This is a genomic window from Actinomadura violacea, from assembly GCF_017573465.1.
Classification (GTDB): Bacteria; Actinomycetota; Actinomycetes; order Streptosporangiales; family Streptosporangiaceae; genus Spirillospora; species Spirillospora violacea.
The window spans coordinates 56092-171434 of sequence record NZ_JAGEPF010000008.1 but is presented as its reverse complement, the minus strand read 5'-3'; the positions used below and the strand labels follow the sequence as shown (position 1 = coordinate 171434).

Annotated in this window: 101 protein-coding genes (2 of these 101 only partly in view); 45 read left to right on the top strand and 56 right to left on the bottom strand. The window is 73.7% G+C overall.

Annotated elements, in window-relative coordinates; genetic code table 11:
• From J4709_RS13945 to J4709_RS55580, 3 genes are all read left to right on the top strand, one after another.
• Positions 1–745, top strand: partial view of a carboxylesterase family protein gene (locus J4709_RS13945; protein ID WP_208240897.1) — the 3' portion only. Its footprint begins 605 nt before the window's first position; the window shows 745 of its 1350 coding nt (coding positions 606–1350); the start codon falls outside the window, past its left edge; the stop codon is at positions 743–745.
• A gap of 262 nt (positions 746–1007) precedes the next feature.
• Positions 1008–2177, top strand: a complete 1170-nt coding sequence (locus tag J4709_RS13940) for an acyl-CoA dehydrogenase family protein (protein ID WP_307801222.1) — start codon at positions 1008–1010, stop codon at positions 2175–2177.
• Entirely contained in the window at positions 2174–3187 is a 1014-nt protein-coding gene (locus J4709_RS55580) for an acyl-CoA dehydrogenase family protein (protein WP_208240896.1), read from the top strand. The genes J4709_RS13940 and J4709_RS55580 overlap by 4 nt, the downstream gene beginning before the upstream one ends.
• 25 nt (positions 3188–3212) lie before the next feature.
• Here the strand turns inward: J4709_RS55580 and J4709_RS13930 are convergent, their stop codons facing one another.
• The gene (locus J4709_RS13930; protein WP_208240895.1) at positions 3213–3941 is read right to left on the bottom strand and encodes a TetR family transcriptional regulator; all 729 of its coding nucleotides are present in this window, start codon (positions 3939–3941) and stop codon (positions 3213–3215) included.
• Positions 3942–4017: 76 nt separating this feature from the next.
• On the opposite strand from J4709_RS13930, the gene J4709_RS55575 reads away from it, so the two are divergent.
• A complete protein-coding gene (locus J4709_RS55575; RefSeq protein ID WP_208240894.1) occupies positions 4018–5856 on the top strand; it encodes an ABC transporter ATP-binding protein in 1839 nt (612 codons plus the stop codon).
• Positions 5853–7631 (top strand): ABC transporter ATP-binding protein, encoded by a 1779-nt coding sequence (locus J4709_RS13920; RefSeq protein WP_208240893.1) that lies wholly within the window; start codon positions 5853–5855, stop codon positions 7629–7631. The genes J4709_RS55575 and J4709_RS13920 overlap by 4 nt, the downstream gene beginning before the upstream one ends.
• 9 nt (positions 7632–7640) lie before the next feature.
• Here J4709_RS13920 and J4709_RS13915 read toward each other — a convergent pair whose 3' ends face one another.
• Complete coding sequence (locus J4709_RS13915) at positions 7641–8249, bottom strand: TetR/AcrR family transcriptional regulator (RefSeq protein ID WP_208240892.1); 609 nt, start codon at positions 8247–8249, stop codon at positions 7641–7643.
• A 76-nt stretch (positions 8250–8325) separates the two neighbouring features.
• Here J4709_RS13915 and J4709_RS13910 point away from each other — a divergent pair, with 76 nt between their 5' ends.
• Positions 8326–8715: a nuclear transport factor 2 family protein gene (locus J4709_RS13910; protein ID WP_208240891.1), complete on the top strand. Its 390-nt coding sequence runs from the start codon at positions 8326–8328 to the stop codon at positions 8713–8715.
• Between the two features lie 33 nt (positions 8716–8748).
• On the opposite strand, the gene J4709_RS13905 is transcribed toward J4709_RS13910, so the two are convergent.
• The gene (locus tag J4709_RS13905; protein WP_208240890.1) at positions 8749–9747 is read right to left on the bottom strand and encodes a DUF5954 family protein; all 999 of its coding nucleotides are present in this window, start codon (positions 9745–9747) and stop codon (positions 8749–8751) included.
• A 219-nt stretch (positions 9748–9966) separates the two neighbouring features.
• On the opposite strand from J4709_RS13905, the gene J4709_RS13900 reads away from it, so the two are divergent.
• Together J4709_RS13900 and J4709_RS13895 are read left to right on the top strand one after the other, a co-directional pair.
• Positions 9967–12171: a SpoIIE family protein phosphatase gene (locus J4709_RS13900; protein ID WP_208240889.1), complete on the top strand. Its 2205-nt coding sequence runs from the start codon at positions 9967–9969 to the stop codon at positions 12169–12171.
• Between the two features lie 43 nt (positions 12172–12214).
• Positions 12215–12715 carry an inorganic diphosphatase gene (locus tag J4709_RS13895; RefSeq protein WP_208240888.1) on the top strand — a complete coding sequence of 167 codons (501 nt, stop codon included), beginning with the start codon at positions 12215–12217 and terminating at the stop codon, positions 12713–12715.
• Here the strand turns inward: J4709_RS13895 and J4709_RS13890 are convergent.
• Genes J4709_RS13890 through J4709_RS13870 form a run of 5 tightly spaced genes read right to left on the bottom strand, consistent with a single transcriptional unit; the run spans position 12712 to position 16841 of the window.
• Entirely contained in the window at positions 12712–13182 is a 471-nt protein-coding gene (locus tag J4709_RS13890) for a hypothetical protein (protein WP_208240887.1), read from the bottom strand. The two genes, J4709_RS13895 and J4709_RS13890, sit on opposite strands and share 4 nt — an antisense overlap.
• Positions 13179–14453 (bottom strand): DUF58 domain-containing protein, encoded by a 1275-nt coding sequence (locus J4709_RS55570; RefSeq protein WP_208240886.1) that lies wholly within the window; start codon positions 14451–14453, stop codon positions 13179–13181. The genes J4709_RS13890 and J4709_RS55570 overlap by 4 nt, the downstream gene beginning before the upstream one ends.
• A complete protein-coding gene (locus tag J4709_RS13880) occupies positions 14450–15484 on the bottom strand; it encodes an AAA family ATPase (protein WP_307801220.1) in 1035 nt (344 codons plus the stop codon). Before J4709_RS13880 ends, J4709_RS55570 begins: the two co-directional genes overlap by 4 nt.
• Positions 15469–15957: a hypothetical protein gene (locus J4709_RS13875; protein ID WP_208240885.1), complete on the bottom strand. Its 489-nt coding sequence runs from the start codon at positions 15955–15957 to the stop codon at positions 15469–15471. The genes J4709_RS13880 and J4709_RS13875 overlap by 16 nt, the downstream gene beginning before the upstream one ends.
• Positions 15954–16841, bottom strand: coding sequence for a DUF4129 domain-containing protein (locus tag J4709_RS13870; protein WP_208240884.1), 888 nt, complete (start codon positions 16839–16841; stop codon positions 15954–15956). Before J4709_RS13870 ends, J4709_RS13875 begins: the two co-directional genes overlap by 4 nt.
• Positions 16842–17024: 183 nt before the next feature.
• Between J4709_RS13870 and J4709_RS13865 the strand changes: the two genes are divergently transcribed.
• Positions 17025–17915 (top strand): RNA polymerase sigma-70 factor, encoded by an 891-nt coding sequence (locus J4709_RS13865; protein ID WP_208240883.1) that lies wholly within the window; start codon positions 17025–17027, stop codon positions 17913–17915.
• 21 nt (positions 17916–17936) lie between these two features.
• Here the strand turns inward: J4709_RS13865 and J4709_RS13860 are convergent, their stop codons facing one another.
• Positions 17937–18443 (bottom strand): hypothetical protein, encoded by a 507-nt coding sequence (locus tag J4709_RS13860; RefSeq protein ID WP_208240882.1) that lies wholly within the window; start codon positions 18441–18443, stop codon positions 17937–17939.
• A gap of 39 nt (positions 18444–18482) precedes the next feature.
• On the opposite strand from J4709_RS13860, the gene J4709_RS13855 reads away from it, so the two are divergent.
• Entirely contained in the window at positions 18483–19424 is a 942-nt protein-coding gene (locus J4709_RS13855; RefSeq protein ID WP_208240881.1) for an HpcH/HpaI aldolase/citrate lyase family protein, read from the top strand.
• 57 nt (positions 19425–19481) lie between these two features.
• A complete protein-coding gene (locus tag J4709_RS13850) occupies positions 19482–20849 on the top strand; it encodes a CPBP family intramembrane glutamic endopeptidase (protein ID WP_232383487.1) in 1368 nt (455 codons plus the stop codon).
• Here the strand turns inward: J4709_RS13850 and J4709_RS13845 are convergent.
• Positions 20835–21230: an NUDIX hydrolase gene (locus J4709_RS13845; RefSeq protein ID WP_208240879.1), complete on the bottom strand. Its 396-nt coding sequence runs from the start codon at positions 21228–21230 to the stop codon at positions 20835–20837. The genes J4709_RS13850 and J4709_RS13845 overlap by 15 nt on opposite strands.
• An 83-nt stretch (positions 21231–21313) precedes the next feature.
• On the opposite strand from J4709_RS13845, the gene J4709_RS13840 reads away from it, so the two are divergent.
• Genes J4709_RS13840 through J4709_RS13825 form a run of 4 tightly spaced genes read left to right on the top strand, consistent with a single transcriptional unit; the run spans position 21314 to position 24538 of the window.
• Positions 21314–21961, top strand: a complete 648-nt coding sequence (locus J4709_RS13840) for a DUF6758 family protein (RefSeq protein ID WP_208240878.1) — start codon at positions 21314–21316, stop codon at positions 21959–21961.
• 35 nt (positions 21962–21996) lie between these two features.
• The gene (locus tag J4709_RS13835; RefSeq protein WP_208240877.1) at positions 21997–22884 is read left to right on the top strand and encodes a PHP domain-containing protein; all 888 of its coding nucleotides are present in this window, start codon (positions 21997–21999) and stop codon (positions 22882–22884) included.
• Between the two features lie 9 nt (positions 22885–22893).
• Positions 22894–23604: an MBL fold metallo-hydrolase gene (locus J4709_RS13830; protein WP_208240876.1), complete on the top strand. Its 711-nt coding sequence runs from the start codon at positions 22894–22896 to the stop codon at positions 23602–23604.
• 37 nt (positions 23605–23641) lie between these two features.
• A complete protein-coding gene (locus J4709_RS13825; RefSeq protein WP_208241075.1) occupies positions 23642–24538 on the top strand; it encodes a RecB family exonuclease in 897 nt (298 codons plus the stop codon).
• A gap of 157 nt (positions 24539–24695) precedes the next feature.
• On the opposite strand, the gene J4709_RS13820 is transcribed toward J4709_RS13825, so the two are convergent.
• Both J4709_RS13820 and J4709_RS13815 read right to left on the bottom strand, forming a co-directional pair.
• Positions 24696–25604, bottom strand: a complete 909-nt coding sequence (locus J4709_RS13820; protein ID WP_208240875.1) for an oxygenase MpaB family protein — start codon at positions 25602–25604, stop codon at positions 24696–24698.
• Between the two features lie 120 nt (positions 25605–25724).
• Entirely contained in the window at positions 25725–26933 is a 1209-nt protein-coding gene (locus J4709_RS13815; protein WP_232383485.1) for an extracellular solute-binding protein, read from the bottom strand.
• A 273-nt stretch (positions 26934–27206) separates the two neighbouring features.
• Here J4709_RS13815 and J4709_RS13810 point away from each other — a divergent pair, with 273 nt between their 5' ends.
• From J4709_RS13810 to galT, 4 genes are read left to right on the top strand one after another with little or no spacing between them, the layout of a single operon-like run.
• Complete coding sequence (locus tag J4709_RS13810; RefSeq protein ID WP_208240873.1) at positions 27207–29858, top strand: sensor histidine kinase; 2652 nt, start codon at positions 27207–27209, stop codon at positions 29856–29858.
• Between the two features lie 6 nt (positions 29859–29864).
• Entirely contained in the window at positions 29865–30245 is a 381-nt protein-coding gene (locus J4709_RS13805) for a DUF742 domain-containing protein (protein WP_208240872.1), read from the top strand.
• Positions 30226–30837, top strand: a complete 612-nt coding sequence (locus J4709_RS13800; protein WP_208240871.1) for a GTP-binding protein — start codon at positions 30226–30228, stop codon at positions 30835–30837. Before J4709_RS13805 ends, J4709_RS13800 begins: the two co-directional genes overlap by 20 nt.
• A 10-nt stretch (positions 30838–30847) precedes the next feature.
• The gene (galT, locus tag J4709_RS13795) at positions 30848–31909 is read left to right on the top strand and encodes a galactose-1-phosphate uridylyltransferase (RefSeq protein ID WP_208240870.1); all 1062 of its coding nucleotides are present in this window, start codon (positions 30848–30850) and stop codon (positions 31907–31909) included.
• Here the strand turns inward: galT and J4709_RS53265 are convergent.
• Positions 31896–33347: a hypothetical protein gene (locus J4709_RS53265; RefSeq protein WP_232383448.1), complete on the bottom strand. Its 1452-nt coding sequence runs from the start codon at positions 33345–33347 to the stop codon at positions 31896–31898. The two genes, galT and J4709_RS53265, sit on opposite strands and share 14 nt — an antisense overlap.
• Positions 33348–33479: 132 nt before the next feature.
• On the opposite strand from J4709_RS53265, the gene J4709_RS13785 reads away from it, so the two are divergent.
• Positions 33480–34379 carry a hypothetical protein gene (locus tag J4709_RS13785; RefSeq protein WP_208240869.1) on the top strand — a complete coding sequence of 300 codons (900 nt, stop codon included), beginning with the start codon at positions 33480–33482 and terminating at the stop codon, positions 34377–34379.
• Here the strand turns inward: J4709_RS13785 and J4709_RS13780 are convergent, their stop codons facing one another.
• The 10 genes from J4709_RS13780 to J4709_RS13735 form a co-directional block, all read right to left on the bottom strand.
• Entirely contained in the window at positions 34380–35360 is a 981-nt protein-coding gene (locus J4709_RS13780; protein ID WP_208240868.1) for an asparaginase, read from the bottom strand.
• Positions 35361–35514: 154 nt separating this feature from the next.
• Positions 35515–36456, bottom strand: coding sequence for a LamG-like jellyroll fold domain-containing protein (locus J4709_RS13775; RefSeq protein ID WP_208240867.1), 942 nt, complete (start codon positions 36454–36456; stop codon positions 35515–35517).
• A gap of 58 nt (positions 36457–36514) precedes the next feature.
• Positions 36515–38605, bottom strand: a complete 2091-nt coding sequence (locus J4709_RS13770; RefSeq protein WP_208240866.1) for a PQQ-dependent sugar dehydrogenase — start codon at positions 38603–38605, stop codon at positions 36515–36517.
• Between the two features lie 100 nt (positions 38606–38705).
• Positions 38706–39962 carry a purine-cytosine permease family protein gene (locus J4709_RS13765; RefSeq protein ID WP_208240865.1) on the bottom strand — a complete coding sequence of 419 codons (1257 nt, stop codon included), beginning with the start codon at positions 39960–39962 and terminating at the stop codon, positions 38706–38708.
• A 37-nt stretch (positions 39963–39999) separates the two neighbouring features.
• Positions 40000–40803, bottom strand: coding sequence for a sugar phosphate isomerase/epimerase family protein (locus J4709_RS13760; protein ID WP_307801217.1), 804 nt, complete (start codon positions 40801–40803; stop codon positions 40000–40002).
• Positions 40800–41930 carry a dihydrodipicolinate synthase family protein gene (locus J4709_RS13755; RefSeq protein WP_208240864.1) on the bottom strand — a complete coding sequence of 377 codons (1131 nt, stop codon included), beginning with the start codon at positions 41928–41930 and terminating at the stop codon, positions 40800–40802. The genes J4709_RS13760 and J4709_RS13755 overlap by 4 nt, the downstream gene beginning before the upstream one ends.
• Positions 41927–43075 (bottom strand): Gfo/Idh/MocA family protein, encoded by a 1149-nt coding sequence (locus tag J4709_RS13750; RefSeq protein WP_208240863.1) that lies wholly within the window; start codon positions 43073–43075, stop codon positions 41927–41929. The genes J4709_RS13755 and J4709_RS13750 overlap by 4 nt, the downstream gene beginning before the upstream one ends.
• A gap of 37 nt (positions 43076–43112) precedes the next feature.
• Complete coding sequence (locus J4709_RS13745; RefSeq protein WP_208240862.1) at positions 43113–43937, bottom strand: ABC transporter ATP-binding protein; 825 nt, start codon at positions 43935–43937, stop codon at positions 43113–43115.
• Positions 43938–43948: 11 nt separating this feature from the next.
• Positions 43949–44971, bottom strand: coding sequence for an ABC transporter substrate-binding protein (locus J4709_RS13740; RefSeq protein ID WP_208240861.1), 1023 nt, complete (start codon positions 44969–44971; stop codon positions 43949–43951).
• 83 nt (positions 44972–45054) lie between these two features.
• Entirely contained in the window at positions 45055–45969 is a 915-nt protein-coding gene (locus tag J4709_RS13735; protein WP_232383447.1) for an ABC transporter permease, read from the bottom strand.
• 190 nt (positions 45970–46159) lie between these two features.
• On the opposite strand from J4709_RS13735, the gene J4709_RS13730 reads away from it, so the two are divergent.
• Entirely contained in the window at positions 46160–47218 is a 1059-nt protein-coding gene (locus tag J4709_RS13730) for a LacI family DNA-binding transcriptional regulator (protein ID WP_208240860.1), read from the top strand.
• Positions 47219–47299: 81 nt separating this feature from the next.
• Here the strand turns inward: J4709_RS13730 and J4709_RS54695 are convergent, their stop codons facing one another.
• Positions 47300–47431: a hypothetical protein gene (locus tag J4709_RS54695; RefSeq protein ID WP_269757182.1), complete on the bottom strand. Its 132-nt coding sequence runs from the start codon at positions 47429–47431 to the stop codon at positions 47300–47302.
• Between the two features lie 211 nt (positions 47432–47642).
• Between J4709_RS54695 and ybiA the strand changes: the two genes are divergently transcribed.
• On the top strand, positions 47643–48170 hold the full coding sequence (gene ybiA / locus J4709_RS13725; RefSeq protein ID WP_208240859.1) for a riboflavin biosynthesis intermediates N-glycosidase: 528 nt from the start codon (positions 47643–47645) through the stop codon (positions 48168–48170).
• Between the two features lie 13 nt (positions 48171–48183).
• Here the strand turns inward: ybiA and J4709_RS13720 are convergent, their stop codons facing one another.
• Entirely contained in the window at positions 48184–50223 is a 2040-nt protein-coding gene (locus J4709_RS13720) for a DUF1990 family protein (RefSeq protein ID WP_208240858.1), read from the bottom strand.
• A gap of 302 nt (positions 50224–50525) precedes the next feature.
• Here J4709_RS13720 and J4709_RS13715 point away from each other — a divergent pair, with 302 nt between their 5' ends.
• Complete coding sequence (locus tag J4709_RS13715; protein ID WP_208240857.1) at positions 50526–51101, top strand: hypothetical protein; 576 nt, start codon at positions 50526–50528, stop codon at positions 51099–51101.
• Here the strand turns inward: J4709_RS13715 and J4709_RS13710 are convergent.
• The gene (locus J4709_RS13710; RefSeq protein WP_208240856.1) at positions 51057–53198 is read right to left on the bottom strand and encodes a terpene synthase family protein; all 2142 of its coding nucleotides are present in this window, start codon (positions 53196–53198) and stop codon (positions 51057–51059) included. The genes J4709_RS13715 and J4709_RS13710 overlap by 45 nt on opposite strands.
• Positions 53199–53316: 118 nt before the next feature.
• On the opposite strand from J4709_RS13710, the gene J4709_RS13705 reads away from it, so the two are divergent.
• Entirely contained in the window at positions 53317–53691 is a 375-nt protein-coding gene (locus J4709_RS13705; RefSeq protein WP_173096041.1) for a phage holin family protein, read from the top strand.
• A gap of 18 nt (positions 53692–53709) precedes the next feature.
• Here J4709_RS13705 and J4709_RS13700 read toward each other — a convergent pair whose 3' ends face one another.
• Positions 53710–54426 carry an LmeA family phospholipid-binding protein gene (locus tag J4709_RS13700; RefSeq protein ID WP_208240854.1) on the bottom strand — a complete coding sequence of 239 codons (717 nt, stop codon included), beginning with the start codon at positions 54424–54426 and terminating at the stop codon, positions 53710–53712.
• Between the two features lie 112 nt (positions 54427–54538).
• Here J4709_RS13700 and J4709_RS13695 point away from each other — a divergent pair, with 112 nt between their 5' ends.
• The 6 genes from J4709_RS13695 (at position 54539) to J4709_RS13670 (ending at position 63205) form a co-directional block, all read left to right on the top strand.
• On the top strand, positions 54539–57229 hold the full coding sequence (locus J4709_RS13695; protein WP_208240852.1) for an FHA domain-containing protein: 2691 nt from the start codon (positions 54539–54541) through the stop codon (positions 57227–57229).
• 76 nt (positions 57230–57305) lie between these two features.
• Positions 57306–57818 carry a VOC family protein gene (locus J4709_RS13690; RefSeq protein ID WP_208240850.1) on the top strand — a complete coding sequence of 171 codons (513 nt, stop codon included), beginning with the start codon at positions 57306–57308 and terminating at the stop codon, positions 57816–57818.
• A gap of 52 nt (positions 57819–57870) precedes the next feature.
• Positions 57871–58422, top strand: coding sequence for a 2Fe-2S iron-sulfur cluster-binding protein (locus J4709_RS13685; RefSeq protein WP_208240849.1), 552 nt, complete (start codon positions 57871–57873; stop codon positions 58420–58422).
• On the top strand, positions 58419–59393 hold the full coding sequence (locus tag J4709_RS13680; protein WP_208240847.1) for an FAD binding domain-containing protein: 975 nt from the start codon (positions 58419–58421) through the stop codon (positions 59391–59393). Before J4709_RS13685 ends, J4709_RS13680 begins: the two co-directional genes overlap by 4 nt.
• A complete protein-coding gene (locus J4709_RS13675) occupies positions 59390–61447 on the top strand; it encodes a xanthine dehydrogenase family protein molybdopterin-binding subunit (protein ID WP_208240845.1) in 2058 nt (685 codons plus the stop codon). The genes J4709_RS13680 and J4709_RS13675 overlap by 4 nt, the downstream gene beginning before the upstream one ends.
• Positions 61448–61558: 111 nt before the next feature.
• Positions 61559–63205 (top strand): L-lactate permease, encoded by a 1647-nt coding sequence (locus tag J4709_RS13670; protein WP_208240843.1) that lies wholly within the window; start codon positions 61559–61561, stop codon positions 63203–63205.
• Positions 63206–63210: 5 nt separating this feature from the next.
• Here J4709_RS13670 and J4709_RS13665 read toward each other — a convergent pair whose 3' ends face one another.
• Positions 63211–63456 carry a DUF2630 family protein gene (locus tag J4709_RS13665; RefSeq protein WP_208240841.1) on the bottom strand — a complete coding sequence of 82 codons (246 nt, stop codon included), beginning with the start codon at positions 63454–63456 and terminating at the stop codon, positions 63211–63213.
• Positions 63457–63535: 79 nt separating this feature from the next.
• On the opposite strand from J4709_RS13665, the gene J4709_RS55565 reads away from it, so the two are divergent.
• Complete coding sequence (locus J4709_RS55565) at positions 63536–64000, top strand: STAS domain-containing protein (protein WP_208240840.1); 465 nt, start codon at positions 63536–63538, stop codon at positions 63998–64000.
• A gap of 20 nt (positions 64001–64020) precedes the next feature.
• Here the strand turns inward: J4709_RS55565 and J4709_RS13655 are convergent, their stop codons facing one another.
• The 7 genes from J4709_RS13655 to J4709_RS13625 form a co-directional block, all read right to left on the bottom strand.
• Positions 64021–64551, bottom strand: coding sequence for a nuclear transport factor 2 family protein (locus tag J4709_RS13655; protein ID WP_208240838.1), 531 nt, complete (start codon positions 64549–64551; stop codon positions 64021–64023).
• A gap of 63 nt (positions 64552–64614) precedes the next feature.
• The gene (locus J4709_RS13650; RefSeq protein ID WP_208240836.1) at positions 64615–65376 is read right to left on the bottom strand and encodes a nucleotidyl cyclase domain-containing protein; all 762 of its coding nucleotides are present in this window, start codon (positions 65374–65376) and stop codon (positions 64615–64617) included.
• A gap of 77 nt (positions 65377–65453) precedes the next feature.
• Complete coding sequence (locus tag J4709_RS13645; protein WP_208240834.1) at positions 65454–66200, bottom strand: arginase family protein; 747 nt, start codon at positions 66198–66200, stop codon at positions 65454–65456.
• Positions 66201–66261: 61 nt separating this feature from the next.
• Positions 66262–67014, bottom strand: a complete 753-nt coding sequence (locus tag J4709_RS13640) for a succinate dehydrogenase/fumarate reductase iron-sulfur subunit (protein ID WP_208240832.1) — start codon at positions 67012–67014, stop codon at positions 66262–66264.
• Positions 67015–67016: 2 nt separating this feature from the next.
• On the bottom strand, positions 67017–68954 hold the full coding sequence (locus J4709_RS13635; RefSeq protein ID WP_208240830.1) for a fumarate reductase/succinate dehydrogenase flavoprotein subunit: 1938 nt from the start codon (positions 68952–68954) through the stop codon (positions 67017–67019).
• 1 nt (position 68955) lies between these two features.
• Complete coding sequence (locus J4709_RS13630) at positions 68956–69645, bottom strand: succinate dehydrogenase cytochrome b subunit (RefSeq protein ID WP_443608356.1); 690 nt, start codon at positions 69643–69645, stop codon at positions 68956–68958.
• Between the two features lie 224 nt (positions 69646–69869).
• Positions 69870–71090, bottom strand: coding sequence for a PP2C family protein-serine/threonine phosphatase (locus J4709_RS13625; RefSeq protein WP_208240826.1), 1221 nt, complete (start codon positions 71088–71090; stop codon positions 69870–69872).
• Between the two features lie 338 nt (positions 71091–71428).
• Between J4709_RS13625 and J4709_RS13620 the strand changes: the two genes are divergently transcribed.
• Both J4709_RS13620 and J4709_RS13615 read left to right on the top strand, forming a co-directional pair.
• Positions 71429–73120: an ABC transporter transmembrane domain-containing protein gene (locus J4709_RS13620; RefSeq protein WP_307801216.1), complete on the top strand. Its 1692-nt coding sequence runs from the start codon at positions 71429–71431 to the stop codon at positions 73118–73120.
• Between the two features lie 42 nt (positions 73121–73162).
• Positions 73163–74911, top strand: a complete 1749-nt coding sequence (locus tag J4709_RS13615) for an ABC transporter ATP-binding protein (protein WP_208240822.1) — start codon at positions 73163–73165, stop codon at positions 74909–74911.
• A gap of 62 nt (positions 74912–74973) precedes the next feature.
• Here J4709_RS13615 and J4709_RS13610 read toward each other — a convergent pair whose 3' ends face one another.
• On the bottom strand, positions 74974–77055 hold the full coding sequence (locus J4709_RS13610) for a S9 family peptidase (protein WP_208240820.1): 2082 nt from the start codon (positions 77053–77055) through the stop codon (positions 74974–74976).
• A gap of 176 nt (positions 77056–77231) precedes the next feature.
• Here J4709_RS13610 and J4709_RS13605 point away from each other — a divergent pair, with 176 nt between their 5' ends.
• The 4 genes from J4709_RS13605 (at position 77232) to J4709_RS13590 (ending at position 80756) form a co-directional block, all read left to right on the top strand.
• Positions 77232–78701: a serine/threonine protein kinase gene (locus tag J4709_RS13605; protein ID WP_208240818.1), complete on the top strand. Its 1470-nt coding sequence runs from the start codon at positions 77232–77234 to the stop codon at positions 78699–78701.
• A gap of 69 nt (positions 78702–78770) precedes the next feature.
• Positions 78771–79670, top strand: a complete 900-nt coding sequence (gene mshB / locus J4709_RS13600) for an N-acetyl-1-D-myo-inositol-2-amino-2-deoxy-alpha-D-glucopyranoside deacetylase (protein ID WP_208240816.1) — start codon at positions 78771–78773, stop codon at positions 79668–79670.
• Between the two features lie 21 nt (positions 79671–79691).
• Entirely contained in the window at positions 79692–80222 is a 531-nt protein-coding gene (locus tag J4709_RS13595; RefSeq protein WP_208240814.1) for a DUF6113 family protein, read from the top strand.
• A 24-nt stretch (positions 80223–80246) separates the two neighbouring features.
• On the top strand, positions 80247–80756 hold the full coding sequence (locus tag J4709_RS13590; protein ID WP_208240812.1) for a flavin reductase family protein: 510 nt from the start codon (positions 80247–80249) through the stop codon (positions 80754–80756).
• A 276-nt stretch (positions 80757–81032) separates the two neighbouring features.
• On the opposite strand, the gene J4709_RS13585 is transcribed toward J4709_RS13590, so the two are convergent.
• The 4 genes from J4709_RS13585 to rocD form a co-directional block, all read right to left on the bottom strand.
• Positions 81033–82649, bottom strand: a complete 1617-nt coding sequence (locus J4709_RS13585) for a DHA2 family efflux MFS transporter permease subunit (protein ID WP_208240810.1) — start codon at positions 82647–82649, stop codon at positions 81033–81035.
• Positions 82646–83296, bottom strand: coding sequence for a PadR family transcriptional regulator (locus tag J4709_RS13580; RefSeq protein WP_208240808.1), 651 nt, complete (start codon positions 83294–83296; stop codon positions 82646–82648). Before J4709_RS13580 ends, J4709_RS13585 begins: the two co-directional genes overlap by 4 nt.
• Positions 83297–83406: 110 nt before the next feature.
• On the bottom strand, positions 83407–84417 hold the full coding sequence (locus J4709_RS13575; protein ID WP_208240806.1) for an LCP family protein: 1011 nt from the start codon (positions 84415–84417) through the stop codon (positions 83407–83409).
• Between the two features lie 77 nt (positions 84418–84494).
• Positions 84495–85661: an ornithine--oxo-acid transaminase gene (gene rocD / locus J4709_RS13570; RefSeq protein WP_232383477.1), complete on the bottom strand. Its 1167-nt coding sequence runs from the start codon at positions 85659–85661 to the stop codon at positions 84495–84497.
• 209 nt (positions 85662–85870) lie between these two features.
• Between rocD and J4709_RS13565 the strand changes: the two genes are divergently transcribed.
• Positions 85871–86326, top strand: a complete 456-nt coding sequence (locus tag J4709_RS13565; protein WP_173096016.1) for an Lrp/AsnC family transcriptional regulator — start codon at positions 85871–85873, stop codon at positions 86324–86326.
• Positions 86327–86330: 4 nt separating this feature from the next.
• Here J4709_RS13565 and J4709_RS13560 read toward each other — a convergent pair whose 3' ends face one another.
• Positions 86331–87575 (bottom strand): Swt1 family HEPN domain-containing protein, encoded by a 1245-nt coding sequence (locus J4709_RS13560; protein ID WP_208240802.1) that lies wholly within the window; start codon positions 87573–87575, stop codon positions 86331–86333.
• Positions 87576–87894: 319 nt separating this feature from the next.
• On the opposite strand from J4709_RS13560, the gene rraA reads away from it, so the two are divergent.
• The 3 genes from rraA to J4709_RS13545 all read left to right on the top strand — a co-directional run bounded on the left by rraA (position 87895) and on the right by J4709_RS13545 (position 92000).
• Positions 87895–88374, top strand: a complete 480-nt coding sequence (gene rraA, locus J4709_RS13555) for a ribonuclease E activity regulator RraA (protein WP_208240800.1) — start codon at positions 87895–87897, stop codon at positions 88372–88374.
• A 139-nt stretch (positions 88375–88513) separates the two neighbouring features.
• A complete protein-coding gene (locus J4709_RS13550; protein ID WP_232383446.1) occupies positions 88514–90577 on the top strand; it encodes a M6 family metalloprotease domain-containing protein in 2064 nt (687 codons plus the stop codon).
• Positions 90578–90755: 178 nt separating this feature from the next.
• A complete protein-coding gene (locus J4709_RS13545) occupies positions 90756–92000 on the top strand; it encodes a hypothetical protein (RefSeq protein WP_208240798.1) in 1245 nt (414 codons plus the stop codon).
• A 55-nt stretch (positions 92001–92055) separates the two neighbouring features.
• Here J4709_RS13545 and J4709_RS13540 read toward each other — a convergent pair whose 3' ends face one another.
• The 6 genes from J4709_RS13540 to J4709_RS13515 form a co-directional block, all read right to left on the bottom strand.
• The gene (locus tag J4709_RS13540) at positions 92056–93246 is read right to left on the bottom strand and encodes a Cmx/CmrA family chloramphenicol efflux MFS transporter (protein ID WP_208240796.1); all 1191 of its coding nucleotides are present in this window, start codon (positions 93244–93246) and stop codon (positions 92056–92058) included.
• 72 nt (positions 93247–93318) lie between these two features.
• A complete protein-coding gene (locus J4709_RS13535) occupies positions 93319–93894 on the bottom strand; it encodes a TetR/AcrR family transcriptional regulator (RefSeq protein WP_232383445.1) in 576 nt (191 codons plus the stop codon).
• A 43-nt stretch (positions 93895–93937) separates the two neighbouring features.
• Positions 93938–98341 (bottom strand): SAV_2336 N-terminal domain-related protein, encoded by a 4404-nt coding sequence (locus tag J4709_RS54690; RefSeq protein ID WP_208240794.1) that lies wholly within the window; start codon positions 98339–98341, stop codon positions 93938–93940.
• Complete coding sequence (locus J4709_RS13525) at positions 98331–99305, bottom strand: AAA family ATPase (protein ID WP_208240787.1); 975 nt, start codon at positions 99303–99305, stop codon at positions 98331–98333. The genes J4709_RS54690 and J4709_RS13525 overlap by 11 nt, the downstream gene beginning before the upstream one ends.
• Positions 99306–100979: a VMAP-C domain-containing protein gene (locus tag J4709_RS13520; protein WP_208240785.1), complete on the bottom strand. Its 1674-nt coding sequence runs from the start codon at positions 100977–100979 to the stop codon at positions 99306–99308.
• Positions 100980–101315, bottom strand: a complete 336-nt coding sequence (locus tag J4709_RS13515) for a CU044_2847 family protein (protein ID WP_307801214.1) — start codon at positions 101313–101315, stop codon at positions 100980–100982.
• A gap of 119 nt (positions 101316–101434) precedes the next feature.
• Between J4709_RS13515 and J4709_RS13510 the strand changes: the two genes are divergently transcribed.
• A complete protein-coding gene (locus tag J4709_RS13510) occupies positions 101435–101776 on the top strand; it encodes an MmcQ/YjbR family DNA-binding protein (protein ID WP_208240783.1) in 342 nt (113 codons plus the stop codon).
• On the opposite strand, the gene J4709_RS13505 is transcribed toward J4709_RS13510, so the two are convergent.
• A complete protein-coding gene (locus J4709_RS13505) occupies positions 101771–102772 on the bottom strand; it encodes an alpha/beta hydrolase (protein ID WP_208240781.1) in 1002 nt (333 codons plus the stop codon). The two genes, J4709_RS13510 and J4709_RS13505, sit on opposite strands and share 6 nt — an antisense overlap.
• A gap of 100 nt (positions 102773–102872) precedes the next feature.
• Here J4709_RS13505 and J4709_RS13500 point away from each other — a divergent pair, with 100 nt between their 5' ends.
• The gene (locus J4709_RS13500) at positions 102873–103418 is read left to right on the top strand and encodes a PadR family transcriptional regulator (RefSeq protein WP_208240779.1); all 546 of its coding nucleotides are present in this window, start codon (positions 102873–102875) and stop codon (positions 103416–103418) included.
• Here the strand turns inward: J4709_RS13500 and J4709_RS13495 are convergent.
• The 6 genes from J4709_RS13495 to J4709_RS13470 all read right to left on the bottom strand — a co-directional run bounded on the left by J4709_RS13495 (position 103415) and on the right by J4709_RS13470 (position 110982).
• Positions 103415–104173 carry a translation initiation factor IF-2 gene (locus J4709_RS13495; protein ID WP_208240777.1) on the bottom strand — a complete coding sequence of 253 codons (759 nt, stop codon included), beginning with the start codon at positions 104171–104173 and terminating at the stop codon, positions 103415–103417. The genes J4709_RS13500 and J4709_RS13495 overlap by 4 nt on opposite strands.
• A gap of 48 nt (positions 104174–104221) precedes the next feature.
• On the bottom strand, positions 104222–106084 hold the full coding sequence (locus J4709_RS13490; protein ID WP_208240775.1) for an endonuclease/exonuclease/phosphatase family protein: 1863 nt from the start codon (positions 106082–106084) through the stop codon (positions 104222–104224).
• 86 nt (positions 106085–106170) lie between these two features.
• A complete protein-coding gene (locus tag J4709_RS13485) occupies positions 106171–107640 on the bottom strand; it encodes a hypothetical protein (RefSeq protein ID WP_208240773.1) in 1470 nt (489 codons plus the stop codon).
• A gap of 170 nt (positions 107641–107810) precedes the next feature.
• On the bottom strand, positions 107811–109580 hold the full coding sequence (locus tag J4709_RS13480; RefSeq protein ID WP_208240771.1) for a serine/threonine-protein kinase: 1770 nt from the start codon (positions 109578–109580) through the stop codon (positions 107811–107813).
• On the bottom strand, positions 109577–110368 hold the full coding sequence (locus tag J4709_RS13475; protein ID WP_208240769.1) for a hypothetical protein: 792 nt from the start codon (positions 110366–110368) through the stop codon (positions 109577–109579). The genes J4709_RS13480 and J4709_RS13475 overlap by 4 nt, the downstream gene beginning before the upstream one ends.
• A gap of 23 nt (positions 110369–110391) precedes the next feature.
• On the bottom strand, positions 110392–110982 hold the full coding sequence (locus J4709_RS13470; RefSeq protein ID WP_208240767.1) for a hypothetical protein: 591 nt from the start codon (positions 110980–110982) through the stop codon (positions 110392–110394).
• Positions 110983–111136: 154 nt separating this feature from the next.
• Here J4709_RS13470 and J4709_RS13465 point away from each other — a divergent pair, with 154 nt between their 5' ends.
• The gene (locus J4709_RS13465) at positions 111137–112093 is read left to right on the top strand and encodes a zinc-binding dehydrogenase (protein ID WP_208240765.1); all 957 of its coding nucleotides are present in this window, start codon (positions 111137–111139) and stop codon (positions 112091–112093) included.
• Here the strand turns inward: J4709_RS13465 and J4709_RS55560 are convergent.
• Positions 112077–113255, bottom strand: coding sequence for an alpha/beta hydrolase family protein (locus J4709_RS55560; protein WP_208240763.1), 1179 nt, complete (start codon positions 113253–113255; stop codon positions 112077–112079). The two genes, J4709_RS13465 and J4709_RS55560, sit on opposite strands and share 17 nt — an antisense overlap.
• 155 nt (positions 113256–113410) lie before the next feature.
• On the opposite strand from J4709_RS55560, the gene J4709_RS13455 reads away from it, so the two are divergent.
• Positions 113411–115315, top strand: a complete 1905-nt coding sequence (locus J4709_RS13455) for a TNT domain-containing protein (protein ID WP_307801213.1) — start codon at positions 113411–113413, stop codon at positions 115313–115315.
• A gap of 10 nt (positions 115316–115325) precedes the next feature.
• On the opposite strand, the gene J4709_RS13450 is transcribed toward J4709_RS13455, so the two are convergent.
• Positions 115326–115343: the 3' end of a hypothetical protein gene (locus J4709_RS13450; protein ID WP_208240761.1), read on the bottom strand. Its footprint extends 678 nt past the window's final position; only the last 18 of its 696 coding nucleotides appear in the window; its start codon lies beyond the right edge, outside the window; the stop codon is at positions 115326–115328.

The window sequence follows — 115343 nt, the reverse complement described above, 5'->3', positions numbered from 1 at the left end:
CTGCCTGCGCGCCGTCCCCGCCGAGAAGCTGCTCCAGCAGGCCGGCGGCGGCATCGGCCCGGACGCGGGGACGCAGGCGCCCGTCGTCGACGGCCGCGTCCTGCCGATGTCGCCCGGCGAGGCGTTCGCGGCCGGCAAGGTCAACGACGTCACGCTGATGCACGGCGTCGACCGCGACGAGGTGCAGTTCCCGTCCGCCGAGACGCCGCAGCAGTACCACCAGCTGGTGAAACAGCAGTACGGGCCGCTCGCCGCGCAGGTCGAGAAGCTGTACCCGATCAACCGGTTCCCCGACCCGTCCGAGTTCATCGCCTACCGGACGATCGTCGCCGACTCCAACTCCGTCTGCCCCGCGCTGCTCAACGACGAGCGCCTCGCCCGCCGCATCAAGGTGTTCGCCTACCAGACCGACAACGCCGACGCCCCGCCGATCTTCTTCCTCGACGAGACCAAGCCGAACGGCGCGTACCACGTCAGCGAGAGCCCGTTCCTGACGCCGTTCGAGGGCGCCCCCGAGCTGTCCCCCGACCAGAAGGCGTTCGGCGCGCAGCTCACGCAGGAGTGGACCGGGTTCGCCCGCACCGGCGACCCGACCGTGGACGGCACCCCGTCCTGGCCGCGCTTCACCGGGCGCGACCCCGGCGTCATGTCGCTGGTGCCCGCCGGGGACAGCCAGGTCACCCACGAGATCGCGCGGCAGCACCACTGCGACTTCTGGTGGCGGCAGACCCCGTTCCAGCACTGACCGGGAGGAGCGGGGCGGGAGCCGGGGCGCCGCGGGCCCCGGCGGCCCGCCCGGTTCTTGCCGCGCTGCGCGAAGATCCCCACCAGCGGCCGGTCCGCCCGGTTGCGCAGATGCCGAGCGCCCGTCTCCACCTTCCCCACCGGCACGCGGTGGAAGTGGTAGACGACCTCCAGGTGGGAGAAGTCGACCGGCCCGGCGAGGGCGTCCGGCGCGACCGACGCCCGCCGAATCCCGTTCGGCGGGCATCCGGTAAGAAGGGGGCGTGCCCGCACTGAGACTGGACGCGGCGGCCCTGCCGCCCGAGCTGGACGAGCTGCGCCGGGACGTCCGCGCGTTCCTCGCCGCGGAGACCGCCGCCGGACGGATCGTCCCGCACGCCGACAACTGGCTGGCGGGCTGGGACCCCGCGTTCAGCCGGCGGCTCGGCGAGCGCGGCTGGATCGGGATGACGTTCCCGCCCGAGTACGGCGGGAGCGGGGCCGGGTCGCTCGCCCGGTTCGTCGTCACCGAGGAGCTGCTCGCCGCCGGCGCGCCCGTCGCCGCGCACTGGATCGCCGACCGGCAGTCCGGCCCGTCGCTGCTGAAGTACGGCACCGAGGAGCAGCGCCGCGCCTACCTGCCCGGCATCGCGCGCGGCGAGACGTCGTTCGCGATCGGCATGTCCGAGCCCGACTCCGGCTCCGACCTCGCGTCCGTCCGGACGAGGGCCGAGCGCGCGGGCGGCGGCTGGACGGTCAACGGCACCAAGGTGTGGACGAGCGGCGCGCACGTCGCGGACGCCATGATCGCGCTGGTCCGGACGGGGCCGCCCGGGCCGAGCCGGCACGAGGGCCTCACCCAGCTGATCGTCGACCTCGGCGCGCCCGGCCTGGAGATCCGCCCGATCCGGCTGCTGACAGGCGAGCACCACTTCAACGAGGTCGTCCTCACCGGCGTGTTCGTGCCCGACGACCGGGTCCTCGGCACGGTCGGGGACGGCTGGCGGCAGGTGACGAGCGAGCTGTCGTTCGAGCGCAGCGGCCCCGAGCGGATCCTCAGCACGTTCCCGCTGCTCGCGGCCGTCGCCGGACGGCTCGCCGAGCGCGGCGGCGCGGGCGGCGGCGACCGGGGCCGGATCGGGGCGGTCGTCGCCCGGCTGTGGGCGCTGCGGCGGATGTCCCTGGCGGTCGCGGCGCGGCTCGCCGCCGGGGAGGCGCCCGCGACGGAGGCCGCCGCCGTCAAGGACCTCGGCACCCGGTTCGAGGGCGCGCTGGTCGAGACCGTCCGGCTGCTGGCCCGGGTCGAGCCCGACCTCGCGTCGTCCGATCCGCTGGCGAACCTGCTGGCGCAGTCCGTCCTGCACGGCCCCGGTTTCACGCTGCGGGGCGGGACCAACGAGATCCTGCGCGGCGTGGTCGCGAAGTCGATGCTGCCGAGCGGGGAGGCCCGGTGAACGACGTCCTCGACGCCCTCGTCGCAACGGTGGACGGGGTGTGCGCCCGCCACGCCGGCCCCGGCGAGGACTGGAACCCGCGCCTGTGGGACGAGCTGGAGCGGGTCGGCGTGACGCTGCTGCCCGTCCCGGAGGAGCGCGGCGGCGCCGGCGCCGACTTCGTCGCCACCGCCGAGGTGCTGCGGGCGCTGGGCCGGAACGCGGCGGCCGTCCCGCTGGCGGAGACCGCGCTGCTGGCCGGGTGGCTGCTCGCCGAGGCGGGCGCCGACGTCCCGTCCGGGCCGCTGACCGCCGCCCTCGCGGGGCCCCACGTCGCGCTCCGCCAGGACGGCGGCGCGTGGACGCTGGCGGGCACGCTGCCGCGCGTCCCGTGGGCCCGGCACGCGGACGGCATCGCCGTCCTGGTCGCGGGGCACGTCGCGTTCGTCCCGCGCGGCGGCTACGACGTCGACGAAGGCGCGAACCTCGCGGGCGAACCGCGCGACACCGTCCATCTGCGCGACGCCGCGCCCGCGCGGGTGCTCGCCTCGGCGGCGACCGCGCAGGCGTTCCGGGAGCGCGGCGCGCTCGGCCGGACGGCGCTGATGGCGGGCGCGATGGAGGCGGCGACCGACCTGTCGCTCCGCTACGCAGGCGAGCGTGTCCAGTTCGGCCGGCCGCTGGCGCGGTTCCAGGCCGTCCAGCAGCACCTCGCCGAGATGGCGGGCGAGACGCTGATGGCCACGGTCGCCGCGCAGGCGGCCGCCGCCGAGGGCACCGGCTTCGCGATCGCGGCGGCGAAGGCGGCGGCGAGCGAGGCCGCCGGCACCGTGTGCCGCCTCGCCCACCAGGTGCACGGCGCGATCGGGTTCACCGACGAGCACGGCCTCCGGCACGCCACGACCCGGCTGTGGGCGTGGCGCGACGAGTGCGGCAACGAGGCCGAATGGGCCGACGCCCTCGGCGCCCGCGCCGTCGAAGCGGGCACCGAAGGGCTCTGGCCCCTCATCACCGCCGGCGGGGACCTGTAGGGGACCCGCGCCGCCCGGCTGCGGGTCAGTCCGTCCGGGACGGCGCGTCGGCGGCGGCCCCGCGCAGCGCCGCCGCCGCCCGGTCGAGCGCGCGTTCCCGGACGTCGCCCGCCTCGGCGGCCTCGGGGGCCGGGTCCGGCCGCATGCCGCGCAGCAGCAGCTTGATGGTCAGGACGGTGAGCGGCAGCCCGGAGCGCTCCGTCGCGCCCGCCGCCCGTTCCATCGCCGCCTCCCGCCGGCCCGCGGCGATCGTCGCGTGGACGAGGACGGCCGCGAGCGACTCGGGCGGCTCCCCGGCGGCGACGTCGCCGCGCCGCTGCCCGGCCTCCAGCACCTCCGCCAGCGCGAGGACCGGGTTCGGGACGTCCTCGCCGAGGTGGTCGGACAGGCGCTCGGGCTGGTTGGCGATCCCTCGCATGATCGCGTCGCGGAGCGGTCCGGGCGCGGGCGCGGCGCGGCGCAGCGCCGTGAAGGCGTTGCCGACGATGACGCCCGTTCCGGAGCCGGCGGCGAGGCCCTTGCGGCAGGCGTCCGCGAACGCGGCGCAGGCGACGATCGCGGCCTCCAGCACCACGTCGTCCTTGCTGGGGAAGTAGGTGAAGAACGTCCCCCAGCTGACGCCGGCCGCGGCCACGATGTCCTCGATCCGGGCGGCCTCGACGCCGGACCGCTCGAACTCGGCGACCGCCGCCTCGTAGACGCGGCGGCGCGTCGCGATGGCGCGGGCCTGGCGGGGACGGCGGGCGGTCGGCATGAGAAGACCTCTGGTGCGGCGGGCCGGACGGTTCTATTCTGCCAAAGTTGATGCGGATCAACTTTTGGAGGCCGATGTGGTCATCGCAGGGCTGCCGGGACGGCTCGCCGGGTCCGGCCGGGTGCGCGCGCTGCGGATGCTCTGGGGCGCGGGCAAGGGCTGGTCGGCGGCGGTCGCCCTGCTCGTCGTGGCGAACGCGGTGCTGCCGAACGCGAGCCTCGTCGCGCTCGGCTACGCGGTCGGGCGCATCCCCGCGGCGGCCGCCGCGCACCTGCACGGCGCCGCCGGGCGCGCGCTCGCCGTCGCGCTGCTCACCGCCGGCCTGCTGTACGCGGCGACCCTGCTCACCGGCCCGTACCAGGAATGGCTGAGCACCTGCGTGAAGGCGCGCCTGGTGGACGACCTGCAGAGCCGGCTCATGGCCGCCGTCAGCGGCCCGGTGGGCGTCGCGCACCTGGAGGACCCGGAGACCCAGGACCAGCTGGAACTGGCCAGGGGCAGGCTCACGGGCCATGTCCCGGCGGACGCGCCCGTGGCGCTCGCCTCCGCCGCCGGGTCCAGGCTCGCCGGGATCGTGGCGTGCGCCGTCCTCGCCACGTTCCGGTGGTGGCTCGGGCTCGCGCTGCTCGCCGTGTGGCTGCTGATCCGGCGCCCGCTCCGGAAGATCATCCTCGCGCAGATCGTCGGGTTCCGCACGAAGGCCGAGGTGCTGCGGCGCGCCTGGTACTTCCTCTACCTGGCGATCCGCCCGGCCGCCGCGAAGGAGCTGCGCGTCTTCGGCCTCGGCGACTGGACGATCGACCGGTACCGCGAGCACTGGGCGACGGGCATGGCCACGAACCGGGAGACCTACGCCCGGCTCAGCCGCCGCGCCTACCTGCTCGCCGGGCTCGTCCTCGCCGCCTACCTCGTCGCCTGCGGGACGCTCGCGTACGCGGCGCTGCACCATCGGATCGGCCTGCGGGAACTGTCGGTCATGCTGCCGCTGCTGCCCGCCACCATGTACGCGGGCACCGTCACCACCAGCGACATCTCCGCCGAGTGGATGGTGTCGGCCCTGCCCGACCACGCCGCGCTGGAAGCGCGCCTGCACGCCGCCCGCGAGGAACTGGACGGCGGCCGGGACCCGGCCGGGCTCCCCGCGCACGGCATCCGGCTCGACGGCGTCCGCTTCGCCTACCCCGGCGGCGAGCCCGTGCTCGACGGCCTCGACCTGGAGATCCCGGCCGGACGCTCCACCGCGATCGTCGGCGTGAACGGCGCCGGCAAGACCACGCTGGTGAAGCTGCTCGCCCGCATGCACGACCCGACCGGCGGGACCGTCACCGTGGACGGCGTCCCGCTCCGCGACCTCGACGCGGCGCGCTGGCAGCGCCGGTTCGCCGCCGTCTTCCAGGACTTCAACCGCTACCCGCTCCCGCTCGCCGAGAACGTCGCGCTCGGCGCCGCCGGACACCTCGGCGACGCCGCCGGCCGCGACCGCGCCGCCGCGCGGGCCGGCGCGCTCGACCTCGCCGCGCAGGTCGGCTGGGACACCGTCCTGTCCCGCCAGTACGCGGACGGAACCGACCTGTCCGGCGGCCAGTGGCAGCGCGTCGCCCTCGCCCGAGCGCTGTTCGCCGTCGAGCACGGCGCGGCGGTGCTCGTCCTCGACGAGCCGACCGCATGGCTGGACGTCCGGGCCGAGGCCGCCTTCTACGACCGGTTCCTGGACCTCACGCGCGGCCTCACGTCCATCGTCATCTCGCACCGCTTCTCGACCGTGCGCCGCGCCGACCGGATCTGCGTCCTGGACGGCGGCCGCCTCGCCGAGCAGGGCACGCACGACGAGCTGATGGCGCTCGGCGGGACGTACGCGGAGATGTTCCGCCTCCAGGCCGCCCGCTTCCGCGAGGACGAGGAGAGCGACGCATGACGAAGGCCCGCCGCACGTTCCGCGTCCTGGTCGCCGACGGGTTCCGGGCCGCGCCGCGCCCGATGGCCGCCGCCGCGCTGACCACCCTCGCGACCGCGCTGACGCAGATCACCTACCCGGTCGGCATCCGCACGATGGTCGACGCCCTCGCCCGGCGCGACGTGTCCGCCGAGATCGCCGGAACCGCCACCGTCGCCGTCCTGTTCACCCTGTCCTGGACGCTGATGATCGTGTCGGCGGGACGGCTGACCGCGCTGACCGACGAGGTGTCGGTGTGGCTGTCCGCCCGCATCGCCGCGCTCGTCAACGCCGTCCCCGGCCTGGAGCACTTCGAGCGGCCCGATTACCTCACCGAGCTGGAACGGCTCGAAAAGCGCCGCCCGATGCTCGCCTCCGGGCCCCGGCAGGCGCTCACGCTCGCATCCGTCGTCGTCCGGACGGCCGGGATCGCCGTCCTGCTCGCCACCGTGTACTGGCCGCTCGCGCTGCTGCCCCTCGCCGGGCTGCCCCCGTACCTCGCCGACAAGCGCTCCGTCGCGCTGCGCGAGCGCGCCGACGCCGCCGTCGCGGAGAAGCGGCGGCTCGCCGGGGAGCTGTTCGAGCTCGCCGCGACCGCCGGACCCGCCAAGGAACTGCGGACCTACGGGCTCGGACCCGAGCTGCGCGCCCGGCACGACCGGCTCAGCGCCGCCGCGCGCCGCGCCACCGTCCGGGCCGCGTCCGCCGGCGCGCTGTGGAGCGCGCTCGGCTGGTTCCTGTACGCCGCCGCGTTCTCCGGCGCGATCGCGCTCATCGCCGTCCGGGCCGCGCGCGGCGACGCGTCGGCCGGCCAGGTCGTCCTCGCGGTCAGCCTGCTGCGCCGCGCCCAGCTCACCGTCTCGCAGGCGTCCAACGCCATCGGCCAGGTCGTCACCACGGCGTCCGCCGCGCAGAGCCTGCTGTGGCTGGAGGACCACGCGGCCGCGCAGCGCTCCGGCGGCGCGCCCGCCCCCGACCGCCTCGAGAACGGCATCACGCTGGAGGACGTCGCGTTCGCCTACCCGGGCACCGGCGCGCCCGTCCTGCGCGGGGTGAACCTCACCCTGCCCGCCGGCGGCACCGTCGCGCTGATCGGCGAGAACGGCGCGGGCAAGAGCACCCTGGTCAAGCTGCTGACCGGCATGTACCCGCCGACGAGCGGCCGGATCCTGCTCGACGGCGCCGACCTCGCGGACGTCGACCCGGCGCGGTGGCGCGCCCGCACGTCCGCCGCCTTCCAGGACTTCGTGCCGTGGCACCTGCGCGCGGGCCGCGCCGTCGGCATCGGCGACCTGCCCCGCCTCGACGACGAGGACGCCCTGCGCACCGCCCTCGACCGCGCCGCCGCGGCGAGCGTCGTCGACGAGCTGCCGGCCGGCCTCGACACCCCGCTCGGGAAGTCGTTCCACGGCGGTGCGGACCTGTCCGGCGGGCAGTGGCAGAAGCTCGCGCTCGGCCGCGCGATGATGCGCGACCGGCCGCTGCTGCTCGTCCTGGACGAGCCGACCGCGAGCCTCGACGCGCCCACCGAGGACGCGTTGTTCCGCCGCTACCTGGACGCCGCGCGCCGCACGGCCGCCGGCAGCGGCGCGATCACGATCCTGGTGTCGCACCGCTTCTCGACCGTCCGGATGGCCGACCTCATCGTCGTCGTGGACGGCGGGCGGGTCGTCCAGGCGGGCGACCACGCCACGCTCCTCGCCGAAGGCGGGCTCTACGCCGAGCTGTTCGAACTCCAGGCCCGCGCGTACCTCTAGGCGCCGCCGCTAGGGGAGGCGGAGGCCGGCGAGCTTGGTGAGGAGCCGGTCGACCTGCTCCTCCAGCGGCTCCCACGGGAGCCCGGGCTGGTTGACGCGCATCGACACCGCGCCGTGCACGGCCGCGCGCAGGTCGAGCGCGACCGCCGCCGCGTCGCCTGCGGGGGCGAGGTCCGCGTCCATGCAGCGCTGGACGGCCTCCACGGTGCGCTTGCCCAGCTCCATCTTGAACGACATGTCGCACCGCTGGTTGACGGTGCTCTCGTGCAGCACCTTGTAGAGGCCGGGGTGCTCGTGCGACCAGGTGCCCATGACCTGCACGCGCGCGCGCAGCCCGCCCACCGGGCCGCCGGCCGCCGCCTCGGCGTCGTCGCACGCGCGCACGAGGTCGGCGTGGCTGCGCTCCATCGCGGCGAGGACGAGCGCGTCCCGGTCGGCGAAGTGCAGGTAGACCGACGTCGCCGCGATGCCGATCTCCCGCGCCACCGCGCGCAGCGACAGCGCCTCGTCGTCGCCCAGCTCCTCCAGCAGCCGCAGCGCCGTCGCGACGATCTCCTCGCGCAGCCGGTCGCCTTGGCCGCGCCGGTTCCGCCCCCGGGAGGGCGATGCCGTTCCCATGCGGCCATTCTAATGCGACAGCCATTGCGCTACAGTCGTAGCGCTACAGCTGTTCAGATAACTGAAGGGGACCGCGATGACCACCGCCGCCGACCAGGAAGCGAACAAGGCGACCGTCCTGGCCTTCTACGAGGCCGGGCTCAACCGCAAGGACTTCGACGCCGCGGCCCGGCTGATCGGAGACCGCTACGTCCAGCACAACCCGCGGATCGCCGACGGCGTCGAGGGCTTCCGCGGCTTCATCGACACGATCCGGACTGAGTTCCCCGACCTGCGCGCCGAGGTCAAGGGCCTGTACGCCGACGGCGACCGGGTCATCGCGCACGTCCACGGGATCCGGGTGCCCGGGCAGGCCGGCACCGCGATCGTCGACATCTTCCGGTTCGAGAACGGCCGGATCGTCGAGCACTGGGACGTGATGCAGCCGATCCCGGACACCGCCGCCAACGCCAACGGCATGTTCTGACCCCGGTGCCCCCGGTCCGGCGCCGCCCGCTCGTCACGAGGTCTCCTCCTCTTCCTCCTCCTCGTCCTCGTAGGCGGTGCCGGACAGGCCGTAGCGCTCCTGGTCGGAGGGGCGCGGGGCCTCCGGCCCGTCCCGGCCGAGCCGCAGCATCCGGGAGATGCGGACGGTGCGGAACTCGCGGCCCGCCGCCGTGAACGCGTGCCCCGTCGCCGCCTCGATCTGCTCGGCGGCCCGCTCCCACTCCGCGAGCTCCGCCGCGCCGGGCGGGTCGCCCTGGAACTCGCGCAGCCGCGGCAGCAGGTCGGCGAAGTAGCGGGCCAGCCGCAGCCGCGTCTCGTCCGGGTCGTCGCCGCCGGTCAGCGGCGCCCAGCCGTTCGACAGCACCTCGACCGCGATGAACGTCGGCGGCAGCAGCACCACGCCCGGATGCGTCCGCACCGCGTGCCGCGCCTCGGTCAGCACCATCCGCGGGACCGATCCCGGCACCGGCATGAAGCCGACCAGGTTCAGCCGCAGCTGCGCCTCCCACTGCCCGGCCGGCGCCGCCGGCTCCAGCAGGTGGCCGCGGAGCAGCCCGTCGCCGCAGGCGCCGGGCGTGTCGGTCGGCCGGGGCGGCTCCATCACCCGGTCGCCGAGCAGCGTGTACTTCTCGACCCGGATGACCCGGTAGCGCCGGTCGCCGATCTCCCACTCGTCCTTGGCGAGCTGGTCGCCCTCCTCCGGATCGAGCCGGCCCGCCGCCGCGAGCATCGCCCCCGCGACGCCGGGCGCGTGGCCGCCCCCGGCCGCCTCGCGGCGCAGGTCCGCGGCCAGGCCGTAGCGGGCGGCGGACGGGTCGGTCGAGCCGAGGCAGCCGATCCGCCACTCGGCGCCGTCCTGGACGGCGTACCCGAAGTCGGGGGATCCGGCCGGGAGGAGCCGGGGGTAGGCGAGGATCGCGTCGCCGATCTCGCGGTCCCGCACGGCCGCGACGGGATCGAGGGAGGCGACCAGGTTGATGTGGTCGTACCCCGGCATCAACGGGAAGGTCATGGCCTCATATTCGGTTTCCGTGCGGCGGCCCGCAGCGGAATCCGCGGAACTGCACCGCCGCTGACGTGCGACTTCTCCCAATCGACGGCTTATGTCCGACAGATGATGCGGCGGGCGCCGCGCCCCGCCGCCGCGGCCGGACCCGGCTGCCGCGTCCGCCGCGTCCCGGCGGGGGCCACGTCTAGACTGGTGGCCGGATCGATACCGGGGGATGAGGCGATGGTCCCGGATGCCCGCGACACCGCTCGGCTCGGCACGTCCCGCGCCGGCAGGGCCCAGGCCGATACGGCCCAGGCCGACACGGCGCTGTTCGGCGCGCTGGTCACCGCGGTGCCGTTCGGCGTCGCCTTCCTCGACGGCCGGCTGCGGCTGCGCCGGGCCAACGAGGCCCTGCGCGCGCTGCTGCGCGCCGGGGGCGCCGGGCAGGACGCCGAGAACCCGGTCGGGCGGCGGCTCGGCGAGGTGCTGGACGGCGAGTTCGCCGAGGTCCTCGAACCGGCGCTGCGCGGCGTCCTGGACGGCGGGCCGCCGGTCACGGGCCTGGAGGTCCGCGGCCCCGCGCCGGCGCCCGGCGAGCAGCCCGCCGGCGCGCCCGGCCCGCTCGACGGCCCGCTCGACGGGGCGGACGCGTGCGGCGAGCGGGTCTGGGTGTGCGCGTGCCTGCCGGTCCGCGGGCCCGGCGGCGCGATGCTCGGCGCGGCGCTGATCGTCCAGGACGAGACCGTCCGGCACGGCGTCGAGGACGCCATCACCCGCCGCACCGAGCGGTACCGGTCGCTGGTCGAGGCGACGACCCCGGTCGTGTGGACGACCGCCGCGGACGGCACCGCCGCCGAGGACGCGCCGCACTGGCGCGCCGTCACCGGCCAGACCCCCGAGGACTACGCGGAAGGCGGCTGGACCGCCGCGGTGCACCCCGAGGACTACGACCGCGTCGCCGCCGAGTGGCGCGACTGCATGCGCGACGGCCGCCTCCTGGAGGTGGACTGCCGCGTCCTCACCGCGTCCGGCGGGCGGCGGCACTTCGAGGTGCGGGCCGTCCCGATCCGCCGGGACGGCGCGGTGATCGAATGGGTCTGCGCCGGGACGGACGTCACCGGCCGCCGCGACGCCGAGGAGATGCGCGGCCGGCTCACCGGCCAGCTGTCGGCGGCGGCGCTGCGCACCGCGCGCCTCCAGCAGGCCACCTCGATGCTCGCGGAGGCGCTGACCGTCGGCGAGGTCGTGCGGGTCATCGTGGAGGTCGGGCAGTCCGCGGTCGGCGTCGACCGCTGCACGGTCGCGCTGCTGGACGAGGGCCGGACCCGGCTCACCCCGATCGCCCCCGCCGACCCGTCCGGCACCGGCGCCGACGCGGGCACCGAGACGGGCTCGGACGCGGGGCCGGACGCCGTCGCCGTCGCGGACCCGACCGTGCTGTCGGCGGCGGCGCGCGAGGGCCGCCCGTTCGTCGCCGAGAACCCGGGCGAGCTGCGGCGGCAGCTGGGCGAGGCCGCCGCGGCGGACGAGATGCTGCGCGGCCCCGGCGAGCAGGCGTGGGTGGCGCTGCCGCTGCTCGCGGCGGGCGCGCCGATCGGGGTGCTGCGGTTCGCCTTCACCCGGACCCGGTTCCTCACCGAGGACGAGCAGGTGTTCCTGGAGGCGCTGGCCGGGCAGTGCGCGCTGGCGGTGGAGCGGGCGCTGCTGTTCGAGCGCGAGCACCGCACCGCCGAGCAGCTGCAGCGCAGCCTGCTGCCGGGCGACCTGCCGAGCTCCCCGGAGCTGCGGATGGCGGCCCGCTACGACCCGGTGACCCGGCACGTGCAGGTCGGCGGCGACTGGTACGACGTGTTCAAGCTGCCCGGCGGCCGGCTCGCGGTCGTCCTCGGCGACGTGATGGGCAAGGGCGTGCTGGCCGCCGCGATCATGGGCCGGGTGCGCAACGCGCTGCGCGCGCTCGCGCTGACCGATCCGCGGCCCGCCGCCGTCCTGTCCGGCCTGGACCGGCTGTTCAGCGCCACCGAGGACGCCGAGCAGTTCACCACGGTCGCCTACCTGGTGATCGATCCGGCGACGGGGCAGGGCCTGTACACCAGCGCCGGGCACCCGCCGCCGCTGCTGCTGCCGGCGGGGCGCCCGCCGGGGCTCAGCGACGTCGAGGCGGGCACGCCGCTCGGCTGGCCCAGCCACCGGCAGCAGGCGAGCTTCTCGCTGTCGCCCGGCGACACCGTCGTGCTGTACTCCGACGGGCTGGTGGAGAACCGCAGGCGGGGCGTCGACACCGGGCTCGGCGACCTGGTCGCGGCGGCGGCGGAGGCGCCGCCGGGCGCCGCCGCCGATCCCGGCCGGCTGGTCGACCACCTGGTCGCCCGGCTGCTCGCCGGGTACGAGCAGTCCGACGACGTGACGCTGCTCGCACTGCACGTTCCGGCCACGGGGGAGTAGGGGAGCCCGGCACGCCGGGTAGGTCCCTGCTGGGGAGGACAAGATGGAAATCGAGATGATCGTGGAGATCCCGCGCGGATCCCGCAACAAGTACGAGATGGACCACCGGCTTGGGCGGATCCGCCTGGACCGGATGCTGTTCACCTCGACGCAGTACCCGGTGGACTACGGCTACGTCCCCGACACGCTCGCCGAGGACGGCGACCCGCTGGACGCGATGGTGCTGCTGGAGGAGCCGACGTTCCCCGGCTGCCAGGTGTCGGTCCGCAGCGTCGGGGTGTTCTGGATGCACGACGGCGGCGAGCCCGACGCGAAGATCCTCACGGTGCCGGCGCGGGACGTCCGCTACGAGGGCATCCGGGACCTGAAGGACGTGCCGGCGTACTTCCTGGACGAGATCGCGCACTTCTTCGACATCTACAAGAACCTGGAGCCGGGCAAGGAGACCGACGTGCGCGGCTGGCAGGACCGCCTCGTCGCCGACCGGGAGATCGGCGACTCGATCGAGCGCGCCGCCGACGCCCACCTCGCCGGCTCGCACTAGCCCTGGCCCCGGCCGCCTCGGCCGAAGCCCAGGGCCAGCCGGAAGGCGCCGAGCACGGCGGCGAGCCCGGCGACCACGGTCACCACGTCGGACGCGGCGGGCAGCGCGAGCGCGGCCGCGACGACGGCGGTGCACGCGGCGCCGGCGACGAGGGAGGCGAAGGCCGCGGCGATGCCCGCCGCCGCGCCGTCCCCGCCGTCCTCGCCGTCCATGGCGTCCGTGAGCAGGAAGAACGCCAGGAGCAGCAGGCCGGTGGCGGCGGCGGTCGCGATCCCCGGACGCGCCGCCGCGCACAGCACGACGGTCGCGGCCCCGGCGGACGCCGCGGCCCGTCCCCGCACCCGCGCGACGGCCGTCAGGGCGACCGCGGCCACCGCGACCGGCGCGCACGCCCACACCCACACCGCCCCCGGCAGGACGGCGGCCACGACGGCGGCGCATCCGGTGAGGACGAGCGCGGTCCTCATGCGCGCCCGCCCGGGACGGGACGGGCGAACGTCCCGATCGGCACGTCCAGCGGGTCGCCGGGCGCCCAGTGCGCGACGGGCACGCCGAGGTCGGCGAGCCCGGCGATCAGCGCGCGCCGGTCGAGCCGCCACAGCCGCATCGCCAGGTCGCCGGTGGCGGGCCCGCCGCTCCCGGGCCCGCGGCGGGGCCGCCGCGGGACGGGCGGCTCGCGGTCCAGCAGGTCGATCACGACGACGGGGCCGCCGCGGCGGCGCAGGTCCTCGACGGTCTGGACGGCCCGCTCGTCCAGCAGCGGCGAGAACACGATCACCAGCGCGCCGGGCGGCAGCGCGGACCGCGGTATCCGGGCGAGGTCGGGAGCGGTCCCGCCGTCCGGGCGCCCGGCGTCCATCACCGCCTCCGCGAGCCGGTACAGGTGCTGGCCGCCCTGCCCGGGCGCGAGCCAGCGCAGCGCGCCGCCGAACGCGACGATCCCGACGCGGTCGCCGAGCCGCAGGTAGCCGGCGGCGAGCGCGGCGGCGCCGCGCATGGCGCGGTCGAGGGCGCCGCGCGGGCCGAGCGCGTCGACGGCGAGGACGATCTCGGCCTGCCGCTGGTCGGCGCGCGTGGTGACGTGCAGCCGCCCGCGCAGCCCGCTGGCCTTCCAGTTGACGTCCCGCGCCCGGTCGCCGGGCGCGTAGGGGCGGATGCCGGCGAACTCGACGCCCGACCCGGCGGTGCGCGCGACGTGGTCGCCGAGCCGGCGCAGCAGGTCGAGGGGGACGAGCCGGGGCCGCACCGGCGCCGCCGCCGGGAAGACCCGGACCTCGCCGAGCGCGATCGGCACGACGGCCTGGGCGACGCGGTGCCGGCTCCGGAGGTCGACGGTCAGCCGCGGCAGGTCGTGGCGGCCCCAGCGCCGGGGCCGCAGCACGAGCGTGGCGGTGACGGTGCCGCCGGCGCGCTCCAGCGTGCGGTCGTCGAGGGCGAACGCCGGGCCGCCGGCGATGCCGACGTCGATGCCGCCGACCGGCCCCGCGGCGGTGATCGCGACGGTGATCTCGATGGGCTCGCCCTCGAAGCAGCGCCGGGCCCGCACCGCGACCTCGATGGCGGCGGTGGCGGGACGCCCGGCCGCGAAGCCGGCGGCGAGGACGCCGAGGGGCGGCGCGGCGAGCAGCAGCAGGACGGGCTCGCCGGTCAGCAGCGCCGCCAGCGCGGCCAGGACGGCGGCCGTGGCGAGCCGGTGCGCGTGCGGCGCGGGCCGCCAGCGCAGCGCGTGCCCGCTCACGCCGGAAGCCCGCCCTGCCCGCCGCCCGCGCCCTGCCCTCTCGAACCGCCGTGCCCGGCTTCGATGCCGCGCGGCACGGGGACCTCGGCGAGGACCTCGGCGACGATGTCCTCGCCGGTGATCTGCCGGACCCACATCTCCGGCCGCAGCACCAGCCGGTGCGCCAGCGCCGGCGCGGCGACCGCCTTGAGGTCCTCGGGCAGCACGTAGTCGCGGCCGGCCAGCAGTGCGTGCGCCCGCGCGACCTGCATGAACGTGAGCGTGGCGCGGGAGCTGGCGCCGACGGTGACCTTGGGGTGCGCCCGTGTCGCGGCGGAGATCGCGACCGCGTACCCGATGACGGCCTCACCGGCGTGGATCTTCTCCACGCTCTCCCGCATCGCCAGCACGTCGTCCGGGCCCGCGAGGCGGCGCAGCGCGGGCGCGGCCGAGCCGCGCGCGAGCCGCCGCCCGACCATCTCGCCCTCCTCGTCGGCGGTCAGGTGGCCGAGCCGGATCCGCAGCGCGAACCGGTCGAGCTGGGCCTCCGGCAGCGGGTAGGTGCCCTCGTACTCGATCGGGTTGTCGGTGGCCAGCACGACGAACGGGCGCGGCAGCGGGCGGCTCTGCCCGTCGATGCTGACCTGGTGCTCCTCCATCGCCTCCAGCAGCGCGGCCTGCGTCTTCGGCGGGGTGCGGTTGATCTCGTCGGCGAGCAGCAGCCGGGTGAACACCGGGCCGGGCCGGAACACCACCTCGGAGGTGCGCGGATCGTAGACGGCGGCGCCGGTCAGGTCGGCGGGCAGCATGTCCGGGGTGAACTGGACGCGGGTGAAGTCCAGCCCGAGCACGGCGGCGAACGAGCGGGCCAGCAGCGTCTTGCCGAGCCCCGGCAGGTCCTCGATCAGCACGTGCCCGGACGCCAGGACGCCGGTCAGCACCAGTTCCGCCGCGGCGCGTTTCCCGACGACGGCGCGTCCGACCTCGTCCAGGACGTCGGCGCAGCGGGCGGCGGCGCCCGCGGGGGTGTCGAGGGTCAGCGGCGTCGCCACAGTTCCTCCAGGCGGTCGGCGATCTCGTGCAGGACGGCGGGGTCGGGGCCCGGGGCGAAGGAGTCGCGCGAGCCGGGGCGGCCCGTGTCGACCAGCGGCCAGAGCCGCTCGCCCATGAACGCGCGGGCCAGCGCGGGGTCGTGGCCGGGGCCGTAGCGTTCGGCCAGCCCGGCGGCGAGCAGCCGGGCGAGGAGCGGGCGCGTCACCGAGTCGTAGTGCCGCGCCGACACGCCCGCCCACGACAGGGCGTTGGCGATCTTCCGGTAGGAGGCGAAGTCGCCCGGGTCGTCGAGGTCCTCGGGCTTCGCGGGACGCGGGCGCGGCGGCACGGCGGCCGGCAGGCCGGACCGCAGCGCCGCCAGCCCGAGTACGGCCAGCGCCGCCGCGATCAGCAGCACGCCGGGGACCCCGGCGACCAGGTAGCCGGCCGCGAGCGCGCACCCGGCCGCGACCACGACGGCGAACGCCTTCACGAGCGGTCTCCGGTCCGCAGTTCGTCCAGCGCCGCCAGCGCGCGCGCCCGGTGCTCCTCGGTCACCGGGTGGACGCTGTAGCGGGCCTCGTAGAACAGGCCGGTGAGCCGTTCCGCGGCGCCCAGCCCGGCGAGCCCGGCGCCGGACGCGCGGGCCAGCACCTCGCTCGGCGTGTCGCTGCCGCGCGGCCCCGCGCCCGCCTTCGCGAGGACGTCCTCCATCGCGGTGTAGCAGGCCACGACCGCGGCGCGCGGATCGTCCACCGACAGCAGCGCGCGGCCCGCCGCGGCGGCCGCGGCGTCGAAGCGATCGGGCTCCGGCGCGGCCACGGCCGGGGCCGGACCGGCGGGACGGCGTCGCCCGGCGACCAGGGCCGCCAGCACGAGCAGCAGGATGACGGCGCCGAACGCGACCAGGCCCGGCGTCCAGCCGCCCGGCCCGGACGATCCGTGGTGCTGCCCGGGCACGGCCGGGAGCACCGGCATCGACGGGTGCGTCGGCGGCACGGTCACCGGACGCTCGCCGTGCCCGGAGTGCAGGACGGCGGCGACCGCCAGCAGCACGACCGGCAGGCCCGCGATGACCAGCGCCATCAGGGTGAGGAGCAGCCGCGTCCGCCGGTCGCCCGGCAGCGGCTTCGGCACCGGGCCGTCCTTGCGGCGCGGCGCGCGCAGCGCGTGCTTGAGCGCGACCAGGAGCAGGACGGCCGACACCGCCTCCAGGACGGCGAAGGCCGCGAGGAAGGGCTTCACCGGCAGGTGCGGCGACGGCGCCGACCACAGCCCCGCGAACGCCCGCAGCCCCACCGCGCCCGCGCCGAGCAGGAGCGCGACGGCGCCCGCCCCGCGCCACTCCGGCGCGTTCGGCAGGCGGCCCGATGGCATGCGGCTCCTCCGTCCGGCGGGTTCACTGGCGGCTTGACATCCCGCCACATCCTCCATCGGGGAAGATCGTTGAAGCGGCGCGGCGGCCGGAAGTGGCCGCGGTGATGTCACGATCCGGGTGGCAGGCCCGTCCGAGAGGATGAGGGCGGGTGCGCGTGCCCGGCCGGGAAAGGCTGAACGATCATGTCTGATGTCTTCGAGGAGCACCGCGACCTGCTGTTCGCGGTCGCCTACCGGATGCTCGGCACCGCCGCCGACGCCGAGGACGCCGTCCAGGACGCGTGGCTGCGCTGGTCCGCGGCCGACCGCTCGGACGTCCGCGAGCCCCGCGCCTACCTCGTCCGGATCACCACGAACGTCGCGCTGGACCGGCTCCGGTCCGCCCGCGCGCAGCGCGAGACCTATGTCGGCCCGTGGCTGCCCGAGCCGATGCTGACCTCGCCGGACGTCGCGGCGGAGGGCGCCGAGCTGGCCGAGTCGGTGTCGATGGCGATGATGGTCGTGCTGGAGACCCTCAGCCCCCTGGAGCGCGCCGTGTTCGTGCTGAAGGAGGTGTTCGGCTACCCGTACGCGGAGATCGCGCGGGCGCTGGACCGCGCGGAGACGTCGGTGCGGCAGCTCGGCACCCGGGCGCGCAAGCACGTCGAGGCGCGCCGCCCCCGGTTCGAGGCGGACGGCGCGGAGCGGCGCGCCGCGACCGAGCGGTTCCTGGACGCCGTCGTCGGCGGCGACATCAACCGGCTCATGGAGACCCTCGCCCCGGACGTGACGCTATGGACCGACGGCGGCGGCAAGGTCCGCGCGCCAAGGAGGATCGTGCACGGCGCGGCGCGCATCGCCCGGTTCTTCACGGGCATCGCCGAACGCCCCTACGAGGGCGTCGACCCGAGCGAATGGCGGCTGCGCCGCGTCGAGATCAACGGCGGCCCGGCCGTGGTCGTGGACGGACCGGACGGGCCGATCAGCGCGATCAGCGGCACCGCCGGCGACGACGGGCGGATCCGGGACATCCACCTGGTCGCGAACCCCGACAAGCTCCGCGCGATCGCGGAGGGCCGCACGCTCGCGCTGTGAGGGGCGTGCGGGGCTCGGCGGCTACCGGTCGGCTCCGCGGCGCCTGCCGCCGAACATCCTCGGCGGCGGCCCCGCGGTCGTCGCCGGGGTCGGCACCGGGCGCACCGTCGCGTACGCGGCCGGGTCCGGATCGTCCACCGGCTCCACCGGGGTCAGCCGGACGATCCACGACTCGTCCGCCCAGGTCGCCACCTGGCCCTCGTGGGACCGGGCGTTCAGCCGGTCCTTGGCGAGCAGCGGCGCGACCTCGTCCCAGTGTTCGGTGCCGGGTTCGACCTGCGCGCAGTCCGCGGTGAACGTGACGAGCCGGCCGCCCTTGTCCTTGCTGCGCAGGATCACCGTGACCCGGTCGGCGTCCGGCAGGCCGGGCAGCGGCTGCTCGCCCTCGCCGCCGGTCAGCACGTACGCCGACCCGTCGTGCCACACATGCCAGGCGGCGCGCGGCTGCGGCAGGCCGGGCAGGTCCAGCCAGAGCAGCCCCGACTTCTTCGCCGCCTCTTCGACCAGTGCGCGGTTCAGCTCACCCACGCGGAAAGCGTCTCATACAAGCTGGATAGCATCCGGCCCATGAGGTCTCGGCGCACCACCCTCGCGGTCCCCGGCAGCAATCCCCGCTTCATCGAGAAGGCGCAGGGGCTCCCCGCCGACGAGATCTTCCTCGACCTGGAAGACGCCGTCGCGCCGTCCGCCAAGGAGGGCGCGCGCAAGACCGTCGTCGCCGCGCTCAACGACGGCGACTGGGCGGGCAAGACCCGGGTGGTGCGGATCAACGACCTGGAGACGCACTGGGCGTACCGGGACGTGATCGAGGTCGTCGAGGGCGCGGGCGCGAACCTCGACGCGGTCATGCTGCCGAAGGCGTCGGACGCCGCCCACGTCCAGTGGCTCGACCGGCTCCTCACCCAGATCGAGAAGGCCATGGGCCTCGACGTGGGCCGCATCGGCATCGAGGCGCAGATCGAGGACGCCAAGGGCATGGTGAACATCGACGGCATCGCCGCGTCGTCGCCGCGGCTGGAGGCGCTGGTCTTCGGCCCCGGCGACCTGATGGCCTCGATCAACATGCGGACGCTGGTGGTGGGGGAGCAGCCGCCCGGCTACACCGAGGGCGACGCCTACCACTACATCCTGATGCGGATCCTGATGGCCGCGCGCGCCAACGACCTGCAGGCCATCGACGGGCCGTACTTCAACGTCCGGGACGTGGACGCGTTCACCCGGGTCGCGAAGCGCTCCGCCGCGCTCGGCTTCGACGGCAAGTGGGTGCTGCACCCGGCGCAGATCGACGCCGGGAACGCGGTGTTCTCCCCGACGCAGGAGGACTACGACCGCGCCGAGCTGATCCTGGACGCCTACGAGCACTACGTCACCGTCGAGGGGCGCGGCGCCGCCACCCTCGGCGACGAGATGATCGACGAGGCGTCCCGCAAGATGGCGCTCGTCGTCGCGGCCAAGGGACGCGCCGCCGGGATGGCCCGGACCGAGCGCTTCGACGCCCCCGCGTCCTGACGGGACGTACCATTCGTCCCACATGGGAGAACCGTCGCGGGGAGGGGACAGGTGCCGATGGCAGGGGACGAGGACGGCTGGGCCCCGCTCGATCCCGGCATGTCGGACAAGCCCGAGGCTCCGCCGCCGGCGGAGGCCCCCGCGCCCGCACCGGTGCCGCCCGCACCGGTGCCGCTGACGCCCGGAGCGTTCGCCCCGCCCGTCCCGCAGGCGCCCGCCGCCGGCTGGAACTGGCCCGCCCACCAGAGCGCACCCCCCTACCAGGGGGCGCAGTCGTACCCGCCGATGGCCCAGCCCTACCCCGGCCAGTACGGCGCGCCGCAGCCGCAGCAGCCCTACGGCGCCTACGCCCCGCAGGGGTTCACCGGGTACGGGCCGCCGCGCCCGAAGGGGCCGTGGACGGCCGCCCCGCCGCCCGGCACCCCGTTCCACCGGATGGCGCGGACGCCGCTGCACCGCTGGTGGCGGCCGCTCGCCGGCAGCGCGGCGATCGTCGCCGCGGGCATGGCGCTGGCGATCGCGATGATGATCGTGGGCGTCATCATCCGGGTCGTGGTGACCGGCGACGCGCCCGACACCACCGGATCGGACTCGGGCACCGTCTTCGGGAACCCGACCGCCGACCTGGCGTTCAACCTCGCCTCCATCGCGGTGTTCCTGCCGATGGCGCTGCTGGCCGCGCTGCTGCTGCAGCGGCGAAGGCCCGGCACGCTGGCGTCGGTCGCCGGCCGGGTGCGCTGGCGGTGGCTGCTCACCTGCTGCGGCCTCGCCCTCGGGTTCTGCGTCGTGTCGTACGCGACGTCGATCGTCGCGAGCTCGTTCCTCCCGGACGGCTCGTCCGGGGACGAGCACTGGGTCGGCTGGGGGCGGTTCCTCCCCGCCGCCATCGTGATCATCCTGCTGGTGCCGCTCCAGTCGTCGGCGGAGGAGGTCGTCTTCCGCGGCTGGCTGCTGCAGGCGGTCGGCGCCTGCACGCTGGAGACCCGCACCGGACGGGTCGCGCGCGCGTTCGGCACCGTCCTGCGCACCCCGTGGCCCGGCATCGTCATCGGCTCCGCCGCGTTCACCTCCCTGCACGGCTACACCGGCTGGGGGATCCTCGACATCTTCGTCTTCGGCGCGATCGCCGCCTGGCTCGCGACGCGGACGGGCGGCCTGGAGTCCGGCATCGCGCTGCACGTGTTCAACAACCTGCTGGCGTTCCTCGGCCCCGCCGCCGTCGGGCAGCTCGACACCGACGAGGGCGCCGTGCCGTGGCAGGCCGTCGCCGCCGACATCGCCCCGATGCTGCTGTACGCGGCGGTCGTCGTCTGGATCGCGCGGCGCAAGAAGATCCAGACCGTCACGCCCGGCGGGCAGGACGACCCGGGCCCCGACGCGCTCCCGCACGGCGCCGAGCCCGAGTTCGTCTCACGGCCCCAGTAGCCCCCACGACTCCAGCGCCTCGACCAGGCCCTCGGTCAGCGGGAGTTCGCGCAGCTCCGCCTCGGTGACCCAGCGGGCCTCGGCGGCGTCGTCCCCGGCGCGCAGGACGCCGCCCACCACCCGCGCCTCGTAGTCGTGGATCTCGTAGACGGCGCCGCCGGGGCCGGGGCGGTCCACCGACCCGGCGAGCGCGCCCGGCGCCACGTCCAGGCCCGTCTCCTCGCGCAGCTCCCGGACGACCGCCGCGGCGTCGTCCTCGCCCGGCTCGACCCGCCCGCCCGGCACCGACCACAGGCCCTGGCCGGGCGGCCGGCCGCGCCTCACCAGCAACAGCCGTCCACCGCCGTCCCGGACGATCCCCCCGACGCAGCGCACCCTCATGCCACCATTTTGTCGCGCCTTGCCCGGCCCGCTACCTCGGGCACCTTGACGGCGCGGGGAAACGGCGCGCAGGGTGGGTAATCATGAGGGCCGAGCCCACATGCCCGCGATGCGCGGGGCCGCTGAGCGAACCGGGCCTCTGGTCGAAGGACTGGAGCTGCGGCGTGCACGGTGCGGTCCTGCCCCGTCGGCCGTCCAAGCGCCCGGGCCCGGACGGGCTCGCGGCCGTGCTGCGGGACGCGAGGGTCCCGGTGTGGACGCCCTGGCCCCTTCCGCCGGCCTGGCTCGTCACCGGGTTCTGCGCCGTCGGCGACGAGCGCTCGGGCGCCCGCGCGACGGCCGTCGCGCTGTCCGGGCCGGGCCTGATCAGCGGCCCGGCCGATCTGATCCTGATCGCGGAGGAGCCCGGCATCGGGCTCGGCGGCCACTACGCGGGGCTGGCGGGCGGCGACCCCGGCCCGGTGTTCGACGGCAGCCCGCCCGACGCCAAGATCGACGTGAGCGGCCCCGCCGCGACCTGCGACCACTCGGTGCCGATGTGGTCGGTCGGCACCAAGCCGGACAGGGCCGTCTACGTCGGCGAGGCGATGGGCGACTGGCTGTGGGCGGTGCTGTGGCCCGCCGAGGCGGGCGTGCTGATGCTGGAGCGCCAGACGCTCCTCGACCTGCGCGAACCCGGCATGGACCTGGACCTGCCCTACGGCGCCTACAGCCCCCGGCTCGACGAGTGAGGCGAAGGCCCGGCGCGGGCTGTTAGAAAGGGCTCATGCGCATCGACCTGCACAGCCACAGCGACGTCTCCGACGGGACGCGCCCGCCGGCCGAGGTCGTCCGGCGGGCCCGCGCGAACGGCGTGGACGTGCTCGCGCTCACCGACCACGACACCGTCGCCGGCTGGGACGAGGCCGCCGCCGCGCTGCCGGACGGGCTGACGCTCGTCCCCGGCGTCGAGCTGTCGTGCAAGCAGGACGGGCGCAGCCTGCACATGCTCGGGTACCTGTTCGACCCGTCGGAGCCCGTCCTCGCCGCCGAGCTGGCCAGGATCCGCGACGACCGCGTCATCCGGGCGCGGACGATGGTGGAGCGGCTGCGGGAGCTGGGCGCGGACGTGACGTGGGAGCGGGTGCGCGAGCTGGCGCGGGGCGAGGCGGTCGGACGTCCGCACATCGCGCGGGCCATGGTCGAAGCGGGGGTCATCGCGTCCCCCGACGAGGCGTTCACCCGCGACTGGATCGCCGAGGGCGGCCGCGCGCACGCCGACCGGTACGCGCTCGACCCGGTCCGGGCCGTCCGGCTCGTCCGGGCGGCGGGCGGGGTGTGCGTGCTCGCGCACCCGCGGACGCGGCGCGGCGGCTACGTGTTCTCCGACGAGGTGATCGCGGGGCTCGCCGCCGCGGGCCTCGCCGGCGTCGAGGTCGACCATCCCGACCAGGACGCGGCGGAGCGCGCGGCGCTGCGCGGCCTCGCCCGCGACCTCGGCCTGGCCGCCACCGGCTCCAGCGACGACCACGGCGCCCTCACCGGCGACCGGCTCGGCGCGGAGACCACCGCGCCGGACGCCTACCACGCCCTCGCCGCCGCCGCGACCGGCGCCGCGGCGGCGTCTCCGGGCCCGCTCGCGGGGCGGCCCGGAACCGTCCCGGAAGCACGGTAGGGTGCCAGCGTGGACGCGCGCATCGAACAGGTGACGACGTCGGGGAAGCTCACCCTCGACGACACCGAGTACGACGTCGAGAACAACGCCTACATCGTCGGTGACGACGACGAGGTGATCGTGATCGATCCGGCCTTCGACGCCGAGGCCATCCTCAAGGAGGTCGGCGAACGCGAGGTCATGGCCGTCCTGCTCACCGACGGCTACGACCACCGCCTCGAGGTGGTGCTCGAGGTGGCCGCCGCCGGCGAGGAGGACGAGGAGAACTGGGCCCCGATCGCGCTGCACCGCGCCGACCGGGTGCTGTGGCGGGACTACTTCGGCCGCCTCGCCCGCGAGGAGAAGGACGAGGACGACGCCAAGGCGCTGCGCTCCCTCGAGCCCGACATCTGGCTGGAGGACGGCGGCGTCTTCGAGATCGCCGACGCGCAGCTGGAGGTGCTGCACACCCCGGGCCACACGCCCGGCAGCGTCAGCGTGATCAGCGAGCAGCTCGGCGTGCTGTTCTCCGGCGACACCCTGCACCGCGGCCGCCCCGGCGCGATCGGCGGCGAGTACGACGAGCTCGGCAAGCAGCTGAACTCGATCGGCGCGCTGCTCACCCCGCTGCCCAAGGACCTGCGGATCCTGCCCGGCCAGGGCGAGGAGACGACGGTCGGCGACGAGGACGCCCGCTGGGAGACCTGGGGTTCGCTGGCCCGCGAGCAGGACGACGACTGATCCGGTGCCCGGGGCCGAGCAGCTGGGCTTCGACGGCATGCCCCAGCGGCTCTACGCGTGCACGCCGTCGCGGCTGAACACCTGGCTGGACTGCCCGCGCCGGTACCGGATGACGTACCTGGACCGTCCGATGCCGCCGAAGGGCCCGCCGTGGGCGCACAACAGCGTCGGCGCGTCGGTGCACAACGCGCTGGCCGGCTGGTGGAAGCTGCCGCCCGCCGAGCGGACCCCGGAGGCCGCCGGCACCCTGCTGGCGCGCGGCTGGCTGACCGACGGGTTCCGGGACGAGGCGCAGTCCGCGCGGTGGCGCGAGCGCGCCCGCGAGATGACCGAGCGGTACGCGGCTGGCCTCGACCCGGCGGACGAGCCGGTCGGCGTCGAGCGGACCGTCGCGGCGCGCACCGACCGCATCGCCGTGTCCGGCCGCATCGACCGGCTGGACGCGCGCGGTTCCGAGCTGGTCGTCGTCGACTACAAGACGGGCCGCCGCGAGCTGACCGCCGACGACGCGCGCGGCTCGCTCGCGCTCGCGATCTACGCGGTCGCCGCGTCCCGCGTCCTCCGTCGCCCGTGCCACCGCGTGGAGCTGCACCACCTGCCGTCCGGTGAGGTCGCGGCGTGGGAGCACACCGACGAGTCGCTGCAGCGGCACATCAGGCGGGCCGAGCAGATCGCCGAGGAGGCGTCCGCCGCCGACGACGCCTACCGTGCCCGCGTCCCGGCGCCGCGCCGCGGTGAGACCCGCACGCGCGTCGCCGCGTCCGCGCCCGGACGCGACGCCGCGCCGCCGGTCGACCACGCCCCGTTCGACGAGCGGTTCCCGGCCCGTCCGGGCCGGTTGTGCTCGTGGTGCGACTTCGCCCGCCACTGCCCCGAGGGCCGCGAAGCCGCCCCCAGAAAGGACCCCTGGGCAGCCCTCGGCGAAGACGCATGAACAGTGGTCTCTCCGCGACCACGCGCGGACCTCGACTGTCGCGATCGCGAGCGGAGCCGGATTCGAGCTTGCGAGAATCCGATCGCGCAGTGAGGCCCCCAGGGCCGAGTCGGAGCGATGCAGCGATCGCACGCAGCGCCCGTTGAAGGAAGGCGCTCTAGCGCCTGACGCCGAGGGCGCTGCTAGGCCAACTGCGGGGGTCGCGGAGGCCGTAGAGGCCCTTGCTGATGTCGTAGCCCTCGGCGCCGAGGTTCTGCCGGGCGCGTTCGAGCATCTCGCGGGTGGGCTTGGCGAACGCGTAGTCGTGCAGCTTCTCCGGCACCGAGTTCATCGCGAGGCGGAACGAGCGGAGCGCGGCGGTGACGGCGGGCCGCGGGACCTCCGGGAGCGCCCCGTACATCTGGCGGGCCCAGTCGGGCAGCGAGTAGTAGCAGAGCGCGCCGAAGGGGAAGTAGCCGGGCTTGCCGGGCGCGAGGAACTTCAGGTTCTCCGGCATCGTCGGCCACATCAGGAAGCGGACGGTGGCCGCGGCCTCCTCGGTGACGCGCAGGTGCGGGCGCATGCTCGCGAGGTACTGCTCCATCTCGGCGACGCTGCCGGGGACGTCCTCGGCGTGCAGGCCGACGTAGGTGGCGGTGTGCCGCTGCTCGTCGAGGTACCGGTCGGCCATGGCGTCGGTGAGCAGCAGCCCGGAGCGGCGCGCGACCTGGAGGTAGGAGTAGACCTCGGCGCAGTGCACCCAGAGCAGCAGTTCGGGCTGGTCGAGGCGCTCCTTCCTGCCGGTGTCGTGGTTGAGGATCCGCAGGGACCGGTGGATGTCGCGGACCTTCCTGGCCAGCACGTCGATCTCCTCGTGCGTGCCGAACGTGGCGACGCCGACGAAGTCGGCGGTGCGCTGCAGCCGGCCGAACGGGTCCTCCTGGAAGTTGGAGTTCTGCCAGACGCCCCACATGGCCATCGGGTGCAGGGCCTGCAGCATGAGGCTGCGCACCCCGCCGACCCACATGGACCGGTCGATGTGGACGCGCCAGGTCACGCTCTCCGGGGGCTGGACGGTCGCGGACATTCACACCTCACCAGAAGTCGTGCGACAAACTTCTGTAAGTGTCTCATTACTTGGCGACGCCCGTGACACCGGCCCCGGCGCGCGGCCGGCCCGGTCCGCACGAAGCACGGTACGCGCTGGTCAGCCCTTGATCTGCGTCCAGGCCTGGGTCCAGCGGGAGTAGTCGACGCACTTGCTCCCGCGGTCGTCCCCGCAGTCCTTCACCGGCGTCCGCCAGAACGCCAGCCGCTTGTAGAAGTCCGGATCGCCGACGTGGTAGGTCGAGCAGAACCCCTTGGCGGTGTACGCGCACGCCTTCGGGTTCGCCGGCGCCTCACCGAAGTACTGCGCGACCTGCGCCTGCACCTTCGGCTTGGTGATCCAGTTCATCCACTGGTACATGCACGCCGGATGCTGCGCCTTCGAGGAGATCATCCACGTGTCGGACCAGCCGGTGGCGCCCTCGGACGGGATCGTCGTCGCGACCGGCGACCGCTGGTCCATCGCCATGTTCGCGGTCACCTGCCACGCCGTGCCCGCGTAGTTGTCGGCGCTCTTGAACGACTGCAGCTCGTCAAGGTAGTTCGCCCAGTACTGGTTGACGTTCGGCCGCTGCTGCTTCAGCAGGTCGATCGCCGCGTCGAACTGCTTCTGATCCAGCTCGTAGACGTTCTTGATCTTCAGGTCGGGGCGGTGCGCCTTCAGGTACAGCGCGGCGTCGGCGATGTAGATGGGGGAGTCGTAGGCGACGACGTGCCCCGACGCGGGCGAGTCCTTCTTCCACACCACGTCCCAGGACGTCGGGCGCTGCGCCAGCTTGTCCGTCCGGTACATCAGCATGTTCGCGCCGTAGCCGTGCGGCACGCCGTACATCTGCCCGTCCACCGAGTTGTACGGCTGGTTCTTCAGGAACCCGGCGATGTCGCCGTAGCCGCTGAGCAGCCGCGTGTTGACCGGCGCGACCGTCCCGCCGTAGACGAGCCGCAGCGTCGCGTCGCCGGACGCCGACACGCCGTCGTACCTGCCCGTCTGCATCAGCGCGACCATCGAGTCGGAGGTGTCGGCGACCTTCGCCTCGACGCGGCAGCCCGTCGCCTTGGTGAACGGCGTGACCCAGTCGGCCCTCTTGTCGTTCGAGCCGTTCTCGGCGTAGCCCGCCCAGACGACCAGGTCGAGCCGGCCCTCCGGCGTGCCGATCTCCTGCTGCATCGGGATGTCGGGCGCCGCAGCCGGGCCGGACGAGCCGCCGCCGCATCCGGCGGTCAGCGCGGCCAGGGACAGCACGGCCGCCGCCGCGGCCCCGGCGAGCGGGCGCCGCACCCGGTGCGCGCGGTTCGGGGTGTTCGGCATCACGCTGAGAGATCGTAGGGCTATTTTTGGTCACGTGCGCACACAAAATGTGATGATCTGGAAACTGTCGACACACGGCGCGGGGTCGCTCTAGGCTTCCCTGCGATTCCGCGCGAACCCGTCGGTTCCGCCTGAATCCGTCGGCCGATCCCGTCCCCCAGACCGAAAGTCGTCACCGAAGTGCCAAAACGAGGCCGCTCCCCGGACCCCGCCGGCCACCGTCGAGGCCCCAAGGCGTCACGGCTGCGCTCCATCCGGTTCAAGGTCGTCCTGATGGTGACCGTCTCGGTCGTCTCGCTCGGCGTGCTCTGGGCGTTCGCCGCGAGCATCGCGCTCGGCCAGGGCCTCAACCTGCGCCACGTCGAGACCGTCCAGGACCACTTCGGCTACCCGTCCGGCGCGCTCGGCAGCGCCCTGCAGAACGAGCGCCGCCTGTCGATGGTGTACCTCGGCAGCCGCACCGACGGCGACCGCGCCGCGATGGAGTCCGGACGGCTCGTCACCGACCGGCAGGCCGAGCTGTTCCGCCGCCTCGTCCGCGACCCCGGCGCCCGCGGCGCCGCCCCCGCGCAGGCCCGCCGGCTCGCCGACCGGATCGGCGGCGAGCTCGCCGCGCTCGGCACCGGCCGGCGCGCCATCGACGCCGGCGCGACCAGCCGCTCCAAGGCGTTCACCGACTACACCGGCCTGCTGTCGGACGTCGGGTCGCTGCAGGGCTCGCTCGCCACCCTCGACAACTCCGAGGTCGCCAAGGACGCCCGCAACGAGGCGTCGCTGTCGCGGGCCCGCGAGACCCTCGCCGAGGAGGACGCCGTCCTCGCCGGCGCGCTCGCCGCCGGGCGGATGACGCCCGCCGAGCACGCCCAGTTCGTCAAGCTCGTCGGCACCCAGCGCACCCTGTACGGGTTCGCCTCGTCCGAGCTCCGCATCCCCGACCAGGGCTACTACGAGCGCGTCACCGGCATGCCGGAGTACGCGCGGCTCCGCGCGATGGAGGACCGGTTCGTCGCGTCGCGGGCGCTCGTCCGGCCGTCCTCCGGCGCCGGGACGCTGTGGAAGACCACCGCCGACTCCAACCTCACCCGGCTGCGCGGGCTGGAGCTGTCGGTCACCGCGGGCGCCGAGAAGCGCGCCAAGCCGATCTCCGACGGCATCATCACCCGGGTCGTGCTGGCCGGCGTGCTCGGCCTCCTCGCCGTCATCGCGTCCCTGGTCATCGCCGTGTGGGTGGCCCGGTCGGTGGTCCGCGAGCTGGCCCGGCTGCGCCGCGAGGCGATCGACCTCGCCGACGTCCGGCTGCCCGGCGTGATCCGCCGGCTGCGCCGCGGCGAGGACGTCGACGTGGCCGCCGAGGCGCCGCCGCTGGCGTTCGGCACCCGCGAGATCGACCAGGTCGGCGAGGCGTTCAACGCCGCCCGCCGCACCGCCATCCAGGGCGCCGTCGAGGAGGCGACGCTGCGCCGCAACGTCAGCGACGTCTTCGTCAACCTCGCCCGCCGCAGCCAGACGCTGCTGCACCGCCAGCTCAAGCTGCTCGACTCGATGGAGCGCCGCATCGAGGTCCCCGACGACCTGGAGGACCTGTTCCGGGTCGACCACCTCGCCACCCGCATGCGCCGGCACGCCGAGGGCCTGATCATCCTGTCCGGGCAGGCGCCCGGCCGCGGCTGGCGCAGCCCCGTCGCGATCGTCGACGTCGCCCGCGCCGCCGCGTCCGAGGTCGAGGACTACACCCGCGTCAACGTCGCGCCGATGACCCGCGCCGCGATCGTCGGGCCGGCCGTCGCCGACGTCATCCACCTGCTCGCCGAGCTGATCGAGAACGCCACCGCGTTCTCGCCGCCGCACACCACCGTGCAGGTGCACGGGCAGGCCGTCTCGCACGGCTTCACCCTCGAGGTCGAGGACCGCGGCCTCAGCATGGACGAGCCGAGCCTCGCCGCGGCCAACGAGCGGCTCGCCAGCGGCGGCGAGTTCGACCTGTCGGACGCCTCGCAGCTCGGCCTGTTCGTCGTCGGCCGGCTCGCCCGCCGGCACGGCGTCAAGGTCACCCTGCGCACCTCCCCGTACGGCGGGATGACCGCGATCGTGCTGCTGCCCGAGGAGCTCGTCGTCCGCGCCGGCGCCGACGCGGCGGAGGCGCCGCCCGCGCTCACCACGCGCCGCGCCGAGGACGCCCTCGTCCCGGTCGGCGCCGTCGTCGGCCACCGCGCGGACGGCCCCGCCGAGCGGGAGGAGGGCGGCGCCGTGCTGCGCCTCCCGGCCGGACGGCACGCCGCCGCCCCGCCCCCGGAACCCGCCGGGCCCGAGCCGGCGCCGGGCCCCGGGTCCGCAGGGCCGCTCGCCCGCCCGCCGCAGCCCGGTGCCCCCCTCGGTCCCGTCGCGGGCGACCCGTTCGGCGACGACCCGCTCGGCGCGGGCCCGCCCACCGGCCCGATCGGCGTCCCGGCGGCCCCGGCCTCCGGCGGCGCCGCGACCGGCCCGATCGGCTGGGGCCCGGACGACGCGTCCGACGACACCGGCGCGCCCGGAGCGGGCGAGCCGTCCGAGGTCACCGGGCCGCGGACGGTGTTCGCCGAGCCCGTGCAGGGGCCGCTGCCCGAGCAGCGCAGGTCGCCGTCCGCGTGGGGCGAGCCGCCCGCGCGCCCGGAGGAGCGGCCCGCGGCGCAGCGGACGCCGCGCTCCCCGCGCGAGGTCCGGCGGCGTCCCCCCGGCGCCTCGCGCGCCGACCGGCCGGCGCTGCCCAAGCGCGTCCGGCAGGAGAACATGGCCGCGCAGCTGCGCGAGGAGCAGGCCGAGCGGCCCGCTCCCGAGGCCGCCCCGCGCGCCGGCCGCACCCCCGAGGAGCTGCGCTCGATGATGTCGTCCATCCAGCAGGGCACCCGGCGCGGCCGCGCCGAGTCCCTCGATACCGAGGACTCGTGACCTCGCATGAGCGGTCCTGGGAGCGAATGGCTCGATGACGAGGCCGGGCCGATCGTCCGGTCGTACGCGCTCACCCGCGGGCGCGCCAGGCCCGCCACGGCCGAGGCGTTCGACATGATCACGATCGTCGCGACCGCGGCGCGGCCGCGGTCCGGGTCGCCCGGCATCGGCCCCGAGCACCTGGACATCCTGGAGATGTGCCTGCAGCCGCAGCCGGTCGCCGAGATCGCCGCCCGGATCCGGCTGCCGCTCGTCGTCGTCCGGGTGCTGCTCGGCGACCTGCTGCACCACCGGCTCATCACCGTGACCCGCCCGCAACGACAGGAGAGCACGATCTCCAAGGAACGCCTGCTCAGGGAGGTGCTGCATGGACTCCAGGCCCTCTGAGGACGCGGGCCCCGCCCCCGCCGCGCCCATCGCGGTGAAGATCCTCGTCGCCGGCGGCTTCGGCGTCGGCAAGACGACGCTCGTCGGCGCCGTCAGCGAGATCCGGCCGCTGCAGACCGAGGAGCTGCTCACCGACCGCGGCGTCGGCGTCGACGACACCGAGGGCGTCGAGCAGAAGACCACCACGACCGTCGCGATGGACTTCGGCCGCATCACCATCCGCGACGGCCTGGTCCTCTACCTGTTCGGCACCCCCGGCCAGGACCGCTTCTGGTTCATGTGGGACGAGCTGTCGTACGGCGCGCTCGGCGCGGTCGTGCTCGCCGACACCCGCCGCCTCGCCGACTGCTTCCCGGCCGTCGACTACTTCGAGAACCGCGGGCTGCCGTTCGTCGTCGCCGTCAACATGTTCGACGACGGCTACGACTACACCGACGACGAGATCCGCGAGGCCCTCGACCTGAGCGAGACGACCCCGATCGTGCTGTGCGACGTCCGGGAGCGCGCGTCCGGCAAGGAGGTGCTGACCACCCTGGTGAAGCACCTGCTGGCGGTGAACCGGGCCGAGACGGCCGGCGCGCCCGCCCTGTAGGCTGCGGGCGATGCACCGCACACGCGCGCGGCTCTCCGACGGCCGCGAACTCGTCTACTACGACGAGTCCCCCGGACGGGTCCCCGTGCCCGACCCCCGCGGCCTGCCGCCCGTCGAGCCGGTGTGCGAGGTGCGCCGCGACCCGCTGACCGGCGACCACGTCACGGTCACCGCGCACCGCAACACCCGCACGTTCCTGCCGCCGCCCGACCAGTGCCCGCTGTGCCCGGGCGGCCCCGCCTCGGAGATCCCCGACGACTCCTACGACGTCGCCGTCTTCGAGAACCGGTTCCCCTCGTTCGACGCCCGCACCCCGGCGGTGCCGCCCACGGTCGACGGCGCGGAGGTGTTCGAGCGGTTCCCCGGCGCGGGGCGCTGCGAGGTCGTCTGCTTCACCGACGACCACACCGCCGCGATGACGCAGCTGCCCGTCTCCCGCGTCCGGACGGTCATCGACGCGTGGGCCGACCGCACCGCCGAGCTGTCGGAGATCCCGACCGTCCGGCAGGTGTTCGCGTTCGAGAACCGCGGCGTCGAGATCGGCGTGACGCTGCACCACCCGCACGGGCAGATCTACGCGTACCCGTTCATCACGCCCCGCACCGAGCGGGTGCTCGCCCAGGCGTCCCGGCACCCGGGCCTGTTCGACGACGTGCTGAAGGCGGAGCGCGCGGGCACCCGGGTGGTGCTGGCGGGCGAGCACTGGACGGCCTACGTCCCCGCCGCCGCGCGCTGGCCCGTCGAGGTCCACCTGATGCCGCACCGGCACGTCCCCGACTTCGCCGCGCTGGACACCGCGGAACGCGAGGAGCTGGCCGTCCTCTACCGCGACCTGCTCCGCCGCTGCGACGCCCTGTACGACACCCCGCTTCCCTACGTCGCGGGCTGGCACCAGGCGCCGACCGGCGAGGGCCGCGACCTCGTCCGCCTGCACCTGGAGCTGTTCTCCATCCGGCGCGCCCCCGACAAGATCAAGTACCTGGCGGGGTCCGAGTCGGGCATGGCCGCGTGGATCAACGACGTCCCGCCGGAGACCGCCGCCGCCCGCCTCCGCGAGGTCACTGCCGGCTGAGCGTCCGGGTGATCCCGGCGGCGATCGTCGTCGCGAGCACCCACCCGGCGATGACCAGCGCGTACGCGAACCACTGGTACCCGCCGGCGGGCTTGAACGCCTTCTCCTGCCCGAAGTCGATGATCGGCAGCAGCAGGTCGAGCGTGTAGAACAGCGCGTTGAACGGCGGATGCTCGTCGGCCTTCAGCGGCGCGGGCGGATGCGGCCCGAACACCGCCGTGCCGGCCGCGAGCAGCCCCGCCAGCCACGCCGCCGCCCACAGCGGCCGGAACCCGTACCCGACCGTCACGTCCTGCAGGTACCCCCAGAGCCGCGCGTACCGGGGTCGCGTCGAGCGGTGCCGGCGCTGCTTGGCGAGCAGGACGTTCCGTGCCGCCCGGTCGTCGCCCGCCTGCCGGTACGCGGCGGCGAGCTGCTCGTACGCGTGCGGGACGTATCCTTCCTCGTCGCGCTCCAGCAGCTCGATGCGGGGCTTCGCCGGGAGCCGCGGCGTCAGCGACCCGTACGTCAGGCCGTCCAGCCAGACCGTGCCGCCGAGCGCGCCGGGCGCCGCGTGCAGCAGCCCGAAGCGGCCGCGCAGCAGGTTCACCGGGCCGTCGACCCTCGCCTCCCGCAGCCACACCTCGCCGATCACCGCGCTCGTCGCCCGCAGCGCGCACGACGCGTCCGACAGCCGCGCGCTCGTCAGCACAAGCAGCCCGGGGATCGCCGCGCCGCGCACGCTCACCTCGCCGTCGACGCGCGCGCCGGTCGCGAGCACGTCCGACCCCACCGTGAGGTTCTCGCCGTCGAACGCCCGCCCGCCCGGCGTCAGCAGCACCGCGCCCCTGAGGTTCAGCATGCCCGCGACGGACGCGCCGTTCAGCCGGACCTCCCCGCGCGCTTCGAGGCCAGGCGCCCACACGTCGTCCTCGACGACGGAATGGTTGAGGTGCAGGACCTCCTTGCGCGCGCCGTCCTCCCCGAGCCGCGCGCGCTCCAGGAAGAAGGCCCCGGCCAGGCGTGCCCCGCCCATGCGGATCTGCCCCGGGACGCGGCAGTCGGTGAGGCGCAGCACCCCGTCCACCCTGAGCGTCTCCGCCGCCAGCCCCGGCAGGAACGAGCCGCTCAGGTTCAGCTGCCGCAGGTGCGCGCCGTACAGGTCCGGCGCCTCCTCGAAACGGCAGCCCGACAGCCGCACCGGATGCCCCACCGCCGCGTACCGCAGGTCGAGCCGCCCGGTGACCCGCGCGCCGGTCAGCCGCAGCGCCGCGATGTCGCCGCCGGGGTGCTCGGCCAGCAGCAGCCTGCGGAGCACGTCCGCCCGGACCGTCCGCCCGGGCCCCCAGCCGCCGCCGCGCTCCGGATCGTCGTCGCCGTCCCGCAGGTCGACGGGCCGCCCGGCCGGGAAGGCCCGCCACACGCGCCGCTCGACGGGCGTCAGATCGATCGGCTCCACAAGCAAGGAACATATCCGCCCGAACCGGTCCGGCGCCGCCGGATGGCGATCACGCTGCGCACCCACCCGGACCCACTGCGTTTTCGCGGACTTCGCGGAACGATCTCACCCCGGTGCCCTAGCCTCCCAGGCATGCCCGAAAGCGTGCTGGCGCAGGGAGCGTTCGACGGGGTCGCCGCCACGGCCGCCGGGCCGCCGCTGGCGTTCACCTCGCGCGCCGGCCAGGGCGCCGGCATCGGCCAGGCATGGGACCTGCGCACCCGCACCGCGCTCGGCCCGCCGGTCCCCGACTTCCCCGACCACCGCGCCGAATGGGCGTTCGGGCTGCTGCCCGACGGCGCCCCCGCCGTCGCCTGGACGCACCGCGACCGCGTCCACGTCCTCGACCCGTCCACCGGCGCCGAGCTCACCGTGGACGGGCAGCCCGACCTGCTCGGACTCGCCGTCCACGACGGCCGCGGCGCCGTCGTCGCCGTCTTCGGCCCGGCCAGCGACGCGAGGGTCGCCGTCCTGGACGCCCGCACCGGCGCCGGGCTCGCCGAGTTCGGCGTCTGGCTCGGCCACTGGACGGCCATCGACCGCTGGATCCTGCACGCCACCCCCGCGACCGGGCCGCTCGTCGGCCTGGCCTGCGACACCGAGCGCACCATCGGCCTCCTCGACGTCGAGCGCGAGGAGGAGGCCGCGTCGCTGCCGTCGTCCGGGGCGCCCGCGGTGCTGGCGCCGGGCCCGGACGGCCCGGCGCTCCTCGTCCAGCCCTCCGGCGCGGAACTGCTCGTCCAGACCCTCGACGGCGACCCCGCACTCACTCTGTCGGCGCCCGGCGACATCGGCGCGGTCGCCGCCGCGGTCGCCGACGGCCGTTTCCTCGTGGCCGCCGACGTCGGCGACGGTCTCGCGGTGTGGGACGGGACGTCGGCCGAGCCGTCTCGGCGCATCCCCATGCCCGCCGCGGTGAACGACCTCGCGCTGAGCACGGACGGCACCCTCATCGCCGCCACCGACGCCGGCCTGCGCGTCGCGTCCGTGTAATCAGCCGGCGAACGCTTCGGCGACCGCGTCCCGATCCGCGCCCGACGCGAGCAGCACCCGCAGCAGCACGCGGGCCTTCCACGGATCGAGCATCCCGCCGTTGACCAGCCCGCGCCGCTGCAGATCGGTCTCCGACCCCACGGCGCCATACGTGCTGCGCAGCACCGGCCCGGCCCCCGTCCGCGACGTGAGTACCACCGGTATCCGCTGCGCCAACTCGCCCAGCACAGGTGCGAACGACGCGGGCACATGCCCCACCCCGAAACCGGCCACCACGAACCCGTCGCACCCGTCCGCGTTCACCATCGACGGATCGTCGTCCAGCACCACGGTGTGGAACCCCACCCGGGTCTCCGCGAGAGCCGCCGCGTCGACCTCAACGGCCTTCCGGCGCGGCACGCCGCCGTGCACGCCGACCCGTCCCTCGTACACGTACCCGATCGGCCCCGCGTTCGGCGACGCGAACGCCCGCGTGCTCGCGCTGTGCGTCTTCCTCACCCACCGCGCCGCATGGACCTCGTCGTTCAGCACCACGAGCGCGCCCAGCCCCCGCGCCTGCGGCGCCGCCGCCACGTGCGCGGCCGCGAGCAGGTTCGCCGGCCCGTCCGGCCCCGCCATCGTCGGGTTCCGCATGGCGCCCGTCATCACGAACGGCTCGTCGTGCGGCCACAGCAGGTCGGCGAGGAACGCCGTCTCCTCCAGCGTGTCGGTGCCCTGCGTGACGACCACCCCGCACGCCCCGTCCCGCACCGCCCGCGACGCCCGTTCCACCAGGTCGAGGATCCGCGCGAACGACAGCTGGGCGCTCGGGACGGCCTCGATGTCCTGCACCTCCAGCGGCACGCCCAGCCCCGCCAGACCCGGGACCGCCGCCGTCAGGTCGGCGCCGCTCAGCCGCGCCACCACCGTCCCGCCGTCCTTCGCGGGCCCGTGCCCCGCCATCGCGATCGTCCCGCCCAGCGTGAACAGCGCAACGCCCATACCCCGCCCCCTCCGCGTGATCACCTCAACCTACGCCCGAACCCCCCACCCCCACGAACCCCCACGTCCCACCCCTAACGAACCCCCTGGTGCCGGATACGACGGGGCCGCCGGGTGCGTGGAGGCGCCCGGCGGCCGGTGGTTGGGGGTGGGGTCAGCGTTTGGCTATGCGGTATTGGAGGCGGGCCTCACGGGGGGTGATGGCGCGGTCGAGGAACATCAGGCCGTCCATGCGGCAGTTGCAGGGGTTCGCCTCGCGGGTGTTCTGCGGGAAGCTGCCGCCGATCTTGATGCCGCGCGGGTCGGTGGCGGACGCGAGGTGCGGGCTCGGCGTGCCCTGGAGCTTCCAGGGGTCGCCGGAGACGGTGTAGAAGCCGTCGAGGGGCTCGCCGTCCTTGTAGAGGGACATCTTGCCGGTGTCGTAGTCGAACGTGGCGGCGAGGTGCACCCAGGTGTTCTGCGGCAGCAGGGTGCGCCAGTCCTCGTTCGCGGCGAACGTCTGCGAGCTGCCGCCGTCGATGCGGCGGCCGAGCGCGACGAGCCGGAGGGTGCCGGAGACGTCGATGATCTCCAGCAGGGCGCGGACGGCGTGCCCGTCGGAGTCGCCGGTGAGGACGCCGATCAGGCCGACCGCGTTGTACACGTCGTTCGGGTTCGCCGAGCCCGAGTTCGGGGACGGGTTCGTGCCGGTCATCTTGAACCAGCCGGCGACGGTCGCGCTGCGCGCGGCGTTGAACGCGTGCAGCGACGGGACGCCGGTCGCCGAGTAGACGCCGGCCTTCCAGTCGTCGTTGCCCGCCGTGGACGGGTTCACCTGGCCGAGCTGGATCGCGTGCCGGCGGGCGCCGTCCCGGACGCGCATCGCGGCGCCGCCGTTGACGAGGTCGATGGCGGTGCCGGAGCGGCCGAGGTCGCGTTCCTGCGCGGCGTCGCCGCGAACCGGGTGCTCGAAGTCGTAGTAGGAGACGAGGTTCTTCTTCAGGGACGGGGCGACGCCCGGGGCCGGGGACGCCTGGGCGGGGACGGCGAGCGAGGCGGCGACGACGGACGCGCCGAGCACGGCGGTCGCGGCCGCGACGCGGCGGCGGAGCAGCATGGAGGGTCTCCTTCGGGTGCCCCCGGGCGGGCGGGTGCGCGCCCGCCCGGGGAGGCCGTTACCGTGCCGGGTTCGCGTGGACGGTGAGGTCGCGGAGCCGTCCGATGTTGTCGAACGATCCGAACCCGACGCGTCCCGAGGTGAACGTCTTGTCGAGGGCGGTCATGGCGGGACGGGTGGAGCCGTCCACGTAGACCGCGATCTCGCCGGTGCCGGCGCAGTGGCTGACGCGGACGCCGTGCCAGTTCGCGTCGGTGATGGTCGGCGGGGCGCCGTGCGAGCGGTTGGCGTTCCACTGCTGGTCGATGCGCAGCCGGTCCGCGCCGTTGACGACGAAGATCCCGTTGTGGGGGTAGATGCTGTTGTCGGTGGACAGGTGCGTGTAGTAGAAGTGCGTGTCGTCCTGGTAGCCGAAGACGATGATCACGTCACGGTTGATGATGTCGACGGGGGTGTCGAGGCGCACCTCGGCGTCGATCCTGGACGAGCCGAGCACCGGGCCGGACTTCAGCACCGCGTACTCGAAGGGGCGGCGCGGGCCGGGCCGCTGCGAGCCCTCCTCGGCGAGGACGACCTCGTTGCCGGGGAACCGCCACTTCGACGGCGTGACCGGCGCCCAGTTGTCGGCCCCCATGAGGCGGCTCTCACGGATGTCGTTCGTGCGGCAGCCGGCGTAGCTCTTGGTGCCGACGACCTTCCAGATCTTGCCGTTGGCCTTGGCGAGCAGGTAGGGCTCGCCCTTGGCGTCGGAGCCGTAGCGCAGGTCGACCCGGTCGTTGCCGGCGAGCTGCTTCATCGTGACGGGGTTGCCCTTGGTGTCGTAGGCGGCGAGCGAGTAGATCTGCGCGCGGTGCTTGCCGGCCGGGTCCCGCTTCATCTGCGACTCTTCGGTGTACATGAGCCGGCCGTCGACGATGTCGGTGAACAGGTACTTGCCGCGCAGGGCCGGGAGGGCGGCGCCGCGGTAGACGTAGCCGCCGGAGATCGCGTGCCCGGTGTCGCTGGAGCAGTCCCAGTTCGCGGGCGGGTCGTGGTCGTAGGCGGCGACCGGGTAGTCGTAGTTGTTCTTGGCGTCGTCGGCGGGCAGCGGGTACAGGTGGCAGCGGTCGTCCTTGCGGAAGGTGTAGGCGCCCTCGCGCTCGCTCCAGCCGATGTTGTCGCCGGACTTCACCTCGTGGATCGACTCGATCTCGTGCTCGCCGATGTGGGCGAGGAACATGCGGTGCGTGCCGCCGGTGTCCCAGCTGAAGCGGTGCGGGTCGCGCATGCCGTAGGCGTAGATCTCGCCGACCTTGCCGGACTGCCCGGCGAACGGGTTGTCGGCGGGGATGCCGTACTTGCCGTTCGCGGAGTTCGTCCCGGTCGGGTCGATCCGCAGGATCTTGCCCTGCGGGACGCCGAGGTTCTGCGGGTCGCCGCCGTTGTCGCCGACGTTGCCGTTGCCGCCGTCGCCGACGGACATGTAGAGCTTGCCGTAGTCGGCGGAGCCGCGCTTGGCGTTGGGGTTGAAGTCGATCTGCTGCAGGTTGTGGACGCGTCCGGCGAAGCCGATGCGCAGCAGTTCGCGGTGGGTGCCGTGGAAGGTCTGCGCCTTCGGGTCGTCGGCGGTCCACTCGTCGATGACGCCGTGGTAGCCGGTCTTCGGCTGCGGCGTGAGGTCGGGGGTCTTGGTCTTGAGCGCGTTGCCCGACTCGACGTGCGCGGTGTAGAACTTCCCGTTCTTCTTGAAGTCGGGGTGGAACGCGACGAAGCCGAAGCCCTGGCCGAGGCCCGCGGCGGAGTAGAAGTCGGGGAAGGCGGCCTTGACGTCGAGGAAGACGTGCGGCTTGCGCGTCTTCTTGTCGAGGAAGTACAGGTTCCCGTTCAGGTCGGGGACGTAGAGCCGGCCGGAGTGGTCGGGCAGCTCGCCGACGTGGTTGATGCGGTTCCAGCGCGCGAGCCGCGGGTCGGTCGGCGGTGCGGAGGGTTCCGACTTGGGCAGCTGGGCGACCTCTTTGAGGACGAGTCCGAGTCCGGACGGGGCGGGGTCGTCGGGGATGGGGTCGAGGATCGGGGCGTCGTCACGCGCCTGCGCACCGGCCGGCAGCACGGTGATGAGGGCGGCGAGCATCGCCAGGGTCGCCAGCAGGCACCATCTCAGTCTTTTCATTCCGACCGTCCAAGGTGGGGGGATGGGTGGGGACGGAGTGGATGTGGAAAGCGCTTTCTGGAAGCGCTTTCTCGAACGTACGACCGGCTCTCGCCCGCCGTCAAGAACGAATTCGGAGCCGTTCGGGGACATGGGAGGACGGCCGGACCCGCGTCACCCGGGCGTGCGCGAGCGTCGCGGCGGCCGACACCGCGAGCCCGATCGGCGCCGCCGCGGCATGCCCGGCCAGCGTCAACGCGACGGCGAGCACCGCCCCCGGCGCCCAGATCCACGTCCGGACGGGACGCGCGGCCCGGCCCCGCCTGCGCCGCGCCGCCTCCGCCGCCATCGGCGGGACGAGCGCGGGCAGCGCCGCGGCCAGTACCGTCAGCCAGTCGAGCAGCATCCGGTCGACGCGCAGCGCGGCGAGCACCGCGCCGGGCACCGCGACCGCCAGCACGCCCCACAGCTGCGCGCCCCTGCGGTCCGCCGGCAGGAAGCGGCGGACGGCGAGCGCGCCGGAGTGCACGGCGGCGAACGTCGGCGCGATCACCGACGCGGCGACGAACAGGTTCGCGGCGGGCAGCCCGTCCGGCCCGGCGAGCACCGCCACCACGTCGGTGGAGCCGCTCGCCGCCGCGACGCCCGCGCCGACCACCGACGCGGCCAGCGCCGACCCGACCAGCAGCGCGACGCACGCCGCGAGGTCGCGATGGCCGCGCAGCCCGGCGGTGAAGTCCGGCGCCCGGACCGCGAACACCGACACGTAGCCGATGTAGCCGGCGAGGTCGGCGGCGAGCCCGCGCAACGGGCCGTCGCGCGCGAACGACACCGGCGACGCGGGCGGCGGCAGCCGGACCGCGACGATCCCGATCAGCGCGATGGCGGTCAGCGTGGTCGCGACGGCGATCGCGTTCCACCGCCCGCCGCCGGCCAGCAGCACCGCGACGATCGGGACGGTCAGCAGCACCGCGCCCGCCGCGTCCGGCAGGCCGGTGAGCGCGGCGAGGGCCGCGCCGCCGAGCCCGACGTTGAAGCCGAACCAGCCGGCCATCGCGACCGCGAGCAGCGCGGTGAACGCCCGCTCGGCGACGGGCGGCAGGTAGCGCGGGGCGAGGACGGCCATGCCGGCGCCCTCGCCGGCGGGCGGGCGCAGGCCGAGGCGGCCCTGCGCGGCGAGCAGCGCGGTCATCACGACGCCGCCCGCGGCGAGCACCGCGACGGGCAGCGCGCCGCCGTGCCGCCCGCCGACCTGCGCGCCGAGGACGAGCGCGCCCGGCGCCGTCCCGATCCCGAGCCACGCCCCCGACGCCGCCCGCCAGCTCCGCCCCTCACCCGCCGTCGACTTGCGGCGTGTCGGCCTTAAAAGCGCCCTCATAAGGCCGACACGCCGCAAGTGAACGTCGTTCGGCGGGTCATGCGACGTGCTGGGCGTAGCGGGACAGGGCCAGGGCGAGGGCATCGGGGCCGGGCATCGCCCAGAGTTCGTCGTTGAAGATCTCGACCTCGATCGGGCCGGTGTAGCCGGTCGCGTCGACGGCCTCGCGGAAGCGGCGCAGCTCGATGCGGCCGTCGCCGAGCATGCCGCGTCCGGTGAGGACGCCCTCGGGCAGCGGCGTCACCCAGTCCGCGACCTGGAACAGCGAGATCCGGCCCTCCGCGCCCGCGCGCGCCATGCCGTCCCACACGTCCGGGTCCCACCACAGGTGGTAGGTGTCGACCATGACGCCGACCTGGGCGGACGGGAACGGCGCGGCCATGTCGAGGGCCTGGGCGAGGGTCGAGACGACGCACCGGTCCGAGCAGTACATCGGGTGCAGAGGCTCCAGGGCGAGCTGGACGCCGTGCTCGCCCGCGTACGGCGCGAGCTCGCCGAGCAGGTCCGCGACCCGCGACCGGGCGCCGTCCAGGTCCCGCGACCCGTCGGGCAGGCCGCCGCTGACCAGGCACAGGACCGGGGTGCCGAGCGCCGCGGCCTCCTCGATCGCGCGCCGGTTGTCGTCCAGGGCGTCCGGCTGCTGGAAGAAGCCGCCGCGGCACAGCGACGTGACCGCGAGACCGTGGTCCCGGACGAGCTTGGCGGTGCGCGCCAGCCCGTACTCGGCGACCGGCTCGCGCCACAGGCCGACGCCCGTCACGCCGGCGGACGCGCAGCCCGCGAGCAGATCGGGCATGGCCCAGTGGCGGGTCGTCCACTGGTTGAGGCTGAACCTGGTCACGCGGCCCCCTGGACGGTCAGCCAGGCGCGCATCCGGGACGCGGCCAGGTTGGGGTCGGGGAGGAGCCCGGCGGCGTCGGCAAGCCGGAACAGCCGGGTGAGGTGCGGGACGGACCGCGCCGACTCCAGCCCGCCGACCATCCGGAAGTGCCGCTGGTGCCCGGCCAGCCAGGCGAGGAACACGACGCCGGTCTTGTAGTAGAAGGTGGGCGTCTCGAAGAGGTGCCGGGCGAGCGGCAGGGTCGGTGCGAAGATCTCGTCGTAGGCGTCCGAGCCCTGGTCGAGGGCCTGCAGCGCGGCGGCGGCCGCCGGGGCGATCGGGTCGAAGATCCCGAGCAGCGCGTCGCTGTGCCCCTCGGCGTCCCCCTTGATCAGCTCCGGGTAGTTGAAGTCGTCGCCGGTGTAGAGCCGCACGCCGGACGGCAGGCGCCGCCGGAACGCGATCTCCCGGCCGGCGTCCAGCAGCGAGATCTTGACGCCGTCGACCGACGCGGCGTGCTCGCGGATCAACGCCAGCACCGCGTCGGCGGCGGCGTCCAGGTCGGACGAGCCCCAGTAGCCCTCCAGCGCCGGGTCGAACATCGGGCCGAGCCAGTGCAGGACGGCCGGGCCGCGCAGCTGCGGCAGCAGCCGCCCGTACACCGCGGCGTAGTCCTCCGGCCCGCGCGCGGCGGCGGCGAGGTGACGGCTCGCCATCAGCACCGGGACGGCCCCGGCGCCCTCGATGACGCCGAGCTGCTCCTCGTAGGCGGCGGTGATCTGCTCCAGCGTGGCCGGGCCGGGCGGGAGCTGGTCGGTGCCCGCTCCGCAGACGATCCGGCCGCCCGCTGAAAGCGCTTCCTCACTGCTGCGCACGATGAGCTCGCGGGTCGTCGCCCAGTCCAGCCCCATCCCGCGCTGCGCGGTGTCCATCGCCTCCGCGACGCCCAGCCCGTACGACCACAGGTGGCGGCGGAACGCCAGCGTCGCGTCCCAGTCCAGCGAGTCGCCGAACGGATCGGCCACCACGTGCGCCGCCGCGTACGCGACACGCGACGACGGCGGCCCGGGCGGCGGGGGATAGGCGTGCGGCTCGCCCATCGTGTACGGGACGAGCGTCCCGTCCGGCTCCGGCAGCTCGATCTTCATCGGTGCAGCTCCGGCACCTCGATGCGGCGGCCCTCGCGCCACGCCTGCAGACCCAGCTCCGCGAGCTGCACCCCGCGCGCCCCCGCGTAGAAGTCCCACTCGAACGGCGCGTCCTCGGCGACGTGCCGCAGGAACATCTCCCACTGCGCCTTGAAGCCGTTGTCGAAGACGGTGTTGTCCGGGATCTCCTGCCACTGCGCGCGGAAGTCCTCCGTCGCCGGCAGGTCGGGGTTCCACACCGGCTTCGGCGTCATCGACCGGTGCTGGACGCGGCAGCGCCGCAGCCCCGCGACCGCCGACCCCTCCGTCCCGTCGACCTGGAACTCCACCAGCTCGTCGCGGAACACCCGGGTCGTCCACGACGAGTTGATCTGCGCGACGATCCCGCCGTCCAGCTCGAAGATCCCGTACGCGGCGTCGTCGGCGGTCGCCTCGTACGGCTTGCCGTCCTCGTCCACCCGCTCCGGGACGTGCGTCGCGCCGAGCGCCTGCACCGACCTGACCTGCGCGATCGCGTCCAGCACGTACCGCCAGTGGCAGAACATGTCGAGGATGATCCCGCCGCCGTCCTCGGCCCGGTAGTTCCAGGACGGCCGCTGCGCCTCCTGCCAGTCGCCCTCGAACACCCAGTAGCCGAACTCGCCGCGCACCGACAGGATCCGGCCGAAGAACCCGCCGTCGATCAGCCGCTTCAGCTTCAGCAGGCCCGGCAGGAACAGCTTGTCCTGCACCACGCCGTGCTTGATGCCCGACTCGTCGGCGAGCCTCGCCAGCGCGAGCGCGCCGTCCAGGTCGTCGGCCAGCGGCTTCTCGGTGTAGACGTGCTTGCCCGCCGCGACCGCCTTGCGGATCGCCTCGACCCGGGCGCTGGTGACCTGCGCGTCGAAGTAGATCTCGGCGTCCGGGCGCGCGAGGGCCTCGTCCAGGTCGGTCGTCCAGGCGTCCAGCCCGTGCCGCGCGGCGAGGTCGCGCAGCTTCGCCTCCGACCGGCCGACCAGCACCGGCTCCGGCCACAGGTCGGTGCCGTCCGCGAGCCGCAGCCCGCCCTGCTCGCGGATCGCGAGGATCGAGCGCAGGAGGTGCTGCCGGTATCCCATCCGGCCGGTGACGCCGTTCATGACGATCCCGATGGACTTGCGTGCCATCCCGTTCCTTCCCAAGCCTTCGTCGTGTGCGGAGTGACTAGTCGAGCGCGGCGCCGGCGCCCGCACCGGCGCCGAGGAGCGTGCGGATCCGGCCGGTGACGCGGGCGAACTCCGGCTGCGCCATGGTCTGCGCGTAGTCCCGCTCCGGAGGCAGGTCCACGTCGATGACCTCGGCGATCGAGCCGGGCCTGTCGGTCATCACCACGACCCGGTTCGCCAGGTAGGCGGCCTCGGCGACCGAGTGCGTGACGAGCAGGACGGTCGTCCCCGTCTCCCGCCAGATCCGGTTCATCTCGATGTTGAGCTGCTCGCGGGTGAGCGCGTCGAGCGCGCCGAACGGCTCGTCCATCAGCAGGACGGGCGGCTCGTGCAGCAGCGCCCGGCACAGCGCGACCCGCTGCTGCATGCCGCCGGACAGCTCGTGCGGCAGCGCGTCCTCGAACCCGGTCAGCCCGGTCATCTCGATCAGCTCGGCGGTGCGCTTGCGCGCCTGCTCGGCGGGCATCTTGCGCATCTCCGCCTGGAGCAGGATGTTCTTGCGGGCGCTGCGCCACTCCAGCAGCGCGGCCCGCTGGAACACGTAGCCGATGTCGGCGCGCGGTCCGCCGACCTGCTCGCCGTTCAGCCGGACGGTCCCGGTCGACGGCTTGAGCAGCCCGGCGACCAGCTTCAGCATGGTCGACTTCCCGCACCCGGACGGCCCGACGATCGCGACGAACTCCCCGGGCGGGACGTCCAGCGACACCTCGCGCAGCGCGGTGACCTCGCGCTTCTTGCTGCGAAACCGGACGGCCACCTCGTCGATCCGGACGGCGGAGGACTGCTCGGCCGCGGCCTTGCCCGGTGCGCTCATGGTCTTCATCGCCCGTCCGCTCATCCCTGCGCCGCCAGCTGCGGCGACCAGTACTTCGAGGGCGCCTCGGCCTTGCCGATGACCCCGGTCTGCTGGAACAGCGTGATCGTCTGCTTCCAGTCGTCCTCGGTGTTGACGCCGGGCGCCTTGCCCTGCGTCGCCTGGGTGTGCAGCAGCGTCAGCGTGGTCTTGAACTGCTCGGCGACGACCGGCGTCGGCGGCAGCTGCTCGGACGCGCCGGCCATGCTGGCGACGGCGCCGGCCGGGTCGGCCTCGGCGGCGCTCCACGCCTCGCTGGTGGCGGCGACCATGTCCTTGACCAGGCCGGCGTCGCTCTTCAGCTTCCGCTCGCCGGCGAGCAGGCCGTTGGAGAAGAAGTTGACGCCGAAGTCGGAGTAGCGCAGGTACGACACCGGCTTGCCGGACTTGTTCGCGACCGTCGGGCCCTGGTCGTTGGCGAACCCGACGAGGCCGTCGGCCTTGCCGGAGATGACCGCGGCGATCTTCCCGGCCGGGTCGGTGTTCTGCAGCGGGACGTCGCCCTCCGACAGCCCGTTCTTCTTCAGGAACACCGGGAACGTGCGCGACAGCGCGTCGCCCGCGGTGATGGCGATCTTCTTGCCCTTGAGGTCGGCGGGCGCCTTGAGGTTCTTGGCGCTGAACGCCTGCACCGAGGCGGGCGTGGTCTGCAGGAACACCCCGATGCTCTTGATCGGCATGCCCTTGTCGACGGCGGCGAGCAGCGCCGGGGTGTCGGCCCAGCCGAAGTCGGTCTGCCCGGCGCCGGTGGCCTGGACGGTCTTCTGCGAGCCCTGGCCCGCCTTGATCTCCAGGTCGATGCCGTGCTTTTCGTAGATGCCCTTCTTCTTGCCGTAGTAGAACGGCGCGTGCTCGCCGTAGGGGTACCAGTTCAGGGTGAGCGTGACCTTCTTCAGCTTCTTGCCCGAGGCGCCGGTGGTCTCGCCGGAGTCCCCGCCGCAGGCGGCGGCCGCGAGCGCGACGGCCGGGACGAGGGCGGTGACGGCGAGGATGCGGAGTTTCATGGAACGGTCCTCCATGGGTGGGGTGAGCTCCCGGCCGTGCGGCCGGTTCGTGGAGGCGGGTGCGGTGGGGGAAGGGAGCGGTGTCAGTAGGTCGTGGTGACCGACTCGCCGCGCCGGCTGGCGTGCCAGGGGAGCAGCAGCTTCTCGGCGATCTCGACGGCGACGAACAGCACGACGCCGATGGCCGACATCACCAGCAGCCCGGCGAACAGCATCGGGGTGTCGATGTTGCCGTTGGCCTGCAGGATCACGTAGCCGAGGCCCTCGTTCGCGCCGACGAACTCGCCGACCACGGCGCCGGTGACGGCGAGCGTCACCGCGACCTTCAGGCCGGAGAACAGGTGCGGCAGCGAGGCCGGGAGGCGGATCTTGGTGAAGGTGGCGAACGAGCTCGCGCCCATCGTGGACGACAGCTGGAGCATCTCCGGATCGACCGCCTTCAGCCCGGCGACCATCGAGATCACCACCGGGAAGAAGGCGATCAGCACCGCCACGACGATCTTGGGGCCGATGCCGAAGCCGAGCCAGACCACGAACAGCGGGGCGATCGCGATCTTGGGGATGACCTGCGCGAACAGCAGGATCGGGTAGAGCGTGCGCTCCACCGTGCCGGAGTACACCATGAGCACCGCGGCGGCGACCCCGATGACGACGGCGAGCGCGAAGCCGATCAGGGTCTCGTAGGTGGTCACCCACGTGTGGTGCCAGATGTAGCCCCACTTGTCGCCCATCAGCTTCAGCGTCGTCCACGGCGAGGGCACCAGGTACGCCTCGACCAGCTTGAACGCGGTGACCGCCCACCAGGCGGCGAAGCAGGCCACGAGCAGCGCGACCGGCCGCCAGGCCGATTCGAGCGCGCCCGCGAGCCGCTCGCCGGCGCCGGGCCGGGCGCGTTCGACGACCCCGGCCGTGTCGGCGGCCGCCGTGCCCGGCCCCCGCGGGGACCGGTTCGGGGCGTGCGGGGGGTCGTCCCCCCGCGAGAGATGCTGACTCACCATGGTTCCTCCGGGACCGTGCCGAGAAAGCGCGTTCAGAAAGCGCTTTCTGAGGTACCGTAAGAACCTGCGCCGGGCGCGGTCAAGAGGGTCCCGCGAAACGGGCCCGCCGCGGACCGGCCGGCGAGGGGGCGCGGAGCGGCCGCGGCCCCGGCCGGGGGAGCGGGGGACGCGCCCCCTGCGAGGAGGACGCATGACCGAGGCGGCGGAGGAGCCGCGCACCGGGGAGCGGGCGTACGTCACGCTGCAGGACGTCGCCCGGCGGGCCGAGGTCTCGCTCGCCACCGCCTCCCGCGTGCTGAACGGGACGTCGCAGGTCAGAGCCGACCTGCGGGAGCGGGTGCTGGCCGCCGCCGCCGAGCTCGGCTACACCCCGAACGCGCACGCGCAGGCGCTCGCCGGCTCCTCCAGCAAGGCCGTCGGGGTGATCTGCCACGACGTCAGCGACCCCTACTTCGCCGCCGTCGCCCGCGGCGTGATGCGCACCGCCGCCGCGCACGGGATGCTCGTCATGCTGGCCAGCACGTTCCGCGACGCCTCCCGCGAGATCGAGTACGTGGCGATGCTGCGCGCCCAGCGGGCCCGCGCGATCCTGCTCATCGGCTCCGGCTTCGAGGACCGCGACTGGGAGCGCTCGATGGCCGCCGAGCTGGAGCCCTACCAGCGCACCGGCGGGCGCGTCGCGGTGCTCAGCCGGCACCGCAGCCTCAAGGTCGACGCCGTCCTGCCGCAGAACCGGGAGGGCGCGGGCGCGCTCGCCCGCGCGCTGCTCGACCTCGGCCACCGCGACTTCGGCGTGCTCAGCGGCCCGCGCGCGCTCACCACCGTCTCCGACCGGCTCGGCGGGTTCACCGAGGCGCTCGCCGACGCCGGGATCGCCGTGCCGGAGGAGCACATCGTCGAGGAGTCCTTCACGCGCGACGGCGGGTACCGCGCGGCGACCGAGCTGCTGCGCCGCACACCCCGCCCGACCTGCGTGTTCGCGGTGACGGACGTGATGGCGATCGGCGCGCTCGCCGCGCTGCGCGACCACGGCGTCGCGGTGCCGGGCGAGATGTCGCTCGCGGGCTTCGACGACATCCCGATCGTGCGCGACCTGACCCCGCCGCTCACCACCGTCGCGCTCCCGCTGGAGGCGATGGGCGAGCACGTCATGGGCCTCGCGCTGCGCGAGCCGGCCGCGCGGCGCAGCCGCCTGGAGCGCGTCGCCGGGCACGTCATCCTGCGCGAGAGCACCGCCCCGCCACGCTGACCTGCGGAGAAGGACACGAGAAAAGACCAGGACCCACCCGGAACATCGGGCGGGTCCTGGTCTTCGGCCTCGTCCGGCCGGTCAACGTGCGGCGAGGTCGTCCTCGGGGGCGGCCGGCTCCGCGTCGAGGGGACGCTCGGTGTCGGCGTCCGCGGGCCGCTGCGGCCACGACGAGATCCGGGTGCGACGAGGGTTCGCCAGGGCGTTGTCCATTTCTACTGCTGTCCTCCCGTTGACGACGGCCCGCGATTCTCGGCATCCGGGCCGACCGAAATAAGGAGATCTTGCCCGATGACCCACCTGGTTTAGCAAAATGGTCTAGACCTCGCGGGCTGCACCGTGCATAACGCTCCGCCGCCGGTGCCGTATTCCGCCCGGCGAAACCGGTTCGCCCCGCGGCCCCCGCCCTGCCACCATCGTCGGCATGGACGTCCAGCAGCTCATCCGCCTCCACGAGGAGGGCGCCCGCCCGAAGTACCTGTTCTTCTGGGGGCACCGCAAGCCGGGCCCCGGCTATCTCAGCCAATGGTGGCCGTCGCCTTTCACCGTCGGCGACGTGACCTATGCCACTGCGGAGCATTACATGATGGCGGAGAAGGCCCGGCTGTTCGGCGACGCGGAAACCGCCGCCGCCGTCATCGCCGCGCCGCACCCGGGCGCCGCCAAGGACCTCGGCCGGCGCGTCCGCGGCTTCGACGAGGACACCTGGACGGCCCGCCGCGCGTCCATCGTCGTCGCCGCGAACCGGGCGAAGTTCACCCAGGACCCGGAGCTGCGCGACTACCTCGCCGGCACCCGCGACCGCGTGCTCGTGGAGGCCAGCCCCCTCGACCGCGTCTGGGGGATCGGCCTCGCCGCCGACGACCCCCGCGCGCAGGAGCCCGCCGAATGGCAGGGCCTGAACCTGCTGGGCTTCGCGCTGATGACCGTCCGCGACTCCCTCGCCGCCTGACGCGGGCCCCGCTTCACTCCGCCGGCGCGGGGCTCCGGGCCGCGAGTTCCTTCCTGGTCAGGTGCGACATGCGGCGGCACGCCCGCCGCTGGTAGACGAGCTGGGTCGGGCGGCCGAAGAGCTCGAAGCCGAGGCGGACGACGGGGTTGCGGATCGGGGCGCGGTGCGAGAAGGCGCGCAGCCGGAACTCCACGTCCCCGGTGTCGAGCCATTTGCGCACCTCCTGGTCCATCTGGCCGCGCTCCAGGTGCCCTTCCAGCGTCCGGTAGTTCCAGCCCCACACCCGCACCGGCCGCCCGTCCTGCTCGGTGGTCGTGTCGACGACGTCGCCGACGCGGACGCCGAGGTGGAAGCGCAGCCCGAAGAACCGGCCCTCGAGCAGCATGTCGGCGCCGGGCGCGGGGGCGCTCCTCCGGTACGCGCTCCGGATGATCCGCGGGTCGGCGAACTCGTAGTCCCGGACGAGGCGGCGCGCGACCTCCCAGCTGCCGTCCGGCTCCGGCGGCCCGGGACGCTCCGGCGGGAGGGCCTGGCGGCGGTCGTCCATGTGCCAGCCGCCGGTCCCCGCGTGCTCCGGCCGGTCGCCGGGCTCGAAGTTGACCGGCCGCTCCCGCAGCCCTTCGTAGAGCCGCTGGAGCCGGCGGTGTGCGCGCGGGCGCCTGCGCGGGACGGCGCCCCTCCGGCCGGTCACGGCCCGGCCCGCGCGGGGATGGGCGTCCGCGTGCTGGACGGCGTCGTAGGCGCGTCCCCGCATCTGCTGGAGCGCACCGGCGGGCCGCAGCCCCGGGACCGGGTGCCGGACGGGATTGAACCGCAGCGGCTCGCCGTCGTCGGTCCGGACCGGCCCGGTGAGGAGCAGTTCCCCGAACCGCTCCCATGGCCCGAGCCCGGCCGCCACGACCAGGTCCATCGTGATCGGGTCCCGGGCGGCGGCGGGATCCGCCGGGACGGCCCGCCGGGCGACCGCGCCCAGCTGGACGCGGTGGTCGCCCGCGGCGTACGGCAGCAGCGAACCGTAGAAGCCGGGCCCCCACCGGGTCGCCGGCCGGAGCAGGTGGCGGCCGAGCCGCCCGCGTCCCGTCGTGGCGAGGAGCAGTTCGGCGGTCGCCGGTTCGCCGTCCTCCTCGGGCCGCCGCCAGCGCAGCGCCAGCCCGAGGACGTCCGGGAACGGCGACGGCAGGCCGACCGACCGCGACAGCCGCGCCACGCCCCGCAGCTCCGCCGTGTCGTCCAGCAGCGGGACGCCCCAGAACCGCGACGTGCCCGACAGGCGCAGGGTCGCGTCGAAGACGAGCCCGCGGGGATGCAGCGGGCGCCCGCCGCGCGCCCTCGCCACCGCGGTGAACGTCCGGGCGAGCGCGGCGGAAACCGGCCCGGTCAGGTGGTGCGCGTCGACCCGCGGGTCCCCGGCGATCTCCGTCCGCTCGGTGCGGACCTCGACGTCCCCGGCCATCCGCCCGCCGGACATCTCGGCCACCCGGCAGCAGAAATGCGTCCACATGTGGAGCTGCATCTCCTTCGCCATCCGCAGCCGGTCGTAAAGGACGTCCGCCAGTCGGTCGCCGCTGCGCGTCCACGACTCGACGGTGAACCGGAGCTCGCCGTCCTCGGTGTCGCACGCCCGGAACTCGATCTCGCCCGCCTCGACGTGCCCCTCCAGCGTCGCGAACCGGAAGGACAGCGGGGTCCGCTCCACGACCCGCACCGGGCAGTCCCACGGCCCCGGCATGTGCACGTCGTACTCGTCGTCGAGGTCCAGCCGCGGCGAGGCCCCCGCGACCTTGTCGAAGACGGCGAACTCGACCGGCGACGCGGCGTTGACGTCGGCGCGCAACCGCTCCATGAGCCGCGGCGCGTCCAGGGGGCTGCCGACGATCCGGACCGTGTAGCGCCGCTGGTACGCCGGGCCGACCCCCTGCCGCAGCCCCTGGACCCGGTCGCCGCCGCGGTCGGGGATCCGCGCCGGCTCGAATTCCGGCCCCGTCGCGAGCCGTCCCCGTTGCGTCGTGCGGGCCGTCCGGAGCCACCGCCAGAGCGCGATGCCCGCCCCCACCGGCCAGCGCGCCGCCCGCGCACGCCTCCGCCAACGTCTCCGCACGGCGCCCCCCGACGACTCGCGCCTCGCCCTCACGATGCGTGTGTTCGTGCAGGTCGCGCCCTACCCGCCGGGTCGGCGCCCAACCGGCTCCCGCCACCGGGGACACCGTCGGGCGGCGCTCCGCGCGGTCACCGGCGGGTGGCCGGCGCGGCCCTCCGCACCGCCGCCGGACGCGCCGCCCGCGCCCTGCCGCACGCCGTCCGGCCGGGTGTGGTCATTTCGCGCTGCGCGGGCGGCCGGTGGGGAACCGTGGTGCCGTGCCGAACTGGAGAGATCGTTTCGCGGCCGCGCCGCTCTGGGTGATCGCGCTGGTCTCCGCCGCCGTGGTGGCGGCGTACTTCGACGCGATCGCACTCGCCGGCGGCGAGCCCGCGCGGAGCCTGCCGAGGTTCTCGCTGGCCGCCGGCGGCATCTCGCTGCTGTTCACCGCCATCGCGGCGGTGAACAGGTGGTGGGTGCGCCGGGTCGCCGGCAGGCATCCGCGCGACGCGCGGGTCGCCATGACCGCCGCGTTCCGCACCGGCAGGCCGCCGGCCGATCCGGCCCTGGACGAGCCGCTCCTCGCCCTCATCGAACGCCGCAAGGCGGACCGGGCCCGGCTGCGCCGATGGCGCCCCGCCGTCGTCGGCCTGCTTGTCGTCTGGTGCGGGCTGGGCCTCTACCTGGAGCTTCTCGACTGGCGTCCCCTCGTCGTCCTTCTCGTGCTCCTCCCGTCCGTTCTGGTGCCTCTGCAGCGGCGTCAGCGGAACAGGTCCCGGCTGCTGGAGAAGCGCATCCGTGCGCGCGGGTCAGCCGGTGGCCGTCGTGAAGAGGCGGGACGCGGAGGTTCCTAGCGGGCGGGCCGGCTTCCCGGCGGGTTCGCGCTCGTCGTAGCGGTGCGTCTCGCAGTGCCATTTGAAGATGCCCGCCATCCAGTCGCGCAGTTCACCGACGTAGGTGTCGAGGGCGGCGCGGGCCGCGTCGTCGAGGCCGAGGTCGGCGGCCAGGGCGGGGAGCTCGACGGTGGCGAGGTGCTCGAACTGGCGGCGGCGCGAGGCCATGAGGTCGTTGACGATCGGGACGGCCTCGTCGCGTCCGCAGTCGAGGAAATGCTGGACGGCGAGGACGCCGTTGTGCAGCTCGCCCTCGTACTCGATCTCCTTCTGGTAGGAGAAGACGTCGTTCATGAGGCAGGCGTAGTCCATCGCGGACGCGTCGATCTCGTGCAGGGTGCGGGTGGTGAAGACCTCGTCGGGGATGTCGTGGGAAAGGCCGATGCGGGTCAGGGCCATGGTGAGCTCGGACCCGAAGGTGTGCCGCCGCATCTCGAGGTAGTCGACGGGGTCGGGAATGCGGGACTGGAGATGGTTGTGCAGTTCCCACAGCCAGCTCTCGACCATGTGCTCGATGGCGGCGCGGAATTGGCGTCGGCCGCGTCCGGTCATGGGCGACGCGGTGCGGTGCCACAGGTCGGCGAGGCCGGTCTCGAACGGATTCTCCGGGACGGGCGTGGGCCCGCAGTCCAGCGGCATGAAGCCGGGGATCCGGGCGCGGAACAGTTTCGCGCCGGCCATGTCGCGGTCGCGGTTGAAGACGGCGGGGAAGTAGTCGTCGCCGAAGGTGCCCCAGGCCAGCCACTGCGTGGCGAGGTCGAGAGCCTCGGGCACGGAGTCGGGGTCGAGGGACGCGGCGCAGACCGCGAAGTCGAATCCCGCGAGCTTGTCCGCCGTCCAGAGCGGGACGGGATGGCGGGGGAGCGGACCGAACATGCCCATGGCGCCGCACCAGGCGATGACGTTCCGCCGCGCCCTTTCCCGGTGCGGGTTCACGCGGGCCTCGTACGGCATGTCGAATTCCGGCAGGGGCGTCGGGCCGACCTTCTGGAACGGGACGTGCGGGCGGCTGATCCGGGCCGACTTGAGCAGGCCGGGGATGCGCGAGGCCGACGTCCCGAGGGACTTCTCGTTCATGTACCGGCTGGAGCGCAGATGCCATTCGTGGCCGCCGGACTGCCAGTCCTGGAGGCCCTTCACGTAGCCGGTGACGGCGGCCCTTTCGGCGGGCGTGAGCGCGTGCTCCTCGTAAAGCGGGGGGAGTTCGGTGAGCGCGGTGTTCTCGAACTGGCGCAGCCGCGAGGTGAGCAGGTCGTTGACTGTGTCGGCGGCCCGCTGCGGCGCGACGCCGAGGAAGTGCTCGACGACCAGGACGCAGTTGTTGATCTCGCCTTCGGACTCCGTCTCGCGCTGGTAGGAGAAGATGTCGTTGCGCAGGTGGACGCCGTCGGAGAAGGCGTCCTTGAGCACGCGCAGCGGCCGGGTGCCGGCGAGCCGGGCGGGCACCTCGACGCCGGCGGCGTGCTCGACGAGGTCCGCCGACCAGGGGGCGCCGCCGACCTTGCGGCGCATCTGGACGTACTCGACGGGGTTCGGGACGCGACCGGTGCTGATGTTGGACAGCTCCCACAGCGACTCGCGGAGCAGCGCGTCGGTGCTCTCGGCGAACCGGCACCGCCAGGCGACGGACCGGGCGGGGACGGTGCGGGCCCACAGGTCGGCGAGGCCGCGCTCGACGGCGTTGCGCGGTTCGGGCGGGTCGAGCGACATGAACGCCGGGAGCCGGTCGAGGTAGGCGCGGGCGCCGGGCTGGTCCTGCGGCTTCTTGAACACCTCGAGGAAGTGGTCGTCGAAGTAGAAGACCCAGACGTACCAGTCGGTGACGAGGTCGAGTTCGGGGCCGTCGCAGTCAGGATGGGTGTAGGCGCACAGGAGCGCGTAGTCCATCGCGTCGAGCGCGGCCTCGTCCCAGATGTCGGGCGTCCCGGGGTCGCGGCTGTCGTCGAGCATGCCCATCTCGCGGGCCCAGGCCGTGCTGTGCGCGCGCGCCTGCTGCAGGTGCGGGTTCAGCCGGGCGGGATACGGGACGTAGAAGTCGGGCAGCTCGAACGGTTGCATCGACCGGACACGCCTTCCTGCTCGGGGACGCTTCGCAACCTACAGGAGCGGCAAAGTTACTTACAGTGAGACATCTGCTCCCCTGAATCCTTCGCAATGCAACGGGTAAGCCCCGGTCATGGCCAAGTCGCGAGCGGCGGCGAAGATCAAGGACGATCCGGTGGAGGAGAACCTGGCACTCGTCCGGCAGGTGATCGACGCCGCGCAGCAGGAAATGATCACCAAGGCGCGCAAGCGGGTGCCCGCACTGCGGTTCGGCGCGCTCGCGGGGGCGCTCGGCGTCATGGCGACCGCGGCGTCGTACCGGATGAACGTGCAGCTGCTGGAGCGCAAGCTGCCGCCGGAGCTGGCGTCGTTCGTCACGGCGCTGGCGTACGGGGGCGGGGCGGGCGCGGCCGCGATGGCGGCGTCCCGCAGGTGGAAGGGGCTGCCCGCGCCGCTGCCGACCGAGACGGCCCGGCAGGTCGCCGAGATCATCACCGATTCCGGCTGACGGCCGTCCGCCGGCGGGTCAGGAGTCGCTGAACTTCACGTTCCGGCCGGTGACGTGCAGGCCCACGCCGTTCGACGAGACCGTCACGCTCTGGAACGACAACCCCATCGGCAGGCCCTTCACCGGGACGGTGAAGTCGAGGTCGTCGCCGAGGTCGGAGCGCGAGAACCCCTCGATCGACTGCGTCTTCACCACGATGCTGTTCCCCTGCTTGGTGACGGTCGCGGTGGCGGTCGCGTCGGTGATGCCGAGGTCCATCTTGGCCTTCACCAGGTTGTTCCCGGCGGCCGTCAGCACCAGGTCGGGATTGTCGCTCGCGCTCGCGAGGTCCTTGAAGCTGACGAACGCGGTGCCGTCCACGCTGCCGAGCGTGCCGCTGCCGAACCCCGAATCGACCCGGACGTCCCGCGCGCGCACTTTGAGGTTCGTGATGCGCAAGGGGCCCTCGGTGATTCTGCTCGCCTCGAGCCGCACATCGCCGAAGTGACGGGACACGACCTGGGTGAGGAACGGGATTCCCTTGATCGTCACTTTCGGCGTCGCCGGGAATCCCTCCTTTTTGATCTGCACGGCCATCTCGTGCTGCGCGAGCAGGACACCGCCCCGGTCCGCGGCCACGACAAGCACCACGACCAGCAGGACGGCGCTGATCAGGACGGTGAGCCACCGTGGCCGGCGCCGCCGCGGAAGGCGGTCGATCCGGGTGACGGCGGCCGCGCCCGGCGGTTTCGCCATGGCGTTCACTCAATTCCCGCGGCCGGGCCCTGTCAATGGGACCGGAGTCCCGGGAATGCCGGGCGGAAAAACGGGCCGGGACATTTCCGGGGCGAGGACTTACACTCCCCGCATGACGGCCGGACCTTCCGCCGAATCGCTCGCCGCGCCCGTTCTCGTCGTCCGCACGCGGGACCGGGTGCACCGGCTGCGCCCGGGGGGCTCCTACCGCATCGGCCGCGACCCCGCGTCCGACATCGCGCTGTCGGATCCGCGCGTCTCGTGGTGGCACGCGGTGCTGCGGTCGGGCCCGGACGGCTGGCTGATCGAGGACTCCGGCAGCAGCAACGGCACGTTCTGCCAGGGCGGGCGCGTCGAGCGGATGGAGATCGGCGGGCACCGGACGTTCCTGCTCGGCCACGCGACCGACGGCGAGGAGCTGGCGTGCTTCCCGGAGAGCCCGCCGCCGAGCCGCCGCCAGGTGTACCCGCCGGCCGCCGGACGCGGGGCCGCGCCCGTCCGGCCGCCGGCGCCGCGCGGCCCGGCGGCGGGAACCCCGCGCCCGCCGTCGGGCGCTCCCTATCCAGGCTCGGGCACCCCGCAACCAGCCTCGGGCGCTCCGCGACCTCCGTCGGGCACCCCGCGACCTCCGTCGGGCACGGCGCGACCTCCGTCGGGCACGGCGCGACCTCCGTCGGGCACGGCGCGACCTCCGTCGGGCACCCCGCGACCTCCGTCGGGCACCCCGCGACCTCCGTCGGGCACGGCGCCGCCCGTCCCGCAGCGGCCGCCGCTGCCCCGCACGGTCCCGCCCCCGCCGCCGCGGCCGGAACCGGCCGCGCCGTTCCGGCCGAGCGTCGACCGCAACCCCAGCCAGATCATCCGGGTGGCGCCGAAGACGCTGCGGATCGGCCGCGCCGCCGACAACGACATCGTCGTGCCGGACCTGGTGGTGTCGCGGCACCACGCCGAACTGCGCAGCCTCGGCCCGGGACGGCACCGGATCGTCGACCTCGGCAGCCACAACGGCACCTACGTCAACGGCAACCGGGTCGAGTCGGCGGAGTTCACCGAGAACGACCTGCTCGGCGTCGGGCACGCGACGTTCCAGCTGGTCGGCGAGGAGCTGCGGGAGTACGTCGACACCGGCGACGTGTCGCTGTCGGTGGAGGACCTGATCGTCCGGACGCCCGAGGGCAAGGTGATCCTGGACGGGGTCGGCTTCCCGATCCCGGAGCGCTCGCTGGTCGGGGTGATCGGGCCGTCGGGCGCGGGCAAGTCCACGCTGCTCGGCGCCGTCACCGGCACGCGTCCCGCGACCGAGGGCACGGTCCGCTACGACGGCCGCGACCTGTACTCCGACTACGACGAGCTGCGGCACCGCATCGGGCTCGTCCCGCAGGAGGACATCCTGCACACCCAGCTCGACACGCGGCGGGCGCTGCTGTTCGCCGCCGAGCTGCGGTTCCCCGGCGACACCCGCAAGCAGGAGCGCGAGCAGCGGGTCGACGAGGTGATCGGGGAACTGGGCATGACCGCGCACGCCGAGACCCGCATCGACCGGCTGTCGGGCGGGCAGCGCAAGCGGGTCAGCGTCGCGCTGGAGCTGCTGACCAAGCCGTCGCTGCTGTTCCTGGACGAGCCGACGTCCGGCCTCGACCCGGGCCTGGACAAGACGGTCATGGAGATGCTGGGGGAGCTGGCGCACGACGGCCGGACGGTCATCGTCGTCACGCACAGCGTCGCGAACCTGGACGCCTGCGACCGGCTCCTCGTGCTGGTCCCGGGCGGCCGGCTCGCCTACTACGGGCCGCCCGCCGAGGGGCTGGAGCACTTCGGGAAGAAGTCGTGGGCGGAGGTGTTCCAGGCGTTCGACCGGGAGCCGGACCGCGACTGGGCCACCGAGTTCCGCGGGTCGCCGCGCCATACCCGGTACGTGGAGAGCGGCCGGCAGGGCGGCGCCGTCCAGGCCGACACGGCGGTGCCCGCGCCGCCGCCGCGGCAGCAGTCCCGGTTCGCGCAGCTCAGCACGCTGTGCCGGCGCTACCTCGCGGTGATCGCCTCGGACCGCAGCTACCTGGTGCTGCTCGGGGTGATGCCGCTGATCCTCGGCGGGCTGAGCGCCGCGATTCCCGCGCCGAAGGGGCTGACCGGGCCCTCGCCGAACGCCGACGCCGCGTCCAAGCTGATGGTGCTGGCGTTCGCGGCGTGCTTCGCGGGCACCGGCAACGCCGTCCGCGAACTGGTGAAGGAGCGGACGATCTACGGCCGGGAGCGCGCGGCGGGGCTGTCGGCGGGCGTCTACCTGATGTCGAAGCTGCTGGTCCTCGGCGTGATCACGGCGCTGCAGGCGGTCGTGCTGGTGCTGATCGGGACGATCGGGGTGAAGCTGCCGTCCTCCGGGACGTTCGCGCCCGTGCTGCCGGAGCTGATGCTCGCGATGGCGCTGCTCGGCGTGGTGTCGATGACGCTGGGGCTGCTGGTGTCGGCGTCGGTGAACAGCTCGGAGAAGACGCTGCCGCTGCTGATCGTGCTGTCGATGGGGCAGCTCGTGCTGTCGGGCGGGCTGGTGCGGCTCGCGGGCAAGCCGGGCCTGGAGCAGCTGGCGTGGCTGTCGCCGTCGCGGTGGGGGTTCGGCGCGGCCGCCGCGACCATCGACCTCGACGCGATCATGCCGCACGCGGGCGGCGCCGACCCGGCGTGGAAGCACGCCGTGGGCGCCTGGGGCGTGGACCTCGGCATCGCGGCCGGGCTCGGCCTCCTGTTCTCCGCGCTGGCCTGGTACCGCCTCTACCGGCTCCGCCCGCGCCGCCGCGGCCGCTGACCGCGGTCCGCTCCGCCGCAGGTCACGTGACCTCCGCCACGGGTTGGGCGGGGGACGGCCGGGCATTCCCAGCGGTATGAGCGTGCGGGGGATCGATCATGTGGGGGTGACCGTCCCGGACCTGGAGGCGGCCACTACGTTCTTCGGCGCCGTCCTCGGGGCACGGCCGCTGTACGACACGCTGCGGCGGGAGGACGGGCCGGTCGCCGGGCCGGAGACAGAGCGGCGCCTCGGCGTGCCCGCGGGCACCGAGGAGGTCGCGATGCGGATGCTGCGGCTGCCGAACGGCCCGGGCCTGGAGCTGTTCGAGTTCCGCGGCACCGAGCGCCGCCCGCCGGCGCTGCCGAGCGACTTCGGCTGGCAACACGTCGGGTTCTATGTGGACGACCTCGACGCGGCGGCGCGCGGCGTCCAGGACGCGGGCGGGGTGCTGCTCGGCGATCCGCAGCCGCTGCCGGGCCCCGAGGCCGGCCCCGGCAACCGGTACCAGTACGCGCGGACGCCGTGGGGCAGCACCTTCGAGCTGCTGACCTATCCCGATCCGCAGCCCTACGAGAAGGAGACCGGGCAGCGCCGCTGGACTCCCTGACCGCTCGGCGGCGAACTGACTGCTCACCTGCGAACGGGGTAGGGGCCGGGGCATGGACAGCGAAGTCACCCCGGTACATGCCGAGATCACGCTGCTCGTGAACGGGACCGAGCACCGGCTCCGCGTCGACACGCGCGCGTCGCTGCTGGACACGCTGCGCGAGGACCTCGGGCTGACCGGCTCCAAGAAGGGCTGCGACCACGGGCAGTGCGGCGCGTGCACCGTCCTGCTGGACGGCCGCCGGGCGAACGCGTGCCTGGCGCTCGCCGTCGCGCACGACGGCGCGGAGGTCGTCACGGTCGAGGGGCTCGCGCGGGACGGCCGGCTCAGCGCGCTCCAGGAGGCGTTCATCGAGCAGGACGGCTTCCAGTGCGGGTACTGCACGCCAGGCCAGCTCTGCTCCGCGACGGCCGTCCTCGACGAGGCGGAGCGCGGCTGGCCGAGCGCGGTGACCGAGGACCTGCGCGGCGACCCCGTCCTGGACGACGACGAGATACGCGAGCGCATGAGCGGCAACCTGTGCCGGTGCGGCGCGTACACGGGCATCGTCAAGGCGGTCGGCGAGGCGGCGCGCAAGACGCAGGCGGAAGAGGCCAAGGCATGAGGCCCTTCGCGTACGAGCGCGCCGCCACCGCCGACGACGCCCTGCGACTGCACGAGGACGGCGCCTACTACCTGGGCGGCGGCACCAACCTCGTCGACCTGATGCGGCTCGGCGTGGAGGAGCCGGCCCGCCTCGTCGACGTGTCCCGCCTGCCCTACGGCGAGATCGAGCTGCGGCCGGACGGGAGCCTGCTCATCGGCGCCGCCGTCGGCAACAGCGACCTCGCGGCGGACCGGACGGTGCGCGAGAGCCAGCCGATGCTGGCGCAGGCCGTCCTGGCGGGGGCGTCCGGGCAGATCCGCAACCTCGCGACGGTCGGCGGCAACCTGCTGCAACGGACGCGCTGCTCCTACTTCCAGGACGCCGACAAGCCGTGCAACAAGCGGGACCCGGGCAGCGGTTGCCCGGCCCGGGACGGCGACAACCACAACCTCGCGATCCTCGGCCACTCCGAGGCGTGCGTCGCGACGCACCCGTCCGACATGGCGGTGGCGCTCGCCGCGCTCGACGCGTCCGTGCACGTCCGGGGCCGCGGCGGCGAGCGGACGATCCCGATCGGCGACCTGCACCGGCTGCCCGGCAACGACCCGCAGCGCGACACGGTGCTGGAGAGCGGCGACCTCATCACGGCCGTGGAGGTGCCGCCGCTGGACATCCCGTCCCGGTACCGCAAGGTCCGCGAGCGCGCGTCGTTCGCGTTCGCGCTGGTGTCGATCGCGGCGGCGCTCGACGTGGAGGGCGGCACCGTCCGGGACGTGCGGATCGCGCTCGGCGGCGTCGCGCACAAGCCGTGGCGGGCCCGCCGCGCCGAGGAGGCGCTGCGCGGCGCCCCGGCGATCGGCGAGGAGTTCCAGCGTGCCGCCGAGGCCGAGCTGGACCTCGCCGAGCCGCTGCGCGACAACGCCTACAAGGTGCCGCTCGCGCGCAACCTGATCGTTCGGACGCTGACCGAGCTGGGGGAACAGTCATGACCGACCGGCTGGAGGGCCGCGAGAAGGTCACCGGGGCGGCCCGCTACGCCTACGAGTATCCGCTGGACGACCCGGCCTACGCCGCGGCCGTGCAGTCGACCATCGCCAAGGGCGAGATCACGGAGGTGCACGCGGACGCCGCGCTGCGGATCCCGGGTGTCCTGGCCGTCCTGTCCTGCGAGAACGCGCCGCACCTGCACGAGGTCCCGGACGCGGAGCTGGCGCTGTTCCAGTCCCGGACGGTCTCCTACCGGGGCCAGTTCGTCGCGATGGTCGTCGCCGAGACGCTGGACATCGCGCGGGAGGCGGCGCGGCACGTCCGCGTCGACTACGTGTCCGAGCCGTTCGACGCGCGGCTCAGTGCGGACGACCCGCGCCTCTACAAGCCCGACACGGTGAACCCGGTGTTCCCGGCCGACACCGAGCAGGGCGACCCGGAAGGCGCCTTCAACGGCTCCGCGGTGCGCGTGGACGCCACGTACACGACGCCGGCGGAGCACAACAACCCGATGGAGCCGCACACGACCGCGGCGCGGTGGAACGACGACGGCACCCTCACGCTCTACGACTCCACCCAGGGCTCGTCGCCGACGCAGGAGATCGTCGCCCAGGTGTTCGGCCTCGACCGCACCCACGTGCGGGTCATCTCCCCGCACGTCGGCGGCGGGTTCGGGTCCAAGGGCACGCCGCGGCCCAACGTGGTGCTCGCGGCGATGGCGGCGGGCGCGGTGGGCCGTCCGGTGAAGTTCGCGGTGCCGCGCCAGCAGATGTTCGCCACCACCGGCTACCGGACGCCGACGATCCAGCGGTTCCGGCTCGGCGCCGACGCCGACGGGACGCTGAACTCGATCATCCACGAGGTGTTCGAGCAGTCGTCGACCCTCACCGAGTTCGCCGAGCAGACCGCGACCCCGACCCGCGTGGTGTACCAGGCGGCCAACCGGCGCACCTCGCACCGGCTCGCCCGCCTCGACGTCCCGACGCCGTCGTGGATGCGGGCGCCCGGCGAGACGCCCGGCATGTTCGCGCTGGAGTCGGCGATGGACGAGCTGGCGTTCGCCGCCGGCGTCGACCCGGTCGAGCTGCGGATCCGCAACGACACCGACCGCGAGCCGGAGAGCGGGCTGCCGTTCAGCTCCCGCAACCTCGTCGCGTGCCTGCGCGAGGGCGCCGACCGGTTCGGCTGGGAGCACCGCGACGCCGCGCCCGGGGGGCACTGGGAGGGCCGCAAGCTCGTCGGGATGGGCGTCGCCGCGTCCACCTACCCCGCCTACATGCGGCCCAACAAGGCCACCGCGCGCGCCGACGAGGACGGGACGTTCACCGTCCGGATCGCCGCCGCCGACATCGGCACCGGCGCCCGCACCGCGCTCACGCTGATCGCCGCCGAGGCGCTCAAGGCCGACGCCGACCGGGTGACCGTCGAGATCGGCGACAGCTCGCTGCCTGAGGCGACCGTCGCGGGCGGCTCCGCCGGCACGGCGAGCTGGGGGACCGCCGTCGTCCGCGCGTGCGAGTCGCTGCGCGGGAAGATGAACGGGTCGGTCCCGCCCGGCGGGCTGGAGGCGTCCGCCGACACCGCCGCGGAGCTCGACGCCCGCGACGAGTACGCCCGGCACGCGTTCGGCGCGCAGTTCACCGAGGTCGAGGTCGACGCCGACACCGGCGAGGTCCGGGTCCGCAGGATGCTCGGCGTGTTCGCCGCCGGCCGGATCATCAACCCGAAGACCGCGCGGTCGCAGTTCATCGGCGGCATGACGATGGGGATCGGCATGGCGCTGATGGAGGAGAGCGTCATGGACCCGCGGTTCGGCGACTACGTCAACCGCGACCTCGCCCAGTACCACGTGCCGGCCTGCGCGGACGTCCGCGACGTGGACGCCGCGTGGGTGGAGGAGTCCGACCCGCACCTGAACCCGATGGGGTCCAAGGGCATCGGCGAGATCGGCATCGTGGGCGCCGCCGCGTCCGTCGCGAACGCCGTGCACCACGCGACCGGCGTCCGCGTCCGCGACCTGCCGATCACCCCGGCCCGGCTGCTCCCGCTGCTCTGACGGGGGCGCGGAGCCCTGACTGGTTGAAAAGTTCACCATCAATGTGAGACGGGCCACATCGCGGGGTATCGATCGTCTACTCGGGGGCCGCTCCCTATGCGAGGTGATCCCGTGTACCGACAGGTCCTCGATCCCGTCGCCGGCTCGCTCGGCTGGAGTTCGCTGGTCGCGGCGCTGCCGCTGGCGGTGCTGTTCGTGCTGCTCGGCGGCGTCCGGATGCGCGCCTGGACGGCGTCCCTGATCGCGCTGGCCGTCTCCCTGGCCGTCGCGATCTGGACGTACGGGATGCCGGCCGGGCAGGCGTTCCTGGCCGGAAGCGAAGGCGCCGCGTTCGGCTTCTTCCCGATCCTGTGGATCGTCATCAACGCCCTCTGGGTCTACAACATCACCGTCGCGACCGGCCACTTCGACGTGCTGCGCCGCACGTTCGCGCAGGTCAGCGACGACCAGCGGCTGCAGGCGATCCTCATCGCGTTCTCCTTCGGCGCGCTGCTGGAGGCGCTCGCCGGATTCGGCACCCCGGTCGCGGTCACCTCCGTCATGCTGATCGCGCTCGGCTTCCAGCCGCTCAAGGCCGCCGTCCTCGCGCTCACCGCCAACACCGCGCCCGTCGCGTTCGGCGCGATGGCCACCCCGATCCTCACGCTCGGCAAGGTCACCGGCCAGTCCAGCGACACGCTCGGCGCCATGGTCGGACGGCAGACCCCGATCCTCGCCGTGTTCGTCCCGCTGATCCTGGTGCTGATCGCCGACGGGCGGCGCGGCGTCCGCGAGACGTGGCCGACCGCGCTGTTCTGCGGCGCCGCGTTCGGCGTCGCGCAGTACGTCACCGCCAACTTCGTCTCCGTGCCGCTCGCCGACGTCGTCGCGTCGCTGGTGTCGGCCGCCGCCGTTGTTCTGGTCGTCCGGCTGCGCCGCCCGCACGCCCCGGCCCGCCCCGTCATCGCCGGCGGCGCCGCCGACGAGCCCACCCCCGGGTTCGCCGCCCGCGCCGGACGCGGCGAGGCGCCCGCCGACCCGCGCGCCGACGTCGTCCGCGCCTACGCCCCCTACGCGATCATCATCGCGGTGTTCGTCGTCTGCCAGATCGACCAGGTCAAGAACTGGCTGAACGGCGCGACGCAGACGTTCGGCTGGCCCGGCCTGCACATCACGGGCGCGTCCGGCAAGCCGTCGACGCTGCCCACCTTCACCCTCAACTACTTCACCACGCCCGGCACGCAGATGCTGGTCGCGGGCCTCATCACCATGCTCGTGCTGCGCGTCGGCGCGATGCGCGCGCTCCGCGCCTACGGCACCACGCTCGTCCAGCTCCGCTGGGCGATCGTCACCGTCATGGCCGTGCTCGCGCTCGCGTTCGTCATGAACGCCTCCGGCCAGACCGTCACCCTCGGCACCTGGATGGCGGGCGCCGGCGGCGCCTTCGCCGTGCTGTCCCCGGTCCTCGGCTGGCTCGGCACCGCCGTCACCGGCTCGGACACCTCGTCCAACTCCCTGTTCGGCGCCCTGCAGATCACCGCCGCGAACAAGGCCGACCTGTCGCCCATCCTGATGGCCGCCACCAACAGCTCCGGCGGCGTCCTCGGCAAGATGGTCTCGCCGCAGAACCTCGCGATCGCCGCGGCCGCCGTCGGCCTGGACGGCCGCGAAGGCGACATCTTCCGCCGCGTCGTGCTGTGGAGCCTGCTGTTCCTCGCCGGCATGTGCGTCCTGTCGGGGCTGCAGTCCACCGGCGTGCTGTCCTGGATGGTGCCGTGAGCGGGCTACTGGCGGTAGCCCTCGACCTCGCTCGCCGGGCGCACCCGCGCCTCCTCGGGGTTCTGGCCCGCGTCGATCCTCGCGCGGCGCTGGCGCAGCAGGTCCCAGCACTGGTCGAGGGCGACCTCCAGCTCCCGCAGCCGCTCCCGGGCGTCCGCGCCGGAGGTCTCCGACCGCTCATGCGCCTGCCGGAGCGCGTGCTCCTCGTCGATGAACTCGTGGATCCGCTCCAGGATCGCCTTCTCGTCCATGAAAAGCCTCCCGATGGCGGTTTTCCCGCGTGGTGGGGTCCAGAAGGTGTCAACAGGTGAGATCGTGGCATATACGGGCGTGCCCACGGTAGGCGGCGCCCCGGTCCCGAAGGGCGAGGAGCGGATGACGGTCTGGCGGATCACCGGCGGGGAGGGCGGTCCCGGCGGGCCGCGCCCGGAGCGCACCGCTCCCCGCTACGACGTCGTCGAACTCGACACCCCGCTGCTGCGCATCGAGGGCGCCGCGGACGCCCCCTGGCTGCGCATGTCCGGTGAGGTGGACGTGTCCAATGCCGACGACCTCAAACGCGCCCTGCGCGCCGCCCGCGCCCGCGTCGACGGCGACCTGCACGTCGACCTCACCGGCGTCGACTTCATCGACGTCGCGGGCCTGCGCGCCTTCACCGTCGAGGCCCGCGACCTGGCCGGACGCGAGGGGCTGCTCGTCCTGCACTCCGTCTCGGCGCACATCGACAAGCTCGTCCGGCTGATCGGCTGGGACGCCGTCCCCGGCCTCGAACTGCACTGCCGCGTCCGCCCCTGACCCGTTCAGGACGTGCCCGTTCAGGACGCGGCGAGGCGGGCCATGGCCTCGCGGCGCTCCGGCGGCACCAGCGGCGGCTTGCCGGTCGTCCACGCGACCGACAGCGAGACCGCGCGGAACCGCCAGCCGTCCGGCGTGCGGACGGCCTCCGCGTCGTAGTGCCCGCCCGACACGAACGTCTCACCGAGGCGGTCGCCGCGCGCCTCCTGCGTGGACGCCGGGTGCACATGGTGGTGGACGGCGCTCCACCGCACCGCCGCCCGGTCGCCGTCCACGGTGATCGCCGGGATGCCGGCGAGGTGCTGGGTCAGCCCGAAGTTGTCCATGGTCAGGTCCATCAGCTCGGCGGCGTGCCCGGTGTAGGTGCCGACGGGGTAGCGGAACTCGGCGTCCTCGGTGAAGAACGCCCGCGCCCACGCCTCGTCGAACGGGTGGGCGCCGGCGTCCCGCTGCCGGTCGTCGATCGAGCCGAAGAACCGCGCGACCAGCTCGGTCAGCTCCGCCCGGTCGGCCAGCTCCGCCACCCGGCCCGCCAGTTCCTTGTCGTTCATCGCCTTCTCCTTCGTCTGGGAACGCGACCAACGTTAGGAACGGCCCGACCGGCCGGGCATCCGTCACCCGACCGGTCCGCCCGGGTCGCCGGGGTCCAGCCGGGCCCGTTCCCGCGCCGGGCCGCGCGGGGCGGACGGGCGGGCGGCGGGACGGCGCGCGCGTGCGGGGGAGCGGCGCACCGCTCCGCCGACCGGGGCGGCGGCCGCCACCGGCATCTCGGCGGCGGGCCCGGCGGGCAGTGACCGGACCCAGGCGGGCGCCCGCGTCTCCTTCACCGAGACGCGGACGCGCTGGTAGGCGGCGGCGCGGCAGGTGCGGTTCTGCTGGACGACCTCCTGGTAGATCCAGTCGGACGCGATCACGGCGAGAACGCCCGGCGAGGTGCGCAGGGCGGCCTTGAGCGGTGCCGCCTCCAGCAGCCGGAACGCGACGTTGACCGCGGTGCCCGCGACACCGCGGTCGTCGTAGTGCACCTCGCCGGCGTGCAGGGCGGCGCGCAGCCGGATCCGCGCGCCGGGCTCGGCGGCGGCGTTGTGCCGTTCGATGCGGGCCGCCAGGTGCTCGGGGAACGGCCCGGCGAGGCGCTCCTTGGGCACCTCCGGCGTGACGAGGACCAGGGCCCCGTCGCCCCGGTCCTCGCACGTGCGCCAGTGCGCGGGCACGCCGGACTCGGCGAGCGCCGCGTCGAGGGCGTCGAACAGTCCGGCGCGCACGGCGAGCTGGTCCCAGTTCGCCCGTCCGCCGTAGCTCTCGACGTCCACGCAGAGGAGCGCCCGGTGCACCGCGAGTGATTTCGCCGGAACGCCCGGCATGTGCTCATGCATATGCACACTCCTTATGCACGTGCATTGAGCGTGATGCTAGTGCACCGGGCGCCGCCGGACGGTGCTTTCGGGACGGGTCAGGAAGCCAGCAGCGCGGCCAGCAGGCGGGCGCGGACGTCGTCGTCGCCAGGCCGCGGCGGATGCCACGGGCACGCGATGTCGACGGCGGCGACGCGGCCGGTCGCCTTCACCCGCTGCACGGCCGCCACCACGGCGTCGAACGACGGGCCGCCGCCGACGGGGAACTTCAGGCCCGGCAGGTCCGCCTTGTCGACCACGTCCACGTCGACGTGCAGGACGAGCGGACCGTCCGGCAGGTCGATGTCGTCCACCGAGCAGCGCCGCACCCGCGAGGAGGCGAGGAACTCGGCCTCGGCCGGGTCGAGGTCCCGGGCGTCCACCAGGACGGCCCGGTCCTCCGGCAGCGGGCGCAGGCCCAGCCGCGACGCCAGCAGCTCGGGGTGGTCGCCGAGGATCTGCCGCAGCGGCATCCCGCCGATGTACCCGGACGTGGACGTCTCCGGCGTCTGGACGTCGCCGTGCGCGTCGAACCACACGATCGAGGCGTCCACCCCGGCGCGCTGCGCGCCCGCGAGGACGGCCTCGGAGACCAGGCAGTCACCGGAGACCACCGACGGGACCTTTCCGTCCGCGACCTGCGCGGCGACCTCGGCGGCGACCGGTTCGTAGAGCGCGGCGATCCGCGTCCACACGTCGCCCTCGGGGAACTCGCGGGCGACCGTGACCACCTCGGCCTCGGGGAGCGGGAACGTCGCGCCGGGCAGGCGCTCGTCCTGGTGGTAGGGGACCAGGGTAATCGTCATGCGCCAAGATTAGAGCGGCCCCGCCCGGTACTCCGAGCGGGGCCGTGGCCTGGGGAAACCGTCAGCGCTTCTTGCCGCCGGCCGTCGCCTTCAGGTAGTCGCGGTTCAGGCTGCCGATCACGTCGAGCGGGATGCCCTTCGGGCACGCGACGGTGCACTCGCCGGTGTTCGTGCAGCCGCCGAAGCCCTCGTCGTCGTGGGTGTCCAGCATCGACACGACGCGGTCCCAGCGCTCCGGCTGGCCCTGCGGCATCAGGCCGAGGTGGGTGACCTTCGCGCCGAGGAACAGCGACGCCGAGCCGTTCGGGCACGCCGCGACGCAGGCGCCGCAGCCGATGCACTCGGCGGCCTCGAACGCGCGGTCGGCGTCCGGCTTCGGCACGGGCGTGGAGTGCGCCTCCGGGGCGGTGCCGGTCGGCGCGGTGATGTAGCCGCCCGCCTGGATGATCCGGTCGAACGCGGAGCGGTCCACCACCAGGTCCTTGACGACCGGGAACGCCTTGGCGCGCCACGGCTCGACGTCGATGACCTCGCCGTCCTTGAACTTGCGCATGTGCAGCTGGCAGGTGGTGGTGCGCTCCTCGGGGCCGTGCGGGGTCCCGTTGATGACCAGCGAGCACATGCCGCAGATGCCCTCGCGGCAGTCGTGGTCGAACGCCACCGGCTCGCCGCCGTCGGCGATGAGCTTCTCGTTGAGGACGTCCAGCATCTCCAGGAACGAGGCGTCCGGGGAGATGTCGTCGAGCCTGTACTCGACCATCTTCCCCTTGTCCTGGGGGCCGCTCTGGCGCCAGACGCGCAGTGTGAGCTTCATGATTACTTGTACGACCTCTGCGTCGGGTGGACGTATTCGAAGTTCAGGTCCTCCTTGTGGAGGACGGGCTGCTCGCCCTCGCCGGCCCATTCCCAGGCGGCGACGTAGCCGAAGTTGTCGTCGTCGCGCTTGGCCTCGCCGTCCTCGTCCTGGCTCTCGGCGCGGAAGTGGCCGCCGCAGGACTCGGTGCGGTGCAGGGCGTCGATCACCATCAGCTCGGCGAGCTCGAAGAAGTCGGCGACCCGGCCGGCCTTCTCGAGCTGCTGGTTCAGCTCCTCGCCCTTGCCGGTGACCTTGACGCGCTTCCAGAACTCCTCGTGCAGCGCCGGGATGAGCTCCAGCGCCTTGCGCAGGCCCTCCTCGGTGCGCTCCATGCCGCAGTACTCCCACATGATGTGGCCGAGCTCGCGGTGGAAGGAGTCGACCGAGCGGTCCCCGTCGATCGACAGGAACTTCTCGATGCGGGACGCGACCCGCTCCTCGGCCGCGGCGATGTTCTTCTCGTCGACGGGCGGGAGCGCGTTGCGGGCGATGTAGTCGTTGATGGTGTTCGGCAGCACGAAGTAGCCGTCGGCGAGGCCCTGCATCAGCGCGGACGCGCCGAGCCGGTTCGCGCCGTGGTCGGAGAAGTTCGCCTCGCCGATCACGAACAGGCCCGGGATGGTCGACTCCAGGTCGTAGTCGACCCACAGCCCGCCCATCGTGTAGTGCACGGCCGGGTAGATGCGCATCGGCGTGTCGTACGGGTTCTCGCCGGTGATGCGCTCGTACATCTCGAAGAGGTTGCCGTACTTGGCCTCGACCTTGTCGCGGCCGAGCCGCTCGATCGCGTCGGCGAAGTCGAGGTAGACGCCGAGGCCGCCGGGGCCGACGCCGCGTCCCTCGTCGCAGACGTTCTTGGCGGCGCGGGAGGCGATGTCGCGCGGCACCAGGTTGCCGAAGGACGGGTAGATGCGCTCCAGGTAGTAGTCGCGCTCGTCCTCGGGGATGTCGGACGGCCTGCGGGTGTCGCCGCCCTTCTTCGGCACCCAGACGCGGCCGTCGTTGCGCAGCGACTCCGACATCAGCGTCAGCTTGGACTGGTGGTCGCCGCTGACCGGGATGCAGGTCGGGTGGATCTGGGTGTAGCACGGGTTGGCGAACAGGGCGCCGTGCCGGTGCGCGCGCCAGGACGCGGTGACGTTCGAGCCCATCGCGTTGGTGGACAGGAAGTACACGTTGCCGTAGCCGCCGGACGCCAGCACGACCGCGTCGGCGGTGTAGTGCTTGATCTCGCCGTCGATCAGGTTGCGGACGACGACGCCGCGCGCCCGGCCGTCCTCCATGATCAGGTCGAGCATCTCGTGCCGCGGGTACAGCTCCACGTTCCCGGCGTCGACCTGGCGCATCAGCGCCTGGTAGGCGCCGAGCAGCAGCTGCTGGCCCGTCTGGCCGCGGGCGTAGAACGTGCGGGACACCTGCGTGCCGCCGAACGAGCGGTTGTCGAGCAGGCCGCCGTACTCGCGGGCGAACGGGACGCCCTGCGCGACGCACTGGTCGATGATCTGCCGGGAGATGTCGGCGAGCCGGTACACGTTGGACTCGCGGGACCGGAAGTCGCCGCCCTTGACCGTCTCGTAGAACAGCCGGTAGACGCTGTCGCCGTCGTTGCGGTAGTTCTTCGCGGCGTTGATGCCGCCCTGCGCGGCGATCGAGTGGGCGCGGCGCGGGCTGTCCTGGAAGCAGAACTGCTGGACGTGGTAGCCGGCCTCGCCGAGGGTGGCGCCGGCCGAGCCGCCCGCCAGCCCGGTGCCGATGATGATGATCTTCTTCTTGCGCTTGTTGGCCGGGTTGACCTGCTTGGCCTCGAACTTGCGCGTCGTCCAGCGGTCCTCGATGGGGCCCTTGGGCGCCTTGCCGTCGACGACCGGCTCGCCGGACTTGTAGAAGCTGTCGCTCATGTCAGCTCACCCATCCGAAGGTGACGGAGATCGGGACGGCGATGAAGCCGAGGGTCACCACGCCGGCGACGCCGCCCGCGAGGGCGCGCAGCGCGCCGTTGCTGCGCGGGCTGCGCAGGCCGAGGGTCTGGAACGCGCTCCAGATGCCGTGGTTGAGGTGCAGGCCGACCAGCAGGACCGCCAGGACGTACCAGATGGTGATGTACCAGCGGGAGCCGTCGAAGTCGGCGATGACGCGGTCGTAGGGGGTGGCGTCGGAGCCCAGCGGGTTCACCGCGAAGAAGGTGAGGTCCAGCAGGTGCCAGATGATGAACAGCGCGACGATGATGCCGCCGTACCGCATGGTGTGCGTGGCGTAGCCCTGCGCGTGCGACTTCTTCTTCGACTGGTACTTCACGGGCCGCGCGTGCGCGGCGCGCTTGCCGAGCGACACCGCCGACCAGATGTGCAGGACGACCGAGACCGTCAGCACGATCTCGACGATCGTCAGCAGCACCCGGTGCGGGAGGGCGGGCTCGCCTATCGTGCGCAGCCAGTGCGCGTAGTGGTCGAAGTCCCCCTCGCCGAGGAAGATCTTCAGGTTTCCGATCATGTGCGCGATCAGGAACAGCACCAGGACTGCGCCGGTCACGGCCATGACGGCCTTCTTGCCGACGGTCGATCGATAGATCGCAGGTATCGCTATAGCCACGCGGCGAACGTTATGTCCAATTTGGACAAGAGCGCCAAGTCATCAGCGCACTCAATCCGATAGCCGCAGGCTATGAACCGAGCCGGGGCGGGCCTCCCCGCGCCACGGGCCCTCGATGATCGTGAGTGACTTCACAGAGCGTACGGGAACTCGCCCTCGCAGTGACCCAGACGACATTGACCGCGCGCCGCCGGGTGTGCGTCAGGACGCCGCCGTGACGAAGATCACGACGCGGTGGCCTGCCGGGACAGCAGCAGCACCGCCAGGTCGTCGGTCAGGGCGTCCCCGTTGAGGTTCTCCACCTCGGTCACCAGCTCGTCGATCAGCGACCGCCCGGACGCGCCCCGGCCGCGCGCCTCGCGCGCCAGCCCGACCAGCCCGTCGGTGCCGAGCCGCGCCGAGCCCGCGCCGACCCGCCCCTCGATCAGCCCGTCGGTGTAGAGCATCAGCCCCCACGACTCGCCGAGGTCGATCTCCGTCGTCGGCCACTCCGCGCCCGGCACCAGGCCGAGCGCCGGGCCGTGCGCGTACTCCGGCAGCGCCGCGACCTCCGAGCCGCCGCCCGCGCCCTCGCGGAACAGCAGCGGCGCCGGATGCCCCGCCAGGTGCATCCGCGCGGTCCGCCGCGACGGCGCGATCGTGATCATGCAGAGGGTGGTGAAGATCTCCTCGCTGCGCCGCTCGTGCCCGAGGACGGTGTCCAGCGTGCCGAGCAGCTGCTCGCCGGTGTGCCCGGCCAGCACCAGCGTCCGCCACGCCATCCGCAGCTGCACGCCGAGCGCCGCCTCGTCCGGGCCGTGCCCGCACACGTCGCCGATCATCAGGTGGACGGCGCCGCCCTCGGTCTGCACCGTGTCGTAGAAGTCGCCGCCGAGCAGCGCCCGCCGCCGGCCGGGCCGGTAGCGGGTGTGGTGCCGCAGCGACGGGTCGTCGATCAGCGGGACGGGCAGCAGCCCGCGCTCCAGCCGCGCGTTCTCGCGGCCGAGGATGCGCGCCTCCACCAGCCGCCGCTCGGTCTCCTCCGACCTCTTGCGCTCTATGGCATAGCGCACCGCGCGGGCCAGCAGCGGGCCGTCGACCTCCTGCTTGACCAGGTAGTCCTCGGCTCCGGCGGCGACCGCGCGGACGCCGAGGCCCGCGTCGTCCAGCCCGGTCAGCACCACCACCGCGGCCGTCCCGGACATGTCCAGCACCTGCCGCAGCCCGTCCAGCCGGTCGATGCCGGGCGCCGACAGGTCGACGACGATGCACTGCGTGCGGCGGGTCAGCCGGCGGCGCGCGGTCGGCAGGTCCGCCGCGACGGTGATCAGCGCGTCCAGACCGCTGTCGGCGAGCATCTTCTCGACCATCAGCACGTCGGCGGGGTCGTCGTCGATGAGGAGCAGGTCGACCCTGTCCTCGGCCCCTGGCGTGAAGGGATGCGTCTGGTGACTGATAGTGCTCACTAAGCTTCCGGAAAAGTCGGGGCTGGCGACGGCACTGGCAACGGCCGGACCGTTCCGGTTATTCCTGCGGTGCGCAGGACGTCGGGGCCGGACCGCACCGGGGGAGCGGCATCTGCGTAGCCGCCGGAGTCCCGGCTCGAGGAGCGGGAGGGACCTCGCTCCGTGCCCTCCGACCTTAGCGCGTCCGCCCGTCCGGGCGCACCCCTGTGATCGTCCGCGGGGCGGGTTACGGACGGCCCGCGAACCCGCCCGGCGGCGCTGACCCGGGCCTTACGGGCGGTCGGCGCGGGATGAAAAATCGTTCGAACTCGCGGCCTCTCGCCGCATATCTTCGTCCGGTGAAACCGTTGCCGGAGAAAGATCCGGGCAGCCCCGACCACAGATCACCCGCCGGGTTCCTGCTGTGGCTGCTGCGCGCCGAGTGGCGGGGCGTGCTCGCCGGCGGCCTGCTCGGCGTCGGCTGGATGCTCAGCCAGGCGCTCATGCCCGCCGCGATCGGCCGCGCCATCGGCGACGGCGTCGCCGGCCGCGACGACACGGCGCTGCTCGCCTGGACGGGCGTGCTGCTCGCCCTCGGCGGCGTCCAGGCACTGACCGGCGTCCTCCGGCACCGGCGCGCGGTGTTCCTGTGGCTGTCGTCGGCCTACCGGACCGTGCAGATCGTCACCCGGCACGCGACCCGGCTCGGCGCGACGCTGCCGAAGCGGCTCGGCGCGGGCGAGGTCGTCAGCATCGGCCTGTCCGACGTCGCGCACCTCGGCGACGTCATCGACATCATCTGCCGCGGCTCCGGCGCCGTCGTCGCGATCGTCGTGGTCGCGGCCGTGCTGCTCGCGACCGCGCCGAAACTCGGGCTGATCGTGCTGCTCGGCGTCCCGCTCGTGCTGCTGCTCGCGGCCCCGCTGCTGCGCCCGTTCCGCGAGCGCGAGGAGGCCCATCGGGAACTGGTCGGCGAGCTGAACGGCCGCGCCACCGACCTCGTCGAGGGGCTGCGGATCCTGCGCGGCATCGGCGGCGAGCGGCTGTTCTCCGGCCGCTACCGCGCCCTGTCCGGCCGGGTCCGCGACGCCGGCGTCGCCGCCGCCCGCGCCGAGTCCCGGATCTCCGGGGCCGAGGTGCTCCTGCCCGGCCTGCTGATCGCCGCCGTGACCTGGGCCGGCGCGCACTACGTGGCGCGCGGCGAGATCGGCGTCGGCGACCTCGTGTCCTGCTACGGCTACGCGGTGTTCCTGATCGTCCCGCTGCGGACGATCGGCGAGGCCGCCAGCAAGGTCACCAAGGGGCTGGTGGCGGCGCGGCGGGTCGTCCGGCTGCTCGACCTGGAGCCGGAACCCGACCGCGGCACCGCCCGCCCGGCCGGGCCCGCCGAGCTCGTCGACATCGCCTCCGGCCTGGTGGTGCGGCCCGGCCGGGTCACCGCGGTCGCCGCCGCGCAGCCGCGCGACGCGCAGGCCATCGCCGACCGGCTCGGCCGGTACGCGCCCGGCGACGTCGACTTCGCCGGCGTCCCGCTGCGCGAGGTCGCCGGGCTGCGCCGGCGCGTCCTGGTCGCGGTCAACGAGGACCGGCTGTTCGCCGGCCCCCTCGCCGAGGCCCTCGCGCCGCCCGGCACGCCGCCGGCCGTCCTGGACGCGGCGCTGCGCGCGGCGTCCGCCGAGGACATCGCCGCCGCGTCCGGCCTGGACCGGCACGTCGCCGAGGCGGGACGGGAGTTCTCCGGCGGGCAGCGGCAGCGGCTCCGGCTGGCCCGCGCGCTCGCCGCCGACCCCGAGGTGCTCGTCCTGGTCGAGCCGACCAGCGCCGTCGACGCGCACACCGAGGCCCGCATCGCCGAGCGGCTCGGCGAGGCCCGCGCCGGCCGCACCACGGTCGTGTGCACGACCAGCCCGCTGATGCTGGACCGCGCCGCGCACGTCGCGTTCGTCGAGGACGGGCGGGTCGTCGCCGAGGGCGCGCACCGCGACCTGCTGCGCGCCGAGCCGCGCTACGCCGCCGCCGTCACCCGCGGCGAGGGCGCCCCGCGCCCCTGAGACCGACAGCCACCGAACCGCAGTACGGAAGGGCCGAACGACGTGAGCACCGAGATCCTGCCGGTCGCGGAGCCCGCGCAGGTGCGGGCGTACGCGCGCCGCGTCGCGCTGCGGCACCCCCGCGCCCTCGCCGGGACGCTGGCGCTGCACGGGCTCGCCGCGGTCGCCGGCCTCGTCGCGCCCCGGCTGCTCGGCGAGCTGGTCGAGGGCGTCCGCGACGGGACCGCGCACATCGACACCACCGCGCTCGCCATCGCCGGGTTCGTCATCGTCCAGGGCGTGCTGACCCGGTACGCCTACTTCACCTCCGCGCGGCTCGGCCAGCGCGTCCTCGCCGAGCTGCGCGAGGAGTTCGTCGGCCGGCTCGTCGGGCTGCCGCTGTCGGCCGTCGAGCGGGCCGGCACCGGCGACCTGGTCACCCGCGCGTCCCGCGACGTCGACACGCTCGGCACCTCGCTGCGCCAGGCCGTGCCGGAGACCCTCGTCGCGATCGTCGTCGGCGCGTTCACCTTCGGCGCGCTGCTGCTCAACGGGCCGCTGGTCGCGCTGCCGTGCCTGGTGTCGGTCCCCGTCCTGTGGGGCGTGATGCGCTGGTACCTGCCCCGCTGCCGGGACGGCTACCTGCGCGAGAACGCCTCCTGGGCGCTGATCGCCGACGGCCTCGCCGAGACCGTGCACGGCGCCCGGACCGTCGAGGCGTTCGGCCTCGCCGGCCGCCGGCACGCCCGCGGCGACGCCGACATCGCCCGCAGCTACGCCGCCGAGCGGTACACGCTGCGGCTGCGGACCGTGCTGTTCCCCGTCGCCGAGTTCGGGTTCGTGCTGCCCGTCGCGACGACGCTGCTGTTCGGCGGCCTGTTCTACGCGCACGGGATGGCCTCGCTCGCGCAGGTGACCGCCGCGACCCTGTACGTCCAGCAGCTGATCGAGCCGGTCGACATGCTGCTGTCGCAGCTGGACGAGCTGCAGCTCGGCGGCGCGTCGCTGGCCCGGCTGCTCGGCGTCGGGAACGTCCCGCCGGACCGCGAGACGGGCGACCGGCGGCCCGACGGCGAGCGGCTCACCGCGCGCGGCGTCCGCTACTCCTACCGGACGGGCCGCGACGTCCTGCACGGCGTCGACCTCGACCTGCGGCCGGGGGAGCGGCTGGCGATGGTCGGCCCGAGCGGCGCGGGCAAGTCCACGCTGGGCCGCCTGCTCGCCGGGATCGACGGCCCGCGCTCGGGCGCGGTCACGGTCGGGTCGGACGCGCCCGTCCCGCTGGTCGAGCTGCCCCTGGACGACCTGCGCGGGCACGTCGCGCTCGTCACGCAGGAGCACCACGTGTTCCGCGGAACGCTGCGCGAGAACCTGGCGATGGTCCGCCCGGACGCCTCCGACGCCCGGATCCGCGAGGTGCTGGCGACGGTCGACTGGGACGGCCCGGGCCTGGACGCCGAGGTCGGCGAGGGCGGCGCGGCGCTGTCGCCCGCGCAGGCGCAGCAGCTCGCGCTGGCCCGGCTCGTCCTCGCGGACCCGCACACGCTGGTGCTGGACGAGGCGACGTCGCTGCTCGACCCGCGCGCCGCGCGCCGCCTGGAGCGCACGCTCGCCGCCGTCCTGGACGGCCGGACCGTCGTGGCGATCGCGCACCGGCTGCACACCGCGCACGACGCCGACCGCGTCGCCGTCGTGGAGGACGGCCGGATCACCGAGCTCGGCACCCACGACGAGCTCCTCGCCGAGAACGGCTCCTACGCCGCCCTCTGGAGCTCCTGGCACGGCCCCGCGTCCCGCGCCCCCGCGACCTGAACCGCGTTCACTTGCGGCGTGTCGTCCTCATGAGGCCGCTTTTAAGGACGACACGCCGCAACTCAACGGGCGAGGGCGGACTTGAGGTACTCGACCTGGACCAGCAGGAGGTTCTCCGCCACGACCTCCTGCGGGGTCATGTGGGTGACGCCCGACAGCGGCAGGACGGTGTGCGGGCGGCCGGCGGCCAGCAGCGCCGACGACAGCCGCAGCGTGTGCGCGGCGACGACGTTGTCGTCCGCCAGCCCGTGGATGATCATCAGCGGCCGCTTCAGGTCGCCGGCCATCCCGATCAGCGAGTTCGCCTCGTACGCCTCCGGCTCCTCGTCCGGGTGGCCGAGGTAGCGCTCGGTGTAATGGGTGTCGTACAGCCGCCAGTCGGTGACCGGCGCGCCCGCGATGCCCGCGTGGAACACGTCCGGGCGGCGCAGCACCGCAAGCGCCGCGAGCCAGCCGCCGAACGACCAGCCGCGGATGCCGACCCGGTCCAGGTCCAGCGCCGCCGGATGCAGCCGCGCCGCCTCGATCAGCGCGGTGATCTGGTCCTCCAGCACCGGCTCGACGAAGTCGGCGCGGACCGCCCGGTCCCAGACCGGGCCGCGGCCCGGCGTGCCGCGGCCGTCCGCGATCACCACGGCGAAGCCCTGGTCGGCGAGCCACTGCGCCTCGCAGTACGCCCGCTGGACGGCCAGCACTCGCTGCGCGTGCGGGCCGCCGTAGGGGTCCATCAGGACGGGCAGCCGCCCGTCGCCGGGCTTCCAGCCGGTCGGCAGCACCACGGCGGTGCGGATCTCGCGGTCCCCGGCGCGCAGCAGCTCCACCCGCGGCGTGATCACCGGCGTCTCGGCGAACGACGCGACCGGGTGGATCCCGGACGGCTCGCGCACCTCCACCTCGGTGCCCGGACGGTCCAGCCGCGCGCCCGTGACGATCGTCACACCGGCCGCCCGCACCCCGCCGAACACGCCCTGGCCCTCCGTCAGCCGGACGATCTCCCCCGCGTCGTAGGAGTAGAGGTGCACCTCGGTGGGCTCCTCCGACGCCGTGAACAGGATCGACCCGCCCTCCACGCCGAGGATCGAGCGGACCTGCAGCCCGCCCGGCGTGACCGGCTTCCCGCCGACCGTGATCCGGCGCGTGTCGGTCTCGCGGTCCTCGCTGACCCAGACCAGCTCGCCCGCCCCCGTGTGCGCGGGCAGGCCCGGCACGATGTCGGTCCACACCGGGTCGTGCTCGTTGTGCACCAGCGACGTCTCCCCGTTGGACGGGTCGACCCGCAGCACCCGCTGCGACCGCTGGTCGCGCGGCTGCACCACGATCAGCAGGCCGTGCCGGTCCCACGACGCGGTGACGACGTAGGGGAACATGCCGCGGTCCCACGCGACGCCGAGCCGCCCGCCGTCCACCTTCACCAGCACCAGCGACACCAGCGCGTTCGGGGTGCCCGCCGCCGGATAGGCGATCTCGGCGGGCGTCCGGTCCGGGTTGGCGGGGTCGGCGATGTGCCAGCGCTGCACCGGCGTCTCGTCCACCCGCGCGACCAGCAGCGTCCCGCCGTCCGGCGACCACCAGTGGCCGCGCATCCGGCCCATCTCCTCCGCCGCGACGAACTCGGCGAGGCCGTAGGAGATCTGCTCCGACTCCGGCTGCACGACGGCGCGGTCCTCCGAGCCGTCCATCTCGATCACCCGCAGCGTCCGCCCGGACACGTAGGCGACGCGGCGGCCCGCCGGGTCGGGGCGCGGGTCGAACACCGGCGCCTGCGCGGGCAGCTCCCGGATCTGCCCGCTCTCCAGGTCGGCGACGTAGAGGCGCCCGCCCAGGGCGAAGACGGCCTGCCTCATCTCCCGGTCCGTGGCGTACCCGACGATCCCGCCGGCCTGCTCGCGCGCGCGCTCACGGCGGGCCCGCTCCTCGGCGGGCAGGTTCTCCTCGCCCGGCACGTCCAGCGCGGCCGGGTCGGCGACGAGGCGCTCCTCGCCGGTGCCGGTGTCCAGCGTCCACAGGCAGGTCACCGGATCGTCGCCCGCCCTGGTGCGCAGGAACGCGGCGCGCGTCCCGTCCGGCGCGATCTGGAAGGCGCGCGGGACGCCGAGGGTGAAACGGCGGGTGCGGGCGCTCTGCCGCGGATAGCTGATGCTCATGGCACGAGTCTGCCAGCCCGCCGCGGACCCGCCCGAACGGCCGCGCGGCGCCGGGGCCGCCCCCTATGATTCCGGGCGGTCGTCGCGGCCGGGGAACGGCCCTCGGCCGTCCTCCCGCTCGCGTAAGCTCAAGACCTCCCCAAGCTTTCGTCTCGCGGGTTTTGAAGGAGTGGTCCATGCCGGAGCTGCAGCCGGGCGATCCCCGGCGGCTGGGCTCGTACGAGATCGTCGACCGGCTCGGCGAGGGCGGCCAGGGGGTCGTCTACGCCGGGGTCGACGCCTCGGGTAACAGGGCCGCCATCAAGCTGCTGCGCGCCGACCTGGCCGGGGACGCGGGCGCCCGCAACCGGTTCGTCCGCGAGGCGCAGGCCGCCAAGCAGGTCGCCCGGTTCTGCACCGCGCAGGTGCTGGAGGCCGACGTCGCGGGCGACCAGCCCTACATCGCCAGCGAGTACGTGCCGGGCCCGTCGCTGTACAAGCAGGTCACCGAGACCGGGCCGATCACCGGCGCGGCGCTGGACCGGCTGGCGATCGGCACCGCGACCGCGCTGGTGGCGATCCACCAGGCCGGGATCGTGCACCGCGACTTCAAGCCGCACAACGTGATCATGGCGCCGGACGGCCCCCGGGTGATCGACTTCGGCATCGCCCGGGCGCTGGACACCGGCCAGACCAACGCGACCAAGGCGATCGGCACCCCGTCCTACATGGCCCCCGAGCAGGTCGCGGGCGCCACCCTCACCGAGGCCGTGGACGTGTGGGCGTGGGCGACCACGATGGTGTTCGCCGCGACCGGGCACCCGCCGTTCGGCGACGACACCGTCGTCGCGGTGATCAACCGGGTGATGAACGAGCCGCCGTACCTGGAGGGCGTGCCCGCCGACCTGCACCGGCTGGTCGCGGCGTGCCTGATGAAGGAGCCCGAGCGGCGGCCCACCGCGCAGCAGCTGATGATGGCGCTGATCGGCAGCGGCCCCGGCGGCCCCGGCGCCGGCGGCCCGGGCGGCGTCGGCCAGACCCGGATGGACCCCGGGCAGGCGACCACGATGCTCGCGGAGGGCTCCACGCTCGCCGCCGGCGCGGGCGCCGCCGCGGCGTTCGGCGCGCACCAGGGCGGGCCCGCCGGCGGGCAGACCCAGCGGGTGTCGCCGGCGAACTACACCGGCACGCTGCCGCCCGTCCAGCAGCCCCCGTACCGGGGCGGCGGCCGGCACACCGGCTACGACGACTTCGAGCCGGAGCGCAGGTCCAAGTGGCCGATCTTCGCGGGGGTCGCGGCGATCGCCGTGCTGGCGCTGGTCGTGGGCCTGTTCATGGCCAACCGCGGCAACAACGACAGCCCCGGCACGGGCGGGTCGTCCCCGGCGATCTCCGACTCCGGGTCGCCGTCCAGCACCCGGACCCAGGACGACACCGAGCAGCCGACGCAGCAGCCGACCCGCACCCGCCCGCACTTCCCGAAGCCGACCACGCACATCCCGACGCAGGAGCCGACGACGCCGATCCCGTCCACCGAGCCGAGCACCCCCGACACCCCGACCACCCAGCCGACGCACGGGGGGACGCCGACCGGCAACCCGACCCACACCACGGGCGGTGGAGGCGGCGGAGGCGGCGGCAGCGAAGGCGGTCAGAGCGTCGGCTGACGGGGCGCCGGGCCGCCCGGGCAGGGCGGTCATCGCCGTCCCCGGGGGCCCTGAGTAGGCTCGCTTCTTATGAAGGAGCCGCGGATCCTGTTCGTCCACGCCCATCCGGACGACGAGTCCATCGGGACCGGGGCGACCATGGCCAAGTACGCCGCCGAGGGCGCCCACGTCTGTCTCGTCACCTGCACGCTGGGCGAGGAGGGCGAGGTCATCCCCGATGAGCTGCGCCACCTGGCCTCCGACAAGGAGGACCGCCTCGGCGAGTACCGGATCGGGGAGATGGCGGAGGCGGCCGCGGCGCTCGGCGTGCGCGACCACCGCTACCTCGGCGGTCCCGGCCGGTGGCGCGACTCGGGCATGATGGGCACCGCCACCAACGACGACCCGCGCTGCTTCTGGCGGGCCGACGTGGACGAGGCGGGCGCGGAGCTCGCGACGATCGTCCGGGACGTCCGGCCGCACGTCATCGTCACCTACGACGAGCGCGGCAACTACGGCCACCCCGACCACATCCAGGCGCACCGCGTCGCCCGCCGGGCCTACGAGCTGGCCGCCGACCCGGCGTTCGAGGACGGGCAGGAGCCGTGGCGGGCCGCGAAGTTCTACGCCTACGCCACCCCGCGCACCGTGCTGGCGCGGGCGATCGCGGTGATGCGCGAGGCGAAGCTGCCGTTCGCGCGGGTCGCCGGGCTGGACGAGCTCGGCTCCGGCGTGCCGGACGGGCAGGTCACCACGGTCGTGGACGCCCGCCCGCACCTGCCCGCCAAGCTGTCGGCGCTGCGCGCGCACCGCACCCAGATCACGGTCGCGCCGGAGGAGGCCGGGCCGTTCTTCGCGCTGTCGAACAACCTCGGCCAGCAGGCGTTCGGCACCGAGTACTTCATCCTGCAGGCGGGCGAGCTCGGCCCGGTCGGCCCCGGCCGCCGCGAGACGGACCTGTTCGCCGGTCTGGACGACGCGCGGGGCTGAAACGCTGGATACGCTGAGCCTGTGGACGAGGACGACGAGGCCCGGGTGAGCCTGGCCAAGGACGATCTCCCCGCGGGCGCGGGCGCGGGCGCGGGCGCGTCCGCCGCGGGCGCGTCCGCCGCGGGCGCGGAGGCGGGCGGCCGCGGCGAGAGCCCGCTGACCGCGGTGGTCTCGGGCGCCGCGTACGCGGCGCTCGGCCTGCTCGGCGGCGTGTTCGGCGTGGTCGGCTCGTTCGCGCAGGAGTGGACGGCCGGGAAGGTGCCGGTCACCTCGGTCGTGCTGGTGCTGCTGGTGTACGCGATGGCGCGGCTTTCCGGCTGGGGGATGGGCGGCAAGATCGGCGCGGCGGTGCCGTCGGTGGTCTGGGGCGTCGTGGTGATAGTGCTGTCCATGCAGCGACCGGAGGGCGACCTGGTCGTTCCGGGAACGCTCGCGGGGTATGTGTACATCGTCGGCGGCATGGTGGCCGCCGGGATCGCGGTGGCGCGGGTGCCCTCGCCCGGCCCGGCCGGGCAGTGGCTCACCGGGAGGGCGGCGCGTACCCGCGGGTAGGGGGATCGCTAGGGTGTGCGGGTCATGAGCGGCGACCGTGTGGGCCCGGGCGTGGATCCCGACCTGTTCCGGCGGGTGGCGGGCAGGTTCGCGACGGGCGTCGCGATCGTGACGAGCGTGGTGGACGGCAACGACCACGCCATGACGGTGAACGCGTTCGCGTCGGTGTCGCTGGACCCGCTGCTGGTGATGTTCTGCCCCGAGAAGATCGCGCGCTTCCACGACCTGGCCCTGGAGGCGGGCGAGTGGGCGGTGTCGGTGCTCGCCGAGGAGATGCGGGACGCCTCCCAGTGGTTCGCGACCCGCGGCCGGATGCTGGACGGCCAGCTGCAAGGTTGGGACCACGCCCGCGGCCCCGTCACCGGCGCCGCGATCTTCAAGAACGCCGTCGCGGCCCTGGAATGCCGCACCCACGCCGTCCATGAGGCGGGCGACCACAGCATCGTCGTGGGCGAGGTCCTGAGCCTGGACGTCCCGTCCCCCGACGCCCGCCCCCTCATCTTCTACGGCGGCGACTACAGATTTTTGAGTTAACCCAGGGGGCTGTGTTTTCCCAGGGGGGCGACCCCCTGGAACCCCCGTTGCGACGGACGAGGCGTTTCCCGCTCCGCTGGCGCTCCGCGTGAAACGCCCACTTGTCCCAGGGGGGCGACCCCCTGGAACCCCCGTCACGACGGACAACACGTTTCCCGCTCCGCTAGCGCTCCGCGCGAAACGCATTGTCCGTCGTCGGGCAGGCCCGCTGCGCTCGCAGAGCTCGCTCCGCGTGCCTGCCCGTGACGGTGGCCTAGCTTCAACCTGCCGGGTCGGCTAGCTGTTGACGGTGGCGGGGGCTGGGTCGGTTTTGCCGGGGGCCGGGGTGGAGCGGTAGCCCTTGACGCCGAAGCAGGCCGCGGCGCTGGCCAGGACGACGACGATCGGCAGGATCATCGTCGGCTTCATGGCGTGCACGAAGCCGTGCGAGAAGACCTGGCCGGCGACCTGCTGGATCTGGTGCGCGACGCTCTGCGGGACGCCCGGCGGCAGCTTCTGCTGCGTGCCGGTCTGGCCCGCGCCGACCTCCAGGCCGCCCTTGGCGGCGCCGGCGAAGCCCTTGACGAAGCCCGGCCGCACCTCCGGCGGGAGCGCGGCCGCGCGGGTCGCGGCCTCGTCCTTGAGCGAGGAGGCGAGCTGGTTCTGCAGGACGGCGCCGACCGCGGCGCTGCCGAGGACCGAGCCGATCTGGCGGACGGTGTTGTTCACGCCGGACGCGGCGCCGGCCAGCCGGGGCGGGACGTTACGGGTCGCCTCGGTGGCCATCGGCGCGAACACGCCGCCGATGCCGAACCCGGCGACGACGAGCGCGGGGATGAACGCGGTCCAGCCCGTCCCGACCTCGGCGACGAGCACCAGCCACAGCATGCCGATCGCGTAGAGGGTGAGGCCGGCCATCAGGATGAACTTGCCGCCGATGCGGTCGGACAGCTTGCCGGCGACGGGCGCGAGGAACATCGACACGACCGAGGACGGCGCCATCACGAGACCGGCCTTGAGGGCGCTGAAGCCGAGCACGGACTGCATGTAGATCGTCATCGGCAGGAACATGCCGATCATGCCGATGGAGACGGCGGCGCCGACGAAGTTGAGGATGGTGAAGTTGCGGTCGCGGAACAGCGAGAACGGCACCAGCGGCTCGCGGTCCTGCTGGGTCCGCTGGTAGAGGTAGAAGACGACGAAGAGCCCGATCCCGGCGGCGATGAGGCCCCAGATGCCCTCGTTCCAGTCGTACTTCTGGCCCTCGGTCAGCGCGAACGTCAGGCAGAACAGCCCGGCGGAGGCGAGCGCGACGCCGGCGATGTCGAAGCGGTGCTTCACCGTCGGGGTGTGGCTCGGCAGGATCGGGAACGCCAGCGCCAGCACGATGATGCCGATCGGCAGGTTCACGAAGAAGATCCACCGCCAGTCGAGGCTGGTGACCAGCAGGCCGCCGATGGTGGGGCCGGCGATGGTGGACACGCCCGCGACCGCGCCCCAGATGCCGAGCGCGGCGCCGCGCCGCTCGGCCGGGAACACGCTGATGATCATCGACATGGTCTGCGGCATCAGCAGGGCGGCGCCGAGGCCCTGCACGCCGCGGGCGATGATCAGCTGGGCCGGGTCCTGCGAGATCCCGCACGCCAGGCTGGACACGGTGAACAGCGCGACACCGGCGATGAACAGGTTCTTCTTGCCCCACAGGTCGCCGAGGCGGCCGGCGGTGATGAGCAGCACGGCCAGCACCAGGATGTAGGCGTTGACCACCCAGAGGACCTCGTCCAGCGAGGCGTTCAGCTTGTCGATCATGCTCGGGATCGCGATGTTCACGATCGTCAGGTCGAGCAGCGTCATGAAGAAACCCAGGGAGAGCGTCAATAGGATCGCCCATGGGTTCCCGCGCCACTTGCTCATGGTGCCCCCTCGTCGTTACGGAGTGATTCGTAGTCGGTGCAGTGTTCGTGCTGGTCGGGCGGGTGGCACGAGGTGATGCCGGCGTCGCCGGACCAGGTGAGCCGCCCGGACTCCAGGTCGTCGGCCAGGTTCTGGACGAACTCCAGCTCGCCGCGGAACCGGTCGATCGACCATTCCTGGTCGAGCAGCTTGTAGCGCTCCAGGCCGCGCTTGCGGAGCGAGTCGTTGATCGTCCGGTGCCCGACGAGCAGCGCCTCCAGCGCGATGGCGCGGGTCCGCAGCTGCCGGGCGACCTCCGCCTCGGGCAGCAGGTTGATGAACGCCAGGCCGGTGCCGAACAGCGGGAACTCCTCGACGGGCTTGGCGAGCAGTTCGGCGAGGCGGATGTGCGCGGCGTCGCGCCCGGCGCTGGTGACCGCGTAGACGGTCCGCTCGGGCCGGCGGCCCTCGCGCGCCGTCTCCAGCGGTTCGATCAGGCCGGCGGAGGCGAGCCGCTCCACCGAGTGGTAGAGCGAACCGTGCGTGACCTTGACGGCGTGGTCGTAGGCGTGGTCGCGGATCCGCTGCTGCATCTCGTAGGGGTGCATGGGCCCGCCGCACAGCATGCGCAGCACGGTCAGCGCGAGCGGTGTGAGGGGTCGGGACATGATGCGACCTTCTTGGTCGAAGCCGATTAGTCCACTTAGACTAATCCATTCAGACCCGGGTCGTCACATTGATTTGATGCCCGACTTATCCGCACAGGTCACATGCTGTTCTAGCGGACGGTACCGACAGAGTTCGCGGCCCCGTTGCGGGCCACGAAGTCGCCGACCCGGTCCCGCCGGACGTCGGCGAACAGCTCGCCGTCGGCGGCCTTGTCGAGCAGCACCACGCTCTGCCCGCCGCGCGAGGCGAACCGGTCGACGGGGGCGGTCAGGTACTCCATCAGCGGGGTCTTCAGCAGCCGTGCCGCCAGCCCGCGCAGCGTGCCCGCGGTCACCGAGTCGTCCACGGTCACCGAGTGCGTCGCCGCCCGGATGAACCGGTCGATCTTCAGCGGGTTGCGGGTGTCGAGGGCCTTGTCGGCGAGGGCGTGCAGGAACGCCTGCTGCCGCTTGATCCGGTCGAGGTCGCCGCCGGGCAGGTTCCAGCGCTGCCGGACGAAGTCGAGCGCCGCCACGCCGTTCAGGTGCTGGTGGCCGGCGGGCCAGGTCCGGTTGTGCATCGGGTCGTAGGTGCGCTTCTCGACGGTCACGTCCACGCCGCCGAGCGCGTCGGTCATCTTGACGAACCCGCCGAAGTCGAGGGCGGCGTAGTGGTCGACGCGGACGCTCGTGAGCTGCTCCACGGTCCGGATCAGCAGCTTCGGCCCGCCGTAGGAGAACGCCGAGTTGATCTTGCCGTTGCCGTGCCCGGGGATCGGCACCCAGCTGTCCCGCGGGATCGCGATCACCGACACCCGGCCGTCCCGCCCGGACAGGTGCACCAGCATGATCGTGTCGGACCGGGCGCCCATGGACGGCATGTCCGAGCGCCGGTCCGACCCGATCAGCAGCCAGTTCTCACCGCGCCCGGTCGACACCGGGCGGCCGCTGCGCTCCGGCATCGCGCCCGCGATCCGCTTCACGCCGTCGTTGTAGGCGTTCTCCAGCAGGTAGGCGCCGCCGCCGAGCAGCGCGAGCGCGCCGGCCGTCAGCACGCCGCAGCCGATCAGCACCCGGCGCCGCCTGCGGCCGGCCGGCTCGTCCTGGTCCGGGGCGTCCTGCTCGGACGGGTTCGGCAGCATGCGCACACCATCCCGCCGAGCGCGGCGGGTCCGCCGCAGACAGGCGGACCGCGGGCAACTCTTTACGCGGTCGCGGCTCAGCCCTTGAGAGCCGTCTCGAGCCGGTCGAGGGCCCAGTCGAGGTCCTCGCGCTCGATGACGAGCGGCGGCGCCAGCCGGAGCGTGGTCTCGTGCGTCTCCTTGGCCAGCACGCCGAGCTCCATCAGCCGCTCGCTGACCGGACGCGCCCGGCCGTGCAGCTCGACGCCCGCCCACAGGCCGCGGCCGCGCACCTCGCGGACGAGGTCGCCGGGCAGCAGGCCGAGCCGCTCGTGCAGGTGCGCGCCGAGCGTCCTGGACCGTTCCTGGTACTCGCCGGTCCGCAGCATCGCGATCACCTCGCGGCCGATCGCGCAGGCCAGCGGGTTGCCGCCGAACGTGGACCCGTGCTGGCCGGGCTTGAACACGCCGAGCACGTCGCGGTCGGCGACGACGGCGGAGACCGGCATGATGCCGCCGCCGAGCGCCTTGCCGAGGATGTAGACGTCGGGGACGACGTCCTCGTGCTCGACGGCGAACGTGGTGCCGGTCCGGCCGAGGCCCGACTGGATCTCGTCGGCGATCATCAGCGTGCCGTTCGCGGTGCACAGCTCGCGCACCGCGCGCAGGAACCCGCTCGGCGGGACGTTCACGCCGGCCTCGCCCTGGATCGGCTCGATCAGCACGGCGACGGTCGAGGCGTCCATGGCGGCCTTGAGCGCGTCGGCGTCCCCGTACGGGACGGTCCGGAACCCCGGCGTGTACGGGCCGTAGGAGTCCTTGGCGTCCGGGTCGGTGGAGAAGCTGACGATCGTGGTGGTGCGGCCGTGGAAGTTGCCCTCGAACGTGATGATGTTCGCCTGCCCGGCCGGGACGCCCTTGACCTCGTAGCCCCACTTGCGGGCGGTCTTCAGCGCGGTCTCGACGGCCTCGGCGCCGCTGTTCATCGGCAGGACCATGTCCTTGCCGCACAGCTCGGCCAGCTCCGTCACGAACGGCCCGAACTGGTCGTGGTCGAACGCCCGGCTGACCAGGGTGACCCGGTCGAGCTGCCGGCGGGCGGCGGCGGTGAGCCGCGGGTTGCGGTGCCCGAAGTTGACCGCGGAGTAGGCCGCCAGCATGTCCAGGTAGCGGTTGCCCTCGACGTCGGTGAGCCACGCGCCCTCGGCGTCGGCGACGACGATCGGGAGGGGGTGGTAGTTGTGCGCGCTGTGCTCCTCGGACATCGCCCGCAGCTGTTCGGTCGCCGTCACGACGCTCCTTCACGCGTTCGGGCCCGGCCGGTCGGGCCGGGCATCGCCGGGACACCGGGCGGGAACCCGGTGCCGAGGGGGAGGTGGCCGGACGCGGCGGCTGGCCGCCCGGTCCATATCCAGCGTATGTTCGGGGGTTACCGGCGACCAATGACGAAAACCGACTTTGGGGGTGCTGTTTGTTGCGTCTTGACGAGCTGGACCGTCGAATCGTTGCGCGGCTCCTGGAGGACGGCCGAGCCTCGTACGCGCAGATCGGCGACAAGGTGGGGCTGTCGGCGCCCGCGGTGAAGCGGCGCGTCGACCGGCTCCGCGCGGACGGCGTGATCAACGGGTTCGCGGCCGTGGTGGACCCGGCCGCGCTCGGCTGGACGACCGAGGCGTTCATCGAGATCTTCTGCACCGGCGCGACGTCCCCGGAGGAGATCTACTCCAGCGTCCGCGGCCATCCGGAGGTGGTCGCCGCGTACACGATCAGCGGCGACGCCAGCGCGCTGGTGCACGTGCGGGCACGCGACATCCAGCACCTGGAGCAGGCCCTGGAGCGGCTGCGCCGGGAGGACAACATCACGGCGACGAAGACCGCGATCGTCCTGTCCCGGCTGATCGGCCGCCCGATCGACGCCCCGTCGGCCTGACCGGCTACTTCGGCTTCGGGCCCGTCCAGACGGTGAGGTCGAAGGTGATGCCCGCCGGGTGCTCGGTCGCGTGCCGCACCGTCAGCAGCCCCGTCGCGCCGTCGGCGGCGATCAGGCACAGCCGCCGTCCCGCGACCCTGCCGACCTCGATGCGGTCCTCGTAGTTCGTGGTGTTCCGGCAGGTCTTGTAGCCGCCCTTCGCGCCGGCGGGGAGCATCGCCATCTCGGCGCCGCCGGACGCGTCGACGTAGCCGTACTGGACGCCGACGTCCAGGTTCTTGGACTCGTCGGCGTCCGGCATCATCGGGTACTTGCGCGGGTGCGCGGGGTCGTGGCTGAGGCGGATGTAGTAACCGGCGCTGAGCTGGACGTTCCCGTAGGAGCCGAGCCTCTTCCCACCGGACGCCGACGCGGCGGAGGAGGTCCCGTCGTCGTTCGGCGCAGGCGGCGGCGGACCGGACGCGCAGCCCTTCACCATCAGGACGATGGCGACGAAGAGCACGAGCGGTCCGATCAGGCATCCGGCGACGACCCCGCCGGATATGCCGAATCCCTTGGCGAAGCCCGTCCCGGCGGCCCGGCCCGCCCCCGGCGCGGTCGCCGGCCGGGGCGCCGGACGCGGCGGGGCGTAAGGGCCGCCCGGCGGCGGGGCATAGGGGGCGCCGGGCGGCGGTGGCGGATATCCGTAGCCGCCCCGCGGGCCGGTGCCGTAGGGCGCGCCCGCACCCGGGCCGGGCGGCGGAGGCGGCGGCGTGCCGCGCGGAGGCGGAGGCGGCGGCGCGGAACCGGGCCCCGGCGGCGGGGGAGCGGACGCGCCGGCGCCGACCCGTGCGGTCAGGTCCGCGACCGCCCGCGACGCGGCCGTCGCCCCGGCGAGGCTCAGCAGCTGCGCCATCGCGTGCAGCGCCTCGCGGGTCTCGTCGTCGGCGAAGGCGTCGCTGTTGTACTGGTGGCCGTACTTCTTGCCCACCTGGCGGAGCCGCGAGGCGAGCGAGAGGCCGGGACGGGGCAGGACCGGCTTGAAGATCTCCCGCTCCTGCACGATCACGTTGAGCAGGAAGCGGGTGTCGTTCAGGCTGTAGCCGCGCCGGCCGTCGGTGCCGTACCGCTCGTTGTCGCGGCGCTCCTTCTCGGCGACCCAGCCGGCCCCCCACGCGCCGGTCATGGTGCGGTCCACGAACGGGCGCAGGCCCTCAAGGAGGTTCTCCAGCCCCTGCCCGATCAGGTCGCGATTGCCCGTCGTCCTCACCGCCTCCGTCGTTTTCGATCTTGCCCTGGTATGGGACGGGCCTGTCGGCGCCGGAGTTCGCGCCGGATCACTTCGGTTCGTTGCCGGCCTCGCGGATCTCCGAGGCGAGGGACAGGCCGGGACGCGGCAGCGCGGGCCGGAAGACGTCCCGCTCCTCGGTGACGACGCGCAGCAGGAACCGCGCGTCCCCGAGCGAGTAGCCGCGCCGGCCGCCATCCCGCTCCTCGGTCCGTCGTCATGATCATGAGCGAGACTAACGTTCCGGGCGGGGGGACGGGCAACCGCGAACCGGCGGTTACCGGGCAGTAGGCTGCCGGGCATGGACTTCGCGACCGCTGACCTCATCGACGACTTCGGGGACGAGCTGCGCAGCTGCGAGACGCAGTTCCGGCGGTACGGCGGCCGCGCGGCGTTCGCCGGGCCGGTGGCGACGGTGCGCTGCCACCGCGACAACGGCCTGGTGAAGCGGCTGCTCAACACCCCGGGCGAGGGCCGGGTGCTGGTCGTGGACGGCGGCGGCTCGCTGGCGTCCGCGCTGATGGGCGACATGATCGCGGCGTCCGCGGTGGCGAACGGCTGGGCCGGCGTGGTGATCAACGGGGCCGTCCGGGACGTGGTGGCGCTGGGCGGGCTCGACCTCGGCGTCAAGGCGCTCGGCTCCAACCCGCGCAAGAGCGCCAAGGACGGCGCCGGCGAGGTGGACGTGCCGGTGGAGTTCGGCGGCGTGGAGTTCCGGGCGGGCGACTGGCTCTACGGCGACGAGGACGGCATCGTCGTCGCGACGCGCCCGCTGCTGTGACGCGCGCGCTGTTGTGACGGCGAAAACGGCCACGGCGCGACATGCCAGGACGAACGCCGCAAGATCGTATAAGTAGGCCGTAGCGTCGGCGCGCCCGGCGTTCCTACCTTTCTCGGTGACCACCCGAGACAGGGGAGACATGCGCGCCAAGACAACACTGCTGGTGCCCGCGGCGGCGACGGTGCTGCTCGCGGGCCTCGCGGCCGTGCCGGCCGCCGCGCAGGCCAGGACTCCGAACCCCAAGCCCACCGCGAACCCCTGGCAGATGCGGCACTGGCCGCAGACGCAGCCGTGGCAGCGGGGGCAGCCGTCCGCCCGCACCTACGCGGCGGGCGGCCCGCGCCCCATCGACCCGCAGAACTACGAGCTTCCCGACACGATGACCTGGAACGACTACGCGTCGGTCCCCGGCACCTCGTGGGCCGACCCGGCCCGCAAGGGCTCGATCAAGAACTTCAAGGGCGCGGTCGTCCTCGTCGACTACCCGAACCAGCCGTTCGTGGTCACCCAGCCGAAGAACTCCACCATCTTCGGCAATCCGAACACCGTCGGCGACGTGCCGCGCGACCAGGTCGCGAAGTTCTACCAGGACTTCCTCAACAAGCCCGAGGCGCTCAACCACGGCCACACGCTGCACGAGTACTGGATGGAGGACTCCGGCGGGCGCTACGGCGTGGACCTGACCGCGTTCGGCGCGTACCGGATGCCCGCCAAGGACCACGAGTACGGCGTGGACGACATGCAGGGCGGGACCGGCTGCCCGGCCGGCGACACCTGCAACCGCGACCTGCGCAAGGACGCGCGCGCCGCGTGGGTCGCCGACGTCGGCGAGGAGGCCGCCAAGAAGTTCGACTTCGTCTTCTTCCTCAGCGCCGGCCAGGACGAGAGCTCCACCTGGCAGGAGTTCGGGCAGATGAAGTTCAAGTCCAAGGACGACGTCCCGGCCGAGTGGGGGCCGGGCGACCCGGGCCTGCCGAACTGGGTGAAGACCCGGTACGTGGACTGGACGTCCTGGCAGGCCGGCGCGACGATCTGGCCGAACGCGATCACCGGCAGCTCCACCCAGGCGGAGAGCTCCGGGATGGGCGTGTTCGCGCACGAGTTCAGCCACATCCTCGGCATCGGCGACAACTACAACAACCCGTACGGGGTGCCGCCGCGCCGCTCCTACACCGGCCCGTGGGACATGCTGAGCCGCGGCAGCTTCAACGGCCCCGGCGGCCCGCACAGCCGGTGGACGATCCCGGCGGTGAGCGGCGCGTCCATGGGCTCGGAGCACATGCTCCGCAACAAGATGAAGCTCGGCATCGTCGACGCGGGCAAGGTGCTCCAGCTGGACCGCGACGCGCTCCCGCAGGACGGGACGGTCGTCGCGAACATCACGGCGCGGTCCGCCGAGCCGGCCGAGGGCGGCCTCGCGGGCATCAACCTCAAGCTCGGCACGGGCGGCGACAAGGAGCCGGCCTGCGACACCGGCACCGACCCGCGGTGCGACGGCGGCAGGTTCGACAACTACACCCTCGAGGTCGTCGACCGGATGGGCATGGACTCGTTCACGCCCGACTCCGGCGTCCTGCTGGCGAAGACCAAGAACCAGGACCGGGCGCCGTTCATCTGGATCGAGGACGCGAACCCGCAGGACATCGACAAGACCGACTTCGTCCTGCCGGACGGCACGCCGCAGAAGATGACGATCGGCGACTACCGGCAGCTGTCGGACGCGCTGTTCCACGCCGGGACGAATTCCGGAAGCGAGTTCGAATACGTCGACCAGGCGAACCGGCTGCACTTCTACGTGCTGAACCTGAAGCGCGACAAGAAGGGCGTCCTGTCGTACACGGTGGCCGTCCGGTCGCTGGACGGGGCCGGTTCGCAGCGCCGCGGCGTGAAGGTCGGCTCCGGGAAGGCCGCGCCGGCCGGCGGCGGCTGGGTGAGATGCGCGATGCGCGTCGACAACCACGGTAAGGGCGGCACCGGCGTCTACGGCTCCGACGTCTTCCGGCTGAAGGCGACGGTCGCCGGCGGGGGCTGGACGACCTGGCTGCCGAACGAGCTGGCCACCGCGAAGGCGGGCCGCGGCACCGACGTGGTGGTGTGGGCGAAGGCCGGGCCGGGCGCCCGGCACAAGGCGAAGCTGAAGCTGACCGGCACCTCCGAAAGCGACCCGACCAAGTCCGACTACGGCACCTGCCGCCTTCCGTAATCCCGATATCGCTGCAGACGGGACGGTTTCCGATAAAGGGGGCCGTCCCGTCCGCCGTCCGTGCGGGCGGACGCCCGGCCCGCGCTTCCGGTTCACCGGATCGCCGTAATGGTCATTTGCCGTTCCATGGACGCCGTGCGGGGTTTTCCGCGATACGGCGCCGGAAAGGACGGCGGGCGTGATGATCAAGAAACGGAGAGCGAGCGGGCGGCGGCCGGGCGCCGCCGCCCTGGCGGCGGGCGTCCCGCTGGCCGCGCTGGTGGCGTCCATCCCCGCCGTCGTCCAGCCCGGGCCCGCGGCGGCCTCGACCTCGGCGCGGGACGCCGTGCCGCGCCGGGCGGACTTCGGCCTGCGCCGCGGCGCGAACCTCGACCGTCCGCTGCGCGCGCTCGGGCAGAGGCTCACCACGAGCGGCGTCCAAGCGCTGATCAACGGCCCGGGGCAGCGGCACCTCACGGGCGGCTGCGCCGCGGCGGCCAAGGTGCCCGCCGGGGCGCGCACCTACTGCTTCGACAAGAAGGACTCGGTCACCCGCAAGTGGTACCCGCAGGGCGTCACCACCGTGTCGGACGCGGCGGTCGACGGCGAGTGGGGCGCGGGCCGTCCGATCCTCGTCTCGTGGCACAACGACGGCGCCGTCCGGGTCACGTTCGTCAACCCCGACCGGCGCACCTACCGGCACGTCCTGCTCGTCTACCCGGCGATGCGGAACGGGCGGGTCTCCTACAGCGACATCGACCTGCACGCGGGCGGCATCGCCTGGTTCGGCGACAAGCTGTACGTCGCCGACACCCGCGCGGGCCTGCGCGAGTTCGACATGCGGCGGATCTACGACCTCGCCGGCAGGAACGGGTCGACCAAGCATGCCGAATGGGTCGGCCTGCACGGCGGCAAGTACTACGGGCACGGCTACCGGTACGTCATGCCGCAGACGGGCAGCTGGCAGTACGCCCACGGCTGGGCCGGCGCGAAGTGCGCGGGCCACGGCGCGCCCCGCGTGTCGTGGATGTCCATCGACCGCACCACCCGCGGCCCGTCGCTGATCGCGGGCGAGTACTGCAAGGAGAAGGAGCCGCGCGGACGCGTCGCGACGTGGCCGCTGCGCAACGGCACCGGCCTGGTCGCCGGGACCGGCGGCGTCGCGTACCCGAACTGGGTCGCGAGCCTTCCCGGCGACCGCGTGCAGGGCGGCGTCCGGGCCCACGGCCACTGGTGGTTCACGCAGAGCCACGGGTCCGCGCGCGGCACGATGCTCCAGGCCGACCAGCGCGGGAACGGCTGGCGGCACCTGTCCAAGCGGACCATCTCCTACGGTCCCGAGGACCTGTCCTGCTACCGCGCCCAGAACCGTGTCTGGACGGTCGCCGAGGACCCGGGCAAGCGCGCCCTCTGGGGCCTGCCCGCCCCGCAGTGCCGCTGGTAGGCACGCGCGACAGAACGGGCCGGTGCGGACATCCCGCACCGGCCCGTCCCACTGGTTAACCCACGCTGACCTGTGGACGCTCCTGGACCTTCGCGTCGGGCCGGTCCGCCCGGCGCACCCGGCCGAGCGCGACCGTCGCGAGCGCGGCGACGCCGAGCCCCGCGCCGATCCACGCGGTCGAGGCGTACCCGGCGCCGGCGTCCAGCGCCAGCCCGCCCAGCCACGGCCCCGCGGTGATGCCCACGTTGAACGCCGAGGTGTTCGTCGCCGCGACGAGCGTCGGCGACCCGTCCGTCATGGCGAACACCCGCGAGGTCAGCGCCGGGTTCGTCGCGAAACCGAACCCGCCCAGCAGGAACACCAGGACGACCGCCGGCGCCGCCGAGCCGAGCGTCAGCGCCAGCGCGGCCGACACCGCGACGAGTCCCGTGATCCCCGCGTACAGCAGCGGGACGGCCCGCGCGTCCGCCAGCCGCCCGCCGAGCGTGATCCCGATCAGCGAGCCCGCCCCGTACAGCGCCAGCACGCCCGGCACCCACCGCTCCGGGATCCCCGTCGTGTCCTCCAGCATCGCGCCGAGGTAGCTGAACGTGACGAGCAGCGCGCCCGTGGCCAGGGCCGTCGTCGCGAAGGCGAGCCACAGCCGCGGCCTGGCCATCGCGCGCAGCTCGTCGCGGACGCGCGGCTCCGCCCCGGCCCCGCCGCCGTTCTTCACCGTCGCCGCCACCGCGACCATCGCCGCCGCCGACATCGCCGCGACCGCCCAGAACGCCGCCCGCCAGCCGAGGTGCTGCCCGAGCACCGTCCCGAGCGGCAGCCCGACGATCGTTGCGAGCGTGAGGCCGCCCGCGACGATCCCCATCGCGCGCCCGCGCGCCCCCGCCGGCACCAGCCCGATCGCCGCCGCCGCCGCGACCGCCCAGAACCCCGCGTACACGAACGCCCCGGCGACCCGCGTCGCGAACAGCACCCCGTACCCGGGCGTCAGCGCGCCCGCGACGTGCATCACCACGAACACCGCGAGGAACGCCAGCAGCGCCCGCCGGTGCGGCCAGCGCAGCGTGAGGACGGCGAGCACCGGCGCGCCCACCAGCATCCCGACCGCGAACGCGGAGATCAGCAGCCCCGCGTCCGGCACGGACACCCCGAGGTCCGCCGACATCTGCGGCAGCAGCCCCGCCAGCATCATCTCCGAGGTGCCCTGGGCGAAGATCGCCAGTCCCAGGACATAGACCGCCAGTGGCATCGCGCACCCCTCTTTTAGACTGATCAGTTCAAAATTTGGTCGTGAAAAAAGGCGGCCCGGCGGCCGCCCCCGTCAGACCGCCGCCATGGCCGTGTCGGCGATCCCCCGCAGCGTCGCCTCGTCCGCGCCGCCCCTTGCCGCGACCCGCATCCCCGCGATCGCCGCCACCACGAAGTGCGCCAGCGCGCCCGCGTCCCGGCCCGCGTCGATCTCCCCGGACCGCTGCCCGGCCTCGACCGCCGCCCGCAGCGCCGCCAGCCGCCGCGCCTGGTCCCTGCGCAGCCGCTCCTTGACGTCCGGGTCGCGCGGCGCCATCTCGATCATCGTGTTCACCACCAGGCACCCGACCGGATCGTCCGCCGGTGCCTCGACGGCGTGGCCGAGGACCGTCCGCAACCGCTCCCGGACCGTCCGCCCCTCGTCCTCCAGCACCCGCACCACGTTCGCCGTCCGGACGTCCATGTACAGCGCCAGCGCCCGCACGAACAGGTCGTGCTTGCTGGTGAAGGTGTTGTAGATGCTGCTGCGCCCGAGGCCCGTCGCCTCGCACAACTCCTGCGTCGACGTCGCCTCGTACCCGCTCTCCCAGAAGGCCCGCATGGCGGCCTCCACCGCCAGCCCCTCCTCGAACTGCCTCGGCCTAGCCATGCACCGACCCTAACACGTTATAGACAGCCCGATCCAATACCCGTCACGGCGCCTCCGCGACCTGCACGATCACGTGATCGGCGCCCTGGCCCAGCACCCCGCGCCCTGCGATCGTCCGCCCGGCTGAGTCGGCCACGCCCATCCGCAGCGTCGCGAACCCCGGCTGCCCCAGCACGAGCAGCGGGTCCGGCTTCTCGCCGACGCGCACGTCCGCGCGGGCGAGCACGAGATGCAACCGCTGCGCCCGCTGGCCGAGATGGGGATGGAGCGGGGCGAACATCTCCGTGGCGAGCAGGTCCTGGTCGTCGACGACCAGGTACACGTCCCGTCCCTGCTCCTCCTCGTCCAGCAGACGCGCGACGCTCAGCACCAGGTCCCTGCCCTGCGAGGACGTGGTGGCATATGTCTCCGGCAAGGGCCGTCCGGCGCTCCGCTGGGATAGCACGGTCTCGCGCAGTCCGCCGGCCGGGTCGATCACGACGAGGAGCACCCGCTGCTCTCGTCCGAGCGTTTCCACGAGGAGGCGCAGCACGTTCGTCTTTCCCGTACCGGCGCCCCCGTAGACGGCCAGGTGCGGCCGAACCCGAAAGTCCAGCGCGACCGTTTCCCGCCCGCCCCCCTGCACTCCGATCGGAATGCGCCCTCCGGACGCCATCCCCAGTCCATCCCGCCCAACCCGCTCTGGCAACACGCCGCCTTCGCCGCCCGAGTCGCGTTCCGTGGTCATTCTCAGCGGATCCATCTGAGGCTGGTCAATGCTTGTGGCGCGGTTCGGAAACCTCACCGGCCTTTGGAAGCGTGCCGCGAGTTCGGGGGTTCTCCCTAGCAAGAAGCGCAAGCGGTCGGCGTTGCCGCATAAGACGACCACTGTGGACTCGAATCGGTTCATCATCTCAATGAGAGTGTCGACGGCATCTGGGGTGACCGAGTCGCTCGTGGACGCAAGCTCGTCAGCGTCCCAGATGAGCAGCACCCCGTCCTCCGCTTCCTCGAATAGCCTAATCGCCGGCGGTACCGCCTCATCCGGTTCCTGCTCGACCAATATTCGCCAAGAAATTCCAACGAGATGGTCGTTCTGGAGAACTCCGGTTTCCGTGAGCATTCGACCGTAGTGAAGTGCCGCTGAATCCATCTCTGGGTGATAAGTTCCCTCGAACACGGCGTGCCGTGGAGCGTCGGGGTCATCTGCCTCTATGGTTCTGATCTCGAGTTGCGCCAGTTCGCGGAACGCTTCGCTCGTGGCTTGGTCCGTGCTCTCACGCACTCCGTCGAGGAACCTTCGGATCTGGCGGATTCTCTCCTCTGCGGTAGGCCGGACCGCCGGTCGGGCCCAGTTGGTCGCCTGCTCGGTGAAGGCGGCGATGCTGAGCTCGGGCGGGAGGTGGGCCGGGGTGAACCGGCGCGGCGCGTCGCCAGACACCGCGAAGTAGGCGTCGCCGTCAGGGAAGGAAAGGCTTGCCTGGCCGAGGACGCTCCGGAGTTCGGCGGGTGGCAGGCGGTTCGCGGCTATCCGCCAGTTGAGGAGCGGCAGGAACCGGTTCCAGATCGTGGTGCTCTCGACGGTGGACGACGCCAGGATCAACTGCACGCCGAGGGGCCTGCCGCGCTGTACGAGTTGGAGAAGCGTTTCCCCCACCTCGCGCTTGCTGGATGGGAACGTCAAAGATAGGTCCGCCATCACCACCAAGTGCGGCAGGTCTTCGGGTGACGCGTGCCGCCTGCGAGCGTCCAAATCGGACGAGAGGAAATTGATGAAGTATTGCAGGTCGTGCGGCCTGCCCAGCAGCTCCTCTTCGGAGTAGAGGACGTGCGGAAGGGAGAGCTCCTCGCCCTGCGGGTGTTCGCCAAGGCCGGCGAGGACAAATGTCATTTGGGAGGGCGGGTATTTGGCGGCGAGCGCAAGGGCGATCACTCTCATGATGTGCCGCCGTGCGTGGACGTCGCCTACGACCAGGCCCGAGTCGCCGACTGCGAGATCGAGAGAAGGCGGAGCGAATTCGTTCCCGTCGGGGTCATGCCCGATGCTCGGCGGCCTGGAGACGGAGATGGGCAGTCTCCATGCGTTGGCAAATGCCGCCCCCAGCCCGGCCCCGTTCAAATGCAGGACGTCGTCCGCTGCGGGGAGCCGAGGCGGCGCCCCACGCCTGGCATCGGAAGACGGCTTCGCGGGTTCGTCGTCGGGCCACGGGAGGCGCGGGGCTCGGGGGCCGCGTTTGCGCATGCGCTCGACGATCGGATCGCTGTCGGTGAGCGCGATGTGCGCGGGGCGGAAGGTCACCGGCGTGGCTTCGGCGCCGGTCGTCAGGGACGCCGAGTCGCCGCCGTCCGGGCCGGGGACGGTGATCCGCCAGCGTGGAGAGAAGGGGAGATCGACTTCGTCCGGCGAACAGAAAAGGAACCGGATTCCTGTACCCGCCCCTTTCCGGCACAGGCGGAAGAGGGGGTCGCGCAGTTCGGGACGTGCCTCGAGGAGGGGGCCAACGTTGTCGATGACCACGACGAGGGAGGGAGAGGTGCCTCCTGCGTGGCCGCTGGGCGATGCGGGATTTTCGCGGCGTCTCCGTTCGGTCTCCAGAGCGGCGAGCAGGCGGGGGAAGAGCGGGGAGTCGATCGCCATGCTGTGAACGGCGGTGACGACGTGCGGGAGGCTTCCCAGCCCGACGAAGGACGCGCCGCCGGAGAAGTCGGCGAACGCGAGGTTGGCCGTGGACGGGGAGTGGCTCAGGGCGAGGCTGAACAGCAGCGTCCGCAGGACGCGGTCACGTTCGGCGCGCGGGCCGATGATCAATCCATGCGGCCAATCGGGGCCGCCGTACAGGATGTCCACCCAGACCGGTCGGCCGGAGTCGTCGACGCCTACGGCGGTGGGGTGTGGGGGGCGGTCCCAGTCGTCGCCGATCAGGTCGTCGACGGCGGTGCCGAGGACGTCCAGGAGGTCTGTGGCGGGGGCGGGCTCGGGGACGGTGGCAGCCGGGACGGGTGCGGTGGGGGTGGTGAGGTGGGCGAAGTGGGGGGTGTCGGCGGTGAGGGTCAGGGGGCCGTCGGTGGTGGCGAGGAGGGCGCGGAAGGTCTCGGAGGTGGTGCCGGCGCGGCGCTCTATCTCGGCGGAGACGGCTTCGAGGACGCGGCGGGTGTGCTGGGCCTCGGGGCGCGGGAGGGTGTCGAGGAGGGCCTCGCGGGCGCCGGGGACGAACTCGTAGCGGATGTCGTCCAGCGGCCGGAGCAGCCCGCTGAGCAGGACCTCGGCGAGGCGGCCGGGGTCGGAGCCGCCGAGGACGCCGTGCTGGATGAGCCGCATCACCGGCAGGGACGGGACGGAGACGGCGACGTGCGCGGCGAGTTCGGCGGCGTCGGCGGAGGCGGTGGAGAGAAAGCGGCGGACGCGTTCGGCGACGGGCAGTTCGCGTTCCCGCCGGACGGGCGCCGACGGCGAAGGCCGGGACGGAAGGAAGGTGATCGCGGTGGGCTGCGGCCCGGAGCCGGACACCAGCCGTGCCCACGCGCCGAACCACCGGGGTGACACCTCCAGGACGGGGACGGGCACGCCGTCCGCCGGCCCGCCGTCGAACGGGTCGAAGCGCAGGCCGGTGTTGGGCCCGCCGGGGCGGGGGAGGACGGCGAGGCCGGGTGTGGTGGGGGCGGCGGTGCGGCGCCAGAGGCGTTCGGCGAGCGGCTGGAGGATGGCGGTGGGGCCGTTCTGCGCCCACCGCCGGACCGCGCGGGCGGGGTGCCCGTCCCACCAGTGGGGGCCGGAGCAGTCGCTGAGGAGGAGGACGGCGTGGCGTCCGGAGGCGTCCTGGACGGTGCCGGGGTCGCGGGGCGGTGCGCCGCCGCCGGAGGTGATGCGTCCGGCGGTGTCGAGGTGGGCGACGGTGACGTTGTGGAAGGCGCCCTGACGGACCAGGGCTTCGGCGAGTTCGCGGGCGAGGGGCCGCCATAGCCGCATGGTGGGGCCGGTGTCGACGACGAGGGTGAGGGTGAGCCAGCGTTCGGGGGCGGGGATGAGGACGGGTGTCCACAAGCGGGTGTCGGCGATGCGGGCGGCGGTGGCGTCCTCGTCGAGTTCCTGGCGGTGCCGGGACGGGACGCGCCGTTTGAGGGGGCGGAGGGCGCGCTGCACGCCGAGCGGGTCGGGCAGCATCGGCGCGGTCGGGACGAGCACTTCGGTGGCGGGTCCGGTGTCCGTCACGGAACCCGCGGAGGGGGCGGGACGCGGATGCAGCGTGGTGCGCGGTTCGGGGACGCGTGCGGGCGGCGGTTCGACCGTTCGCGGCTCGGCGGGTGGCGGGACGACCTCGTCCGGAACCGGTACGGGGGCGGGCTCCGGCTCCGACGGGGAGGCGGGCGTGATGTGGCCGGCGAGCCACAGCATCTCGCTCAGTTCCAGCGCGTCCGGAGGGTCTCCCGAGACGGCGCCGAGGGTGTCTCGGAGCCGGTCAATCGTCATCGATCGGGCCTGCCAGCCGGCGCATGATGCGGTCGGCGAGCGCCTCGCGGTCACCGGCGCCGGCGTGCCGGCACAGGTAGACGGCGTTGAGGAGCTGGTCGGTGGCGAGGGTGCCGGAGGCGGACCGTTCGAAGAAGCGGCTTACGAGGTCCTCGCTCTGGTCGGCGAGTTCGCCGAGGTGCTCGCGGACGATCGCGGACAGTTCGGCCTTGTCGGCGGGCTGGTGGAGCTCGACGGTGACGCAGCGGCGCAGGAACGCGGGCGGGAACTCGCGCTCGCCGTTGCTGGTCATCACGACCAGCGGGAACGCGTTGCAGCGGACGGTCCCGGCGGTGACGGTGACGCGGGCTCCGGCGCCGTCGGCGGTCATGACCTCGGCGGACGGGTCGGCGCGCCGGGTCAGCTCGGGGATCTCGTACTCGCCCTTCTCGAAGACGGTGAGCAGGTCGTTGGGCAGGTCGATGTCGCTCTTGTCGATCTCGTCGACGAGCAGGACGCGCGGCCGGGCGTAGGGGAGCAGCGCGGTGCCGAGCGGCCCGAGCCGGATGTAGCGGCCGATGTCCTCGTCGGTCGCGGGGGCGTCGCCGTCGCGGGCGGCGTACAGCCGGGTGAGCGGGTCGTACTGGTAGAGGCCGTCGCGGAGCGTGGTGCGTGAAGTGATGGGCCAGTGCAGGACAGGGCCGAGGCCGAGTTCGTGCGCGACCGCGTAGGCGAGCGTGGACTTGCCGGTGCCGGGCGGTCCGGTGACGAGCAGCGGGCGCCGCAGGTACAGGGCGGCGTTGACCTGCTGGACGGCGTCGTCCGACGGCCGGTACGTGGTGGCCTGGTGCCTGTTGCCCGACTCGCCGTCGGACGGGGGCAGGACGGGGCCGCCGTCGAAGTCGCGCCACGGCGGGGGCGGCGGGAGCCGGTCGATGCCGTCGTGGGGGCGACGGCTCCCCGTGTAGAGCAGCCAGTCGGGCACCTATACCTCCATGGCGAGCGGCGGGTCGGGGAGGCGGGACGGGTCGTCCCACAGCAGGGTGAGTTCGCGGCCGCAGTGCGGCTCGTCCTTCGGCGCCTGCAGGGCCTCCTTGCGCAGGTCGAGGGCGATGCGGGGCAGGTCGGCGGGCGGCGCGCCGGCGATGGCGGCGGTGAGGGAGGCGGCGGCGCGGTGGCCGCGGCAGTCGTGGTGCGCGGCGTCGGTGCAGGAGGTGCGGGGCCACAGCATGACGGGGACGCCGTTGTTGAGCGCGGCGGTGAGCCAGCTGCGCAGCGGGCGGGCGCCGTAGACCAGGACGCAGTAGTCGGTGTTGGCCTCGAGCCAGTCGTGGAAGGCGCTGCCCTTGCGGGGCGCGTCGCAGCCGACGCGGCGGGGGTCGCTGCGGCCGCGGCCGGTGAGCACCCGCCACCGCTGGTGCGCCTGGTCGCGCCGGATGGAGTCGGGCCGCAGCCGGTCGACGTCCCGGACGACCACCGGGTACATCCGCATGGGGATCTTGTTGCGGGCGTCGACGTACCACTGCTCGAACGGCTTGCCGAGCCAGCTCTCCGGCACCGCGAACTCGATCATCCACCGGCGTCCGATGACGGCCTGGCGGGTGCGGGCGACGGCGTCCTGCACGGCGCCGCGGACCTCGCCCTCGGGGACGCGGACGGTGGGCTGCGAAGGCCCCTCGGCGCCGTTGATCCAGGTGTGCACGGTGAGGTCGTAGGAGCGGTCGAAGGTGAGCCGTTCCAGCCGGACGATGATGGACGCGGGTTCCTCTTCGGCCTCGCCGGGGGCGGGGCGCAGATGGCGCGCCGTCCAGGCGTCGAGCTTGCCGCGGCGGGCTCCGGGCAGGTGGCGGCCGAGGGCGGTGAGGTAGCGGGCGAGCCGGTCGGGGTCGTGCGGCCAGCCTTCGGCGACGTACCGGACGGACGCCCACGCGGAGCGGAACTCCTCGCGGGGCGGGCGTCCGGCGGCGCGTTCGAGGTCGGCGGCGAGCGGGCCGGAGTACGGGATGCCGTCGAGGATGCGGCGCAGGTCGCCGCGGGCGTCGGGGGTGAGCCAGCGCAGCGGCAGGACGTCGTCGAGTTCCTCCCAGTGCGTGCGGATCCGGGAGAGCGGCAGCATCCAGCCGAGCTCGGCGCGGTCGTGGTCGCCGAGTTCGGCGTTGGTGACCATCCCGACGACGGTTCCGGTCGCCGTGTCGTACACGGCGGAGCCGCTGTACCCCTCCTCCAGTGCGTAGCCGGGTGCCGTCTGCAGCTGCCACCACTCCTGTTTCACGAGCCAGTGCGGGTCGGTGGTGATGGTGGCGTACCGCTCGTTGTCGTCGCTGCGGATGGGGAACCCGTACACGCCGAGCGTGCGCCCGCCGCCGGCCAGTTCGGGGACGTCCTCGGGATCGGCGAGCCGCGCCGGTTCGTACGGGACGGGTTCGGCCAGCTCCAGCACCGCCACGTCGCCGTCGTCGCCGAGCCGCCGCCAGCCGCCGCGCGCGACGACCTTGGCGGGCAGGTCCTCGCGCAGGCCGGGGAACCCGACCCGCGCCTCGTCCAGGCCCAGGACGGTGTGCGCGCAGGTCAGCAGCCGGGTCGGGGTGACGAGGAACGCGGCGCCGAGCTTGCCGCGGTCGCGCGTCCCGACCCAGGCGCGCCACTGCCAGTCGTCCACCTACTCCTCCCCGGCGCCGGCCTTCGGCTCGCCCCAGGTCAGCTTGACCTTCAGGTGCCCCTCCACGGACGTCTTGGCGATGACGGCGCCGGCGACGGCGTTCAGCTTCACCCCGAACTCCAGCTCGACCGCGTCGGGGTTCAGGTCGCCGCCGCGCAGCGCGGCGAGCGCGGCCTCGGCGGCGTCCCGGACGTGCTGGAACGCGTCCTCGAACTTGGCGCCGGCGTCGTGGACGAGTCCGTCGCCGCGCGCCACCGACCGCATGCCCGGTTCGGTGGAGTCGGTCTCGACGACGATGGTGCCGTGCTCGGTCCGCCAGCGCACCAGCTCGTTCACGTCCGCGTCCCCCTAGGCCCTCGGCGTCGCACCGTCCCGCCAATCTAACAAGATCACCAAGTGCGGGCCGGGAGACGGCCATACTTTCCGGGGCGGCGTGCTGGCCATAGGAGGACACGGTGATCACGGTCGATCAGGTGCGGGCGCTCGCGGTGACGCTGCCCCGCACGTCGGAGCATCTCATCAGGGACCGGGTGAAGTTCCGGGTCGGCTCGATCGTCTATGTCGCGTTCTCGCGGGACGAGACGGTGATGGGGTTCGCGTTCCCGAAGGAGGAGCGGGCGGCGCTGGTGGCGTCCGAGCCGGGCAGGTTCCGGCTGCCCGGCGAGTCGGACCTGCGGTTCAACTGGGTCGAGGCGTGGACGGCGGCGCTGGACGAGCCGGAGATGGGCGAGCTGGTCGTCGAGGCGTGGCGGATGGTCGTCCCGAAGAAGGTCGCCGCCGCGCGCCTCGGCTCATGACGCGAGCGCCGCGCCGAGCGGCGGCGCGGCGAGCGGCGGCGCGGCGAGCGGCGGCGCGGCGAGGCCGGTGCGCAGCGCCGTGAGCCAGTGCCGGGTGGTGCGCCGCGCCAGGTCGGTGTCCGGCGCGTACGCCTCGAACAGGTGCCACGCGCCCGGCACGTCCTTCGTCTCGACGGGCACGCCGGCCTCGCTCAGCCGCCGCGCGTAGTCCAGGCCCTCGTCGCGCAGCGGGTCGAGCCCGCAGGTCAGGACGTAGGCGGGCGGCAGCCCGGTCAGGTCGTCCGCCCGGGCCGGGGCCGCGTAGGAGGAGACGGCGCCGGCCGGCAGGTAGGCGTCCCACATTGCGCGGGTCTTGGCGTGGTTGGTGAAGCGCGGGTCGGTGATGCGGCGGGCGGACGGGGTGGCGAGCCGGTCGTCCAGACACGGGATCAGCAGGGTCTGGAACGCGATGGCGGGCCCGCCGCGGTCGCGCGCCGCGAGGCACAGCGCGGCGGACAGGCAGCCGCCCGCCGACGCGCCCGCCACCGCGATCCGCGCCGGGTCGGCGCCCAGGGCGGCGGCGTTCGCGGACAGCCAGCACAGCACGGCGTAGCAGTCCTCGAACCCGGCGGGGAACGGGTGCTCGGGCACCAGCCGGTAGTGGACGTTCACGACGAGCGAGCCGGTCTCGGCGCAGACGTCGCGCGCCATCGGGCTGGGCCCGTCGAGTTCGCCGTAGCTGAACCCGCCGCCGTGGATGTAGAGGACGGCGGGCAGCGGGCCGGGTGCGGCGCCGGCGCCGGCGTCGGCCGGGCGGAGGATCTGCACGGGGACCGCGTTGCCGTCCGGCCCGGGGACGGTCGTCTCCTCGATGAGCACGGTGCGGTCGTCGGGTCGCATCCGCGGCGCCATCAGCGCCTTGAACCCGGCGCGGGTCGCCTCGATGTCGGCGAGCGGGTCGTCGGCCCTCGGTGCCATCCGGGCGAGGACTCCGGCGAGCTCGGGGTGGACGTTCATGCGCGCTCCCTAACCATCTCATTGATACGGTCTCAGTGGCATGGACGATATGGTCTCGCTGAGACGGTGTCAAGGCGCCGGCGAGCGAGGAGGAGGTCGCATGGAGGAACACGGCGTGCAGGCGTACGCGGTGCTCGGGCTGATCGCCCGGCACGGGCCCATGACCCCCTACGAGCTGAAGGCGCGCGTCGAGGAGAGCGTCGAGCCGTTCTGGCCGATCCCGCACGCGCAGCTCTACCGGATCCCCGCCCGCCTCGCCGCCGACGGCCTGCTCCGCGAGGAGACCGAGGAGGGCGGGCGCCGCCGCCGCGTCTTCCACCTCACCGCCGCCGGCCGCGACGCCCTCCGCCGCTGGCTCGCCGACCCCGGCGGCCCGCGGATCGAGACCCGCGACCCCGCGCAGCTGAAGCTGTTCTTCGCCGACCTCGGCGACCCCGGCGACGTCGTCGCGCTCGCCCGCGAGCAGGCCGCGCTGCACCGCCGCTGGCTCGCCGGCTACCGCGAGCGCCGCGCCGCCCTCGACCCGTCCGACGAGGTCAGGCTGACCTCACGGGCCCGCATCCTCAAGCTCGGCATCATGCACGAGCAGGCGTACGCCGAGTTCTGGGAGCACCTCGCCGAGCACCCGGACGACCTCGACCTCTAGTGCGGCGGCGGCTGCGGGACGATCGCGTTGCCGACGTCGCAGCCGCCCTCTCCCGGCATCCGCTGGATCCGCGACGGCACCCACACGCTGGTACTGCCGGGTGCGACCCGGCCGAGCGTGCAGTCCAGCGCGTCGTCCAGGTACGGGTAGGGGCGGACGGTCAGCGCCACGCCGACCACGTCCCCCTTCCGCTGGACCTCGACGCGGATCCCCGGGGCGAGGTGCAGGGACGCGACCGCCGCGCGGATCTTCGCCTCGTCCACCCGGCCGCCGGACCGGACGCGCGGCAGCGCCTTCCCGAGCCGCTCCGTCGGGATCTCCGGCGCCTTCGGCCACGGCTTGAACGTCAGCGGCGCGCCCGGCGGGCACGCCACCTCGCGCGTCCCGTACCGGCCCCATTCGGTCGTCGTGGAGAACCGCATCTCGTAGCAGCGCTTCACCGTGACCGGCTCGTCGTCGTCCCAGGTGGCGCCGGTGCCGGTCGTGCGGAGCACCAGCCGGATGCCCCGGCCCGCGGTGGACGTACCGGTCACCTTCATGACCTCGACGCCGTCGAGGCCGGCCGCGCGGTGCGCCACGTCCTGGGCCGGCCACACGCGCGAGGTGTAGAGCTTGTCGCCCGCCTTGTCGGCGTTCTTCCGCGCGTCCTTGGCGGCGTCGTCCTCGGCGCTGCCGCCGGACGCGGGGAACGGCGCCCCGCCGCAGCCCGCCAGGGCGAGACCGGCGGCGGACAGGGTGATCACGAGTCGGCGCATGCCACCACGATCGCCCGTCGCCGAACGCGGCGATATCCGCTCAAGTACTCATTGCGCGTCGAGAGTGACCGCGATCGGGCGGTGGTCGGAGTACGCCACCGGCTCGTTCGTCTGGTCGCGTCCGGTCAGGCCGGGCGTGACGAGCACCTGGTCGATCTGCTGGTCGGGACGCGGCGCCGCCGGGAACGTCGCGAACGGCCGCGCGGCCGCCAGCGCGTCGGTCAGCCCCGCGCCCAGCAGCACTTTCCACGGTGCGCTGCCCGGCTCCAGGTTCATGTCGCCCGCCATCACGACCTGCCGCCCGTCGCGCGCCGCGTCGCGGGCCAGCCGGGCGAGCTGCTCGGCCTGCCCGAGGTCCTTCCAGTCGTCCGGCGGCTGCGTGTGCGTCGCGATCACCGTGAGGTCGCGGCCCTTCCACCGCAGCCCCACCTGCAGCGCCTCCGCGCCCGTCGGCCCGCCCTTCACCAGCGGCGTGTTCCGGACGGACGTGACCGGCAGGTCGGTGAGCACCGCGTCGCCCCACACCTCGTCCCCGGCGGGCGCCCAGATTGCGCGCAGCCCGAGCCGCTCGGAGATCAGCCGCAGCGAGTCGCGGCCGCCGTTCAGCAGCCACGCCCGGTCCACCTCGCTGAGCACCACGACGTGCGGGCGCAGCTTCCGCAGCGCGTCCGCCTGGTCGGTGACGGTCATCGTCCCGTCCAGGCCGTAGCCCATCCGCAGGTTGTACGCGGCGAGCCGCAGCCCGCCGTCGTCCACCGGCCGCCACTTCGGCCCCGTGTCGCGCCACAGCGGGACGCCCGCGACCGCGACCACGGCGACCACCGCCGCGCCCGCCGCCCACACGCCGACCCCGTGCCGCTCCGCCGCGCGCGGCGCCCGGACGACCAGCGCCGCCACCCCGAGCGCCGTCACGACCGGGACCCAGCGGTTCGGCGTGCCCAGGTCGTAGGCGGAGTAGTAGGCGAACATCAGCACGACGAACAGCAGCCAGCCGCCCGCCATCGCCGCCCCGCACCTGCCCGGACGGTCCGGTCCGGGGACGCGCACCGCCCAGCCGAGGCACCCCGCGAGCGCGAGCTGCCCGACGACCTGCGCGCCGACCGTCCAGCCCGGTGAGACGCCGTGCACGCCGTCGACCGTCGCGCGGCCCATCGCGAACCCGAGCGCTGACAGCACCAGCCCCGCCGCCGGGACGAGCGGATGCCGCGTCCAGAACCGGGGGCTCGCCGCCACCGCCACCGACAGCACCGCCGTCGCCGCGATCACCGCCGCCGCGACCCCGCCCGACCAGCCCGCGCTCGCCTCAGCGTGTCCAGGGTTGCCGGTGTAGATGCCCCACAGCAGCACGGACAGCCCGGCGGCCAGCCACGCGCGCGGCGCCGCCGGCTCCCCGCCCTCGGTCTCCTTGTGCCGAACCAGCGTGACGGCGAACAGCGCGAGGTAGACGAGCAGCGGAACCCACGGGACGACCCCCGCCCGCCACACCAGGTCGATGCCCTCGATCGCCGCCTGCAGCGCCGTCGACACCGCCAGACCCGCCGCGAACCCGGTCATCGCGGGCACCGGCTCCCGCGCGGTCATCGCGGTGGCGACCAGCCAGACCAGCCCGGCGAGCAACCCGATGCTCGCGGTGTAGAGCTGCGCGTCGCCGCCGTCCGTCGCCTGCAGGACGATCCGCGCGACGATCAGCGCGGCGCCTCCGCCGACCGCCGGCCATCGCGACGGCACCAGCCGCGCCAGCGGCACGGTGAGGAAGGCGGCCACGAACCACGACAGCGCGTACGCGCCCATCACCTCGGCCGGCGTCTCGCCCGCGCTGCCGACCAGCGTGATCAGCGACGGCAGGAAGACCCGCAGCACGTCGGACAGGACGAGGACGCCGAACAGCACGTCGAACCGGATGCGCGCCAACGGGGCCTCCCTCAGCCAGAATGTGAAGGAGTCTCACGTATAGCCCGGTCCGGGCGCAATACCCCGCGGCGATCTTCGCGCGGCCGTCACGCCCCCGCCGGCTGAACCTCCGCCTCCTCCGGCTCCGCCCGCGTCGCCCCCGGCCCGTCCGCGACCTTCCGCCGCCCCCACGCCAGCGCCGCCGCGAAACACGCGAACGGCACCGCGGGCAGCATGTACCGGTAGTCGAAGTCCACCGTGACCGGCGGGACCGCCAGCAGCGTCACCGCCGGTACCCACAGCAGCGCGACCTCCTTGCGCCCGCGCCGCCGGAACATCCCCACGAGCCCCGCCAGCAGCACCGCGGCGAGCATCGTCCCCCGCACGAAAACGTGCTTCTGATAAGCGCGCAACCAGCCCGCGAACGGACCGACGATATGCGTCCTCCCCGACCCGTGCTCGTACTCCCGGACCACCGAGACCCGGTCCCCGCCCCCGACCAGCGGCAGCGGCTTCTCACCCTGCGCCCAAGGCCGCGTCGGGAAGTGGTACCGCGCCTCCGTACCGACCGTCGGATAATGGTGCCGGTTCCACGAGAACGTCCGGACGAAGAAGTCGTAGGAAACGGTCTTCACATAATCGAGCGGCTGCGTCCGGATCGCCCACAGCGCGAATTCCTGCGCCTGCTCGTTGGTCTTCTCGTCGAACGGCTTCCCGTTCGTCCACCCGGTCGGAGAGTTCTCCACCCAGATCTGATGCGACGCCGCGGGACGGCCCTCCGGCGCCCCGTACGGGCACAGATGCGCCAGCTCAGGCGGCGGCGTGTGCTTGTCGCAGTCCGCGAACGTGGACGTCCGCCCCCACAGGAAGATCCCGTCCACGCCGCTCATCCCGAACCGGCCGTAGTCCGAGTGGTACCAGACCGCGTAGCCGCCCAGCGGCACCACGAACGCCGCCGCCAGCACCGCGAACGACGTCCACCGCGCCCGCCGCAGCAGCAGGTACAGCAGCGCGATCACGAACAGCGGCGCCCCCACCGTCCGGGTGACCGCCGCCACCCCCAGCAGCGCCCCCACCAGCCCGGCCCGCCGCCACCCGGCCGCCCCCGGCCGCGCCAGCAGCAGCATCGCCCCGAGGATCAGCACGGTGAACACCGTGTCCGACAGGACCAGATGCTCCAGCTCCGCCTGGTAGGCGTCCAGCAGCAGCGGCGCGACGGCCAGCGCCGCCACCCACCGCCTGACCTCGAAGTTCCGGACCAGCACCCGGTACCCGACGACCGCGATCCCCACGACCGCCGCATGCTGGAGCGCCGTCACCAGCGCCAGGCTGTGCAACGGCTTCAGCCCCCACAGGAACAGCCCGTACCCGGACGGCCTGAGCGGGTGCGGGAACGGCCCGTCCGCGATCCGCAGGAAGTCGAAGCTGTCGTTGAAGAACAGCGCCGGCGGGAACCCCAGCACCACGAACACCCGCAGCACGATCCCCGCCAGCAGCAGCACCGAGAACAACCGGTTGCCCGCGACCGCGGCGCGCACCGGCCCGAACCTCAGGCGGCCGAAAAGAGCGGAGAGCAACACCGGGACCCTAACTGTGGACGACGGCGCCACGATAGCGCCTGTCCCGCGAGCCCCCACAACGATCACCGACCCCACCACCGCCCCCGCCCCCGCCCCGGACCAGCGCCAATCCGCCGCAACGCCCAAAGGTCTCGACCTCGGCGACGCCACGGGACCCGGCCGCCGCCTCAGCCGTCGAGCACCTGGATCATCGGCAACCGCCCCTGTGCGAACGCCCCGGCCGCCTCCGGTGCGATGGGCTTGTTGTTCTGCGTCGTGCGCATCATCTTGACCGGTGCATACGGCGTCACCAGGTACTTCCCGGGAGCAAGGAGGTCCTTGTCAGGGAGAGCGATCGTGCGGGTCTCCGTCCACCTGCTCTGGTACGCGCATTCCGACGGGACGAACGGCTGGGACTCACCGGCTATCGTCCTTGCCGCTGGTAGGTAGACGCCGTCTGCCTTCTTGGGGAGCTCCTTGGCCTTGGCCGGTGGCACGCGGTAGAACGCGATGAAGTCCTCGTTCTTCAAGCCGAGCTGTTCTGACGCTTCGCCGATGCCGAAGTTGTAGGCGTTCGTCTTGGGAAGTTCGCCTTCCTTGCCCAGGCATTGGCGTCGGCCGCCGGGGAGGTAGTAGGCACCGCCCACGGTGCGCGCTCGGAATTGGAAGACCAACCGCACCTCGGTACCGGGCTTCGCTCTCGCGGGCTTGACGGTGATCTTCAAGTCGATGTACGGAGTCTCGGCCGCGGGCATATTCGGCTGGCCGAGGAGGACTCCAGGCCGGGTGAAGGCGGCATGGACCGCGCCATGGCTCTCCCCGCCGACGCCGGGCCCGGGCCAGAAGTACCAGGCGACCGCCGCGGCGCCGACTCCCGCAGCGGCAAGGCCTGCGGCGCCCTTGGTCCCGCCTATCTTGGCGAGCACGCCCTTGGACGTCGAGGCGCCGGCCTTGGCGGCGGCGTCCGCTGATGCCGCACTCTGCATATAGCCCGCCGCGGCATGACTGGCCACTCCCGAGGCCACCGCTCCAACGCCCGTGGATGAGGCGCCGTGGGCGAGCAGCGCGCCGCCGAGCACGGCGAGGGGGACTGCGGTTCCCACTGCCGCTGCCACCGCGCCGAGCGCTATGACGCCTCGCCGCTCCCAATCCGGCCCGTACTCGCGGACGGCGAGGGCCTCGAGTTCGCTGACGAATTCGTGGGCGTTCCAGGCTCGCTCCGCGGGGTTCTTCGCCAGCCCGCGCTGGACGAGTGGACGCAACGGTTCGGGTACCTGGGCCAGAGGTACCGGCGCGGTGGTGTGCTCGGCTCTGAGGGCTTCCGCGGTCGTCCCCTGGAAGGGCTTCTTGCCGCTGACGCATTCCACGAATACGCAGGTCGCCGCGTAGAGGTCCGTCGCGGGAGTGGCGGGCTCGCCCTCCCACTGCTCAGGTGCCATGTATGCGGGCGTCCCGGCCTGGTCCCCTTGTCCGGTCAGGACGGCGATGCCGAAGTCGATCAGTTTGCTCTGCCCGTCGTCCTGGACGAGCACGTTCGCCGGCTTGTAGTCGCGATGGACGACGCCCACCGCATGCGCCGCCGCCAGACCGAGCAGAGAGCCCTTCAGCATCGTCAGCGCGGATTCGGGCGCCAGCGGCTCATCGTGCTCGTCCAGCACTCGCCGCAGCGTCCGCCCGGGCACCGCCTCGAGGACGATCGCGGCTCCCTGCGGCGATTCCACGTAGTAGAAGAGCCGCGCGACATGGGGATCGGCCACGCGTCTGAGGAGTTCGGCCTCGCTCCTGAAGGTCATCCGCGCGCCGGTGTTCGCCAGCAGACCCGGAGCCAGGTACTTGATCGCGACTGCGGGGCCACCCGTGTGATGACGGGCGAGGACGACCCTTCCCTGGGCGCCCGAGCCCAACTGCTCGACCTGGACGTAGCCGGGGACCTCCCAGCCGGGCGAATCGTCCCTCACTGGCTCGTTGTCGTCTGGATCTCACCGACGGTGAGCGGCGTGAGCGGAGAGGTGCGGCTCTGCTGGGGCAGATCCCCGCCGTGGCCCTGGCAGTCATCGCCTTCGCAGGTCCAGTCGATGTTCCAGTTGATGGTCGCGGTGATCTGATAGGCGCCGCCGGGCTTAGCGGCGGACGAGCGCTGGTAGGTGTAGGTGCAGGTCCTGCCGTTCTCGCTGCCTGCGTTCTCGCAGGTCTGGATGATCGTGTCCTGGCCCATGGGCTTGCCCAGGTTCCAGGTGACCGACGCCGGGGTCGCTACCGCCTGGACCGTCTGCGCACCGGCCGACACCTTGTCGGTCTTCACGACCTTGAAGCCGCCCACCCATAGTGAGGTCTTCACCCGCACGTAGGTCTTTCCCTTGGGAGCGGTATGGGCGGAGGGGACCGGGAACGAGGCGGTGGTCAACGCCTCCTCCACCAGCGTTTGCGTGTTGGCCGGCGCCGGGGCCAAGGGGGCGTTGCCTCCAGGCACAGGAGCGACGCCGATGGCCTGGTTGGGGGTCAACCCCTCGGGCGGAGGCGGCGCCACCGGGCCCGAGTCGCCGCCGGATCCTCCACCCGAGCCTCCGCCGCCTCCTCCCGACCCTCCTGGCCTGGTGGACGTCGGATTGCAGACCAGCTTGCCCGAGGGGCTCACCCAGCAGGTCGAGGCGTGGGCGGACGCGGTGACCAGCAATGGGGCGAGCAGGGTCGTCGTCGCGATGACGCCGGCGAGCGTGCGGCGGCCCGTGGGGGTGTGGACGGACATCGCGTGTCCTTCGCTGCGGGAGGTCAGCATGAGCGGTCCCGGGTGGTCGCGGCGACCTTCCAGGTACCCGAGTCGTACTGGACGGTCGTCCGGTAGATGTAGGCGCCGCCTTGCCCTCCGCCTGTCCGTTTGCCCGTCTTGGCGGAGTAGCGGTAGCCGGCGAGGGTGTTCACGCAGTCGATGACGTAGATCTTGCTGCCGTCCTTCGACTGAGCGTAGACACGTGGATTCAGCGTGTTCGTGAACCGCCAGACCTCGCCTTTTTCCTTGGTGGACTGGATGTCCTTGGTTAGTTGGGCGAGGAGGGGGTCCATGGCGACGGCGGGGAGGGCGCTGGGGTCGTTGGTGGCGTAGGCCTGCTTGTAGGCGGCCTGGTAGTCGCGGTAGCGCTGGAGGACCGTCTTGTAGAGCTGCGCGGTCGGCACGGCGGACGGGGCGGGCGCGGCGGTGGCGGGGGCGGTGGCGCCGGTGTCGAAGGTGCCTTCGGGTTTGAGGGCACCGGACGACGGGTGGGACGTGCCGCAGCCCGTGAGGAGGGCGAGCGGGAGCGCGGCCAGGGGAATCGCGGCGCGGCGGAGCCGTGGCGGGGAGGAACGTACCAACCGGGCGCGCATCGCCATCCCTGAGCGGCAGCCGACAACGGGGCGGAATACGCGCGAAAGCTTACAGAGATGGGTGTGGCGAGAAAAGGGATTCGTTGCGAGGCGTTGACCTCGATCTTGGTTGAGGTTGCATGGTGGAGCGACGCAACGTGAGGGGAGGGACGCCGTGCGCGCGGTGTGGCTGAGGGAGTTCGGTGGTCCGGAGGTGCTGGTGCCGGGGGAGGCGCCGGATCCGGTTCCGGGGGACGGGCAGGTGCTCGTCGAGGTGGAGTACGCGAATGTCACCTTCGTGGAGACGCAGATGCGGTCGGGGAACGGACCGCAGCCGTTCACGCCGGGGCTGCCGATGGTCCCGGGGAACGGTGTCGGCGGGACGGTGGCGGCGGTCGGGCCTGGGGCCGACCCGGGTCTGGTGGGGCGGCGGGTCGTGAGCGGGATGGGCGGGTCCGGCGGGTACGCGGAGCTGGCGGTGGTGGACGCGCGGGGCCTGTTCGAGGTGCCGGACGGGTTGCCGTTGGACGAGGCGGTCGCGCTGCTCGCCGATGGGCGGACGGCGACGCTGATGATGTGGGCGGCGCGTCCGGCGGCGGGGGAGCGGGTGCTGGTGGAGGCGGCGGCGGGCGGGGTGGGGACGCTGCTCGTCCAGCTCGCGAAGGCGGCGGGTGCGGTGGTGGTCGCGGCGGCCGGAGGAACGCATAAGGCGGAGATCGCGCTGGGGCTGGGCGCGGACGAGGCGGTCGACTACCGGGAGCCGGGCTGGAGCGAGAAGGTCGAGCCGGTGGACGTGGTGTTCGACGGGGTCGGCGGGGACGTGGCGCGGGAGGCGTTCACGCTGCTCCGCGCGGGCGGCCGGATGGTGAGCTTCGGTCTGGCGAGCGGCGAGTGGGCCGACGTCCCGGAGGAGGCGGCGCGGGCGAGAGAGGTCGCGCTGCTCCGGCCGCGGCCGGAGCCGCAGGAGATGAGGGACGCGACCGAGAGCGCGCTGCGGGAGGCGGCCGCGGGGAGGCTGCGGCCGGTGATCGGGCAGCGGTTCCCGCTCCGGAACGCGGCCGACGCGCATGCCGCGATCCAGTCGCGGGCGACGACCGGGAAGACGTTGCTGGAGGTCAGGGGAGCTTGGTGAGGAAGGTGCGCAGGGCGGCCTCGTAGCGCGACGGGTCGACGTTCCACGCCTCGGTGTGGTCGCCCTGCGCGGCGATGTGGGTGACCATGCCGGGCGGGGCCGTCCGGGCGAACGCGAAGGCGGGGCGGTTGGCGACGACGGCGTCGTCGGCGGTGGTGAACAGCAGCGTCGGCGTCCGCAGCTTGGGCGCGTAGCGGCGCTGGTCGTAGTCCTTCAGGTCGATGCCGATGCGGCGCTGGAGGACGGCCTTGGCGACGCCGGTGACGAACCGCGGCAGGTGGCGGGCGTCGCCCTGCTTGTCGAGGGTGGCGTCCCAGTCCATGACGGGGGAGTCGAGGACGACGCCGCGGACGAACGACGGGTCGTGCCGCAGGGCCGTCATGACCATCGCGCCGCCCATCGACCATCCGTACAGGACGACTCCGGTGGCGCCGTTCGCGCGCGCGTACGAGACGGCGGACGCGACGTCGTTCCATTCGGTGTCGCCGAGGTGGTTCTTGTGGTCGCGGGACTTGGGGGCGCCGACGTCGTTGCGGTACGCGATCGACAGCATGGGCAGGCCGAGGCCGTGGACGGTCCGCATGGCGCGGAACGTCTCGGCCTTGTCGGCGTTGCGTCCGTGCACGGCGATGACCCAGGTGCCCTTGGGGGACGTGCCGGGCAGCAGCCAGGCGGGCATCGGGCCGAGCTTGGTCGGGTATGTGACGTCCTTGAAGTCGAGCCCGAGCGCCGATCGCGGGTCGCCGGAGTAGACCCAGTGGTCGATGCCGGCCGCGTTGCCCTTGACGAGCGTCCCGTGGGAGACGGACACGACCTTCCGGACGACATGGTCCTCGCCGCCGCCGACGACGGGTCCGAGCAGGGCGCGGCCGCCGTGCTTCCAGACCAGCGCCCAGGTGCCGGGCCGCTCCGTCTCGGGTTCGCGGGGGAGCGTGACGGTGCCGGCGGACGCGTCCTCGATGGTGAACGGGTACTCGGCGCTGTGGTCGACCTCGGTGGCGACGCCGGCGAAGTACCAGCCGATGCCGCCGACGGCCGCGCACAGCAGCACGGCGAGCGCGGCGATCGTCGCCATCAGGGCGCGGGCACGGCGCCGCCGCCGCTTGGGGGCCGGGCGGCCGGGCGGCGCGGGGACCTCGGACTCGGGGGCATCGGTGGACACGACATAGGACGTTAGCCCACGTCCGGGTGGGCTCCGGGCGGTCCGGCGGGCATGCCCCCGAGCGTCCGCGAACGGCGGGTCCCGCCGCAATGGGTCGATCCGTGCGGTTAACCTGCCGCTCAGGTTCCATCGGGTTCGCATGAGGGGACGCGCGGGTGACGGGGCAGAGCGAGCGGATCGCGGAGATCGAGGAGCGGATCGTCCGGTTTTCGCGGCAGACCGCGCCGCCGCGCTGGCGCCGCATCGACCTGCGGTGCGCGGCGACCGTGGTGGCGAGCGATGTGCGGCTGACGATGCTGACCGGCGAGAACGCGGTGGTGCCGGCGGAGGTCGTCCCGGACGAGCTGTCGGCGCTGCTGACGGAGCTGCGGCGCGCGCACTACCTGTCGGAGCAGGGCACCTGGTTCTCGATGCTGGCGATCGTCGAGCCCGATGCGGCACTGTTCCTCTACAACGACGAGTTCGACCCGGACTGGGACCCGCCCGCGTCCGTGGAGGCGTGGCGGCGCGACCAGATCGTGATGCCGCGCGACGGTGCGAACGTGCCGGGCTGGCTGCGCGACCGGATGGACGGCCGGGAGCCGTCGGGGCCCGCCGAGTGGCCGGCGCCGGCCGCACTGGACCCCGTCGAGCAGACGGAGCTGCTGGCGGGGCCGTTCACGGTGCTGGTCGCCGACCACGCGCCGCCGTTCTGGGAGCGGATCACCGGGCACTGCCAGGTGGTCGGCGGGCATGTGGAGTTCCCGCCGATGGCCGTGCGGAAGGCGGACGGGACGACCGGGACCTGGACGCCGCCCGCCGTCGCAGCGGGCCTGCTCGACCGGCTGCGCGCCGGGACGCACGCGTTCCAGGGCTCCACGTGGTCCCGGATCGACGTCGAGGTCGTGTACGCGGACGGCGCCGTCCGGTGCCGCGCCTCCTTCACGTACGACGAGGAACCCCGCTGGGACACCGAGCCGTCCGCGGACGACGTGCGGCGCGAGCTGGAGCGGCTCCCGCGCCGCGACGTCCCCGAGTGGATGACGCGCCGCCTCGGCCCCGCGCCGGTCGCGCCTCCGCCGCCCACCCGGTTCGAGAGCCCCGTCCGCAAGGCCCGCGTGTTCGACCGGGCCGGGGCGGACGGCGGGCCGCCCACGGTGTCGCGGCCACCCGTCCCGCCGGACGAGACCGACCGCGTCGTCCGGTACCTGGAGGACGCGCCGACCGTCATGGCGGCCCGGTCCAGCGCCCCCGACCTGCTCGACCCGTCGCGCGGCGAGGCCGTCCCGCTCACCTTCCACACCGACGGCGCGTGGGTGTGGTCGGGCGCCGTCGGCTACTACCTGCGCGAACACGGCGTCGCACCGGAGCCGGACCTGGTCGCGCACATCCGCGCGCACCGGTTCGCGGTCGCGGCCGTCGGCGACGACGCGATGGACGCCGCGACCGCCGCCGCGATGGGACGGACCGCGCCGCGCGGCATCCGCACGGAACCGGAGCCGGAGCAGTGGCTCACGCTCCTGCAGAACCGCCTGGACGCCCTCCAGGTCGACCGCGCGCGCTACCGCCTGCGCGGCGAGGATGAGGGAGCCTGGTGCCTCGTCCAGGAGAAGACGGGCTGGACGGTCTTCCACCTCGAAAACGGTGAACGCACCCGGCAGGCCGCCTTCGATGACGGGGAACAGGCCGCCGCGTACCTCCTCGGCAGTCTCCTCATGGTGGTGCCGCAGCAGCCGACCATAGAGATCCCGTCGATCCAGCCGCTCAAGGGGGAGCCGCCGCTCTCTCTCTTGCGCGACCGCCAGATCACCGAGCTTCCCGCAGGAACCGAGGTGGACCGCTACGGAGGCCACGGCGGGAACACCGCCTACGCCGCGCGCACACCATTCGCCCAACGCTCCCTGCCCGCCGACTGGCAGGAACGCGAGTACCACGTGTACCGGCTACTGCGCCCCTTGCAGGCCCTCACCGGCACGGCCGTCCCGTGGTTCGACCAGCCCGGCGGTGGCACGGCGTACGTCTTCGAGCGCTCGATCGCCTACCTCCTGGCCGACGGCACCCTCCTAGAGGTCCACGCCTGACCCACCGCTGTTAGGCGGCGCCTATGGC

Bases quoted from the DNA above. Each gene is read 5' to 3' on its own strand.
- J4709_RS13705 (WP_173096041.1), top strand. From the start codon at position 53,317: ATGGCCAAGTCGCGAGCGGCGGCGAAGATCAAGGACGATCCGGTGGAG.
- J4709_RS13470 (WP_208240767.1), bottom strand. From the start codon at position 110,982: ATGCGCGCCCGGTTGGTACGTTCCTCCCCGCCACGGCTCCGCCGCGCC.
- J4709_RS13605 (WP_208240818.1), top strand. From the start codon at position 77,232: ATGCCGGAGCTGCAGCCGGGCGATCCCCGGCGGCTGGGCTCGTACGAG.
- J4709_RS13800 (WP_208240871.1), top strand. From the start codon at position 30,226: ATGGACTCCAGGCCCTCTGAGGACGCGGGCCCCGCCCCCGCCGCGCCC.
- J4709_RS13710 (WP_208240856.1), bottom strand. From the start codon at position 53,198: ATGCAACCGTTCGAGCTGCCCGACTTCTACGTCCCGTATCCCGCCCGG.
- J4709_RS13475 (WP_208240769.1), bottom strand. From the start codon at position 110,368: ATGTCCGTCCACACCCCCACGGGCCGCCGCACGCTCGCCGGCGTCATC.
- J4709_RS13730 (WP_208240860.1), top strand. From the start codon at position 46,160: ATGACCGAGGCGGCGGAGGAGCCGCGCACCGGGGAGCGGGCGTACGTC.
- J4709_RS13900 (WP_208240889.1), top strand. From the start codon at position 9,967: ATGGTCCCGGATGCCCGCGACACCGCTCGGCTCGGCACGTCCCGCGCC.
- J4709_RS13680 (WP_208240847.1), top strand. From the start codon at position 58,419: ATGAGGCCCTTCGCGTACGAGCGCGCCGCCACCGCCGACGACGCCCTG.
- J4709_RS13640 (WP_208240832.1), bottom strand. From the start codon at position 67,014: ATGAAGCTCACACTGCGCGTCTGGCGCCAGAGCGGCCCCCAGGACAAG.
- J4709_RS13770 (WP_208240866.1), bottom strand. From the start codon at position 38,605: ATGAAAAGACTGAGATGGTGCCTGCTGGCGACCCTGGCGATGCTCGCC.
- J4709_RS13915 (WP_208240892.1), bottom strand. From the start codon at position 8,249: ATGGGAACGGCATCGCCCTCCCGGGGGCGGAACCGGCGCGGCCAAGGC.
- J4709_RS13835 (WP_208240877.1), top strand. From the start codon at position 21,997: ATGCGCATCGACCTGCACAGCCACAGCGACGTCTCCGACGGGACGCGC.
- J4709_RS13815 (WP_232383485.1), bottom strand. From the start codon at position 26,933: ATGCCGAACACCCCGAACCGCGCGCACCGGGTGCGGCGCCCGCTCGCC.
- J4709_RS13820 (WP_208240875.1), bottom strand. From the start codon at position 25,604: ATGTCCGCGACCGTCCAGCCCCCGGAGAGCGTGACCTGGCGCGTCCAC.
- J4709_RS13775 (WP_208240867.1), bottom strand. From the start codon at position 36,456: ATGCTGCTCCGCCGCCGCGTCGCGGCCGCGACCGCCGTGCTCGGCGCG.
- J4709_RS13840 (WP_208240878.1), top strand. From the start codon at position 21,314: ATGAGGGCCGAGCCCACATGCCCGCGATGCGCGGGGCCGCTGAGCGAA.
- J4709_RS13590 (WP_208240812.1), top strand. From the start codon at position 80,247: ATGAGCGGCGACCGTGTGGGCCCGGGCGTGGATCCCGACCTGTTCCGG.
- J4709_RS13495 (WP_208240777.1), bottom strand. From the start codon at position 104,173: ATGCGCCGACTCGTGATCACCCTGTCCGCCGCCGGTCTCGCCCTGGCG.
- J4709_RS13865 (WP_208240883.1), top strand. From the start codon at position 17,025: ATGTCTGATGTCTTCGAGGAGCACCGCGACCTGCTGTTCGCGGTCGCC.
- J4709_RS13500 (WP_208240779.1), top strand. From the start codon at position 102,873: ATGGAGGAACACGGCGTGCAGGCGTACGCGGTGCTCGGGCTGATCGCC.
- J4709_RS13585 (WP_208240810.1), bottom strand. From the start codon at position 82,649: ATGAGCAAGTGGCGCGGGAACCCATGGGCGATCCTATTGACGCTCTCC.
- J4709_RS13920 (WP_208240893.1), top strand. From the start codon at position 5,853: ATGACGAAGGCCCGCCGCACGTTCCGCGTCCTGGTCGCCGACGGGTTC.
- J4709_RS13580 (WP_208240808.1), bottom strand. From the start codon at position 83,296: ATGTCCCGACCCCTCACACCGCTCGCGCTGACCGTGCTGCGCATGCTG.
- ybiA (WP_208240859.1), top strand. From the start codon at position 47,643: ATGGACGTCCAGCAGCTCATCCGCCTCCACGAGGAGGGCGCCCGCCCG.
- J4709_RS13805 (WP_208240872.1), top strand. From the start codon at position 29,865: ATGAGCGGTCCTGGGAGCGAATGGCTCGATGACGAGGCCGGGCCGATC.
- J4709_RS13505 (WP_208240781.1), bottom strand. From the start codon at position 102,772: ATGAACGTCCACCCCGAGCTCGCCGGAGTCCTCGCCCGGATGGCACCG.
- J4709_RS13765 (WP_208240865.1), bottom strand. From the start codon at position 39,962: ATGAGGGCGCTTTTAAGGCCGACACGCCGCAAGTCGACGGCGGGTGAG.
- J4709_RS13890 (WP_208240887.1), bottom strand. From the start codon at position 13,182: ATGAGGACCGCGCTCGTCCTCACCGGATGCGCCGCCGTCGTGGCCGCC.
- J4709_RS13645 (WP_208240834.1), bottom strand. From the start codon at position 66,200: ATGACGATTACCCTGGTCCCCTACCACCAGGACGAGCGCCTGCCCGGC.
- J4709_RS13575 (WP_208240806.1), bottom strand. From the start codon at position 84,417: ATGCTGCCGAACCCGTCCGAGCAGGACGCCCCGGACCAGGACGAGCCG.
- J4709_RS13695 (WP_208240852.1), top strand. From the start codon at position 54,539: ATGACGGCCGGACCTTCCGCCGAATCGCTCGCCGCGCCCGTTCTCGTC.
- J4709_RS13550 (WP_232383446.1), top strand. From the start codon at position 88,514: ATGCGCGCCAAGACAACACTGCTGGTGCCCGCGGCGGCGACGGTGCTG.
- J4709_RS13665 (WP_208240841.1), bottom strand. From the start codon at position 63,456: ATGGACGAGAAGGCGATCCTGGAGCGGATCCACGAGTTCATCGACGAG.
- J4709_RS13845 (WP_208240879.1), bottom strand. From the start codon at position 21,230: ATGAGGGTGCGCTGCGTCGGGGGGATCGTCCGGGACGGCGGTGGACGG.
- J4709_RS54690 (WP_208240794.1), bottom strand. From the start codon at position 98,341: ATGACGATTGACCGGCTCCGAGACACCCTCGGCGCCGTCTCGGGAGAC.
- J4709_RS13780 (WP_208240868.1), bottom strand. From the start codon at position 35,360: ATGGGCGTTGCGCTGTTCACGCTGGGCGGGACGATCGCGATGGCGGGG.
- J4709_RS13650 (WP_208240836.1), bottom strand. From the start codon at position 65,376: ATGCATGAGCACATGCCGGGCGTTCCGGCGAAATCACTCGCGGTGCAC.
- rocD (WP_232383477.1), bottom strand. From the start codon at position 85,661: ATGTCCGAGGAGCACAGCGCGCACAACTACCACCCCCTCCCGATCGTC.
- J4709_RS13655 (WP_208240838.1), bottom strand. From the start codon at position 64,551: ATGAACGACAAGGAACTGGCGGGCCGGGTGGCGGAGCTGGCCGACCGG.
- J4709_RS13540 (WP_208240796.1), bottom strand. From the start codon at position 93,246: ATGCCACTGGCGGTCTATGTCCTGGGACTGGCGATCTTCGCCCAGGGC.
- J4709_RS13685 (WP_208240849.1), top strand. From the start codon at position 57,871: ATGGACAGCGAAGTCACCCCGGTACATGCCGAGATCACGCTGCTCGTG.
- J4709_RS13745 (WP_208240862.1), bottom strand. From the start codon at position 43,937: ATGAAGACCATGAGCGCACCGGGCAAGGCCGCGGCCGAGCAGTCCTCC.
- mshB (WP_208240816.1), top strand. From the start codon at position 78,771: ATGAAGGAGCCGCGGATCCTGTTCGTCCACGCCCATCCGGACGACGAG.
- J4709_RS13700 (WP_208240854.1), bottom strand. From the start codon at position 54,426: ATGGCGAAACCGCCGGGCGCGGCCGCCGTCACCCGGATCGACCGCCTT.
- J4709_RS13870 (WP_208240884.1), bottom strand. From the start codon at position 16,841: ATGCCATCGGGCCGCCTGCCGAACGCGCCGGAGTGGCGCGGGGCGGGC.
- J4709_RS13895 (WP_208240888.1), top strand. From the start codon at position 12,215: ATGGAAATCGAGATGATCGTGGAGATCCCGCGCGGATCCCGCAACAAG.
- J4709_RS13690 (WP_208240850.1), top strand. From the start codon at position 57,306: ATGAGCGTGCGGGGGATCGATCATGTGGGGGTGACCGTCCCGGACCTG.
- galT (WP_208240870.1), top strand. From the start codon at position 30,848: ATGCACCGCACACGCGCGCGGCTCTCCGACGGCCGCGAACTCGTCTAC.
- J4709_RS13930 (WP_208240895.1), bottom strand. From the start codon at position 3,941: ATGCCGACCGCCCGCCGTCCCCGCCAGGCCCGCGCCATCGCGACGCGC.
- J4709_RS13810 (WP_208240873.1), top strand. From the start codon at position 27,207: ATGGTGACCGTCTCGGTCGTCTCGCTCGGCGTGCTCTGGGCGTTCGCC.
- rraA (WP_208240800.1), top strand. From the start codon at position 87,895: ATGGACTTCGCGACCGCTGACCTCATCGACGACTTCGGGGACGAGCTG.
- J4709_RS13755 (WP_208240864.1), bottom strand. From the start codon at position 41,930: ATGAAGATCGAGCTGCCGGAGCCGGACGGGACGCTCGTCCCGTACACG.
- J4709_RS13675 (WP_208240845.1), top strand. From the start codon at position 59,390: ATGACCGACCGGCTGGAGGGCCGCGAGAAGGTCACCGGGGCGGCCCGC.
- J4709_RS13735 (WP_232383447.1), bottom strand. From the start codon at position 45,969: ATGGTGAGTCAGCATCTCTCGCGGGGGGACGACCCCCCGCACGCCCCG.
- J4709_RS13750 (WP_208240863.1), bottom strand. From the start codon at position 43,075: ATGGCACGCAAGTCCATCGGGATCGTCATGAACGGCGTCACCGGCCGG.
- J4709_RS13610 (WP_208240820.1), bottom strand. From the start codon at position 77,055: ATGAGCATCAGCTATCCGCGGCAGAGCGCCCGCACCCGCCGTTTCACC.
- J4709_RS13785 (WP_208240869.1), top strand. From the start codon at position 33,480: ATGCCCGAAAGCGTGCTGGCGCAGGGAGCGTTCGACGGGGTCGCCGCC.
- J4709_RS13535 (WP_232383445.1), bottom strand. From the start codon at position 93,894: ATGGCTAGGCCGAGGCAGTTCGAGGAGGGGCTGGCGGTGGAGGCCGCC.
- J4709_RS13850 (WP_232383487.1), top strand. From the start codon at position 19,482: ATGGCAGGGGACGAGGACGGCTGGGCCCCGCTCGATCCCGGCATGTCG.
- J4709_RS13910 (WP_208240891.1), top strand. From the start codon at position 8,326: ATGACCACCGCCGCCGACCAGGAAGCGAACAAGGCGACCGTCCTGGCC.
- J4709_RS13905 (WP_208240890.1), bottom strand. From the start codon at position 9,747: ATGACCTTCCCGTTGATGCCGGGGTACGACCACATCAACCTGGTCGCC.
- J4709_RS13855 (WP_208240881.1), top strand. From the start codon at position 18,483: ATGAGGTCTCGGCGCACCACCCTCGCGGTCCCCGGCAGCAATCCCCGC.
- J4709_RS13740 (WP_208240861.1), bottom strand. From the start codon at position 44,971: ATGAAACTCCGCATCCTCGCCGTCACCGCCCTCGTCCCGGCCGTCGCG.
- J4709_RS13635 (WP_208240830.1), bottom strand. From the start codon at position 68,954: ATGAGCGACAGCTTCTACAAGTCCGGCGAGCCGGTCGTCGACGGCAAG.
- J4709_RS13825 (WP_208241075.1), top strand. From the start codon at position 23,642: ATGCCCCAGCGGCTCTACGCGTGCACGCCGTCGCGGCTGAACACCTGG.
- J4709_RS54695 (WP_269757182.1), bottom strand. From the start codon at position 47,431: ATGGACAACGCCCTGGCGAACCCTCGTCGCACCCGGATCTCGTCGTGG.